Here is a 111,110-nt window from a genome sequence, read left to right as displayed (position 1 = left end):
ACTCGCGACTTTGGCCAACCCTGCTACCGCCTCGGTGGCTTGAACAAGTACCTTTGCCAGGCGGTGTGCCAGCTTCAGCGGAGTGACGGTTCGAGCGTCGGTGGTGCCTTCATCCATGTCCTCGTCTTTCGCGTTGGCCTGAACGCCTGATTTGCTTTCCGTCGCTTCAACCCAGCGTTTCCTGAAGAACTGGAAAACGTTCAGCATGGTGGCCGGCTTTGTATTTTCGGTCACTTCGTCAGCTTCAGCTTCGGCTTTGCTGGCCGTTTCGATGGCGTAACCCGCCAGGGTGTTTGGAGAGGTGCCAGCCAGAACCCGACCGAATTTATCGACCGTTACGCTCCTGAAGACGCCTGCAACGTCCTTCGCTGTGGCTGATAGCAGTTCGAAATTAAGTGCTGTGGTGCCAATCACAACAGGGCCGTCAGTGGTCAATGTCCAAACTGTATCGGCGTACGTATCACCGCGTTCAACTCCTACCGTCAGCGCAGAGGTCACTTTTGCGTTGGTATCCGCGTCAGGCGACCTTAACCATTGGCCTGTTGCCGCGATGTATATGCCATTCTGACTCGCGGTCTGCTGCTTTCTCACCAGCACGCGCGCGCCCGGTTCCAAGGCAATGCCATCAATGGTCTGTAGGCCGCCCAGTGCGACGCTATTGAGGGTTGCAACGACGACGGACTGTTTTAAGTCGAGCTTGCCAATTTCTTCTGCAACCTTTACGTCAACGTACTCTCGCGTTGCGAGTACCACCGACGGATCAATTTTCAGCTCGATGTTGCTCGTACTGCTCACGATCAGGTTGATCCTGATCACCTGAGTCCGCCCTGAACCTTGGGCAAGAAGCGGCTTGTATGTTGGTGCGCAGTTGGCAATGGCAACTAGATCACCCGCTGCATCGTACAGCCCGATCTCGCGCACCCACCAACCGCCGACGCTCTCGGGAATGATCTGTTCGGCGATGATCACACTGGCGTTGTTCGGGTCGACCTTTACCTGATTCAACGGTGCACGACGGCGCTCGTTGATCAATTTGGTCTGAGTGCGACTTGGGATAGGGTCGGTGCCGTTGGCGTCACCCACGGCCATCTGCGCGAACGTCCAGGGCACGCCCAGAGCGTCTGCGTTGGCTTGTTTGGCTTCGCCTACGGCGGTAAGGATCGCGAAGAACTGGCTGTTTTGATCGGTCATGAGTAGATGTCCATCGTGTCGATATGGTGTTCGCGGCCACCGATGCGGTACACGCCGCTGACGTCGATATCGCGCTGGGTCGGTGGGTAAACGCTGAGTTCGTCGCCTTCGTACACGCAGGCCCCGATGTACACGGTGCCGGTGCTTTCCAGGCTGATAGCCAGGCCGGTCAGGGGGCGCGTGAGGGGCTTGGCGTCATCGATCAGCCAGGTCAGCTCCTGGTACATTTCTTCGGTGATTCCGGTGTCCAGCACGCCGACCTTCAAAGCAAAGGTGCCGGGCACGCCTTCCGGGACGGTCTGCCACCACTCCACCACCTCAATCAGGTAGCCCAGCGGCTCGACCACGCGGCGCAGAGCGCCGATGGTGCCCTTGTGCGCGTGGATGTAGCGGGATGAGCGGATGGCGGCGCGCTTGGTGGCTTCCGTCCAGTTGCTGTCCCAGCGGTCGACGGAGAAGGCCCAGGCCAGGTAGGGCAGTGCCACCACCGGGCAGGTGTTCGGGTTGCACAGCTGCCTCAGCGGGATCGGTACGCGCTGGATCTCTGCGAGTGCCTGTGCTGCGTGCAGCTCAAGCGGCACTGAGTTATTCGGCAGCAGCCGTTGGGCGCCCATTATTCAGCGCCCCGCGTGAGGGTGACGCCGGTGCAGTAGGGCGCCTGGGCTTTGGTGGCGACGATATCGACCCAGTCCTCCAGCTCAACCTTGCGCACGCCTTCGACGAATAACGCGGCGTGCAGGGCCGATTCGGATACTTCCATTGCCAGGCGTCGTCGTTGGTGGACGTAGGCCAGCAACCTTTGTTCGGCGGCAGCAAGGATCGGCTCCGACTCGGGGCCACTGGTCAGCAGGTAGAGCTTGGCTTTGACCGGGTAGCGGATGATCTGGGCGCCTTGCACGGTCAGCCTGTCGGCCACGGGCCGGCGGTCATCGTCACTCAGATGTTTTTGAACGGCGGCGACCAGGTCGGGCGATGCTGTGCCGTCGCCGAGCAAGGATTGAACGGTCACCACCGCCACGGCGGGAGACGGGCTTTCTGCTGTGGCGTCGGCAACACGGCCGTCAGCCCCACGGGCGTGGAATATGTAGCTCTGGCGCGGGCCGGCGGTGCTCAGGCCTTCCCAGGACATTTGCGCCCGTTCGCGCAAGCTGTCGTCGCTTTCCATAATCCGTGCGACGGGTGGGACGGCCATGGGCTTGGCTTCCTGAACCACCAGACGCTGGACGTTGAAGTTGCCGGCCAATTGGTCCAGATCCGGGCCTTTCGCCAGGGCCAGCAGGTTGGCAATGGCCGCTTCATTCACCCGTTGCCGCCAGATGGTTTCGCGGTAGGCGTTCTCTTGCAGCAGCTTGGTCAGGGGCTCTGATTCAAGCTCAAGGCGGGCGGCAATCTGCGCCTGTTCCTCGATCGGCCACAGGCTGATCATGTAGGCCTTGCGCTCGGCCAGGATCAATTCGAAGTCGATCTGTTCGACGATCTGCGGCGCCGGGAGCTGGCTGAGGTCAATCGCGGCAAAGGAATTCATACGCTGCCACCCATCTGCAACGGCACGCTCAAGCTCAGCGGCTCATTGCTGTCGACAACAGAACCTTCCAGCGCTAGCACCGACTGCCCTTGCAGGTTAGCGCCGATGAACTGCACGCGGCTGAGGCTGATACGGGGTTCCCAGCGCATCAGGGCCATGACCGTGCTCGCGTAAACCCGCAGGCGCGTGGCGTCGTTGAAGGGGTGGTCCACCAGCTCGGGCAGTAGGCTGCCGTATTCGCGGCGCATTACGCGCGTGCCGATGCGGGTGGTGAGGATGTCCGTGATGCTCTGGCCGATATGGGCCAGTTCGCCGATGGCGCCGCCGGTTTCTCGGTTCATATGGGCTTACCTGATTGATCGTCGCCTTGCTTGACGCCCGTGGTCAGGTGGTTGACCAGGCTGATGTTGGCCGCGACTACGTCTTCGGAAACGGTCACAAGGCCGACCACGTTCTGGTTGCCGGTTTGGTTGTAATCGCCCTGGTGATTGATGGGGCCGATGATGTTGATCCCGCCCTTGCTGACCAGGCTGGTGGTGCCGCTTTCGGGCAGGGTGGCGTTCAGGTGATGGGCGACGCTGTCGTATTCGATCACCGCGCCGTCGGCGTAGGTCCGACGGTGCAGGCCGGCGCGGTTGCCGTTGGCGGGGATGTGGTCGCTGAACAAACCGGTGACGACGACGCCGTTGGCGAGCTGGCCGGATGGGCTGAGCAGGATCACCTGTTCGTCGACGGTGGGCGGGTCCCACTCGCGGTCAGAGCCAGCGCGCAGGGCGAGCCATGGCAGCCAGGCGGTGGTCAGTGCACCGGTTTTTACCTTCACGCGCGGGGGCTCCATCTGCACGGCGGCGATGACGCCGAAGCGGATGAGGTTTTCGAGCATGCGGGAGAGGGCGGCGAAGTCGTTCATGGCGCCGATGGTGGCGCCACGCGTGCGGGAGTGCAGCTTGCGGACACTGTAATCGCCCTGTTTACAGGTCTCGAAATTATCCCAAAGTTAATGCGCGCAATACTAAGCGAGCTACCGGATTAAAACTGCTATTGCCAGAATGAAAAACATAAATGCTGAAGATCCAACTGCAATAGTCATGTTGTTTAGTTTTTTTTCTAATTTTTCAATATTTGTTGTCAGGTTTTTGAGTTCTATAGTATTGCAATTATTTTTTTCGCTTGGTGACGTCGATTCGTTATCAAGAGAACTCTTGTCAGCATGAACTGCAATGATACTTCCGCCAGCCCCAGAGCAGGCAAAGAGTAACACTTGTGAATAGATTTCCAGATAATCCCTATAATGCTCTGGGATGGTATCTAAGGGGACGAATACATATATTATTCTTAAGTATGCCGTTTGAAATATAACACCGAATGATATTATAAAAAGCCCTTTAATTATCCGGTCTTGTTTCAGTTCAAGAACCATGACTAGAGTCAAAAATATCCCTAGAATTAATGTGAATATAGCTATTTCGGGTTGTTTGAATATACCCGCCGTGATTGGTGATACGAATGCCAATATAAAAGCCATAAACCACAAGCCTACGATAATTTTATGGTTTGGTTTGGTCATTATTTTTGCGGTCCTTGCATGTTGGTTTTCGGCAGGGAAAATACTTTATTGCGTTAGGTGTGTCAGCAAAACTTCACGAATCATATCAAGGTTCATGACTGTCACCCCTAATAACTCACGTTTCTCATAACGTATCTCTGGCGCGCCAGGCCCAGCTCGATCTTTCAAACCGTATTGGTGAACTCTTGCAATCCGGGCGAGACGCCCGGTGAAGCCTACCGTCACGCCATTGCTATCTCCACGGACCTTCAGATACGACGCGGTCCGCAACTTTTTGAACATCGCCAGCTTCCGCTTAACCCGTCCCTGCTTGCCACGAAGGTCCCTATGCTTACGCGGCGCAAACTTGCTCCCGTCCGGGTTTTCCTGCGCCATCACCCGCTTCTGCTGACTGCGCCGTAGCTCCTGCCCGATGCTGCGGGTCAATTTGCTGCGCTCCCCTGGCTCCAGCCGAGCCAGCAGCACCGCTGCCCAGGTCTCCAGCGCCTCCAGGTTATTCGCCATCCGGCACTCTCCACTCACTGGTGTTGCCTTGGGCCCCAGGCTTCCAGTCCGGGTCGAGGTAGCCCACCACGTACTGCGGTTCGTGCGGGTGCTTCACGGTGGTTTTGCCCTGGTCATCCTTACCTACGATGACTTTCTCTGTCAGCGCCAGGGTAATGCTGAGGTCCACTTTGTCCTTATCGAGGATGTCGGCTTCGAACTGGATGCCATTTTTGACCTTGTCCAGGTTCTCCAGCAGCTCGGATTGGTTGACGCTGAGCCAAGCCAGGATGGGCAAGAACACGCTGTCGGGGTGGCCAACGAACTCGGTGAGGATGATCTGCAGATCAAAGCTGTATTCAAACGACAGCGTATTGGCAGCAGTGCAACGGACCTTGCCGTTGTCGATGAAGATCAGCAGGCGGTCGGGGTCGTGCTTGAAGTCGGCGACGGTGGCCAGCAGGTGAGCGCGCAGACTTTCGGGCTTGTTCATGGGTTGGCCTGTTGGTGTTTGTAGACCATGTCGACCTGGGCGGCACAATCGGCCCAGGCGGCTTCGGCGCGGTCCTGGTCAGTGAGTTGGTCGCCATTACTGCGCGGGCTGGTCGACGGCAGCACGCACGGCACCACGGCCGGACACCCAGTCACGGTAAGCTGCGGCGCCGGTGAGGGCGGGGCGCTCGCGCAACCGGCGAGCAGCGTCAGGCAAAGGCTGATCAGCCCAGTTCCGTAGTTCGTCGTTTTCACGTTTCAGCTCCTCGATGGTTCGCTCACGCTTTGCCAGGCCCAGACGCAGCTGCTCCTGCTGGCTGCGCATTTGGCTCTGTGCGTCACGTTCCTGTTTCAGGGTGTCGGTGAGCGTGTTGGCGGTTGCAAGGTTGCGGTCAGCGTCTTCGCGGGCGGTCTTGGCCGCAGCCGTTGCCAGGTCGGTTTTGCCTTTGGCTACGCCAATGCGGGTTTCCTGAACCCAGATCAGCAGCCCCAAGGCGCCGAGCAAGGCGATGCCGTAAAGCACCTGGCGCAGCATGCTCACGCGCGGTACCAACCGAGTTTGTTCATGGCAGCGGTGTCGAGCTGCCTGATGGGACCCCGCACGATCACTGCCCGAGCACCGTTCATCAATTGCAGGCATTCAGCCAACAGCTCCATGTCGCCCTGTTCGGTCGACTCAGGTACCACCAGCAGATCACCGTCTTGCACGCGTAATTTTTCCACCGCTTCGAAGTCGATCATGCCGCTACCCCTTGTCCGCATTCGCAGCTGGCATGCCGTTCGTAGGCGCGCTGGAGCTTGGTGTCGTAGAGATTCCGCAAATAGTCCGGCCCGTTGTAGAGGCGGGCGAACTCGGCCCATTTGCGGGCCTTGAGCGCCTTGTGCAAAGCTGGATCGGTTTCGATAAATCGCGTGAAAGCGTCGAGCTGCTGCGACTCGCCGGCAGTCATTGCCGCGACGAAGGCCTGCACACTGGCGTAGCCGAGGCGCTTCCAGTGGAACCCCATGATCTGAAAGGCTCCCCAGGAAGCTGACTCCAGGGCGGCTGTGTCGTCGATCAGGCGAGCCATGGCCAGGCGCTGGTGTTCGGCGGTGCCTCCGATGTATCCGCCGGGCTTCGGGTTGACCAGGGCAGGGTTGGCGGCGGCGAGCTGGTCGGCATGACGTTTGAGTTCCGCTGTGTCATCGCCGGCATGGCGAGCCGTGGCGAGCTGGCGGTACATGATGTGGCGTTCGAACAGAATCACCGGCTTGCCATTGTCGAGGAAGCCTTTGCCCTTGGACTCCACCTCATTGACCGCGTAGATGCTTGCCAGCGGCACGTTGAGGCGTTCGGCAGCGGCCACCAGGTCGTTGTTGCGCAGTAGCTGGCCGCAGTCGCCACCGGCCAGGCTGGTTTGGGTCTTGGTGCCGGCGATACCGTCGGCGACCAGGCCGACTTTAACCTGGTAGGCGCGGACGGCAGCTTCGGTAGCGTCGCCGTAATGCCCATCCGGTACCAGGTTGGCGCCGTTCTTGTTGAGGTTCTTTTGCAGCATCAGGACCGCTTGCGAGCGGTCGCCGTAGCGAAGGGTGGTCATAGCTGTTCTACCTTTCGGTTGAAAAACTTCTTGGCCGCCGCACGGGTGCCTTCGACACCGAGCAGCCCGATAACTCCGCCGAAAAACGGTGCGGTGGAGGTCGGAATGCCGAGCAGCGCCAGGCCGTGGCTTGCAGCCAGGGCCAGCGTGCCGCAAAGCGGGGCCTCGACCACCATGCGGCGGAAGGTGCCGCCGCCGTACATGATCCGCAGGGCCGCGATGATCAGGGCCAATATTCCGGCGTAAAGAGTCGGCCAGTTTTGTTCGAGCCAGGCGGCGAGCCAGGCCCATGTGTCGGGACGGTCAGGCATGCGCTTCATTCCGTTGTCCAGGGTTGGTGGGTTCAAGGGCTCGGTGCCGCAGGGTCAGTTCCATAGCTGCACCATTTGCCGCTGGGGCGCGGTGGTTTGGGCTTCGGGCATATTGACGACAAGGCCTTGCGGCAGGATGGGGCCGTGGTCGGCCAGGCCGGGGTTGGCTTCAAGGACGGCCTCGGTGACGCCGGCAGTGCGGCCGTAGAACCGCCAGCAGAGGTCGTCGACGGTGTCGTTTTGGTTGGTGCGGACGGCGACGGGCATCAGATCAGCTCCACGGTGGTGCGGGTGCGGCCGAGGAAGTCGCGCACAGCCCAGCGGAGGTCGCGGCGGTAGTCGTCGATGTTGGGGGTGAGTGCTTCTGCCTTGTCGCTACCGGTATTGGTGGCGCTGTAGTCGCGGTACCGCTCACAGACTTCGGCGCCGGTGCCAGCCTCAATCGCACGGCGGTAGAGGTGGACCTTTACCGACACATCCTTGATGCGATCACCGGGTACGTCAGTCAGAGTCGCGTGGCCAGCGGCCTGTTGCGCGGCTCGCCATTCGCTCAATTCGTTGTTGAGATTGATCGCTGCCGCGATCACGGCAGTCTCCAGGCGAGCCGGGGTGACGCTGGCGTCGATGCGCAGGGTGGCGCGTAAGCCATCCAGGTCAATCGAAGGCCAAAACGGGTCGGTGTTGATATGGCCGCCGTCGACTGTGCCGCTGGCTACAAATGCGCTCATGACTGCACTCGAAATAGATCGCCGGTGGTCGGGGCTTCACGTTCAGGAGGAGCGGCCTGGCCGATCCGCCCCGAGCCGGCGGGGTGCGTGGGGACGCTCGATTAGCTACCGGTGGCAGCGTGTTTTTTCAGGAGGCGTTCGGCGCCGTCCAAATCTTTCTTGCCGCCGCAGCTGTCGTGCAACTCGATGGCGCGTTTGAGCAGATCAATACCGACTTGAATCTGTCCCGGCTGGCCGGGTTCCTCAGCCGTGATGCCATGCACCGTGGCACGGCCTGTTGCCAGGTAGAGCTTGGCGCGGGCCTGGTCGGGCATGTCTTCGTCGTCGGTCAGCTCAATGGTGCGATGCAAGATGCTCAGGTCGAAAGTGCCGTTGGTTTTTTGCGCCTTCAGTGCTGCGGTGGCGATTTCTTCCGCTACGAGGCAACCGGTGGTGCGCTCAAAACGGTCGGGCATGATCAGCTTGTGCTTGAGCACGTAGTCGGCGATGTCCAACGCGCCGCCGTACTCCCCTGCGTCGATTCGCCAAACCATGATGGTGGTCAGAACGTCGTCCTGTGCACCGTTGCCGCTGGCAAGCACACCTTCGATATAGGGGACGTACTGAGGCAGCAACTGTGGTTTGAGCGCCTCTTTTGCAGCCGTGGACTGAATCGCCTTCAGGCGTAGCCGATCCTGAAGCAACTGATTCAACTGATGCTCGTAGGCGGTGGCGCCGGCCATTGATTGCTGCGGCGCCGTTTTCGCTGATTCCATGGCCGCGCGAGCGCGGCGTTGGTGGGCTTGGGCGATGCTGAGTGCCATGGGATTAACCCTCGCCGCCAGCGTCTTCGACTGGGGTGATGTTTTCCAGCAGGCAGCCAAGGCCGTATTCCTCGACCACATAGGCCTCGTTCGACGATTCGAAGTTGCTGACGCGGTTCCACTCCGGCTCTTCCTTGAGGTAGCGGCGGCGCCCGCCGATCTGCCAGTACACCGACAGGTTGGCGAAGGTGGTGATGAGGATCGTGCCTTCGGGGATATACGGCACCTCGTACAGCGGCAGGCCACCGACGCGGCGTTGCGAGATGATCAAGTCGCTCGCCAGGGTGTTGGTTGCGTCCTGGTCCTTGTTGACCAGGGCCAGGAACTTGTCGTGCACCAGCTCGCGACCTGTCAGCACGACTAGGCCAGGGTTGCGGCGGTACCAAGGGTCCAACAGCTGGATGGCGTCGTAGACCAGGGCGTCGATGTTTTTGAAGTCGCCGGTTTTGCCGATGGTGATCTTGCCGGCGGTTGCACCTTCCTTCAGCACTCGATCGGGTGCGTGGGTGCGGTACTGCTGGAGCCAGCCGATGTTGACGTCTTCCAGCAACGGGTGCGCGGTGCGGTCGGTTTGCTCGGCGGCTGAAACGCCGTAGAAACCGATCTGGATGCGGTCGAGCGCCTGGCGCTGAGCAATGGCGCTGGACAGGCGGGTCTGGAAGTCCGGGAACTTGGCCCAGGCGTCGAGCTGCTTGTAGCTGACGAAGGTGTCGAAGTCGGTGTGTTCGGCTTTGTACTTGTCGCTCGACAAGGTGCCGATGCTGCGTGGCTCACGTTTCTTTTCGTTGGTGTTGGTGCGGCTGGCAACCGTGCCGCCCACGCCCAGACCGACCTTTTCGCCTTCCTGTTCATCGACGCCGATGACGTTGACTTTGGTCAGGAACTCGCTCGACTCCTGGATTTTGGTTTCCAGGCGCTGCTGGATAGTTGGATCGACGCTGAACGTGGCGGTGGCCGATTCGACGCCGTTGAGCTGTGCGACCTGGCTGAGGTAGCCGGCAAAGAGTTTTCGAGTGTCGTTACGCATGGGTGTCTCCGATAGTGGGCTGGGCGGTGTAGGCCGCAGGTCAGAACTCAGCCAGGGCTTGTTTGCCGCCGCCGGTTACCGGTGGGCGCTGGGTTTGGGAGTGGTCTTGGGTCTTGCCGAGGGTGGTTTTCAGATCGGTCAGGTCTTTGCTGAGCTGCTCGACCTTGGTGTTTAAATCGCTGGAAAACTTCTTCTCGGCGGTCAGTTGCTCGGGCAGATCCTTGACGTGGTCGGCGATCGCTTCGACGGCCTGGCCGATCTGGGCGAACTCGGCATCGTCCTTTGCCTGCTTGCCGCCCAGGAGCGCCTGCACTTTGCTGAAGAGCTTGGCGCCGAGGCCTGGCTTGTCTTCGATTTCTTCGAATTGAAGCTCGGTTTCCACGGCCTCGGTGAACATCGAAGTGGTGGAGTAATGGCGATCCTTGAACGGGCTGGATTCAGGCTTTTGCGCGGAGAACGCCAGCACGTCGGTGCCCAGGCTGGCCGGTGAGTCGGTCACTGCCAGGCCGACGATGTAGGCTTCGCCGGTGTCCGCGAAGCTGTCGTCGATCTCGATCGAGGTGTAGACCTTCTGTTTCGCCTTGTTCATAGCGATCAGCTCAGGCGTCGGCTCGACCTGGGCGAACAGGGCCAGCTTCTTCTGGCCGTTGATTTCTACTTCTTCGGTCTTGACCGCGAGCACGTCGCCGTAGGCTTTGAACGGGCTGTCTGGCAGCAGGCTACGGAAGTGCTCCAGCCAGATGCGGGCGCCGTAGGTGGACGGGTTGAAGTTCTTCGCGGCTTGTTCCAGCCAGCTGCGTTTGATGGTGCGCTTGTCGGAGGTAGCGCCCTCGACTGCGACGCGGAACCAATTGCTGCGAAATTTCTTCATGCCGGGAATCCTCAGTGCGTGGGGCGCATGCTTTGACGTAAGCGGTGCGTTGCAATGAGGGGCATGGTCGTGACGCGCGCGAGTTGCGGCAACGAGATGGGATTGTAGAGGGCAGGACTACAAGGGGCGACGCTACTGACTCGCGGGCTTGAGCGGCAGCATCGCGGCCATGACTACGACTGAACTGCTTCCAATCGATCCCCGGCGCCAATCCAAGTTTCTGTATTGGATGGGGTGGCGTATCTGCGAGATTGCCGAGGCTACGGGCGAAAAGGAAAAAACGCTACACAGCTGGAAAGCCCGCGACGAGTGGGACCGGGCGGATAACGTCGAGCGCATCGGTGGGGCGCTGGAAGCGCGTTTGGTGCAGTTGATCCTCAAGGAAGGCAAGAGCGGCGGCGACTTCAAAGAGATCGACCTGCTGCACCGGCAGTTGGAGCGACAGGCTCGCATTCAGCGCTTCCAGGGTGGCGGTACTGAAACCGAACTCAACCCCAACCTCGCTAAGCGCAACGAAGGCCCGAAGAAAAAGACTCCGAAAAACGACATCAGCGAAGAGCAGATCGAGCTGCTGCGTGAAGCGTTTATCGATGAGTGCTTCGACTACCAGAAAGACTGGCATCGGGCAGGCAATCAGCGAACCCGCGTCATCCTCAAGAGCCGGCAGATCGGCGCTACTTACTACTTTGCCCGCGAGGCGTTCATTGATGCGCTGGAGACCGGGCGCAATCAGATCTTCCTGTCGGCTTCGAAGAACCAGGCCTATCTTTTCCGTGGGTATATCCAGGCGTTTGCCCGCGATGTTATCGGCGTCGAGTTGACCGGTGATCCCATCGTGCTGCCGAACGGCGCCGAACTGTTCTTCCTCGGTACCAACGCGCGCACCGCACAGGGCTACCACGGCAATTTCTATTTCGACGAATTCTTCTGGACGTTCAAATTTGAGGAACTGAACAAGGTTGCGTCGGGTATGGCGATGCACAAGAAGTGGCGCAAAACCTACTTCTCGACGCCCTCGACCATGGCCCACGAGGCGTACACCTTCTGGACGGGCGAGCGTTTCAACAAGGGCAAGCCAGCGGCGCAACACACCAAGGTGGATGTTTCCCACGGCGCGCTCCAACAGGGCCGTTTCTGCGAGGACCGGCTGTGGCGCCAGATCGTCACCATCCTGGACGCGGAGGAGGGCGGCTGCGACCTGTTCGACATTGAGGAATTGCGGCGGGAATACAGCCCCGAGGCGTTCGCCAACTTGCTGATGTGCGAGTTCGTTGACGATGGCGCGAGCATCTTCCCCCTGACGGTGCTGCAACCGTGCATGGTCGACAGCTGGGTCGAGTGGGCCGAGGACTACAAGCCGTTTGCCATGCGGCCTTTCGGTGACCGCCAAGTGTGGGTGGGTTATGACCCGGCGGAAACCGGCGACTGCTCGGGCCTGGTGGTGGTCGCGCCGCCACTGGTGCCAGGGGGCAAGTTCCGGGTGCTGGAGCGGCACCAGTTCCGTGGCATGGATTTCGCGGCCCAGGCTAGCGTAATCAAAGCCGTCTGCGACCGTTACTGGGTGACGTACATCGGGATCGACGTCACCGGTCTGGGTAGCGGCGTGGCGCAGCTGGTGCGCCAATTTTTCCCCAATGTCACCACGTTCAGCTATTCGCCTGAGGTCAAGACCCGGCTGGTGCTGAAGGCCTACGACGTGATCCACCGGGGCCGGCTGGAGTTCGACGCCGGCTGGACCGACATGGCGCAGTCGTTGATGACGATCCGCAAGACCATCACCGCAGGCGGTCGCCAATTCACCTACACCGCAGGCCGCAACGACAACACCGGCCACGCCGACCTGGCATGGGCGCTCTTTCACGCATTGCACAACGAACCGCTGGAAGGGCAGACCACTGCCAACACCGGGCGGATGGAGATTTTTTGATGTCGAACCGCCGCAGAAATACCAAGCAAGTGGCCCAGGCTTCCACGGTTGCAACGCAGGAGTTCATTCCGCGCAGTGATAGCAAGATGGAGGCGTTCAGCTTCGGCGATCCGTCACCAGTGTTGAGTGGCCGGGAGGTGTTTGATTATCTGGAGTGCTGGTTTAACGGGAGGTGGTACGAGCCGCCGCTATCGCTGGATGGTCTGGCGCGGTCGGTGGGTTCTAGCGTGCATCTGCATTCGGGGTTGATGTTCAAGCGCAACTTGTTGAGCAAAACCTTTATCCCACACCGGCTGCTGTCGCGCGCAGCGTTCGAACAGTTCGCCCTGGACTTCCTGTGCCTGGGTAACGGCTATCTGGAAGGACGGCGCTCGATGCTCGGCCCGGTACGCGAGTTGGCACCGCCGTTGGCGAAGTACATGCGCTCGGGCAAGGACGGCCGGCAGTTCATGGTCCAGGGCTGGAAGGAGGAGCATGAATTCGAACCAGGCACGGTCTTTCACCTGCGGGAGGCGGATCTGCACCAGGAGGTGTACGGGCTGCCTGAGTGGATCAGCGCGTTGCAGTCGGCGTTGTTGAATGAATCGGCCACGCTGTTTCGCCGCAAGTATTACGAGAACGGCAGTCATGCGGGTTTCATTCTCTATATGACCGATGCCGCGCAGAACGAAGCGGACGTCGATTCACTGCGCAAGGCACTGAAGGACTCCAAGGGGCCTGGCAACTTCCGCAACCTGTTCGTGTATTCGCCGAACGGCAAAAAGGACGGGTTGCAGATCATCCCCGTCAGCGAAGTGACGGCCAAGGACGAGTTCAACTCGATCAAAAACCAGACCCGCGATGACGTGCTAGCTAGCTTGCGCATTCCGCCGCAGCTGATGGGCATCGTGCCGCAGAACGCGGGTGGGTTTGGGTCGATCAGGGAGGCGGCGCAGATCTATGCGGCCAATGAACTGGAGCCGATTCAAGCTCGTATGGCGCAGGTGAATGACTGGCTGGGGGAGGAGGTCGTGCGCTTCAAGCCCTATGATATTCCGGTAGGGACTTGATCACCAGCTACCGGACAATTTTTATTCCTAATAGACAAAGCTCCCGCGCTATTGGTGAACCACCGGGAGCCGAAACGTCAAAAAAAACAGCTGGAAGGTGGGCTGCACACGTGGCAATAATCCGCGAAACCATAGGAGGTGGTAGTTATGTCACTGGGGAATTTGCAGCACCGAGTTAGAGAGTCAGCTCGTATTTTGGCAACCGGTAGAGGCGATATTAAGGATCGTTTAACCGTAGCCATGCTCGATAAATTTTTGCTTGCGAATGTTCCTGATGAGCCGGATCTTCCAGATTATTTCAGGATTGAAATCGCAGGGATCATCTCTGAACTAACGGTTAAGAGTTGGAATGGAGAGGACCGATTACGAGCTACTCTCTACCGCATGCGTCAAAAGACTGCGCAGACGTTCGCAGAGCGAATTTGGTGCTTGCATCATGAACTCGAGGAATATCTTCGTAGCGGTTTCATACCTGTCCCAGATGAGTAAGTACGAGTTTTAGGGGCAGATCATTGGGATCTAGAAATTAATTCTGCTCCCTTGTTCTTTACGTTCCCTACGGCGTCGCTGACCTTGAACCATTCAAAGGCCTCGGCTGGCTCGCCCTGGTGCAACACCATCTGCTCGGCACGCTCTTTTGGCGTTGCCGGGTCCAGCCATTCGCGGGCAAGGTCGGGCGTCAGTACCACTGGCCTTCGATCGTGAATGTCCACCATGCCGCCGACACTGTCGGCGGTGATGATTACAAAACCATCATGCTCGCCTGGGCCTTTATCGGCGTCTGGTAATTGGCCGATGGCGGCGCACAGGATCGGCGCTCCCTCCCGCCTGCGGATCAGGTAGGGCTGTTTCTTCGGTCCACCTTCATCCACCCATTCAAACCAATTGTCGATAGGCGTGATCGCACGGTGCGGCCAGATCGCCCTGAAGAATGGACCGTGGGCGACCTTCTCGACGCGTACGTTGATAGGTGCGGCGCGGTCTTTCGCCCAATGCGGTCGCCATCCCCAGCGAACGGGATCAGCGTGCAGCAGTTCGCCTTGCAGGTGCAGCAATGCCACCTGTGTCGTCGGAGCAACGTTGTACCGCTCGATCGGTTGGTCACCCACTGAGTTTACCAGGGCGTTGGGCATGCTCAGCGCCGCGACGAAGTCGTGGATTCCCCTGTACTGCGATAGCCTTCCGCACATAGCCAAGCCCTCCTTCCGTTTGATCTTAGACAATCGTGGTCGGTTGAGGCCTCATCTCTTTGACGATTCGCTTTAGGCCTTCGGCTTCACGCTGACTGACCCTCAGTGACGTCGTCAGGGTGTCGATCTGCTTGCGCATCTCCGCCGCTTCGCCGCCTCTCTGACGAAGGTATCCAGCGAACTCGGCGTTCTTCGCCTGGGTAGCCAGCAGCATCTGACTGATTCCGAAGACATCCTCCCGTGCTTTGCGCAGTTGCACGTTCAGGTCCTGGATCTCGTTCTCCAGGAGGCGGCAGTGCTGCCGGTACATTTGCAATGGGGTAGGGAGGCCAAGCCAGCCGAGAGTGTCTTCATCGTTATTCATAGGGGCGAATCCAATACTGTATACGCATACAGTAATTGAGGTTTGCCCATGACGCGATTTGAGGCGACGAACTGTAGGAGGGAGGGGGATTTGGGTCAGAAAAAGTCAGCTGGGATAGATGAAGGTTTGTCCTTCAGCAGCATGAAAAAACCAATCCAACATAGCATTTGCAGGGTGTCACAGCAAGCTAAAACGCCCGCGCGGACCAATAAACACGGGGCTTCGGGGGCTACGTGGTTGGCACCCAGGGAGCTGTCGACAATTCGGGGAGTTGGCGTGCCACATAACGGGCTACAGGCGTGCCACATCGGGGCAGTGACGTGCTTCACCGCCCGGCGCGCGCCGTCGTCCCCCCACCTCGCCTGCGGTCTAAACGGGTCGTTTTTTCTGCGGACCTGCGGACTAATCCCGGCGGTTAAGGCTGGGCGCTCGTTTAGCTTTCAGGAGGGGGCAGAAACCTGCGGAACCCTGCGAGGGTGGATGGTTTGCGCAACGCCTATGAGCACGCATGCACGGCTGAATTCTGTAGGTCCCTCGGGAAAAAGGTTAGTTTTTTTTTGCGGGGGTGTGATTGGGTTGGAATGCACGTATTTGTTGGGCTTGAGGGCTAACTTTGATGGGTTAACATGGGTTAGGTCAAAGGTTAGGAGTTTGTAACTATCTGTTTTTAAAAGAATTAATATGTTGAATATTTAACACTACTAAAGGTTAGGATATAACCAGGCCTAACCGAAAAGCTAACCTCGCCAACCCTTCGAAAAGCCCTTACAGACAAGGCTTTCAGGGCTCACTGAAAAAAACTAACCCTCCTAACCTCTTTCCCGTGGTTCAACATGAAAAGCTGAAAATTCTAAGGGACTGGGGCTAGCGGGGGTTCGCTAGCTGTTGCGCGTGCACTCTGTTGCACAGACACTTCAAGACCACATCAGCCTGGCTTGGCGGTGAGTCTGTGCCTGTGGAGGAATCGAGAGGATGCAGCAGGTGAAGTGGGCGGTCCGAATCTGTTTCTTAGCTTGGGGAAATTTCAATATCCAGTAATGCGAATGCACCGTTAGGATTGACGCGCCTTCGAGCAATTCACAAGCGATGCTTGTTCGGGCACAGCGTGATATTTAGAGATGTCTAAAAACGGAAGAGTTGTTATAAATAATTTAACCTGTAGGTTGAGGGTGATATGTTGCTAAAAGGATTTGGTTTTTCTGGGTATCGAAGTATTGGGGATAAACTTGTTAAGTTGGCTCCCTTAAAAAAAGTAAATTTTATTATTGGTCAAAATAATATCGGAAAGTCTAATATTATTAATTTTCTTTTTAATTACTATTCTACGTTTTTACGTGGAGTAAAAGGCGAGAGGATAAGCGACGCTATTCAGCTGTCTGCGATAGATGCGCATATTTCAAAAGGCAAGGTCGATCGTAGAGTCGCGTTTAATATGAGGTTTTCTGATATAGATGATTATCTTTGGGGGAAAATTGGCAATGAAGGCTCTCGTCGCGATGTGGAGTTAGCGAAAAAAATACTGATGAGCCCAGCGTTTAATGATGGTGAGAAATTATGGTTCGTTTATCTATATGATAACTTGAGTAGAAAGTTTTCCTTGGTTTATGATCGAGAGGAAGTGGCGGGGGTGCTTAACGCCACCGAATGGCAGATTTTATGGACGACTTTAACTAAGCAGGGTCGCGGAAGTTTAAAAGAACATTGGGTTCCGGAAACGATACTAAAGCTGGCTTACTCTCCAGATACTATCCCAAAGATTGAAGTAATTCCTGCAATTAGGAAAATTGGAGCTTCGGGAACTCAGGCTGCGGATTTCAGCGGAGAAGGGATAATCGAACGCTTGGCGAAAATCCAGAACCCGACTTTGGAGCTTCAAAAAGATAAATTAAAATTTACTGCAATAAATAATTTCTTATCCGATGTGCTCGAAAATCTAAGTGCTTCCATAGAGATACCTCATGATCGAGATATGATACTCGTTCATATGGACGGTAAAACCTTACCACTAGAATCCTTGGGGACCGGTGTGCATGAGGTTATCATACTTGCAGCGGCCGCTACTCTGCTCGAGGATAGTATATTGTGTATAGAAGAGCCCGAGCTGCATTTGCATCCTTTGCTTCAGCGAAAGTTGGTAGCATACCTGAACAATAAAACTAATAATCAATATTTTTTTACCACTCATTCTGCGCATCTATTAGATGCTGTAGAGGCGGAAATTTTTCATGTTACTCAATTTGAGGGGGCTACTGAAGTCGAGGCTATATCGAGCACCAGGCAACGTTCAGAAATTTGCAGTAATCTCGGTTATAAAGCTTCCGATATTTTGCAGGCTAACTGTGTTATCTGGGTTGAAGGACCTTCCGACAGGATTTACTTGAATTATTGGATTGCCTCCCTTGTCGATAGTTTTGTGGAAGGCGTCCACTATTCAATAATGTTTTATGGCGGCCGGCTATTTAGCCATTTGTCGGCACTCGATAGCGATGAGCAAGAAAGGCTTGAGGATTTTATAAGTATTAGAAAGCTTAATAGACATTCTGTGATAATGTTTGATAGTGATAAATCCAGTGCTCATGCTAAGTTGTCCTTGACTAAGCAGCGACTCCGAGAGGAGTTTGACCTTGGCCCTGGATTTGCGTGGGTTACAAAGGGTCGAGAGGTTGAGAACTACTTAGATGAAACATTGGTAGAGGCAGCTGTTCTCGCAGTCCACCCTTCAGCGAAATCATTGGAAAGCCGCGGGCAGTGGGCGAATCTTCTTAAGTATAAAAAGGCCAGCGGCGGAGACGTAAAAGAGGCGAGCAAGGTAAAAGTTGCACAATACTATACATCTAATTATGTTGCTGACGTGAAACGCTTGGACTTACAAAAGCAGATGGAGAGGCTGAGGGTTTTTATACTTGAATCTAACCACCAGTTTGATGGTATGTATCCTATAGAGTATCGCTAGCACTAAAGCTTTTGGCTCAAGCTGTGGGGCGTTCTTCAGGCACCATCTGAGATTCAAACGTCCGGTACGTTTGAATCTCTTGCCGCATTGTCGATAAATTTATTTATGTACTATCCTGCTTCTTAAGCCTGGCTAAGCCTTGTTTAATGTGGCCTGCATTCTCACCAAAGGTTTGAAGGGCGCCACGGACGTTCTCACCAGTCGTGAATTCGCCTCGCTGTTCTGTCCATAACACCAGCTCCATGATTGCTGCCTCTAACGCTAGTTGGTTCTCATACATCCTTTCAAGCACATCCACCAGTGAGTATTCGCTCGCCATCAATATTGCCCCGATTCCTAAAGCATGAAGCATAGCAGCGGATTTACGCGGAGCAGATATGTGCGAAGAGCTACAGTGCTTGGCAGGGGAGTGGTACAGAAGTGGTACGGGGATTTCTATGGTGAGCTAGAGGGCTCGGGTTTCAACGTGTGTAGAGTTAGTAGTTCCAATCCATCACCGAAGAGGCGGATGTATTTCGCTCGTGACAGGCTTTTAGCCGACCAATAGCGGCCCTTCACGAGGCTCTCTTCAATACTGTAAACCCCAACGGCAGTATGATCCGCCATCATTATGAGACGTGGATTAATGAAGACGGGCCTGATGTCGTGGGGATGCTGCAATTGGCTATGAGTCTCACGCCAATTGCAGTTCTCGACTGATCAATTAAGACACACGCGTCCGGCAGCTCTGCTTTTCACTACCGCGTAAGTAGCCCTTCATTACTTTAAATGTCGGGGTGTTACTGGAATCGCCAGCGATCATTCAAAATAAAGAACTTCACGAATCTTTAATAACTTTCGGAATATCAAATGTAGACACCGGCAGGTCAGCTAAGCTACTTCGACGATCAAGAACTAACTGACGAAACAAGGCTAGAATTACACCTAGAATAAATCCGACAAATAAGGCTAAACCCAAAATTGTGATTTTAGATACTTTCAAAGGTCCAATCGGCTCTTGTGCCCTGCGATCAATTGATACTAATTCCAATGCACTCATATTTGTATTAATGTTACGAAGCCGAGCTCTCTCAGTTCTTAAAGGCTCAATATTCTGTAAGAAGATGTCTTCATTTTTACGCTGATTTAAAACCTCAACCTCACGATTAACCTCCAACAACTTTAATTCTTTTGCAATTTCCGCAATGCGCTGACTTTCAAAGTCATCGCTAGACCGTTGCTTTAAAATAGCGCGCTCTGCTTCAAGAGCTTCCGTGCCCAAAAAATAGAGTGGAATTGTCTGGTTGTTTACTTCGGTACGCATTATTTGGTTTGCCCCAACTTGCGATGCGCTGGATATGGAGGATGGGGTCGATGGATATTTTATTCCCATCGACTTGGCGATAGAAATAGCTTCGGACAACTCAGAAATACGATTGGTGCGCGTTATATTCGTCTGAAGACGAATCCCTGCCAATTCATCTTTCAGTTTAGCCTGTCTAATATTATCACTTTCAAGTATCTGGGCAATTTTAGATTCTTTGTCAGTCTCATAATTGGATCGTGCTGCACTTATTTTTCCTTGAACCTCTGCAAGACGATTCTCAACGATAACTTTAAGATCTGCACCGATTTGTTGACGTTCCATTGCAACAGCAAAATCAACAAACCCATTAAGTATAGCAACACCATCCACACCGTCCGGATACCGCATATCCAAACGAATATAGCTGCTAAGCTCTGTTTTTTTAGGATCTGGCAATACTAGACTTATCGAATTTGAATTAAATGATTCAAAGCCTTGCTCAAGAGTCTGGCCTGGCTTATTAAAAGCATCAAAAAGTTCTGGGTGAGCTTTAAAAAAGCCAAAGCGTGCCTCATAAGAATCTAGTCGAGCACCAACTTTATTCAGAGCCTCAGTGGGAGGTAGTGTATATACTTGAGAACGATTAAGCGCATCCAAATCGTTGATCGCGGTGGGTCGCAAAAGAGAACTCACGGCGTACTCTTTAGGTATTGACAGAGTAAATATCAAACCTAAAGCACCGAATAAAACCGTAATCACCAAGACTACAAGCTTTTGCTTCCATATATTATGAAAAAGCGCGACCAGGTCTATTTGATCTGATGCCATTACCCGGGGTACATTTGAAAGATTACTCAAAATCGATTCATCCTGAATAGGAATATTTCTAAGAGGGGGGATTGAGCTTCCTTTGTGAGATGAGATCAGTACTAGCATTCTAGAAATGATAATCAATCTCGGACTAACCTTAGCATCCTAAACTCAGTCTTTTCATCTCGCAACCGATGAGCTTAGCCAACCGTCGGCTAAGCGCAAAAAATTAGGATTTTTCCCAAATCTGTCCCTTATGACCGTTTTTTGAACGCCAAAAACCGAAAGCCATCCATATATTTTCACTAGTGAAATCATTGGCTTGCGTTTGTAAAATATGGCGTTAAAAGAGAGATTCGAACCCTAATCACTTCAAGCGTCTACAGCGTCGATTCAGCGCCTAAGCAATGACTACTTTTAGCCGATAATTGCCATTTAGGTGAGGTCTGCCCTTCCAATTCGAGTCAGGCCTTGTTTGATGGCCCGAGTTTCCACCAATCGTGTGAAGTGCACCTCAAATATTCTCACCCGCTTCGCAAGCGTTTTGTTACTCAGCCACAAGCGTCAGTTCCATCCCAGCCGTTTCCAGGGCCAGTTGATTTTTATAAAGCCGTTCCAGCACGTCCGTCCTTGCAATGGTTTGCGGCTCGTTTTGAAAAAATCAAGCATAGCAGTGACAACTCTAGGATTTTCGAAAGCAAGCGAAAAGGGGCGGGGAATTAGTGCGTGTGAGTAGTGCTGGTACGAAAGTGGTACAGGTGGGTTGCGAGAGTGCTTTAAACTCCCGTTTTGTAGGGGGTGTAGGATTAGTTGTACCAATCCATCACCGAAAAGGCCGATATTTTTCGCTCATGACCGGCAGCAGCCGGCCAATAGCGGCCCCTCACGAAGGCCTCTGCAATACTGTCAGACCAACGGCAAATTATGGGGCGTGGATTAATACAGATGGTAACGATGTGGTGGGGATGCTGCAGTTGGTGCTAAAGCTTCCGCCGGTCACAGTTCAACCGTAAACCCACGCAACCCCACCGTATCGGCGAAACGACCTACGGCCGTCAAACTAGCCCAAATGCGCAAAGGCTCACGCCTAGAGCGGACAGGGATCAGACGCGCCGTAGGACCACCGAGCCGGATAGACAGCGTCCACTTGCTGTCATCACCCGACACTCGACCTACGACCGCCTCGCGGATCACATGCTGACTCACTAACGCTTTCAGCGTTTCGGATTGAACCGCCTCAGCGATCACAGCAACAGCTCCTTCAATCGATCAGTCGCCACGTGTTCAATGGCTAGGTTCATGGCTTCAATCGTTGCCGAATTTACGCCATGGACGACTTCTAACCCTTCAACAAAACCCAGGGCTTGAGCCTGGACCAACGCCAAAGTATGAGGGTCGTGTGCCAGTAACAATCGCGCTAGATGAGTAGTAGTACGGGTACGAATTGACGGCGGCAAATCGACTACGCCTAAGCCATCCAAGATGCTCATAGTATTCCTTTAAACCACGCCGCTTAGGATCACGGCCAAATCACGCAACGGAAATTGCTCCTCGCTCAGCTCACAGCCTGGGCAGTGGCGCACGGGAAGATCGGCATTACTAGGCCACTGCGGCGCCAAGCAGTGACGGCAACGTACCGCTTCGACGCTCATCTTCCAGCGATCGTTCCATTGTCCCAGCGCGAAGTCGGGAGCATTTTTCAATGCACCGGCCATAAATGCTGGTGGATCAGGAGTCTCCATGAATCCCCTTAGCGATACGATCCCGGACTGCCTGCTCGGCGGCGGTTATGGCTTCAGTCATCGCTTTAAGAACGTCTTCATTGATGAGATCGGCGGCGCGCAAAGCCCATGCAAACCCTTGAGCGCGCCCAATATGGCGGACGACGAGCGAGGCGTTGAGGTCGCGCCCGATATTCCCCAACTCCAGATCCCAGGCATATGTCAAAAACTTGGTCGGTAAGGTTATGCCGGTATAAGAGTCATCGCGGCGCTCAGTACCGTATTGCGGCCCATTAGGGTTGGCTTCGTTTTCTGTCATAAGGCGAGTCCAGGAGGGGGTCAGCCGGTGGTCTGCAGTCTAGCCAAAACCTATGACTGCGGTGCACCAGTGTAGGGGGTTGTGGCATTCGCACACTAATGAAAAAGCCCCCACTCCTGGTGCTGGTGTAGGGGCCTTTTGAACATAAGCGGTGTTATTAGAAAAGCCAGCTACTGGCCGGTTCTTAACTGTCGAGAATGGAGCTTGCGCCACGTCACAAAACAGATCGAAATATAATAAATGGAAAATTATTTTTTAAACCATTTTCGACGAATAAGTGCACGATTCAAAGACCCATACCGAATTTGGACGAAGTTAATGAATCAAGGGCCCGTAGCCACCATTGCGCTTATTTACCCTTCAGCCACAGTTCAATTATGTGGCTCGGATTGCGCCTTTCTGACGCTCGGGCTTATAAGGAAAGAGAGAAGAGAATGAGATGCAAAGTAATATCCAAACGGACCTGGACTGAAGAAACCGCCGAGAGCAATCGTCTATTTTCAGAAGCTGACCGTCTGAATGATGAGGCTTATGCGCTCCTGAGTGTCAGCCCCAGCTCGGATGACACTGTCAGAAGCTTTCAAGCGGCAAAAGACCTCGCGGATGCAAAATACGTTGAAGCGCGAAAATCATGGGAAGAGGCTCGATCTCACCTTAATGCGTAGTAGTACGTCTCGCTTGATGCACATAAACACAGCGCCCCCCCCCATTAATCCCAAACTGATCCCCGCTCTGCGCCAATCGCTGAAGGCCCGGAAAGAACTGCAGCTGCCAGCTATTACCGAAACCGATCTCCATCTTTTTTCACCGTCCTGCATCCAACTCAGTGTCTCCTACGTAAATCAATCACCCCTCATTGGAAGGGGCCGAAGAATCTAGGAGACGCATCATGCATACGCTCATTAAACGCATTGCTATTGCCTGCTTCACCCTCATCTGCGCTGGCTCCGGACTTAGCTATGCCGCCGATACCGTAATGGTTGGCGGCGCAGCCATGTATCCAAGCAAAACCATCGTAGAAAACGCCGTTAACTCTAAAGACCATACGACGCTTGTCGCAGCAGTAAAAGCGGCCGGCCTGGTCGATACGCTTAACAGCAAAGGGCCATTCACCGTCTTCGCCCCAACCAATGAAGCATTCGCCAAATTACCCGCTGGCACAGTCGACACACTGGTCAAGCCAGAACACAAAGCCGATCTGACTAAGATCCTCACCTATCACGTGGTCGCTGGCACTCATACAGCCAAGCAACTCATGGACGATGCCAAAATGCATGGCGGCAAGGTCACGCTGAAAACGGTTCAAGGCGAGTCGCTGACGGTCTGGCTGCACGACGGCAAGTTGTGGGTTGAGGATGCCAAAGGCGGTAAAGCAGCTATCACTATCGCCGATGTCATGCAGTCCAACGGAGTGATTCATGTCATCGACACAGTGTTGATGCCGAAGTAGGCACATGAGCATCAAAGCGATAGAACGTGGCTTAGTTCGATCTTGAAAGACACTGGCCTTGCTTTCCATTGGACGGTAAGGCCAGCACTGCCAGAGAAAAACTACGTCGGGCAAAGCCGTGCCCAGACAGATGAAATGTCCCTCCCCCGCGCAACGAGTGATCAGCCTCCTTTCTGCACCAAAATAGAGCGCCAGTCCCATGGTGGTCCCATGGGGCCATTTTTAGGATGCCAAAAACCACAAATCCCCGACTTTCTCTAGGAAAATCAGGGGCTTGCGTTTTCTCAATTTGGCGGTGAAGGAGAGATTCGAACCCTCATCACTTCAGGCGTATACAGCGTCCATTCAGCGCCTAAGCAATGACTACTTTTGGCCGATTGCCGCCTGTCGTGAGGAGCATGGCGTCACTGCTTGGAAGTAGTATTGGTACGAAAGTGGTACGTAGCTTTCAGGTCTGCTTTGCAGAGCAAGGAATACGTGGCCTATAGGATTAGTAATTCCAATCCATCATCGGCGCGACGGAGAAACGGCGGGAAAAAGAGTGTGGTGCGGCACTGATCGGGGACATTGGACAATCTGAGGTGGGTAGGGCGAAGGACGCGAGTTTATCAGGAATAAAGGTGCAGGATTCGCGCTGGTTTTCTGAACCAAACCTGTGACACAAGCAGGTTTCATCATTTCCCGCGTTTTTGAAGGCTAGGATAGTCCTGAGAGAGGCCGTCCACGCCTCCAGTCTAATGGGAGCGGGATTATGGCCTCGAAACTGATCAAAATCGTGTTGATCACCAGCACTTTACTGCTGGGTGCTTGCTCGTCCGATTTATCAAGCGTGAGCCACGACCCATGCTTTTCAGGGGGGTGCCAGGCGTTTGGTGACCATAGCCCCAACAAAGCCGCCAAGATGAGTTTTGGAGGCGGTGGGCTTGGGAGCAGTTATGGTGAGTACGGCTCCGGGTTGCTGCACGACGATTGATGGGTCAGCAGGTGGTGAGCGTGCCTTTATGAAAAATCTCACGCCGCGCCCGGCGGCTTATGTTTTCGTGCTTGCTTGACGCGTACATTTCATCAAAGCGATTGCGATCAATCCCTTCATATTTACCCAATTCCTCCATGACCATACGATCGTAATCCTGCTCGATCACGAACCGGAAAATCTCCCGCCGATAATAGAAACCGAACTGGAATGCGAGTACCTCGCTGAGGTGTTCTGTCGGAGTGAGGAAACAGTTTTCCAGGTCGATCGCCTTGGCGAGGGTGGGATGCTCCAGATTGATCATCACATTTTCGGCCCAGAAGTCCATGTGCACCACGTTTTTGCTGTGCAGGGTACGCAGCAATTTGAACGATGCAGTGATCAGGCTGTGGATGTCGCGCGCTTGTTCAAGCCAAGCCAGTCCACTGAGGTAGCCGTCGAGCATCTCGGTGAAGATGAAAAACTCCTGGATCAGGCCTAGCGCTGATTTTCTGTAGCCGAAGCCATACAGGCCGGCGACGGGGGCGCCGCGTTTCTGTGCGCTGAAGGTGTTGATGACCTCTTCCACTGGCCAGTCGAATGTGCCGTCGCGCTTTGAGCGGCCGAATGTGACGCGCAATTTGGGTCTGAGGCTGTCGAGCGGTTGGGATTTGGCGAACAGGTCGCTTTCCATTCCTTTCAGCGGGGCGCTGACGCGGTCTTTTAACTGGTAGCGGGTGTCGATCAGGTCTTGAATCGCCTGCAGGGCGCTGTCATCAGTGCTCTGCGTGGTGAAGACCGTGGCGTTGCGGTGGTTGAGTGTCGAGGGGAAATTCTGGAGCACACTGCTGTCAGGAAAGCTCAAAACACATCCTTGTCATTTAAATATGACAGATATGTTACAAGCTATCGATTTTGGATCCAACCTGAACCGAAGCTGAACGAAAATTAAACCTGTGCTGACGGGCGCAGGTTTTTCTTGACGCAAGGGGGAGAGGTTCGGCAGCACGGGCGCGTTGCGTTCAGCAAAAATTACGGTGAAAAAAACCAGTCACAGCGCAATAATGGCTTAGGGCTATTACTCTACTTTTTAAAGTCCTCTTGATGAAAACAACTTTTCCGCGAAGTTGTTTATTGTTTTTGTTGCTTCCCTGCAGGTGTGCACCACGTTCTTCCTGATTGAAGAGTTTCTATAGCTCAGCTCAGACTCCGTTCGACTGTTTGTATTGTCGAATCAGAAATCTACCCATGACAAAGACACTTCCTAAAATCAGCCCTAAAAAGGCACCCAGAAGAACAAATTTCTTAGTGCTATTAGTGGTGGAGGTTTTCACATCATCAAGGGTGTTAAATGCTTTTAATGTAGTGCGGGTAGCCAATGTCGGCAAGTTTAGTGCTATAGCTTCCGTGTTGGCGGTCGCCATCGCGGATTTCAGCTGGGCAGTGGCCAGTTCTGCGCTGGTCGCAGTGGTTGAGGCGATATAAAGCACCGGCTCGCTTCCACCTGATTTGGGTGGAGTGTCTTTCAGGCTAACGGACTTGGCAGCCATGACGCCCATGGCGGAATAGAACACATCGTTCTGGATCGTGCTGTACAACTTGGTTTCCGCACCCAGCTTGCTGGGAGTGACGGGAGCGTCTTTTTCATTGACCTCTTTATACAAGCTGTACAGTGACGGTTTGGTGATGTAAGTGCTGGCAGTCCATTGTTCAGGTGATGTGGCTGCGAGTACCAAAGACGCTGCGATACCCACTAGGGTGGTTGCAATAATAGTTATCTTGCTTTTCCACAATGCTTGAACAAGCGGGATCAAATCAATTTCATCATCGTTGGACTGGGCTTTAAGATTCGTTGGACTGCTCACGAAAAATTCCTTTATTTGCATTCCGGAATTGTAGAGAAAAAAACACAAAACGCCCACGTAATAGTGTGATGGTGCAGTAGATGCGAATAGTTCGTGTTTGTTTGGTCCGGCGCGACTCTTTAAAGAGCTGCGCCGACTTAGTTAGTATTTTCGTTCAGGTAGGTAGGGCTTAATGGCCGCCCTGCATCCGCCTCGCTACCAGATAAACGCCCAGTCCAACCAGTGCCGTGGCGGCTCCGATATACCCGGTACTCGTCCACCCCAGCCCAGCCGTGATCGCCATTCCGCCAAACCACGGCCCCAGTGCGTTGGCCAGGTTGAATGCGGCATGGTTGGACGCCGCCGCCAGGCTCGGCGCTTCGTGGGCGATATCCATCAAGCGGATCTGCAGTGGCGCCGCCAACGACACCATGGTGCCGACCAGCCCGATCCCCAGCAGCACGCCCCACAACGAGCCTGCGGCAAACGGGAAGAACACCAGTACCGCCATCGACCACACCAGGATCAAGCCCACCGCGCGAAACTGCAGGCGGTCGAACAGCTTGCCGCCAGCGATATTGCCGATGATCCCACCCACGCCAAATGCCGCGAGACCGAAGGGGATCCATTGCGGCGAGACTTTGGTGACTTCGAGCATGGTCGGCGCCAGGTAACTGAACACGCAGAACATTCCCGCAAAACCAATGGCGCCAATGGCCAGGGCCATCCACACCTGCGGTTTGGTGAAGGCGCGCAGTTCCTTGCGTGGGTCGCTACGGGGTTCGTCGCGGCGGTCGGGAACGAACTGCCAGACCAGTGCAATCGTGCACAGCGCGATGACGCTCACCAACGCAAACGCCGAGCGCCAGCCCAGATATTGTCCAAGGAAGGTCGCAATCGGGTTGCCCAGGAGCATCGCCAGGGTGAGTCCCATCATCACCCGCGCTACAGCGCCGGCGCGTTTGTCGGTCGGCACCATGCTCGAAGCCACCACTGCGGCAATACCGAAATAGGCACCGTGGGGCAGGCCGCTGATAAATCGAAACGCCACCAGTGAGCCGAAGGTCGGGGTGAAGGCCGTGGCCAGGTTACCCAGGGCATACAGCCCCATCAGCAACAGCAGCATATGTTTGCGCAGGAGTTTGGCGCCGAGGATCGCCAGCAGGGGCGCGCCGACCATTACACCCAAGGCGTAGGCGCTGATCGCGTGGCCGACCTGGGGTTCGCTCAAGTTGAGGTTGTGGGCGATGTCGGGCATCAGGCCCATGATGGCGAACTCGCCAGTGCCGATCGCGAAGGCGCCCACGGCCATGGCAGCTTCCATTTTGGCGGCGCTGCTCGCGGGCAGCACATGCCCGGGTGTTTGCTGGATAGTCATGGGTAACTCTATTGGAATGGATTGCACGAAGGGGAGCCGTCGATGCTACGCAAGCGGCGCCGAGGGTGTCTAGAACAGCCTTTTTCGGCAGAGTTCCGCACCTGTGACCCCAGGTCGCGCCTGCCAGGCTTGACATCGGAGCATTAAAAGCCGCGATTTAGAGCTGTCAATTGGCCAAACGGCGCATAAACGCTGTTTGCCGTGATATTCTGCGCGCCGTCTTGGTCTAGTCTTTCCTGGGTGCGTACATCCGCATACGTCCCAGCGATTGGCTGTCGCCCAGGTAGCTGAAGCCAATAATGATAAGAAGTCAGCGCAGAAGGGACATAAACAGTGAGGTCGATACGTCGGCCTTGTGTGCCCACCCTGCGGTTCTCTCGTGAATGTGCAAACCCCGCGGTGCTGCCTTGCGCAGCTGCGATGGAGGGTTGCCCATGATCAGGGGCGGTAGGGCGGATGGCGTTTTATCATAGGTGCTACTGATGTTTAAAAAAGTAAACACTGCCCTGCTGGGGCTGGCTTTGTCGCTGGGGATCAGCTCTGCTCACGCGGAAGAGGCAAAGAAAGTCGATGTGCTGCTGATTGGCGGCGGCATCATGAGTGCAACCCTGGGCGTATGGCTCAATGAGCTGGAGCCGGGTTGGTCGATGGAAATGGTCGAGCGCCTCGACGGCGTGGCCGAAGAAAGCTCCAACGGCTGGAACAACGCCGGTACAGGTCACTCGGCCCTGGCTGAGCTGAACTACACCCCGGAAGATAAGAACGGCAACGTTGAGATCCCGAAAGCGGTCGAGATCAACGAAGCGTTCCAGATCTCCCGTCAGTTCTGGGCCTGGCAGGTCCAGCAGGGCGTGCTGAAGAACCCGCGTTCGTTCATCAACACCACACCGCACATGAGCTTTGTGTGGGGCGATGACAACATCAAGTTCCTGAAAAAACGCTACGAAGCCCTGAAAGCGAGCCCGCTGTTCGCTGGCATGCAGTACTCCGAAGACCCGGCGCAGATCGCCAAGTGGGTTCCGCTGATGATGGAAGGGCGTGACCCGAACCAGAAAATCGCGGCCACCTGGAGCCCGCTGGGTACCGACATGAACTTCGGCGAGATCACCCGCCAGTTCGTCGCCCACTTGCAGACCACGCCTAAGTTCGACCTGAAGCTGTCGAGCGAAGTGCAGGACATCACCAAGAACGCCGACGGTTCGTGGCGTGTGAGCTACAAAAACCTGAAAGACGGCACCAAGACCGAAACCGACGCCAAGTTCGTGTTCATTGGCGCGGGCGGCGGTGCACTGCACCTGCTGCAAAAGTCGGGCATTCCTGAAGCCAAGGAATACGCTGGCTTCCCGGTAGGCGGCTCGTTCTTGGTGACCGATAACCCAACCGTCGCCGAGCAGCACCTGGCCAAGGCCTACGGCAAAGCGTCGGTGGGTGCACCGCCGATGTCGGTTCCGCACCTGGACACCCGCGTGCTGGATGGCAAGCGCGTGATCCTGTTTGGCCCATTCGCGACCTTCTCGACCAAGTTCCTGAAAGAAGGCTCGTACCTGGACCTGCTGACCAGCACCACCACCCACAACATCTGGCCAATGACCAAAGTCGGTATTCGTGAATACCCACTGGTCGAGTACCTTGCCGGCCAACTGATGCTGTCTGATGACGACCGCTTCAAGGCGCTGCAGGAATACTTCCCGAACGCCAAGCAATCCGACTGGCGCCTGTGGCAAGCCGGTCAGCGCGTGCAGATCATCAAGCGTGACGAAGAGCAGGGCGGCGTCCTGAAACTCGGCACCGAAGTGGTCAGCTCCGCCGACAACACCATTGCAGGCCTGCTGGGTGCATCGCCAGGCGCATCCACCGCGGCTCCGATCATGCTGACCGTGCTGCAGAAAGTGTTCAAGGACAAGGTCGCGACCCCTGAGTGGCAGACCAAGCTGCACCAGATCGTACCGAGCTACGGCACCAAGCTGAACGACAGCCCTGAAGCCGTTGCCAAGGAATGGGCGTACACCGCCGAAATCCTGCAACTGCCGACGCCACCTGCGATTCCTCAAGGTGCTGCTCCGAAGGCCACCGAGGCTGCCAAGCCAGCAGCTGAGCCAAGCAAGCCGGCCTCTGACCTGGCGCTGTAAGCCAAGTATCGAGCCGATGTAAAAAGCCCGCTGAACCGGTAACGGTCAGCGGGCTTTTTTGTCCCTGGCGTTCAGACCTGGAAGTGCCTGAGCTGCTCATGCAGATGCAACGCCAGTGCATTGCTGCTATCGCACAACAAGTACAGATGTTGCGCTGGCAACGGAGGCAGGTCTGTCATCTGCCTGAGCCCTTCACCCATACGGCTTTCCTCCATCAGGCCTACCGCCACGCCACTGCGCACACAGGCCTCGACGGCGGATGAATTGGGGCTTTCCAGCAGCATCCGGTGATAAATCCCGTGATCCTTCAGTACCTGCAAGGCGGCGGCGCGATAGGGGCAGCCGGCGATGGGGACGGTGATGGGCAGCGGTGCATTCGACGGACAGCTAAAGTGCTCGGCCGCGACCCACAGCGGCTGTACCGGGCCCAGGCGTTCTCCCTGGGCCAGCGGGTGTGCGCTGACGGTGATGGTCAGGTCCAGGTGATTGGCCGTGAACAGGTTGAGCAACTCGCCGCTGGTGCGGGCTTCGACCTCCAGCTCCAGCAGCGGGTTGTCAGCGATCAACCGAGGTAAAAACTCCCGAATGAAGGCCGGTGCATAGGTGTCCGGTACACCCAGGCGGATCTTGCCCTGCATGCGCTGGGGCATCAGCGAAATCAGCAGGCGATCATGGCTCTTGAGGAATTCGGTGGTTTCGCCCAGCAGTTTCTTACCGTAGAGCGTCAACTCCACGCCTTGGTTGCTGCGGCTGAACAAGCGTTGGCCCACCTGATCTTCGAGCTTTTGTATCTGTGTGGTCACGGTGGACGCACTGCGATGCACCTGCTCGGCGGCTTCGTTGAAACGCCCAAAGCGCGCCACGGCGTGAAAGGTACGCAGCAGGTCGATATTCAGTTGTTTAGCCATGATTCCACTTTTATGGATTGATGGTGCAGGTTATTCAAATATACAGAATGATGTGTGGCCTCTAGCCTTTCAGTCAATGTGTACTGACCGGAGGCTGCATGACGCGATCAACTTTAAAGCGACTGCTGTTACAGGTGACGTTCGTGCTGTCATGGAGCTCCGGCTATATCGGCGCCAAATTGGGCACGCAGGGCGGCGGTGCGTTCAACCTGCTGTTCTGGCGATTCCTGTTGGTCTCGGTGTGTCTGGGGCTGTTCCTGAACGTCAGGTTGTTGAAGGTTTCATGGGCGCAGGTTCGCCATTACGCCGTCATCGGCTTTCTCTCGCAGTTCCTGTACCTGAGTTGCCTCTACGTCGCGATCCAGAACGGCTTGCCCCCCGGCATCGCCGCCATCATCGCGGCCCTGCAGCCTTTGATGACGGCGGCGTTGTCGACCGGCAGCGCAACCGAGCGCAGTGGCGGCTGGCAGTGGGTTGGCCTGATGATCAGTTTCGTTGGCGTTTCCATCGTGATTGCCGGGCAGTACGGCAGTGGCGGGGAAGGCGTTGGTCTTGTCATTTACCTGCTGCCCTTGGCTGCGGCGCTGGGGCTGACGCTGGCGACCCTGTATGAGCGCCGCACGGTGCAAACCCAGGACGCAGGCTTGGTCCTGCCGCTGTTCATCCAGTCGTTGCTGACCTTGATCGGCTTTACCGTCGCCGTGCTCTATACCGACACGCTGAGCATTCCCCGCGACCCAGACGTAGTGATCTCAATCGTCTGGCTCACTGTGTTTTCAACCTTCGTTGCCTATTTGAGCCTCTGGATGCTCCTACGCGTCATGACCGCAACCCACGTCGCTGCGCTGGTCTACCTGGAGCCGCCAGTGACGCTGGTGTGGGCAGCGATGATGTTCGGCGATGTGATCCATGCCTCGACCTGCGCCGGCATTGCCGTGGTCGTCGCCGGGCTGCTGTTGGTGCGTCTGAAACGACCGACCGTCGCGTGCGCCTCTTGAGGCTTGCGGGTTCAGCAAGCTGACAGACATCACCTGTTAAAAATACCCACAGCCAAGCAGGAGCGCGGCTGTCACAACGGGGGATTTTTCGCGGTGCAAGTGTTGGGCGTCAGCGCCCGAGGGTTTTGTATGTGGCTACGTTATGCGGTATTGACGGCCATGGTCGTCGCAGCATCCGGATGTGTGCAAGAGCGCGTGGTGCATGAGCGCAGGCCGGTACAACGCGAGTATGTGGAAGTCATCGCGCCACAACCGCCGCCGGTGCAGGTGATCGAAGTCGAGCCGCCGGTGCGCTATGGCTACATTTGGTCACGCGGTTATTGGCGTTGGGAAGGCGGGCGCTATGTCGCAGTACACGGCCACTGGGAGCCGGTGCGCGAAGGTTATCGCTACGTGCATCCACATTGGGTCCAGCGCAACGACGGCTACCATTGGCAGGGCGGTGGCTGGGTTCGTTGAGACTTGGTCAGATCGGCTTGGTCGTGCCCAGAAGCCGAACTTCACGCAATAGCGCGGCGCCGAGTTGATCGGTGTCCAGTTCCTTGTAGCCAACGGCTTTGATTTCGCCATTCTCTTCTGCCTGGATGAGGATCACCGGGGTTTCCTTGCCGGTGGCTTCGTCGACGTGCAGGGCGTACTGCGGAATATCCAGCTTGATCGGCGTGCCTGCGGCCTGGCCTTTCACGTTGATCAGGAAGGCTGCACAGCCCGCGTCGACATCCAGGCTGGTGGCGGAACGACCACTGACGAAGCAGGTTTTTGGCAGGTCGGGCCAGGTGATCGATTCGGCGATCACCGTGCCGGACGCCATCGTCAAGGTAGCGAGAAGAAGCGTGCGCACGTAGGTCTTTCTCTCGATAGAGGTTGAACGCGACTTTTACCAAAGCCTGGCGGGCGTCGCAACGGCAAAGGCTCAGATCAGTCGCTTCATCCCCGCGGCCTTCGCAGCGTTCAAATCAAAGGTGGCGGTATATTCGCAGCCTGCAGCATGAGCACAGCGTTCTATCAAGCAGTCCGCGAAATCGGCTGTGCTGGCGGTGAATCGTCGCAGTGCCTGCCAGATGATCTCGCCGTGCTCGATGGTCAGTTCTCGGGTGCGTAGCAGCGTTTCGAGCACGGTCACCACATCACCCTTGGCAGACTGATAACAACTTTGTAGAACCCATACCAACTCCACCACGGACACCAGGCTGACAAAGCCCGGTGCAAAGGCGGTAAGCGACTCAATCAACTCAGATGCCTTGGGCGATTGCACGGGATCATCCTGGGTGACATAGCGCACCAGCACATTGGTATCCAGTCCGATCATCCCGCTTTCGCCCCTTGTGCTGCGATGGCACGGTTCATCTCATCCAGTGAGACGGCCTTGGTGGGCTTTTGGATCAGGCCTTTGAGGTCGTGTACGGTTTTGCTGGCGGCAATCATGGAAAATTTGCCGTCTTCCATTTCGACAAATTCAACGCGATCGCCTGTCTCCAGGCCCAGGGCAGTTCTGACCTGGACGGGAATGGTGATTTGCCCTTTTGAAGTAAGCGTGGCGGTGGCCATAGTGAAGATCTCCATCGTGATGTTCCTTACCTTAGGGTAAGGAATTATGGAGGACAAGATCCGTTGGTCCATAGGTTGCTCTTCTGGTGTGAGTTGATCGGAACAGGTAAAAAGATAGCCCGAGTTATGCCCCGGGCACGTCCGAAAACACCCGCAAAGAGATACAACATATGACCGATCGCCAGCTCATTACCCCTGCTGCCATGGGCCCCATTGTCGAACGTGCTGGATACGTGCCCGCCGTCAAGGTCGGCAAGACGTTGTACTGCGCAGGACAGGTCGGACGCACGGAGGCATTGGCTGTGATTGACGATCCAGAGGCGCAATTCGTCGCAGCCTGGGAGAACTTGAGGCAGGTCCTGGAGGAGGGTGGCTGTACGTTCGACGACGTGGTGGACATGACCACCTACCACGTCAACATGAGCCAGCACATGGCGGTTTTCCGTGACGTGAAAAACCGCCTGTTCCCACGCGGGCATTGCGCCTGGACCACCATCGGAGTGTCCGAGTTGGCACACCCCGGTCTGCTGGTGGAAATCAAATGCGTGGCAGTGCAGCGCTAGCTTACTGAACCACGCGATAGCACGGCACATACGCCGCGCCGCCCGGCAGCTTCATGCGGTGCTGGGCGACAAACGCCTGTAGCAGCTCGTCCAGCGGTTTCATGATGGCCGGGTCACCGTGGATCTCGTAGGGGCCGTTCTGCTCGATCAGGCGGATGCCCTTGTCCTTCACGTTACCCGCTACGATCCCCGAGAACGCACGGCGCAGGTTGGCGGCGAGTTCGTGGGGTGGCAGCGCGTGGCTCAGTTGCAGGCTGGCCATGTTCTCGTGGGTCGGGTCGAACGGGCGCTGGAAGCCTTCGTCGATCTTCAGCAGCCAGTTGAAGTGGAACGCGTCGTTGCGCTCGCGACGGAACTGCTTCACGGCCTTGAGGCCAGCGGTCATCTGGCGCGCCACTTCGGCCGGGTCGTCGATGATGATCTGGTAGTGCGCCTGCGCCGCTTCGCCCAGGGTGGCACCGACGAATGCGTGCAGCTGTTGCAGGTACGGCGCCGCGTGTTTCGGCCCGGTGAGGATGACCGGGAACGGCAGGTCGCGGTTGTCCGGGTGCATCAGGATGCCCAGCAGGTACAGGAACTCTTCGGCCGTGCCGGCGCCGCCTGGGAAGATGATGATGCCGTGACCGACACGCACGAAGGCTTCCAGGCGTTTTTCGATATCCGGCAAAATCACCAGTTCGTTGACGATCGGGTTCGGCGCTTCGGCAGCGATGATGCCCGGCTCGGTCAGGCCCAGGTAGCGGCCTCCGGTAATGCGTTGCTTGGCGTGGGAAATGGTCGCGCCTTTCATCGGACCTTTCATCACGCCGGGGCCGCAGCCCGTGCACACGTCGAGGCTGCGCAGGCCCAGTTCATGGCCGACCTTCTTGGTGTATTTGTATTCTTCGGTGTTGATCGAGTGCCCACCCCAGCACACCACGATCTTCGGCTCGACACCGGGGCGCAGCGTACGGGCGTTGCGCAGCAGGTGGAACACATAGTCGGTGATGCCCTGGGAATTGCTCAGGTCGATGCGCTGGCTGTCCAGCTCGTTCTCGGTGTAGACGATGTCGCGCAGGGCGCTGAACAGCATTTCACGGGTGCTGGCGATCATTTCACCGTCGACGAAGGCGTCGGCGGGTGCGTTCAGCAGTTCCAGGCGCACGCCGCGATCTTGCTGGTGGATACGTACTTCAAAGTCTTTGTAGGCGTCGAGGATGGTCTTGGCGTTGTCGATGTGTGCGCCGGTGTTGAGGATCGCCAGGGCGCACTGACGGAACAGGGTGTAGATGCTGCCGGTACCGGCTTCGCTCAGTTGCTGGACTTCACGTTGGGACAGGGTTTCGAGGCTACCCTTGGGGCTGACGGAGGCATTGATGACTTGACGTTGGGGCATTCTGATTCCTTGAAAGCGCAGCCATCGCATCCGCAAGGGGCCGCGATGGCTTGAGAATGATGGGCGCCGAATTCGGTCGCACGAGACGGATATTTACCTCAGGCGCAAGGCCGAGCGCAAACACCGTCCAGCACCATCATGCCGCAGAACTCACTGAATCAGCTTCCAGTTTTTGTAGAAAACCCGACGCAGGGTAAAGGCCATCCCGGCAAACCCAGCGATCACAGCGTTAAGAACCATCGGCACCGGTGTTGGCCGCACGATGTCGATAAACAGGCAGTAACGCTTGGCATCATTTTTGTTGAAAGACGCGTGCATCAGCGTGTCATCGAAGATAAACAGCGGGTCGTCGTGCCAGTAATGCTTGTGCTTGCCGACCTGGATGTAGACGCCTTCGTGATGGGGTGCTGGCGCCATGTTGTAGAGCACGCGGAACATCATGCGCAGGGGGCCGAAGTGGAAGGAGGTGGAGCGGTTTTCATTGAATACCGACACGCCGATGGTCTTCACGAATGGTAGTTTTTTGCGCAGTTCCGGGATGTCGAGGGTGGTCTCGATGGGTTGGCCATACCACTGGAAAAACAACATGCCGCGCTTCTTCTCGGCCATGCGTTCGTCGAGATAGCCAATGATTTGATCCTTGTGCGCCATGGCATCGTCGATGACCTGTTGCAGGTCTTCACGCCAGGCCGGTGGCAGGTCGGCCATCGTGTAGACGTGGCGGTTAGGCGAGCTGAACAGGTCGAACAGGGTGTTGAACGGCGCCAGCAGCCAAGTGTTGCGGCCACTGCCGATAAAATATTTCTTGAACGTGTCACGGTCATACAGGCCGTTGCGCAGGAAATCATAGACCCCGCAGACCACGACGAGGCTGAGAAACACCGCCGTCGTCAGGGGGATCAGGCAAATGATCAACAGGACGCCGAGTACCCAGGCGACCGACACGGCTTTTTTGCGTAAGGCAGACTTGCTCATGAAACTCAGCTCCAGCTGGACGCCATTCGACAGGTCCGGATCCGTGGCTGCGAGTGGGAAGGTGTGAAACATATTGAAACAACTACGTCATGATAAGGCGTTCGACGCTGGAGAGGCGTTTTAAATATTGCAAAATTGTGAAGGCGCTACACAGTTTTTAACCGGATCAGCGTTGAGTGGATTGGATTTTGTAAACAGAAGATTTGCGACTATCGTGACGCTTCGGTTTTTTGGACGTCATAGACCGGTACGATTGAAGTTGAATGGCCACCATTGGCCTTCGGCACCTTGGAAGAGGCAGAAATTTTATGATCATCAAACCGCGGGTTCGTGGCTTCATCTGTGTGACCGCTCACCCTGTTGGCTGTGAAGCGAACGTCAAAGAGCAGATCGACTACGTGACTCAACACGGCGTCATCGAAGGCGGCCCGAAAAAGGTGCTGGTCCTCGGCGCCTCCACCGGCTACGGCCTGGCCGCGCGCATCAGTGCTGCCTTTGGCTGCGGCGCCGACACCCTGGGCGTGTTTTTTGAGAAAGAAGGCGAAGAAGGCAAGCTGAGCTCCGCCGGCTGGTACAACAGCGCTGCGTTCGAGAAGTTTGCCGTCGAGAAAGGCCTGTACGCCAAGAGCATCAACGGCGACGCGTTCTCCGACGAGATCAAGCGCCTGACCATCGAAACCATCAAGAAAGACCTGGGCAAGATCGATCTGGTGGTCTACAGCCTGGCCGCGCCACGCCGTACCGACCCGCAAGGCGTGGTGCACAATTCCACCCTCAAGCCGATCGGCAAGGCTGTGACCCTGCGCGGGATCAACACCGACAAGGGGGTTGTGGTCGACACCACGCTGGAGCCTGCAACCCAGGAAGAAATCGACGGCACCGTCAAAGTGATGGGCGGCGAAGACTGGCAGCTGTGGATCGACGCCCTGCGTGACGCAGACGTGCTGGCCGAAGGTGCCAAGACCACTGCGTTCACCTACCTTGGTGAGAAGCTGACCCAGGACATCTACTGGAACGGCTCCATCGGCGAAGCCAAGAAAGACCTCGACAAGAAAGTCCTGACCCTGCGCGACAACCTCGCGGCTCTCAAGGGCGACGCCCGTGTGTCGGTGCTCAAGGCCGTGGTCACCCAGGCCAGCTCGGCCATCCCGATCATGCCGCTGTACCTGTCGCTGCTGTTCAAAGTGATGAAAGAGCAGGGCACCCACGAAGGTTGCATCGAGCAGGTCTACGGTCTGTTCAAGGACAGCCTGTACGGCAGCCAGCCAAAACTTGACGCCGATGGCCGCCTGCGTGCCGACCTGGCCGAGCTGGAACCGAAAGTCCAGGACGCCGTGGCGGCACTGTGGAATCAGGTCACCGACGACAACGTCAACGAGATCAGCGACTTTGCCGGCTACAAGGCTGAATTCCTGCGTCTGTTCGGTTTTGAAATCGACGGCGTGGACTACGAGGCTGACGTGAATCCGACCGTGAAGATCAACGGTCTCATCTCGGCTTAAGTGATGGAATAGACAGCAGCCTCGATTATGAGGCTGCTGTTTTGTGCTTCACCTGCGCGTTCAGCCTTGGTTGAACACTCGAAGGGCCTTGCTAAAACCAGTACGCTTGATACTCACCACCTCTTTCTCCCACAGCGGATTCAGGGGCACGTGATAGCCGCTGTCTTTGGCTGTCTTGACCAATTCCGCCATTTCTTTGCTGTCGTTGATCATGCAGATTTCATCGAACCGCCCGAGCTTGGTCGGTAGGAAGAACGTTGCCGGGTAGTTGGCGGCGACATCTGTTGCCGGGCTGCCGGAGTCCGCGTTGTGGTGGACCACCTTCTCGCCATTGCCGACCAACCGATGATTAATCAAATCAATCATTTGCTTTATTCGCGCTGAGGCATTTCCCAGATCGGGGTCTTCCTTTTGATAGAAGCGCGCGACGCTTTCATAATCTGCCCGCAGGTGCATTGGCACCTGGAAAGTCTCAGGGTCTGAATGACAGTGTCTGTAGCGATCTATCCTTTGCGTCAAAACGCTGTGCGCGACATCGGGCACCGGCAGCTTGTCTTCAGCGCCGTAGTCGCCGAGATGGGGCGCCACCATGTGCAGGTCATAGTCGGCCGTCAATGCCTTGCCTCCCGCGCGTTCCGCCAGCACTTCAATAGGCTTGCCCTCATGGCTGATCAGGTAATTATCGGCTGAGGGCGACGTGCGTTTGCCTTCGAATGTATACACCTGCTGGCTAGGCCCCTGGGCGCTGAAATGCAGTATGCCGTCCTTCTCTGTGGGTGCCAGTTCAGCGATGTGGCCGAGTTTCATCAATTCACCGAGGCGATTTTGTGAGATCTCCAGAGGGATGGCGACTGCATCGTTCTTGCGGATGCAGTCCGCGACTTGCTCATTGGCGCGGTTCAGTTTCTCGGGGGCTTCGTGCTTGAATTTCTCAAGCTTGCTGAAGGCTTGATCCGTGCAGATCAGGCCGGCCTGCGGTCCCCAGTTGGCACTTTTTCCCTTGATATGAAAGTTCTTGGTGGGGTGGCCGGCTTCTATCAACCCGGTGGCGACGGTTTCGACTGGACGCACGCCGATGATGGAGTTGGTCTGCGCCGCAATTTCCTGCAAAGGGACAAGGTGGCTCGGGACTATTCCCGTTTGTTTCCTGGTGCGCTCGAATGCGATCCTTACCGAGTCGTTTGCCTCTGGTGCAGTGGCCGTCGGCTGACGCGGTGGAGAGCCTTGCAAAGCATTCAAGCCAAGCTGACGCGATATCTGGGCTGAACTCAGTACGCCTATCATGGTGCATCTCCAAATCATGTTTTATTGGCATGTTGGATGATCCCTTCCAGACCCCAGTATTCCTTCGATTGCACGGGAGACATTAAAGAAGCCATTCTTCGGCGGGGAGGAAAAAGTATGACGGCTTGTATGAAACGCAATGGGAGGCGGGTCGTTCCGGTGCGCAAACGTGATTCGGCCTAGGTGTTTGTTGCGTTTGAGCGGTGAAATTATCAGAGCGATCCTACGCGTGTTGACTCGCGGCTGGGTGCGATCAGCATGGGAAACTGTCGTGCAAATGAATGGGAGGAGCGTATGACAATTCGTGCAGTGGTTTTTGACTTCGGCGGTGTCCTGTTCGACTGGAGCCCGCAGCACCTGTACCGCAAGCTGATTGCCGATGATCACGAGCGGCAATGGTTTCTCGAGAATATCTGCACCCAGGCCTGGAACACCGAGCAGGACGCCGGTCGCTCCTTGGCCGAAGGTACCCGCAGCCTGATCGAGCAGCACCCAGATCATGAGCGACTGATCCAGGCCTATTACGACCGTTGGCACGAAATGCTGCGTGGCCCATTAACGGAGGGCGTGGCGATCCTCAAGGCGCTGCACCAGGCCGATATGCCGTTGTTCGGGCTCACCAACTGGTCGGCGGAAACCTTTCCTTATGCACGGGCCAATTACCCGTTCCTGCAGTGCTTTCGCGATATCGTGGTGTCTGGCGAGCTGAAACTGATCAAGCCTGATGCGGCAATCTACGACGCCAGTCTCAGTCAGGTACGCGGCCACCTGCCGGACATCCAGCCCTCTGAAGTTGTATTTATCGATGATGTTGCCGGCAATATCGAGGCGGCCATCGCCCTCGGCTGGCAGGGGATCCACCACGTGTCGGCCGAAGGTACTGCCGCGCAATTGCGAGCGTTGGGCGTGAGCTTCTAGCGCGCCCACTTTTCCATGGCGAAATCCACGAAGGCGCGCAGTTTGGGCAGGCGATAACGGTCCTGGCCGTAGAGCAGGTGCATGGGGCGGCTGGGGAGTCGATAGGCAGTGAGCAAGGCCACCAGCTTGCCGCTTTCCAGGTCCGGTTGTACCAGGGCGTCGGCCAGCATGATGATGCCCATGCCGTTGACGGCCGCCTGGCGTAAGCCTTGCGAGCTGTTGATGGTCAATGAGCCGGACACCGGGACCTCCACCTCGCCGCCCTCGCCGGTCATTCGCCACAGTTTGTCGGCGTCGCGCCAGTTGTCACTTGCCGGGTAGGCAAACGCCAGGCAGTCGTGGTGCTGCAGCTCATCGGGCGTTTGCGGCGTGCCCCGTCGTGCCAGGTATTCAGGTGACGCGCAGAGTGTGAGGGTGTAGTCCTGCATTGGCCGGGCGATCAGGCTGGAGGTTTCCAGTTCACCAAGACGGATCGCCACGTCGAAGCCGCTGTCGACCAAGTCCATCCGCTCATTGCTCAGCACCACGTACAGGTTGATCAGTGGGTAGCGCCGGGAAAATTCGCTCAAGGCCGGTGTCAGGCGTTCGGTGCCGAACACGGGGGGCGCAGTGATGCGCAGATTGCCTTTGGGGATATCGCTATGGGCTTGCTCGGCAAGTTGTTCGGAGTCGGCCACCAACCCCAGCACTTCCAGACAGCGCTGGTAATACTGCCCGCCGAACTCAGTGAGGCTTTGTTTGCGCGTGGTGCGTTTGAGCAGGCTTACGCCCAGGCGCTGCTCCAAGGCACGCAGATGGTTGCCGACCATGGTGGTGGACATCCCACAGGCCTGGGCTGCGGCCGTCATGCTGCCGGTCTCGACCACCTTCACGTACACAGACATTGCCTGAAACAGATCCATTATCAAGCCTTGATTTAAAGTCATTGCAGATATACGCAGTTTATCCAGCTCAGGTGGCTAACGATACTGTAGCCATCACTACGATGCACTGGAGCCCGCACCATGACCGCCGCCTGCCTGATGACCACTTATCAACCCTTGGACCTGAGCTTCACGCGCGGCCTGGGCACGCGACTCTGGGACCAGCAGGGCCGCGAATACCTGGACGCGGTCGCCGGCGTGGCGGTGACCAATGTCGGCCACTCGCACCCCCGGCTGGTGACGGCGATCAGCGAGCAGGCTGGGCTCTTGCTGCACACCTCCAACCTTTACAGCATCGACTGGCAACAACGGCTGGCCCAGCGCCTCACACAGCTGTCAGGCCTGGACCGCGCCTTCTTCAACAATTCCGGTGCTGAAGCCAACGAAACAGCGCTCAAGCTGGCGCGCCTGCATGGCTGGAAAAAGGGCATCGAAGAGCCGTTGGTGGTGGTGATGGAGAACGCCTTTCATGGCCGCACCCTCGGCACCATGGCCGCGAGCGATGGCCCCTCGGTGAGGCTGGGCTTCCAGCGGTTGCCGGGGGATTTTCTCAAGGTGGGCTTTGGTGATCTGGTGGCATTGGAAGCGATCACCAAGGCATTCGGCCCGCGCATTGCAGCGGTGCTGCTGGAGCCGATCCAGGGGGAAAGTGGCGTACTGCCGGCGCCACCGGGTTACCTGCGAGCCCTGCGCGACCACTGCACAGGCCATGGCTGGCTGATGATGCTGGACGAAATCCAGACCGGCATCGGCCGCACTGGCACCTGGTTCGCCTTCCAGCATGAAGGCATCGTCCCGGACGTGATGACCCTGGCCAAAGGCCTGGGCAATGGTGTGCCGATCGGCGCGTGCCTGGCACGGTCCGCCGTGGCCCAATTGTTCACGCCGGGCAGTCACGGCAGCACCTTTGGTGGCAACCCGCTGGCGTGTCGTGTGGGGTGTACCGTGCTGGACATCATCGAGGAGCAAGGTTTGCTACAGAACGCCGCGCAACAGGGCGAGCGCCTGCTGGCGCGGTTGCGCGTGGAGTTGAGTGAGCATCCGCAGGTCCTGGCGATTCGTGGCCAGGGGCTGATGATCGGCATCGAGTTGGCCAGCCCCTACCGTGACCTGGCTCAGCGCGCAGCCCAGGAACATGGGCTGCTGATCAACGTCACGCGGGGCAAGATCATTCGCTTGCTGCCGCCGCTGACTTTGGATGCAAAAGAGGTCGAGATGATCGTGCGGGCCATTACTCGGTTGCTGGCGTAGGGCCGTTGAGCCACTCCTGGTTCAGGGTTTCGGTATCGCCCAGGTAGTCCAACAGCCAGGCCATGGCCGGGGACAGCTTGTTCTGCGCCCAGGCCACACACGACGGGCTGGCCGGAAATGGCCGGCTCAGTTGCAGTGCCACCAATTCACCGCGCTCAATCCACGGCAACACCTGATGCGCCGGGGCCATGCCGACGCACAGGCCGTCGCGCAGGCAATCGATGGCAGACGCCCAATTGGGCACCACCAGGCGTCGCTGATTATCCAATGTCCACGTGTCGCGCTTGGGCAGGTTACGCGAGGTGTCGGTCATGCACAGCGAGGCAAAGGGGCGCAGTTGATCGTCGCTCAACAGCCCTTCGACGCTGGCCAGCGGGTGTCGCGCGCTGACCACGCACAGCCAGTTCAACAAGCCCATGTCGCGGAAAGTGAAGTGACTGGCCACCGGCACGGCGCTGGTCGCGCCGATCACGATGTCGGTGCGTTCATCGGCCAGGGCATCCCATACTCCGTTGTACACCTCGTACTCCAGCAACAGCTCGACCTCGGGAAATTGTCGATAGAAGTCCAGCACCAACTGCCGACAGCGCTGAGGTTTGACGATGGAATCCACGGCCACCTTCAACTGGCCGCTCCAGCCGTTGGCGACCTGCTGGCATAGGCGTCGGGTGCCGAGCATTTTTTTCATCACGCCACGGGCTTCGTCGATAAACAGGCGGCCAGCGGGCGTCAGTTCCACATCCCGGTGGCGCCGCACAAAAAGCGGCACTGCCAACCATTCTTCCAGCTGGCGCACGGTATAGCTGACGGCTGACGGCACGCGATGCAGTTCCTGAGCGGCGGCGCTGAAACTGCCATGGCGCGCCACGGCATCGACCACATCCAGGGAATATTCTGACCACATGGCGGCTGCCTTCAAATTTATTGATGAGAGTGTCCAATTATTATCGCTTCACACAGAAACTGTCAGCTTCATAATGGGCGCCAGTCAGCAAATAGTTTGATGGCAGGGTTAACAAGGCTTCAATGAAAAATTCTTTTGGTTTCACTTGGTATCTGGCGGGGCTGAGCATGCTCGGTTACCTCGCCATGGACATGTACTTGCCGGCGTTCGGCGCCATGGGCGAACAGCTGCAGATTGGCGCAGGCGCGGTGGGTGCCAGCTTGAGTATTTTCCTCGCCGGCTTTGCGGTGGGGCAGTTGTTGTGGGGGCCATTGTCCGACCGCCTGGGGCGCAAGCCCGTCCTGCTCGCCGGCCTGAGCCTGTTTGTGCTGGGTTGCGCAGGGATGTTCTGGGTCGAGACCGCACCGCAATTGCTGGCGCTGCGTTTTGTCCAGGCGATTGGCGTGTGTTCCGCCGCCGTCAGTTGGCAGGCGTTGGTGATCGACCGCTACCCGGCTGACAAGGCTCATCGTGTGTTCGCCAGCATCATGCCGCTGATGTCGTTGTCGCCAGCGTTGGCGCCGTTGCTGGGCGCGATGGTGCTGAATCACTTGGGTTGGCAGGCGATCTTCGGCGTATTGCTGGGCGTGTCGTTGCTGTTGTTGCTGCCGACGTTGTTCCTGCGCACATTGGCGAAACGTCCGACGGAGGAGGGTGAGCGTTCGCGCCTCGGTTATGGGCAGTTACTGACGTCTCGCGTGTTTACCGGCAACGTCATGATCTTCGCCGCCTGCTCGGCCAGTTTCTTCGCCTGGCTCACGGCCTCGCCCTTCATCCTGGGCGACATGGGCTACAGCCCCAATGACATTGGCCTGAGCTACGTATTGCCGACATTGGCCTTCCTGGTCGGCGGCTACAGTTGCCGCAGCGCGCTGCAGCACTTCCAGGGCAAGACGCTGTTGCCTTGGTTGCTGCTGGCGTATTGCATCAGCATGCTGGCGTTGTACCTGGTTGCCACGCTGACGGTGCCGACCCTCACCACCTTGCTGATTCCGTTCTGCCTGATGGCGCTGGTCAACGGTGCCAGTTACCCCATCGTCGTGGCGAATGCGCTGATGCCGTTTGCGGAAAATTCCGGCAAGGCGGCGGCATTGCAAAACACCCTGCAACTGGGCCTGTGTTTCCTCAGCAGCCTGCTGGTGTCGTCGATGATCGAGCAACCGCTGCTGATCACCGTGATCGTGATGCTGGCGACCGCGCCACTGGCGGTGTTGGGTTACTGGCTGGCGCGGCCGAAAGCCGGTGATTCGGAACTGGCGACCGCCTAGAACGTCACTTCCAGGTTCACCGTCGGCGTCGATGTGCGGCTACCCCGGCCGCCATCCACGCCGAACTTGTTATGCCAATACTCGTAACCCACCCCCAGGTAGAGGTTTGGTTTGACGCTTTTGCCCGGTCGCACCGCCACCATCAGCGCGGTGCGCATCAGGGCCTCGGGCGCGGTGTCACGGCCGTGGTAGTCCTCGCCTTTTTCCCCGACGTAATTGATGAAACCCTGGAATTTCGCCGCATGGTTGGCGATTTCGAAGGGGCGCATCCACGTCAGGTTGAGCATGTAGGTGTCGTCAAACGTGTGGTTCGACTCCTTCGCGCCGGGGATGCCGGTGTGATTCCTTTCCTTGTAGTACATCAAGCTCAGGTCCAGGACGCCGACGGTGTTGAACTTCAACGTCGGGCCGATCACCAGTGCGCGTTTCTTCGCTGAGGCGAAGTTGTTGTTACGGTTGGCGTCAAAACCCAGGGTCAGCGCGTAATCCTTGACCAGGCCGGTGCCCAACGGCACATCGAACACCCGCGACGCATACAGTTGGTGGCGGTACACCGCGTACACCTCACTCCCGCCATGATCAGTACCCTTGCGCGGATCGCGGCTGTCGGACAGGAATACATCGAGGTTTAGGAAATTGCTGCCGTACTGGTAGCCGCTGGCGTGGGTGAAGCTGTAGATGCGCTTGCTGAATTCGTCGGGGTTATTCGGATTGGTGAACTGCTGGCCGTAGCGAAATCCTACGCTGTTGTTCATCCATTCCACTGCGACGGCCTCCCCGCCGCCGAGCAGGGTGAGTGCGACGGTTGCGCCCTGTAGTGCCTTTTTCATTGTTCTGGGTCCTTTGGCGTTCTGGCTCATCACGGCCGGATTGTTTTTGTAACGCCGATGGAGGGTAACTTGTTCGATTGATTGTATACAACTCTATGGACATCCAGTCCAAACATTGCATACAGTGGCCGCACAACAAAAACAGAGAACCCCTCACCATGACTATCCCGAAGGCGTCACCGCAGCGGCCAGAAGATGAGAATCTCGGCGTCGCCGCCAACATGGCTTACGGCCTGCAACATGTGCTCACGATGTATGGCGGCATTGTTGCGGTCCCCTTGATTGTCGGCCAGGCGGCCGGGTTGTCCCCGGCGGATATCGGCCTGCTGATCGCCGCGTCGCTGTTTGCCGGTGGCTTGGCCACGCTGTTGCAGACCTTGGGTCTACCGTTTTTTGGCTGTCAGTTGCCGCTGGTGCAGGGCGTGTCGTTTGCCGGTGTGGCAACCATGGTGGCGATTGTCGGCAGTGATGGCGCTGGCGGGGTGCCGGCGATTCTCGGGGCGGTGATGGCTGCGTCGTTGATCGGGTTATTGATAACCCCGGTGTTTTCACGGATCACCAAGTTCTTCCCGCCGCTGGTGACGGGCATCGTGATCACCACCATCGGCCTGACCCTGATGCCCGTTGCGGCGCGCTGGGCCATGGGCGGCAACAGTCGCGCGGCGGATTTTGGCAGCATGTCCAACATCGGCCTGGCGGCGCTGACCCTGGTGCTGGTGTTGCTGCTGAGCAAGATCGGCAGCGCGACCATCTCGCGTCTGTCGATTTTGCTTGCCATGGTCATCGGCACGGTGATTGCGGTGTTCCTCGGCATGGCCGACTTCTCCGGCGTGACCCAGGGTCCGATGTTCGGTTTCCCTACGCCATTCCATTTCGGCATGCCAACCTTCCATGTCGCCGCGATCATTTCCATGTGCATCGTGGTGATGGTGACCCTGGTCGAAACCTCGGCGGACATCCTGGCGGTGGGCGAGATCATCGACACCAAGGTCGATTCGAAACGCCTGGGCAACGGCCTGCGCGCCGATATGCTGTCGAGCATGTTTGCGCCGATCTTCGGCTCATTTACCCAAAGCGCCTTCGCCCAAAACGTCGGCCTGGTGGCGGTGACCGGGGTCAAGAGCCGCTTTGTGGTAGCCACGGGCGGGCTGTTCCTGGTAATTCTCGGCTTGTTGCCCTTCATGGGCAGGGTGATCGCGGCGGTGCCCACTTCCGTGTTGGGCGGGGCCGGGATTGTGCTGTTCGGGACCGTGGCGGCCAGTGGCATCCGCACGCTGTCGAAGGTGGATTACCGCAACAACATGAACCTGATCATCGTGGCCACTTCCATCGGTTTTGGCATGATCCCGATTGCGGCACCGAGCTTCTATGATCACTTCCCGACCTGGTTCGCGACCATTTTTCACTCGGGGATCAGTTCGTCGGCCATCATGGCGATTTTGCTGAACCTGGCGTTCAACCACTTCACCGCCGGTAACTCCGACCAGCAGTCGGTGTTTGTGGCGGGTACCGAGCGTAGCCTGTGCTTCCGTGATGTGTCGGAACTGCGCGATGGGGATTACTTCAAAGGCGGCAAGTTGTTTGATGCCGAGGGGCGGGAGATTCCGCTGGTGCCGGATGCCCCGAAAAGGGCAACCAAAGCTGAGGCTACCGAGGTCTGAAGTAAGGGGGGCTGACCTGCCAGCCCCCCTACTGATTCAACCAGCCTTGAGTACGTTGTACTTCGCTGAACACACCTCATCCAAAAACTTCACCACAGTCCCCATGCACGCCTGGCGTTCTTCCACATGGGGCATGTGGCTGGAGTCTTCAAACAGCGCCCATCGCACATCGGCGATCTCATCCAGGAACGGCTTGACCACCAGCGGCGTGGCCTCGTCGTGTCGGCCGGAGATCACCAGCGTCGGCACATTGATCGCCGACAGACGGCCCGTGGACTTCCAGTCTTTCAAGCTGCCGATCACATGGAACTCGGTCGGGCCACTCATGGCGTGGTACACCGTCGGGTCTGCATCGACTGCGGCAAATGTGCGCGCTACTTCCTCCGGCCACGGGATGACTCGGCACACGTGCTGGTCATAAAACACCCGCGAGGCGGCGAGGTATTCCGGGTCCTGGTAGGTGCCGGCGGCTTCATGTTTGAGCAGGGTTTCATGCACACCTTCGGGCAACAATTTGCGCAGTCGGTTGGCTTCGCTGACCCAGGTGCGCATGCACGTCGGCGAGTTGGCGGGGATAAAGGCGCGCAGGCCCTTGGGCTTCAGGATCGCGTGTTCACTGCCGAGCATGCCGCCCCAGGATTGTCCGAGGATCGCGTAGTTGTCGCTGATCTGCAGGTGGTCCAGCAGGTTGTTGAGTTCTTCGAGGAACAGGCCCACGGTCCAAAAGGACGGATCTTTGTCGGGCAGATGAGTGGAGCGGCCGTTGCCCAGCTGGTCGTAGTGGATCACGGCATGGCCGCTGGCGGCGACGTCCTTGAACGCGTCGACATAATCGTGGGTGCATCCGGGGCCGCCGTGGATAACCACCAGGGGAGTGCGGCCGCTCGACAAGTCACCGGTGACGCGGTACCAGGTTTGGTAGGCGCCAAACGCCGCATACCCTTCGCGGATTTTTTCGATGAATTCCATTTCGTACCCTGCTCTGAAAAAAGGATCAGGGACACGATAATGCGTGGGCGAAATTTAAGTAACTAGCAAAACAGCTAGGTTTTGCCCACCGGTCAGTCTTCGAGCAGGCGGTAATGGGTGGCGCGCACCACCGCCTGCACGCGGTTCTTGGCCCCCAGCTTGTGCATCGCCGAGGCCAGGTGCAAGGTGACCACCGCCAGCGAGCGGCTCAATTGCGTGGCAATTTCGGCGGCGGTCAGCCCGTCGGCGGCCCATTTGAGGCACTCGCGTTCGCGTTTGGTCAGGTGAATATGCGGATATGTGCGTAGCTCCTTGCTGAACAGCGGGTAGGCCGCTTCCTGCAAGGCATGGGAAATCAGGCTGAAATCCGACAGGGTCTGCTGCGCATCCTTCAACACGGTGCGGGCGTTGCCGGTGCGCAGGCCAGTCAGCGAGGCGAAGCCGCCACGGGGCAAGTGGATCGGCACGCTGACGCCGCAGGTCAATTGCTGGTCGTGCAAGTAGGACGAAACCGGCGCGTGGCAGGGATCGATGATCTTTTGCAGTGGGGTATCGGCCTTGACGTCGTAGGACCACACGAACGGTGACACCGTGCTCAGGGCCAGATGTTGCACCGGGTCGATCTGGTAGAACCCTTCGCTGCACCACAAGGCATGCCAATCGGGCGGGGTATTACGCAGTGCGAGTACCGAGGGCGTGATCAATGCGCCGTCCTGGTCCATCGGCACCGGGGTGTAGTCATACACCAATGCATCGAAGCCCAACTGCTGGGCGAGGACAAAGGTATTGTCCATCTGCTCGTCCAGGCTCCTGCCCGGCATCAGACGGTGATTTAACGCAGTCAGCTTGGCCAGCATCCGTTCGGCTCCCGAATTCATTTGAATCTCGACTTGCGGCAAGTAGAATGCCACGCCCCGGCGAAGGACTGCCAGGCCAAACCTATAAGAAATACTAGGTTATGGACGCGCGGCATCCTCGGTAGTGTTGGCCTGATAAACGGCCGCTACCTGCCAGGCCGATACAACACAAGGAATGTATGCATGTGGCGTGAAATTGCCCCCGACCAGCAGTACAACGTGCAAGTCGACGGCCATAACCTCGTGGTCTACAGCTTTGGCGAAGGCGATGAGGTGCTGTTGTGCCTCAACGGCGGGCCAGGCCTGCCGTGTGACTACTTGCGCGACGCCCATGGCTGGCTCAAAGAGCATAACCTGCGAGTGGTTGCATTCGACCAGCTTGGCACGGGCGCATCAGCCAGACCCACCGACGTTTCGCTGTGGGAAATCCGCCGTTATGTCGAAGAAGTCGAAACCGTGCGTCAGGCCCTGGGCTTGGGCCGTGTGCACCTGCTCGGGCATTCCTGGGGCGGCTGGCTCGGTATCGAATACGCCATCCATTACCCTGACGCGCTGAAAAGCCTGATCCTGGAAAACACCGTGGGCGACATTCCGCACCTGTCCCAGGAACTGGAGCGCCTGCGCGGCGCCCTCGGCAGCGAAACCGTGGCGATGATGCAGCGCCACGAAGCCATGGGCACCCTGGACCACCCGCAATACCAGGCGGCGATTACCTTGCTCAACTATCGCCACGTGTGCCGCCTGGACGAGTGGCCCGCGCCGGTCAAACGCTCACTCGACGACTGGAACATGGGCCCTTACGAAACCATGCAAGGTCCCAACGAATTCCTCTACATCGGCAACCTCAAGGACTGGAACCGCATCCCCGAGATGGCCGAGTTCAAGATGCCGATCCTGATCACCACCGGCCAGCATGACGAACTCACCCCGGCCTGCGCCATGCGCATGAAAATAGCGGCCCGGCACGCCGAACTGCACGTCTTCCCCAACAGCAGCCATATGCCGTTTTATGAAGAACCCCAGGCGTATTTCCCGGTGCTGCTGGACTTCCTCGCTCGTCACCGAGGCTGACGGATGAACCTGGCGCGCTACCGTTTTGTGCTGTCCCGGCCGCTGCAATTGCTGCCGGTGCTGTTTGGCATCAGCCTGATCACCTTTGTATTGGTGCGCTCGATTCCCGGCGACCCCGCGCGTGCGCTGCTGGGCTCGCGCAGCACACCGGACGCCTTGCTGAAGATCCGTGCCCAGTACGGCCTCGACCAGCCGCTGTGGCTGCAATACTTCTACTTTCTGAAGAACCTGCTCAAGGGCGACCTCGGCCAATCGCTGCTGTACAAGGTCGACGCCCTCAAACTGATCGTCACGCGCATTGAACCCACGCTGGTGCTGGTGCTTGGCAGCGTGCTGCTGGCGCTGTTGATCGCGGTGCCGTTGGCGACCTTGGCCGCGCGCAACAAGGGCGGCTGGGCGGATAACCTGATTCGTGTCTTCACCACCGTCGGCCTGGGCATGCCGGCGTTCTGGCTGGGCTTGATGCTGATCCTGTTGCTGAGTGTGCAGTGGGGTTTGTTTCCGGTGTCGGGCTATGGCCGCACCTGGCTGGACAAGGCGCACCACATGGTTTTGCCCTGCCTGACGATTGCCCTGGCGCTGTCGGCGGTGCTGGTGCGCAACCTGCGGGCTAGCATGTTGATGGAATTGCAGGCCGACCATGTGACCGCCGCCCGGGCACGTGGATTGTCGGAAGCCGCAGTGTTTCGTCGCCATGTGCTGCCCAACTCCCTGGTGCCAGCGGTCAACCTGCTGGCGGTGAACATCGGCTGGCTGATCAGCGGCACGGTGGTGATCGAAAGCCTGTTCGCCATCCCCGGCATCGGCCAATTGCTGGTGCGTGGGATCTTCACCCGCGATTACATGGTGGTGCAGGGCGTGGCCATGGTGCTGGCCTGCGCGACGGTGATCGTCAACTTCATCGCTGACGTAGCGACGGTGGCCCTTGACCCACGGGTGAAGATGCAATGAGCAGCCGCCTGTTGATTGCCCCTTGGCGCTTGCGCCTGCGCTTCGGCTTTCGCAATGGCCGGCTGACGGCGGCGTGGGGCTTGCTGATTCTGCTGGCGTGGCTGGTGCTTGCGCTGTTCGCGCCGTGGATCGCGCCCTACGACCCGATTGCGCAGAACACGGATTTCAGTTTGCTCGGACCCAGCCTGGCTCATCCGTTTGGTACGGATAACTATGGTCGGGACATCCTTTCGAGGGTGATCTGGGGCGCACGTATTGACCTGCAACTGGCCATCGTCGGGGTGATTTTCCCGTTCATAATCGGCACCTTCGTTGGCGCGGTCTCCGGTTACATCGGCGGGCGTTTTGACAGTGTCTGCATGCGTGTGATCGATGTGATCCTGGCATTCCCGTTCCTGGTGCTGATGCTGGCGATCATGGCCATCCTCGGTCCAGGCTTGAAGAGTTTCTATATCGCCATGGCGCTGGTGGGCTGGGTGTCCTACGCCCGGCTGATCCGCTCGCAGATCCTGGTGCTCAAGGAAAGCGACTTTGCCCTGGCCGCCAAGAGCCTGGGCTTTGGCCATGGGCGGATTCTGTTCCGGCACCTGCTGCCCAATGCGATGTTCGGCTCCATCGTGTTTTCCATGTCGGACGCGGTGTTGGTGTTGCTCAATGGCGCCGCCGTGAGTTACCTGGGCCTGGGCGTGCAACCGCCGACCGCCGAATGGGGCACGATGGTGGCCGAAGGGCAGGCCTTCATCACCACCGCCTGGTGGATCTGCACCTTTCCGGGGCTGGCCATCGTGACCTTGGCCATGGGCTTCAGCCTGCTCGCTGATGGCGTGGCGCAAGTGCTGGGAGATCGCTCATGAGCCTGTTGCAAGTGCGCGACCTCAGTGTGATCGCCAACAACGCCGGGCGGGATGTGACCCTGGTTGATCGCGTGTCCTTCGATCTGGCCGAGGGCGAGATCCTCGGCCTGGTCGGGGAAAGCGGCTCGGGCAAAACCATGGCCTGTCGCGGCCTGATGCGTTTATTGCCTTCCCCCAATCTGCGGGTGCAAGGCGGTGCCGTAAGGCTGGCCGGCCAGGATCTATTGTCACTGGATGACGCCGGCATGCGTGCCGTGCGCGGCGGTCAGTTGGGCATGATTTTCCAGAACCCCAGCAGCCACCTGGACCCGTTGATGCGCATCGGTGAGCAGATTGCCGAGGGCATTCGCCTGCACCAAGGCGCCTCGAAAAAAGATGCGCGGCTGCAAGCTATCGACGTGCTGCGCCAAGTGGGCATCCCTGATCCCCAGGCGCGGGTCGACAACTACCCCCACGAGTTTTCCGGCGGCATGCGCCAGCGCGCGATGATCGCCGTGGCCCTTGGCTGCAACCCGAAAGTGCTGATCGCCGACGAACCCACCACCGCCCTGGATGTGACGGTACAGGCGCAGATCCTGCGGCTGTTGCTGGAGCTGCGTGATCAGCGTGGCCTGTCGATCATCATGATCACCCACGACCTCGGCGTGGTCGCGCAAACCTGCGACGCCATCGCCGTGATGTACGCCGGGCGCCTGTGTGAGCACGGCAGCAAATATGATTTGCTGGCGCATCCGCAGCATCCTTACACCGCAGGCTTGATTGATTGCCAACCTGCCCACAGCAGCGGACACGCCTTGCTGCGCACAATTGCTGGACAGCCGCCGTTGCTGGACGCATTGCCCGCCGGCTGCCGCTTCAACCCACGTTGCCCACAGGTCGGCACCTTGTGCACCGAGGTGCTGCCGGAAGGCGCGCGAGTCGCCTGTCATTACCCCTTGGGAGTGCATCCATGAGCCTGCTGCAGATCAAGGACCTTGAGGTGAAGTTTGCCGCGTCCGGCACCGGTTTGTTTGGCTTGAACAAACAGTGGGTGAGGGCGGTGAACGGGGTGTCGCTAGAGCTGGCGGCGGGTGAAACCCTGGGGTTGGTCGGTGAGTCCGGCAGCGGCAAAAGCACCCTGGGTCGCGCCATCCTGCACCTCAATCCGATCAGCGCCGGGCAGGTGTTGTTTGATGGCATCGACATGGCTCACGGTTGTGCCATCGACATCACTCGTCTGCGCCATGAAACCGCAATGATCTTCCAGGACCCGTATGCCGCTCTGAATCCGCGCCACACCATCGGCGAGACGATTGCCGAAGTGTTGCGGGTGCAGCGCAAGGTCACGCCGGAGCAGGTTCCGGCGCGTGTGAATGAACTGCTCGACCTGGTCGGCCTGCGCCCCGAACTGGCCAGCCGCAAACCCGGCTCCCTCAGCGGCGGGCAATGCCAGCGCGTCGGCATTGCCCGGGCACTGGCGGTGGAGCCACGGCTGATCATCGCTGATGAGTGTGTGGCGGCGCTGGATGTGTCGATCCAGGGCCAGATCATCAACCTGTTGCTGGAGCTGCAACAGCGCATGAACCTGGCGATCCTGTTCATCGCCCATGACTTGGCCATCGTGCGCCGCCTGTGCGATCGCGTGGCGGTGATGTATCTGGGCAAGATCGTCGAGGAAGGTCCTGTGGAGGCGGTCTTTACCGCACCGCGTCACCCGTACACGGCGGCGTTGATCCAGGCGATTCCCGAGATCGATCCCCATCGGCCATTGCCTACCGAACCCTTGCCGGGCGAACCGCCGAGCCCGCTGAATTTGCCTACAGGCTGCGCCTTCCACCCGCGTTGCCGGCATGCCCGAGCCGTGTGTTCCGTGGTGTTGCCGCCGACGCATTTCCTGCACGAGCATCGGTACAGTTGCGTGCTTGAAGAACCTTTGCTTTGACCCTTCCCTGCCATTCATGAACAAGGAGTTATGACATGCAATCGCGCCACTTGAAGTTGCTCGCCGCCGCTACATTGACCGCATGGTCCCTCACTGCCGGGCTGGCCCACGCCGCCGGCGTGCTGACCATCGGCTGCCGTGAAGACAGCACCACGTTCGACCCGATCAAAAGTGCACAAAACCGCGACACTTGGGTATTCGCCAACGTCTACGACACCCTGGTACGTGTCGACAACCTGGGCACCAAGATGGAACCGGGCCTGGCCGAAAGCTGGGACATTTCCAAGGATGGCCTGACCTACACCTTCAAACTGCGTGATGCGAAGTTCTCCGACGGCTCGGCGATCACCGCTGAGGACGCCGCGTTCAGCCTGTTGCGCATCCGCGACAACAAGGCTTCGCTGTGGGCCGATCCGTTCAACTTGATCAACACGGCCAAGGCGCCTGATCCGAAAACCCTGGTGGTCACCCTGAAGACCCCGGCGGTAGCCTTTCTCTCGCAATTGGCGTCGCCGACGGTGTCGATCCTGTCGGAAAAAGCCATGACCAAAATGGGTGAAGACGCCTACTCGGAAAACCCGGTGACCTCCGGCGCGTTTACCGTGGACGAGTGGCGCAAGGGGGATCGGGTGATCCTCAAGAAGAACCCGAACTTCTGGCAGGCCAAGAACGTCAGCCTGGATGGCGTGGAGTGGGTCTCCGTGACCGACGACAACACGCGCATGCGCATGGTGCAGAACAACGAGCTGGACACGGCGATCTTCGTACCCTTCTCGCGGGTCGAAGAGCTGAAGAAAGACAAGAACGTGGTGATCCACGCCGACCCGTCCACCCGTGAAGATCACCTGCTGATCAACCACGAGCACGGCCTGCTGGCCAAGCCGGAGGTGCGTCAGGCGCTGGACATGGCCATCGACAAACAATCGCTGGTGAAGACCGCCACTTACGGTCAAGGCACCGTGGCTTATTCCTACATTCCAAAGGGCTCGCTCTACCACTACGCCAACAACCTGCAACGCCCGTACGACCCCACCGCCGCCAAGAAGCTGCTGGAGCAGGCCGGTGCCAAGGACTTGAAGCTCAACTACGTGGTCAACGCCGGCAACGAAGCCGACGAGCAGATTGCGGTGATCATCAAGGACCAACTGGCCAAGGTCGGTGTGACGGCCAACCTGCAAAAGGTCGACCCGACCCAGAGCTGGCAGATGCTGGTAGACGGTGAGTACGACATTTCGGTGATGTACTGGACCAACGACATCCTCGACCCGGACCAGAAGACCACCTTCGTGCTGGGCCACGACACTAACCAGAATTACATGACCCGCTACAAGAACGACAAGGTCAAGGCGCTGGTGGCACAGGCGCGCATCGAGGCGGACCCGGCCAAGCGCGAGCAGATGTATGTCGAGTTGCAGAAACTGGCGAAACAGGACGTGAACTGGATCGACTTGTACTACAGCCCGTACATCAACATCTCACGCAAGAACGTGAGCAACTTCCTGCAAAACCCACTGGGGCGTTTCACCCTTGAGGAAGTGGTGAAAAACTAAGATCCAGAGAGCACTGCATACAACTGTGGGAGCGGGCTTGCTCGCGAAAGCGGTACATCAGTCAGTAATTTTTTGACTGACACTCCGCTTTCGCGAGCAAGCCCGCTCCCACATTTAGTTCTCTTGCGTACCTGTTATTGCGCGTCGAACGCCTGGCCATTGATGCCAGCACTGTCCGGCCCCATCAGGTACAGGTACACCGGCATGATCTCTTCCGGAGCAGGCCGCTCCATCGGGTTTTCCCCCGGATACGCCTGGGCGCGCATGCTGGTGCGCGTGCCACCCGGGTTGATGCTGTTGGAGCGTACCGCGGCTACATCCTCAAGCTCATCGGCCAGGGTTTGCATCAAGCCCTCGGTCGCAAACTTCGACACGCCATAGGCGCCCCAGTAAGCCCGACCCTTGCGTCCAACGCTGCTGGAGGTGAACACCACCGACGCATCCTGGGACAGCTTGAGCAGCGGCAACAAAGTGCTGGTCAGCATGAACATCGCGTTGACGTTCACGTGCATCACCCGCATGAAATTCTCACCGGACAACTGCTCGATCGGCGTACGCGGGCCGATGATCGAGGCGTTGTGCAGCAGGCCGTCGAGGTGGCCGAACTCCTTTTCGATCATCGCGGCCAGCTCATCGTATTGATGGGGCAGGGCGGTCTCCAGGTTGAACGGGATCACCACCGGTTGCGGCTGGCCCGCGGCTTCGATTTCGTCATACACCTGGGCCAGGTTGGCTTCGGTCTTGCCCAGCAACAGCACGGTGGCGCCGTGGGCGGCGTAGGTTTTTGCCGCCGCCGCGCCAATCCCGCGACCGGCGCCGGTCACCAGGATCACCCGGCCTTTGAGCAGTTCTGGACGTGCAGAGTAATCAAACATAAACAACCTCGACAGAATTCACAGAAAATCCATTTCGACCATCAGCAACTGCACAGTGCGTTATCCAGCACCTTGCGCAGTTCCAGCGGGTGATCCACCACCACATCGGCGCCCCAGTGGCGCGGGTTGTCGTCCGGGTGGATATAGCCGTAGGTGACCGCCGCGGTGCGGGTGCCGGCATCGCGGCCGGATTCGATATCGCGCAGGTCATCGCCCACGAACAGTACGCTGGCCGGGTCCAGGTCGAGCATCTTGCACGCCAGGATCATCGGCTCCGGGTCCGGCTTGCTGTTCTTCACGTGATCCGGGCAGATCAGCAGCGCCGAGCGCTCGGCCAGGCCCAACTGCTGCATGATCGGCTCGGCAAAACGCAGGGGTTTGTTGGTGACCACGCCCCAGACCAGCTTGGACTTCTCGATGTCTTCCAGCAGCTCGGCCATGCCGTCGAACAGTTTGCTGTGGACCGCGCAGCCTTTGAGGTAGCGCTCGAGGAATTCCTGGCGCAGCTCCTCAAAGCCTGGGGATTCCGGGTCCATGGAAAAGGTCACGGCCACCATCGCCTTCGCACCGCCGGAGATTTCATCGCGGATGTGCTGCGGGTTGATCGGCGCCAGGTCGCGGTCGGCGCGCATGGCTTGGCAGATGGCGATAAAGTCCGGCGCGGTATCCAGCAGGGTACCGTCCATGTCGAAGAGAACCGCTCGCAACTTCACAGGCTCACTCCTCGCGCAGGGTCTGGATCATGTAGTTGACGTCAACGTCGTTGGCCAGCTTGTAATGCTTGGTCAGCGGGTTGTAGGTCAGGCCGATGATGTCCTTGACGGTCAGCCCGGCCTGGCGGCTCCAGGCGCCCAGCTCGGACGGGCGGATGAATTTCTTGAAGTCATGGGTGCCGCGCGGCAGCAGCTTCATGATGTATTCGGCGCCGATGATCGCGAACAGGTAGGCCTTGGGGTTGCGGTTGATAGTGGAGAAGAACACCTGGCCACCCGGCTTGACCATGCGGAAGCACGCGCGGATCACCGAGGACGGGTCCGGCACGTGTTCGAGCATTTCCAGGCAAGTGACCACGTCGAACTGCTCGGGCATCTCTTCAGCCAGGGCTTCGGCGGTGATCTGGCGGTATTCCACGCTCACGCCGGATTCCAGCTGATGCAACTGGGCCACTGCCAGCGGGGCTTCGCCCATGTCGATGCCCATCACGGTGGCGCCGCGCTGGGCCATGGCTTCGCTGAGGATGCCGCCGCCGCAGCCCACGTCCAGCACCTTCTTGCCGGCCAGGTTGACGCGCTCGTCAATCCAGTTGACCCGCAGCGGGTTGATGTCGTGCAGTGGCTTGAACTCGCTCTCGCGGTCCCACCAGCGGTGGGCCAGGGCTTCGAACTTGGCGATTTCGGCGTGGTCGACGTTGCTCATGGTGAATCCTCTAAATCTGATAAATCGTTGGGTCAGTCCTGAACCCTGGGGTTCAAAACCTTCGTTATTCGCTGTGCCCGCTGATGCGTTGGCCCCAGGCAATGGCCGTGGCGGTCAACTGTTGTTCATCCATGCGGGTCAATTGCCGGTCGTCGAGCAACTGCTTGCCGGCGACCCAAAGGTGTTTCACGCAATCGCGTCCGGTGGCATATATAAGCTGTGAGACCGGATCGTAGATCGGTTGTTGCGCCAGCCCCGACAGATCGAAGGCGACGATATCCGCCGCCTTGCCGACCTCCAGCGAGCCAATTTCGCTTTCCAGGCCCATGGCCCGGGCACCGTTGAGGGTGGCCATGCGCAGGGCGCGATGGGCATCCAGCGCGGTGGCCGAACCGGCGACAGCCTTGGCCAGCATCGCTGCGGTGCGGGTTTCGCCCAGCAGATCGAGGTCATTGTTGCTGGCGGCGCCGTCGGTGCCGATGGCCACGTTCACACCAGCCTGCCACAGCCGCTCCACCGGGCAAAAGCCGCTGGCCAGTTTCAGGTTGGATTCCGGGCAGTGAATGATGCTGGTGTTGCTTTCTACCAGCAAAGCCAGGTCATCCTCGCTGATTTGGGTCATATGAACGGCCTGGAAGCGCGGGCCCAACAGCCCGAGGCGACCCAGGCGAGCTAATGGCCGTTCGCCAGTCTGCTCGACGGCTTGCTGCACTTCAAAGGCGGTTTCGTGAACATGCATATGGATCGCGGCGTCCAGTTCTTCGGCGATTACGCGGATTTTTTCCAGGTTGTCGTCGCACACGGTGTAGGGCGCGTGCGGGCCGAAGGTGATCTTGATGCGTGGGTGGTGCTTGAGGTCGCCGAACAGCTCGACGCCCTGGCGAATCGCCTCATCGGCGGTGCTGGCGCCCGGGATCGGGAAGTCCAGGATCGGGATCGCGATCTGCGCACGCATGCCGCTGTTATGCACGCAGTCACTGGCGACTTTGGGGTAGAAGTACATGTCGGAGAAACAGGTGATGCCACCTTTGAGCTGTTCGGCGATGGCCAGGTCGGTGCCGTCGCGCACGAAGGCTTCATCGACCCACTTGGCCTCGGCGGGCCAGATATGTTTTTCCAGCCAGGTCATCAGCGGCAGGTCGTCGGCCAGGCCGCGAAACAGGCTCATCGCCGCATGCCCGTGGGCGTTGATCAGGCCGGGGCTGAGCAGCATGCCGGGCAGTTCGCGCACTTCGTTGGTCGAAAGCTTCAACGCTGCGGCCCGTGGGCCGATGAACACGATGCGCCCGTCGCGGATGCCCAGCCCGTGTTCCTTGAGCACCACACCGGCCGGTTCGACAGGCACCAGCCAGGTTGGCAGCAACAATAAGTCGAGCGGGGCGGCAGTGGCGGTCATCGCAGGCTTCTTCCCAGGCAGCTATAAAAGAAGGGCGAAGTATACCCGAGCGTCCTGGCTGGCGGATCGCTATAATCGGCGGCTTTGTTTATGAGTGCGGAGTAAGGGATGCGCGATCGACTGTTGGCAGCGGAGAAAGTGAAGGCCATCGATTGGCGTGATGGCGCGCTGTTCCTGCTCGATCAGCGTGCCTTGCCGTCCCGGGAAAGCTGGGTGGCCTGTGTGACGGTTGATGACGTGGCGGCCGCCATTCGTTCGATGGTGGTGCGCGGTGCGCCGGCCATTGGCATCAGCGCCGCGTATGGCCTGGTGCTGGCCGCCCGTGAGCGCATCGCCGAGGGTGGTGACTGGCAGGCTGCGTGGGAAGAAGACTACGCACTGCTGGCCGATGCCCGACCCACCGCGTCGAATTTATTCTGGGCGTTGAAACGCATGCGCGACCGCCTGGACCGCGTCAAAAAGCACGCCGATCCGCTGGCGGTGCTGGAGGCAGAAGCCATCGCCATCCATGAAAGTGATCGCGAAGCCAACCTCACCATGGCCCAACTGGGCGTCGAGCTGATCCGTAAGCACCAAGGCAATGCGCAGGCGATCCTCACCCACGGCAACGCAGGCGCCCTGGCGACCGGTGGCGTGGGTACGGCGCTCGGAGTGATTCGTGCGGCTTATCTTGAGGGCATGGTCGAGCAGGTCTACGCCAATGAAACCCGGCCTTGGCTGCAAGGTTCGCGGCTGACCGCCTGGGAGTTGGCGGGCGAGGGCATCCCGGTGACGGTGAATGCCGATTCGGCCGGCGCGCACATCCTCAAGACCAAAGGCGTGACCTGGGTGATCGTCGGCGCCGATTGCATTGCCGCCAATGGTGATGTGATCAGCAAGATCGGCACCTACCAGTTGGCGGTGTGTGCAATGCACCACGGTGTGCGTTTCATGGTGGTGGCGCCGAGTTCAACCCTGGACCTGATGATGGCCACGGGTGATGACGTTGCCCTGGAAGAACGCGATACCGGCGAGTTGCTGGAAGTCGCCGGCCAGCGTTTTGCTGCGGATGTGAGCGCCTACAACCCGGTATTCGACGTGACCCCGGCCGACCTGATCGACGTGATCGTGACCGAAAAAGGCGTGGTCGAACGGCCGGACACCGCCAAGCTGGCCAAGTTGATGTGCCGTAAGCGCCTGCATTAAGCCAATTCGTCTTCAAAATTGGGCTTGGATCCAGCTCTGAGCCCCTCTCGTCGCGCTCAAGCCTGTCATCCGTCAACTTACTATGCTCCATGCGCATTAGGGGGATAGGTGCGTGGCGGCGATTGTGATAACATCCGGCGGTTTCCAGGGTTGCCCCGAGGGGTGGCCTATAACGTGCAGATCCGTGTCATAACTCGTTGATTTGTCGTAAGTCGTTGTCAGGCACTCTGTCGGCAGCGGCGAGCTTCGTTCGTCCCATATGGATGTGACGAGGTTTCACCCGAAAAAGGAATCAGGCTTCTCATGGGCGAACTGGCCAAAGAAATCCTCCCGGTCAATATCGAAGACGAGCTGAAACAGTCCTACCTCGACTACGCGATGAGCGTAATTGTCGGTCGGGCACTGCCTGATGCGCGCGATGGCTTGAAGCCCGTGCACCGGCGTGTGCTGTTCGCGATGAGCGAGCTGGGTAACGACTGGAACAAGCCGTACAAGAAATCTGCCCGTGTTGTCGGTGACGTGATCGGTAAGTATCACCCCCACGGCGACACTGCGGTGTACGACACCATCGTTCGGATGGCCCAGCCGTTTTCCCTGCGCTACCTGCTGGTAGACGGCCAGGGCAACTTCGGTTCGGTCGACGGCGACAACGCCGCGGCCATGCGATACACCGAAGTGCGCATGACCAAGCTGGCGCATGAGCTGCTGGCCGATCTGCATAAAGAAACCGTGGACTGGGTGCCGAACTACGACGGCACCGAAATGATCCCGGCCGTCATGCCGACCAAGATCCCCAACCTGCTGGTCAACGGTTCCAGCGGTATCGCCGTGGGCATGGCGACCAACATCCCGCCGCACAACCTCGGTGAAGTCATCGACGGTTGCCTGGCCCTCATCGACAACCCTGAGTTGACCGTCGATGAGCTGATGCAATACATCCCCGGTCCGGACTTCCCGACCGCCGCGATCATCAACGGTCGCGCCGGCATCATCGAAGCCTACCGCACCGGTCGTGGCCGTATTTACATGCGCGCCCGCTCGATGATCGAAGACATCGACAAGGTCGGTGGCCGCCAGCAGATCGTCATCACTGAACTCCCGTACCAGCTGAACAAAGCGCGTCTGATCGAGAAGATCGCCGAGCTGGTTAAAGAGAAGAAGCTCGAAGGCATCACCGAACTGCGCGACGAGTCCGACAAAGACGGTATGCGTGTGGTGATCGAGCTGCGTCGCGGTGAAGTGCCTGAGGTGATCCTCAACAACCTCTACGCCCAGACCCAGCTGCAAAGCGTGTTTGGTATCAACGTGGTTGCACTGATCGACGGCCGCCCGCGCATCCTGAACCTCAAGGATCTGCTGGAAGCCTTCGTTCGCCACCGTCGCGAAGTGGTTACCCGCCGTACCGTGTTCGAACTGCGCAAGGCCCGCGAGCGCGGCCACATCCTGGAAGGCCAGGCGGTTGCGCTGTCGAACATTGACCCGGTCATCGCCTTGATCAAAGCCTCGCCGACCCCGTCGGAAGCTAAAGAAGCACTGATCAAGATGCCGTGGGAATCCAGCGCTGTAGTGGCGATGGTTGAGCGCGCCGGTGCCGATTCGTGCCGCCCAGAGACCCTGGACCCGCAATACGGCCTGCGCGACGGCAAATACTTCCTGTCGCCGGAACAGGCCCAGGCCATCCTGGAATTGCGCCTGCACCGCCTGACCGGCCTGGAGCACGAGAAGCTGCTGGCCGAGTACCAGGAGATCCTCAACCAGATCGGCGAGTTGATCCGCATCCTCAGCAGCGCCGTGCGCCTGATGGAAGTGATCCGCGAAGAACTGGAAGTGATCCGCGCCGAATACGGCGACGTGCGCCGCACCGAGATCCTCGATGCGCGCCTCGACCTGACCCTGGGTGACATGATCCCGGAAGAAGAGCGCGTGGTGACCATCTCCCACGGTGGCTATGCCAAGACCCAGCCATTGGCGGCGTACCAGGCCCAGCGTCGTGGCGGTAAAGGTAAATCGGCTACCGGCGTGAAGGATGAGGACTACATCGCTCACCTGCTGGTCGCCAACAGCCACACCACGCTGCTGCTGTTCTCCAGCAAAGGCAAGGTGTACTGGCTGAAAACCTACGAAATCCCGGAAGCGTCCCGTGCCGCTCGTGGTCGTCCGCTGGTCAACCTGCTGCCGCTGGACAGTGATGAATACATCACCACCATGCTGCCGGTCGAGGAATACACCGAAGGTCACTTCATCTTCATGGCCACCGCCAAAGGCACCGTGAAGAAGACCCCGCTGGAATCCTTCAGCCGTCAGCGCAGCGTGGGCCTGATCGCCCTGGAGCTGGACGAAGGCGACGTACTGATCTCCGCGGCCATCACCGATGGCGAGCGTGAAGTCATGCTGTTCTCCGACGGCGGCAAGGTCACGCGCTTCAAGGAATCCGACGTTCGCGCCATGGGCCGTACCGCCCGAGGTGTACGTGGCATGCGTCTGCCGGAAGGGCAGAAGCTGATTTCGATGCTGATCCCGGAAGAAGGCAGCCAGATCCTCACCGCTTCCGAGCGTGGTTATGGCAAGCGTACGGCCATCAGCGAGTTCCCGGAGTACAAGCGTGGCGGCCAGGGCGTGATCGCCATGGTCAGCAACGACCGCAACGGCCGTCTGGTCGGCGCGGTGCAGGTGCTCGACGGCGAGGAAATCATGCTGATTTCCGACCAGGGCACCCTGGTACGTACTCGTGTGGCTGAAGTGTCGAGCCTGGGCCGTAACACCCAGGGCGTGACCCTGATCAAGCTGGCCAAGGACGAAAAACTGGTTGGCCTTGAGCGTGTCCAGGAGCCTTCGGAAGTCGAAGGCGAAGAGCTGGAAGGTGAAGAGTTTGACGGCGAGGTGATCGCAGCCGGCGATGACAACGTCGACGAGCCGACCCTCGACGCTGCCGCAGACGAAGAAGAACCGCAGGAATAAGCGGACACACAGGGGGCGGATGAAGATTCGCCCCCTTGTTGTTTGTCCCTTCTGAAAGTATTGAAACACCTGTTTATTGCACCACCCCACCAGATCAGAGTGAGATTGGATGTGAGCAAGAGAGCCTATAACTTCTGTGCCGGTCCCGCGGCGCTTCCTGAAGCAGTCCTGCAGCGTGCGCAGGGTGAACTCCTCGACTGGCATGGAAAAGGCCTCTCCGTGATGGAAATGAGCCATCGCAGCGATGAGTTCGTGTCCATCGCCACCAAGGCCGAGCAGGACCTGCGCGACTTGCTGGACATCCCATCCAATTACAAAGTGCTGTTCCTGCAGGGCGGCGCCAGCCAGCAGTTCGCCCAGATTCCGCTGAACCTGTTGCCGGAAGACGGCACGGCTGACTATATCGACACGGGCATCTGGGGCCAGAAGGCCATTGAAGAGGCCTCTCGTTACGGTCACGTGAATGTCGCGGGTACCGCCAAGCCGTACGACTACTTCGCCATTCCCGGTCAGAACGAGTGGAAGCTGTCGAAGGACGCTGCCTACGTGCACTACGTTGCCAACGAAACCATCGGCGGCCTGGAGTTTGACTGGGTGCCGGAAGTCGGTGACGTGCCGCTGGTGTGCGACATGTCTTCGGACATCCTCTCGCGCCCTATCGATGTGTCCAAGTACGGCATGATCTACGCCGGTGCGCAGAAGAACATTGGCCCGAGCGGCATCCTGGTCAACATCATCCGCGAAGACCTGCTCGGTCGCGCCCGTGCGCTGTGCCCGACCATGCTCAACTACAAGGTCGCGGCCGATAACGGCTCGATGTACAACACCCCGCCAGCGTTTGCCTGGTACCTCTCCGGCCTGGTGTTCGAATGGCTGAAAGAGCAGGGCGGTGTGGCCGCCATGGGCAAGCTCAACGAAGTGAAGAAGCGTACCCTGTACGACTTCATCGACGCCAGCGGCCTGTACAGCAACCCAATCAACCTCACCGACCGCTCGTGGATGAACGTACCGTTCCGCCTGGCTGACGACCGCCTGGACAAGCCGTTCCTGGCCGGTGCCGACGAACGCGGCCTTCTGAACCTCAAGGGCCACCGCTCGGTGGGTGGCATGCGCGCCTCCATCTACAACGCCGTCGACATCCACGCGATCAACGCGTTGGTTGCCTACATGGCAGAGTTCGAAAAGGAACACGGCTAATGTCTGAGCAAGAACTCAAGGCCCTGCGCGTACGCATTGACAGCCTGGACGAGAAAGTCCTGGAGCTGATCAGTGAGCGCGCGCGGTGCGCCCAGGAAGTGGCACGGGTGAAGATGGCGTCCCTGGCTGAAGGCGAAGTGCCGGTGTTCTACCGTCCGGAGCGTGAAGCCCAGGTGCTCAAGCGCGTGATGGAGCGCAACAAAGGCCCGCTGGGTAATGAAGAGATGGCGCGGTTGTTCCGTGAAATCATGTCTTCTTGCCTGGCCCTGGAGCAGCCGCTGAAAGTGGCTTACCTCGGCCCCGAAGGTACCTTCACCCAAGCTGCGGCCATGAAGCACTTCGGCCACGCGGTGATCAGCAAGCCAATGGCAGCGATCGACGAAGTGTTCCGTGAAGTGGCGGCCGGTGCGGTGAATTTTGGCGTGGTGCCGGTGGAAAACTCCACCGAAGGCGCGGTCAACCACACGCTGGACAGTTTCCTCGAGCACGACATGGTGATCTGCGGCGAAGTCGAGCTGCGCATCCACCACCACCTGTTGGTGGGCGAGAACACCAAGACCGACAGCATCAGCCGTATCTACTCCCACGCCCAGTCCCTGGCCCAGTGCCGCAAGTGGCTGGATGCGCACTACCCGAATGTCGAGCGCGTGGCGGTCTCCAGCAACGCCGAGGCGGCCAAGCGCGTCAAGGGTGAGTGGAACTCGGCGGCCATCGCCGGTGATATGGCAGCGGGCCTGTATGGCCTGACGCGCCTGGCTGAGAAAATCGAGGATCGCCCGGACAACTCCACGCGCTTCCTGATGATCGGCAGCCAGGAAGTGCCGCCAACGGGCGACGACAAGACGTCCATCATCGTCTCCATGAGCAACAAGCCCGGCGCGCTGCATGAGCTGCTGGTGCCGTTCCACGATAACGGGATTGACCTGACGCGCATCGAGACTCGTCCTTCGCGCAGCGGTAAATGGACTTACGTGTTCTTTATCGACTTCATCGGCCACCACCGCGACCCACTGGTCAAAGGTGTGCTGGAGAAAATCAGTCAGGAAGCCGTGGCACTCAAGGTGCTGGGCTCTTACCCGAAAGCGGTTTTGTGAGGCTTTAACATGAGTGGCAACTTCCTCGCCCTGGCACAGCCGGGCGTGCAACAACTGTCGCCTTACGTTCCGGGCAAGCCTGTGGACGAGTTGGCGCGTGAGTTGAACCTGGATCCGGCGAACATCGTCAAGCTGGCCAGTAACGAAAACCCGCTGGGCCCGAGCCCAAAAGTGTTGGCGGCGATTCGTGAAGAACTGGCTGAGCTGACCCGCTACCCCGATGGCAACGGCTTTGCCCTCAAATCACTGCTGGCGGAAAAGTGCCGGGTCGAGCTGAACCAGGTCACCCTAGGCAACGGCTCCAACGACATTCTTGAGCTGGTTGGCCGTGCGTACCTTGCACCAGGCCTAAATGCCGTGTTCAGCGAGCACGCGTTTGCGGTCTATCCGATCGTGACCCAGGCGGTCGGCGCTGATGCGCGCGTTGTTCCTGCGAAGGATTGGGGTCACGACTTGCCGGCCATGCTGGCGGCCATCGATGCCCAGACCCGCGTGGTGTTTATCGCCAACCCGAACAACCCGACCGGCACCTGGTTCGACGCGCAAGCGCTGAACGATTTCCTGCAAGACGTGCCGGAACATGTGCTGGTCGTGCTGGACGAGGCCTACATCGAGTACGCCGAAGGCAGTGATTTGCCGAATGGCCTGGATTTCCTGGCGGCGTACCCGAACCTGCTGGTTTCGCGCACGTTCTCCAAGGCTTATGGCCTGGCGTCGCTGCGGGTCGGCTATGGCCTGTCCACCGCCGTAGTGGCCGATGTGCTGAACCGTGTGCGTCAGCCGTTCAACGTCAACAGTCTCGCCCTGGCGGCGGCCTGTGCGGCGGTGAAGGATGCGGAGTACCTGGAAGAAGGTCGTCGTATCAACGAAAGCGGCATGCTGCAACTGCAGGAAGGCTTCCGTGAGCTGGGCCTGGGCTGGATCCCATCCAAGGGCAACTTCATTTGTGTGGACCTCGGCCAAGTGGCTGCGCCGGTGTTCCAGGGCCTGTTGCGCGAAGGCGTGATCGTGCGTCCGACCGCCAACTATGGCATGCCGAACCACCTGCGCATCACCATCGGCCTGCCGGCAGAAAACGCCCGCTTCCTGGAGGCGCTGGCCAAGGTTCTGGCCCGTGGTTGATGTCACTGCATTGCAACCTGCTGTGCCTATGATCGGTCGCCTGGTGGTGGTCGGTCTGGGGTTGATCGGCGGCTCCTTCGCCAAAGGCCTGCGTGAAAGCGGGCTGTGTGGCGAAGTGGTCGGTGTGGACCTGGACCCGCAATCGCGCAAGCTGGCGGTTGAGTTGGGCGTGGTCGATCGTTGTGAGGCGGACCTGGCGCTCGCGTGCCAGGGTGCAGACGTGATCCAGTTGGCCGTGCCGATCCTGGCCATGGAGAAATTGCTCGCCGTGCTGGCGGGCATGGACCTGGGCCAGGCGATCCTGACAGACGTCGGCAGCGCCAAAGGCAATGTGGTGCGTGCGGCGCAACTGGCCTTTGGCGGCATGCCGCCGCGCTTCGTGCCGGGGCATCCGATTGCCGGCTCTGAGCAGAGCGGGGTGGAGGCGTCCAATGCGCAGCTGTTCCGTCGCCATAAAGTCATTCTGACGCCGCTTGCGCAAACCGATCCGGCTGCGTTGGCGGTGGTGGATCGTTTGTGGCGTGAGCTGGGCGCGGATGTCGAGCATATGCAGGTCGAGCGTCATGACGAAGTGCTGGCCGCGACCAGTCATCTGCCGCATTTGCTTGCATTTGGCCTGGTGGACTCCCTGGCCAAACGCAACGAAAACCTCGAGATTTTCCGATACGCCGCCGGTGGCTTCCGTGATTTCACGCGGATTGCCGGCAGCGACCCGGTGATGTGGCACGACATCTTCCTCGCCAATCGCGAAGCGGTGTTGCGCACCCTGGACACCTTCCGCAGCGACCTCGACGCCTTGCGCGACGCGGTTGATGCTGGAGATGGCCATCAATTATTGGGCGTGTTCACCCGTGCGCGGGTGGCGCGTGAGCATTTCAGCAAGATCCTGGCGCGCCGGGCCTACATGGAAACCGCTGTGAACGCTGATGAGTTGACCTTCGTCGCCGAACCGGGTGGCCGCTTGAGCGGAAGCATTCGGGTGCCAGGCGACAAGTCGATCTCCCATCGGGCGATCATGCTGGGTTCGTTGGCGGAGGGTGTGACTGAGGTTGAGGGTTTCCTTGAAGGCGAAGATGCCCTGGCGACCTTGCAGGCGTTTCGCGACATGGGTGTGGTGATTGAAGGCCCGCACCATGGGCGCGTGACCATTCATGGCGTGGGGCTGCATGGCCTGAAGCCGGCGCCGGGGCCGATTTACCTGGGTAACTCCGGTACTTCCATGCGCCTGCTGTCCGGGCTGCTGGCGGCGCAGAGCTTTGACAGTGTGCTGACCGGCGATGCGTCCTTGTCCAAGCGCCCGATGAGCCGTGTAGCCAGGCCGCTGCAGGAAATGGGCGCGGTGATCGAGACGGGACCGGAAGGGCGTCCGCCGCTGACCATTCACGGTGGTCAGTCGTTGAAAGGCCTGGCTTATGCGATGCCGATGGCCAGTGCCCAGGTCAAATCCTGCCTGTTGTTGGCTGGGTTGTACGCTGAAGGTAAAACCGCGGTGACCGAGCCTGCGCCGACCCGTGACCACACCGAGCGCATGTTGCGTGGCTTTGGTTGTCCGGTGGCGGTGGAGGGTGCGACGGCGTCGGTGGAGTCCGGTCATGCGCTGACGGCTGCTCATATAGAAGTGCCGGGGGATATTTCTTCTTCAGCGTTCTTTCTGGTGGCAGCTTCGATTGCCGAGGGTTCTGAGTTGCTGCTGGAGCATGTGGGTGTCAATCCGACGCGTACCGGCGTGATCGATATCCTGCGGCTGATGGGCGCGGATATTACCCTGGAGAACCAGCGTGAAGTAGGTGGTGAGCCTGTCGCGGATCTGCGCGTAAGAGCGGTAGCGTTGAAAGGGATCGAGATTCCTGAAGCGTTGGTGCCGTTGGCGATCGATGAGTTTCCGGTGTTGTTCGTCGCGGCGGCCTGTGCCGAGGGACGAACGGTGTTGCGTGGTGCTTCAGAGCTGCGCGTGAAGGAGTCCGACCGTATCCAGGTCATGGCCGATGGTCTGCTGGCGTTGGGCGTGAAGTGTGAACCGACCCCTGATGGGATTATCATTGAGGGTGGCCCGATGGGCGGAGGTGAGGTGCATGCCCATGGCGATCACCGCATTGCCATGGCGTTCAGCGTGGCTTCCCTACGGGCGGCGGCGCCGATTCGTATCCGTGACTGCGCCAATGTTGCTACGTCTTTTCCGAATTTTCTTACACTGTGTGCCCAAGTCGGCATCCGTGTTGCCCAAGAGGCTCAATTGTGAATATCAAAGCACCGGTGATTACCATCGACGGGCCAAGCGGCTCGGGCAAAGGCACGATCGCCGGCATCCTGGCCAAGCGCCTGGGCTGGTGCCTGCTGGATTCCGGCGCGCTGTACCGCCTGCTGGCATTCGCCGCACGCAACCATGGCGTCGACCTGACCAACGAAGAATCCCTGAAGCTGCTGGCCGCGCACCTTGATGTGCAGTTTGTCGGCGCGACGGAAGGTCATCCCCAGCGCATCATCCTTGAAGGGGACGATGTGACGGATGATCTGCGCAACGAACAGGTCGGCTCCTGGGCTTCGCAGGTTGCCGCACTGCCGGCCGTGCGTGATGCGCTGCTGCAGCGTCAGCGGGCTTTTCAGGAGCCGCCGGGCCTGGTGGCCGATGGTCGTGATATGGGCACCGTGGTGTTTCCCGAGGCGCCATTGAAGATTTTCCTGACCGCCAGCGCCGAGGAGCGGGCTCGCCGCCGCTACTTGCAGTTGAAGGGCAAAGTCGATGGTGTTAGTCTGTCGAGTCTGCTAGATGAGATCCGTGCACGCGATGAGCGTGATACCCAGCGCGCAGTAGCCCCGCTCAAGCCGGCGGCTGATGCCATACAGCTGGATTCCACGGAGTTGTCCATCGAGCAGGTGCTGGAACGCATCTTGAGTGAAATCGCCATTCGCGATATCGCCGGGTGATCAAGAAGGCCGCAGGGGACCAGTCATAGTCCTGCGGTGGCTTCTTTTAACTGAAACTGACCCACACCGTCTGGGGTGTGGAGATGGGCGTATTCTTCGCCCTTATCAACAGGAATTAAAATGAGCGAAAGCTTTGCGGAACTCTTTGAAGAAAGCCTAAAAACCCTGAACCTTCAGGCAGGCTCCATCATCACCGGTGTTATCGTTGATATCGATTACCAAGCTCGCTGGGTAACCGTTCACGCTGGTCTGAAGTCTGAAGCTCTGATCCCGCTGGAACAGTTCTACAACGATGCTGGTGATCTGACAATCAATGTCGGTGACGAAGTTCACGTTGCTCTGGACTCGGTTGAAGACGGTTTCGGTGAAACCAAGCTGTCCCGTGAAAAAGCCAAGCGCGCTGAATGCTGGATTGTTCTCGAAGCAGCCTTCGCAGCTGAAGAAGTGGTCAAGGGCGTTATCAACGGTAAGGTTAAAGGCGGCTTCACTGTCGACGTTAACGGCATCCGTGCGTTCCTGCCAGGTTCTTTGGTCGACGTTCGTCCTGTGCGCGACACCACGCACCTGGAAGGCAAAGAACTCGAATTCAAGGTCATCAAACTCGACCAGAAACGCAACAACGTTGTCGTTTCCCGTCGCAGCGTCCTGGAAGCAGAGAACTCCGCCGAGCGTGAAGCTCTGCTGGAATCCCTGCAGGAAGGCCAACAAGTCAAAGGTATCGTCAAAAACCTCACCGACTACGGCGCATTCGTCGATCTGGGTGGCGTGGATGGCCTGCTGCACATTACCGACATGGCTTGGAAGCGTATCAAGCATCCTTCCGAAATCGTCAACGTTGGCGACGAGATCGATGTCAAGGTTCTGAAATACGATCGCGAGCGCAACCGTGTTTCCCTGGGCCTGAAGCAACTGGGTGAAGATCCATGGGTTGCTATCAAAGCCCGTTACCCAGAAAGCACTCGCGTTACCGCGCGTGTTACCAACCTGACCGACTACGGCTGCTTCGCTGAGCTGGAAGAAGGCGTGGAAGGCCTGGTACACGTTTCCGAAATGGACTGGACCAACAAAAACATCCACCCTTCGAAAGTCGTACAAGTCGGCGACGAAGTGGAAGTTATGGTTCTGGACATCGACGAAGAGCGTCGTCGTATCTCCCTGGGCATCAAGCAGTGCAAATCTAACCCATGGGAAGATTTCTCTGGCCAGTTCAACAAGGGCGATAAAATCTCCGGCACCATCAAGTCGATCACCGATTTCGGTATCTTCATTGGTCTGGATGGCGGCATCGACGGCCTGGTTCACCTGTCCGACATCTCCTGGAACGAAGTGGGCGAAGAAGCTGTTCGTCGTTTCAAGAAGGGCGACGAGCTGGACACCGTTATCCTGTCGGTTGACCCAGAGCGCGAGCGCATCTCCCTGGGTATCAAGCAACTGGAAAGCGACCCGTTCTCTGAATACGTTCAGGACAACGACAAAGGCGCAATCGTTAAAGGCATCGTGAAAGAAGTTGACGCTAAAGGCGCCATCATCACTCTGGCCGACGATATCGAAGCGACTCTGAAAGCCTCCGAAATCAGCCGTGACCGCGTTGAAGACGCGCGTAACGTTCTGAAAGAAGGCCAGGAAGTAGAAGCCAAGATCATCAGCGTTGACCGTAAGAGCCGTGTAATCCAGCTCTCCATCAAGTCGAAAGACGATGCTGAAGAGAAAGAAGCCATCCAAAGCTTGAAAGACAAGCCTTCGGATAGCATCGCTGCTGGTCCTACCACTCTGGGCGACCTGTTGCGTGCACAAATGGAAAAACAGAACTAAGTTCTGTCAGACCATAGAAAAAGGGCGACTTCGGTCGCCCTTTTTTGTGCCTGAAATTCGTTGAATCAACAACCGAGAACCAAGGCGTACAGCTCAGTGTCAGAACTGACTATAGTCTTAAGAAGAAAGCGTTCTAGTGTTGTAGCTTCAGTAAGGATTTGAATGAACAGGCTTATCGTAATTCTCGTCGTGGTAGTGCTTGCAGGCTGCTCGACCACCAGCGCCAAGACCCATGCCAAGCGCGGTGTGAGCGGCATCGAGATCGATTGCTCAGGGTTGGGCAACAACTGGCAGAAGTGCGAAAAGCGCGCCGCTCGAGAGTGCAAGATGCAAGGCTATAAGGTCATCACCAAGTCCAGTGACGCCAAGGATGAGGAGGGCGACTACCTGTTCGGCTGGAACCCTGCTGGCGCAGTAACACGGACGATGCTGGTGATCTGCAATTGAGCGTATAGCACGTGCGATACGGGTGTTTATTCAACCAGCAGATAAGTTTATGCATGGGCTGTTCAAATTCATCAAGTCATGCTAAAACCTTCGAAGCGCTTTTCCTAGCTGCTTGAAAAAGAAGGGAAAAATATGACGAAGTCGGAGTTGATCGAACGAATTGTCACCCATCAAGGGCTGCTCTCATCCAAGGATGTGGAGCTGGCTATCAAGACCATGCTTGAGCAAATGTCCCAGTGCTTAGCGACTGGGGATCGGATTGAGATCCGTGGGTTTGGCAGTTTTTCGCTGCACTATCGCGCCCCGCGAGTAGGGCGGAACCCGAAGACTGGGCAGTCGGTGAGCCTGGATGGGAAGTTTGTACCTCATTTCAAGCCGGGGAAGGAATTGCGGGATCGGGTGAATGAGGATGAGGAAGAGGGCGTCTGATTTTGGGGGAGAGAATGCTATGCATTGGATTAAGCGCGTTGTTACTGTGCTGATAACGCTGGTTGTTGCGTTGGTGGTTTTAGTATTTGTGTTGGAGAACCAGCAGGAGGTCGCTCTCTCGTTCCTTGGGATGGGTACGGGGCAGATGCCACTTTCGGTATTTGTGGTGGTGGCGTTGGTAGTTGGGATGCTGGTTGGGCCGTTGTTAACGGTTTTGGTGCGCCATCGGCGGCGTAGGTCGATCCCAGGTGAGCGGAGTTAAATAATCGTGTTTGCTGAAGATCGATAAGTCGGCTGCATTGCCATTTATCAGTAAATACTGATTTTTGTCTATTAGACTGTTTTTTTGGATTCAGTCTGTCTAGGATCACTTAAGTTTGCGACTGCTAACGTTCGCTGGCTCGTTTAATCGTCTTTTCTTCCCTATGCATCCTTCTTGAATGCCGCCGTTCCCCAATCATGAGTGCTTGATCGCGACACGTAGATGTTGATCGTCTTTACCACTTTTAGGTCAGCATGTAGTGGTCAACTAATCCCGGACACGACGTTAATTTTTTCCTCGGCCCGCGCTGGCGCCATCCCACCGTTGAATTGGTGAGGCCGAATCCAGTTGTAGCGATGCATCAAAAAGTAGCTGATATCACCCTGTGCTTCATGCGCAATTCAATAGCCCTAGAGCGGTATCCATTCTGTTTTCAAGCTGCGGAACACGCGCTCCATCGGCACGTTGTCCCAGCAGCTTCCTTGTTGGCTCATGCTCTGGCGTATGCGGTATCGCCACAGTCGCTGGCGAAATAACCGATTTGCATATTGCGATCCCTGATCCGAGCGCAATAGCAGACCCGAACGCCTATCACGCTGATCGTAGGCCATATCCAACGCCTTGATCAGCAGTTCAGCGTCTGGCTTTTCCGGCAGCGCCCAGCCCACTATCCGCCGAGCGCACAGATCCAGGACGAAAGCCAGGTAATGCCACTTTCCTTGGGGCTCAGTGTAGGTAACATCGCCGCACCAGACCTTATTGGGGACTGGCACATCAAACTCTGGGGATGTCGAGTCTTTATACTGTCGCTCTGTTGTAAGCGTGGGAGCCGGGTTGTTTGCTGACTAAATCAAACCGCGCACTTTGAAACGACCAAGATGCTGCTACTGCCCGCAGCGCTGCGGCTTTGCGAGAACCGCTCACTGACGCGGCCACGCATCAAAGCTGATCTACATCGTGCGTGCGGCGTCGCAGGCGCTGGGCCTAGTAACAATAGCGGAGGACATCAAACACCTTGCACCGCAAATCAGCCGAGTCATAGGGGGCTCAACTGCTCTATCAGCGCGATCGCTCGTGATCTTCCGACATCAAGAGCGCGGGAGCTTTTTTTGGTATGGGTTTTTCTCGCTCAAGACGAGCAATCCGGGCTTCCAGGTCGTGGATCTTTTGCTGTTCCGGCGTCAGCGCCTTGATCTGCGGGGGGATGCCGTTATGTTCTTTCTGAACCGGCTTAACGCCAGTGGCGTAATGGCGATTCATCAATGTCGACTGAGCGGCTGGCTTCGATAAAGCTGTAGTTTTGTTTGAACACGACGTCGGCAGCCTCGCGTTCGAATTTAGGAGTAAAGGAGCTAACGCTGAAGAAGATCTCAGCAGATCTCGACGGAAAGGAGGGGGCGATGTATCGGGAGAATCAACGCGTTGGTTTTTGGTATATAGAGGCTTTCGTGGTCTAATAATAAATATTTCTATGCGGTTAGGCCTCGTGATGGCGAGTTGACATGGACCGTGATTCTGAGAGGTACTGAATGAGTTTGGTAGATTTGGTCGACCTGCAAGTGCTGGGTGACGAGCGTGGACAGCTGGTCGTGCTAGAGGCGCAAAAAAATGTCCCATTCGACATTAAGCGCGTTTATTTTCTGATGGGGACGCGACCAGGCGTATCGCGTGGCTTCCATGCGCACCGAGAGCTGCGACAGGCTGCTATCTGTGTCTCAGGCCAGTGTCGTATGGTGATGAATAATGGGCTAAAAACTGAAGAAGTTATTCTGGATACCTCAAGCAAAGCGATATTTATAGATAAAATGGTATGGCATGAAATGCATGACTTTTCAGCGGACTGTGTTCTTCTAGTATTGGCCAGTGATTATTATAATGAGCAGGACTATATTCGGGGTTACCCAGAGTTCATAGGGCTTTTGAATCATGCCTAAAATACATGAGCTTGCAGATGTAAAAAGTCAAGATATTGGCGAGGGAACGCGTATATGGCAATTTTGTGTTGTGCTGGAGGGGGCGATCATTGGTAAAGGCTGTAATTTGTGCGCCCATACCTTAGTCGAAGGTGATGTTATTATTGGCGATAATGTTACCTTGAAGTCGGGTGTGTATTTGTGGAATGGCACTCGTATTGAAGATAACGTATTTATAGGGCCAAATGCCACATTTACCAATGATTCAATGCCTCGTTCGAAAGTGTATCCAGGAAAGTTTGAAGGGATTACCGTTAAGTTTGGTGCCAGTATTGGCGCGAATGCAACGATTCTCCCGGGAATTACCGTAGGTCGCTCCGCAATGGTAGGCGCGGGCGCTGTCGTGACTAAAGATGTTCCTGATTTTTCAGTAGTAGTTGGAAATCCAGCCAAAATAATTCGGTATCTGACAGTATGATTAAGTTTTTGGATCTGAAAGCGGTCAACCACGAAGTGCGTGATGAGTTATTGGACGCTTGTGCTCGTGTTATTGATTCTGGTTGGTACATTGGGGGAGAGGAGCTACAGCGCTTTGAGGAAGCATTCGCGGAGTATTGTGGGGTTAAGCACTGTGTGGGCGTCGCCAATGGTCTTGATGCGTTAAGTTTGACGTTACGGGCCTGGAAGGAGCTGGGCCGTCTTCACGATGGTGACGAAGTAATTGTTCCCGCTAACACTTATATAGCAAGTGTTCTCGCTATCACTGAGAATGGCCTGGTTCCGGTTTTGGTTGAGCCGGATCCGCTGACGTATAATTTGAATGTTCACAATGTTGAGCAAGCGATCACCTCGAGAACTAAGGTTCTTTTACCTGTGCACCTTTACGGGCTGCTTAGTGATATGCCTGCTTTGATTTCAATTGCTGAACAGCATGGGCTTTTGGTGCTGGAGGATTCCGCCCAATCGCATGGTGCAAGCCATAATGGGAGAAAGGCAGGTGCTTGGGGAGACGCATCAGGTTTTAGCTTTTATCCTGGCAAAAACTTGGGGGCGCTCGGTGATGCTGGAGCCATCACGACTGATGATGAGGAGCTAGCTCAGGTACTACGTGCTCTTCGAAATTACGGATCGCATGAGAAATACCAGAATCTATATCGAGGTGTAAATAGTCGCCTGGATGAAATTCAGGCTGCGGTGCTATCTGTAAAAATAAAGTACTTGGACGCGCAAGTAACACGGCGTCGTGAAATTGTACAAACATATTTGCAGGGTATAAAGAACACCCAAATAATGTTGCCAGTGCCTACGGGTACCCAAGTTATGGAGTTTGAGGCGCACGTGTGGCACTTGTTCGTTATTCGAACAACTCATCGCGAGGCACTTCAAAAGCACCTCCAAGATGAGGGGGTTCAAACGTTGATTCATTACCCAATTCCGATTCATAAACAAAAAGCGTACGCCGAACTATCAGCATTGTCTTTGCCCATTACGGAAGCCATCCATCATGAAGTGTTAAGTTTGCCCCTGGGGCCTACGATGACTTCGGAAGAGGTGCAGAAGGTTGTGCTAGCCTGTAATAGCTTTAGTATCGGCACCTGCTGATGACACTTATAAAAACGGGGCTGTTGAACAGCATTGCTGTCACGATAAAGATGTTGACTCTCTTGGGGCTCAACAAAGTCCTCGCTGTTTATGTCGGGCCTAATGGTTATGCGGCGCTGGGGCAGTTTCAGAACGCCATGCAAATGATTACAACCTTTGCGAGTGGCGCTATTAATACCGGCGTCACCAAGTATACTGCCGAGCACGTGAATGACCATTTAGCACAGCGCAGAGTGTGGGGAACTGCGGGGACAGTTGCCTTGGTGGGCTCTTTGTTGAGTGCGATTATCATCATCGCGTGCAACGAAGTCTTGGCGAAATGGTTTTTAAATAGCGAAGAGTACGGAGGTGTATTTATATGTTTTGCAGCTTCTCTGGTTTTTTTCTCATTTAATACACTTCTCTTGGCTGTGTTGAATGGCAAGAAAGAAATAGAGCGGTATGTGATTGCTAACATAGCGGGAAGTTTATTTTCCCTAGTGATTACCTCGCTTATGGCCATGAATTTTGGGTTATATGGTGCTCTAGTTGCTCTTGCAGTGTATCAGTCATTCGCGTTTATAGTAACGCTTCTACTTTGCTATAGGGCGTCCTGGTTCAAGGTTGCATATTTTTTTTCGGGCATTGATGTGCCTGTTATATTAAACCTGAGTAAATATGCGCTGATGGCGTTCACTTCGGCTGCGTGCGTTCCCGTCAGTCACATGGTCGTGCGTGAATACCTTAGTAATACATTCGGCTTACAGACCGCCGGTTATTGGGAGGCGATGTGGCGTTTGAGTGCGGCTTATTTAATGCTCGTGACGACGACGTTGAGTGTGTATTACCTTCCGAGGTTATCCGAGCTTAAAAGCGCCAGTGAAATAAAACTCGAAGTGCTGCAGGGCTATCGGATTATTTTACCGATAGCTATTCTGAGTGCGTTAGTTATCTATTTTATGAAAGACTGTATAATTGTTACGTTGTTTACAAGAGATTTTTTACCGATGCGCGAGTTGTTTGCCTGGCAGATGCTTGGGGATACGTTGAAGATAGGTGGCTGGATATTGGCTTATCTTATGCTAGGTAAGGCTATGGTAAAACTTTTTATCTTTTCAGAAATTATTTTCGCAGTTGGCTTTGTTGTTTTTACTTGGGTGTTTACCAGCTTGCTCGGATTTCAAGGTGTTGCAATAGCGCATGCAGTGAATTATCTACTTTACTGGTTGGTCATGGCTTTTTTTGTGTGGCGTAAACTAGCTGGTCAGCAAGCTTTTACAGAAAATTAAAGTCAGTTGTTAGTATAGTTGAGAGCTTTTTGAAAGCCGGAGTAGTGAATCGTGGTGAAGGGTACGGTATTGATCTTAACTCAGGGGCGCTTCGGAGGGACGGATTTCCTTCTCGCACGCCTCAGTAATTGGTTGAAGTTCAACCAATACGACGTTGACGTAGTCACACCTGCCGAAACAGCGAAACTGAAGGAATACGATATTGTCTTTCTTCCAACCTCCGAGATAAGTCGGCTCTGGCTTTTTGCAGCAACATCCGTAAAGTTTAAACACATCTGCGTATGGTGCATGGGGTATGCAGCATTTCGCGGTGCGTACTTATCCATAGCTGACGAAGAATATTCCCAGCACAATAGTACGAAGGGACTCAGAGGCAAGGTGATTGAGGCTTTAAAAGGAAGAGCGAGGCAATCACTTGAAACATTTATAAAATGTGAATCTATAGTATTTACCGATGAGGTCGGAGCTTATGCTGATCTTGGTGGCTTGGCGATTAATAAAGATATACAGGATATAATTTGCCCAATCGTAATAGACAAAAGTCCTGTTGCCTCTTTTGAATACTGTGCCCCGGCAGACGTTCTTCGAGTTGGTTGGGTTGGTCGCGTTGATATGGATTTTAAGTTTTATGCCCTGGAGCGGGTTATAACTGATATGCGCTCTTTGAGGGGGGGGGTACTGAAGCGATACAAACAGATCGTGTTTTATATTGTTGGTAGTGGCGATGCTATTGATGCTTTGAAGGAGTTTGTTAATTCTGACTCAAGTATGGAATATCATCTGATTCCGTCCGTTGATAAAGATAACCTTAGTGGATTTATCCGCGATAATATTGATCTTATGTTTGCTATGGGGACCTCTTCTTTGGAGGCTGCCAAAAATAAAGTCCCTACTGTAGTAGTCCCTCCCAGGGCTCGTAGACACGATTCACAGGTACCGCCGTACCGATGGGTGTCAGAGTCTAAAGGCTATTCATTAGGCGAGTTAAGTTATGCCGGTGTAAAGCCGGTGCAACCATCCAGCTCCATGGATGTGCTTATGGAGCAGTTTGTCGGAGGTGCAGATGAGATATCACGCGCGGCACATAAATATTCGAAGCTTTTTGAGGCAGAATTGGTTTTTAAAAAAATGAATGACTTGGCGTGTAAAAGTGTCCCTTCAACCATGATGTATGTAAAGTCATTCGAGCTATTTGTATTGAACAAATTTAAAGCGGCCATCAAAAGAGTGTTGGGGCGGTCTTTATGATTTTGGTCAAAAGAAGTGAGCTTATCTTTGGCCTGTTTTTGTTGTTTAATTTTATCTTGACTCTCTTTGTGGCTTTGACGTTGGGTGAAGAAGGTGGCTATATTAGTGGCTTTCTATTCAATATATTTTTGGTCTCTATTACACTGCTTCTTGGCCATTTTTGCTTTCAAGGCAATTATAAAGGCGCGTTGAGTATTCCTTCGCTTGTATCGATCTCAATATTTTTTTTCATGTGGGCTCGTCCATTTTTGACGTTGTTTTTTGACAAGGATGTCGTAGAAGCTGGGATAGTTTTAAGTCAAAGTTCTGTACGTAAATCAATCGTGATACTGGCACTGGGGTTTATATTCATTGCTTTTGGGTACATTTTAACTCAGAGGTTAAGTTTAAAGTTGGCAAGAGGGTTGTTAAAGGTTCCAGTTCTGGCTATGCCTCGACTAGTCAATGGTTTGGTTATATTTCTTGCCTTATGCAGTGGAATATACTTTTTAGCTAAGTCTTTCATTCTAGCTCAAAAGTATATGGTGGGGGATTATTTTGCCGCACTGGAAAATCCTGAATTTCATGCGCATATTTTTACGTTTTTTATCGCAAAAAACCTTTTGTTGTTGTGGGGCGTTTTTGGAAGGGACTCTAATCGATTGTTAATTATTTCATTTGTCTGGGTGTTTTTCGCTCTAGGCTTTTTAATGATCGGTCTTCGAGGGTATTTTTTTGCATATTTGTTTTTATTCGTATTTGTTTATGGTTTGGAACGACGGGTTAACTATTTTTTCTTAATGGCGTTGGGGATAGGATCACTGATTTTTGCCAACATGTTGCTTGAATACAGGCTAGGGTTTGAGGTCGCAAGTGGGGTAATGGCTAAGATAGCTCAAACACTGCATGGACAGGGTGCATCGTTCGAAGTTTTATATGGGGCAGTAAATTTTGATAGTGCAGTGACTGACTGTTTGAACTCTACGGACCAGCCGTTTGGCATATGCGTTGATCAGGCTCGCAATATAAATTTTGTTAGTGGCGGTTTTTCTACAAGTTTCTTTGCTGAGGCTTACCATCAAGGATGGTTGTTCTATCTATTGTGGTGTCTCCTTTTTGGGTGTTTGGTTCGCACGTTGGACTGGGTGGTCGCAATATATAAAGAAAATCTTACTGCTCCTGGAAATCATGGGGGGGTTATCTTTTTGGTGCTGTCAGTTTTGCCAAATCTTGTGTATTTTTCTCGCTCTAATATGCATGAGTTTTTACTAAAATTTTTACAGGTTTCAATTGCGCTAGTGATCATTGGGATTGTCTTGGCGAACGTAAATAAATATCGCGGAGTATCTAGGTGAACATGCATATTAACGTAATGCTTCAGGGTGGGTTGGGTAATCAGCTATTTCAGTTTGCGTGGGGGCAGTATGTAAAGTCTATTTCAGGGGGCAGCGTTTCATACGATAGCAAAATGCTGCTTGGTAAAGGTATTCATGGTGGAATTCGTTTATCAGATTTGATTGATTTTGATCATGACCAAACCTCCAAAAGCTGTATTTTTTTTGAAAAAAGTATTGTTGCCAAGGCAGCCCGATTAGTCGTCAGGAAGTTAAAATTACGTAAGTTGGGTGGGTATCTTCTATATGATTATGATGCGGATACAGAGTTTGATTATTCACGTAATTCAGTAAGTGCGAAGTTCCATTTTGGCTATTTTCAGTATGTTCAAAGCGCTTTGTTTTTTCGTGAAAAACTTCTTTCGCTTATACTTGATAAGCATGCGGCGCTGCTCGTTAAGGGTAGAGAACTATACTCTGACAGTATTGGTGTTCACGTTCGCCGGGGCGACTTCTTATTATCTACGGATCCTCGCCATGCAGTGATGGGCGAAGAGTTTTATTTCAAAGCTATTGAGCGTTTCAAAGGGCGCCGCTTTGTAATATTTACAGACGATAAAGAGTGGTGCGAGACAGTATTCAAAGGGCAGGATTTTAAAATCTGTGGGTTGCTTGGGACTGAAGTAAAACCTGCAATCGCCGATTTTTTAAGTTTAATTTGTTGTAAAGATTACATTATCGGTGCGAGTACTTTTGCTTGGTGGGCTGCTTTTTTAAGTTTAAACAGTGAGCCGCTGGTTTATATGCCGGACTTAAATCTGTCATTTCAAACTGAAGCAAGTAATAAGCTAATTGGCTGGAATTATATTTTAGGCGAGTAATGCCAGTTTAGTTTGATTCATGAGGTTTTTGAGAGAGGCGGGCGATGTTTTGTATGGCCAGTCTTTGTGTACGGCTTTGCGGCACTGTGCGGATGAGTGCTGGCCGAAATCAGTGTTGACGCGTTCATGATGGCCAGCTTAGGCAAGGCAGCTGAGCATTGTCTGGCTGAGAAAACGCACGGCCAGAACTGCTGCTTGAAAACCGCCACCATACTCGCATAATAGGTGACTCGCACTGCCTCCTCATCCACTTCACAAGCTTTAGAATTTTTTGCTGAACAGTGACATTTGGCATGCATCCTGTAGATTCGCATCTCACCACGCTGTTCGGTTTCGAATAGGCGTCATAGGCCTCTTCGAAGGTAATCAAAGGACGATATTATGTTTGTTCCAATTATCATGGCGGGTGGTTCGGGCACTCGCTTGTGGCCATTGTCTCGTCAGCTTCACCCAAAACAGTTTCTACCACTGGTAGATAGCCAGTTTTCGATGCTGCAAGCCACAATCAATCGATTGGATGGCTTGACCCATGCCTCGCCACAATTGATCTGCAATGAGGAGCATCGTTTTTTGGCGGCGGAGCAATTACGTCTGCTTGGTCTTGAGGAAATTAATATCCTGCTTGAGCCCGTGGGCCGCAACACCGCTCCCGCGATTGCCTTGGCGGCGCTCCAGGCTACGGCTGAAGGTGCTGATCCTCTGATGCTGGTGTTGGCCGCTGATCATCTTATCCAAAATATTGAAGCTTTCCATGATGGGATACGCGCTGCCGTAGTATTGGCTGAAGCGGGTAAGCTTGTTTCCTTCGGTATTACGCCCACGAGACCTGAAACCGGCTACGGCTATTTGCAGCGGGGGGCCTCAGTTGGAGATGAAGGGTTTGAGGTTGCTAGTTTTGTTGAGAAACCTAACGCAGAAACTGCTCAGGCTTACATTTCTAACGGCGGTTATTATTGGAACAGCGGCATGTTCATGTTCAGGGCCAGCCGTTATTTGGAGGAGTTGCAGACCTTTGAACCCGATATTCTTTTCTGGTGTCGTGAGGCACTGGCGAAAGGACAGCGTGACATGCATTTCACACGAATCGACCGCGAAGCATTCTTGCAATGCCCTGATAACTCAATTGACTACGCAGTTATGGAGAAGACTCAGCACGCCGTCATGATACCGCTTGACGCGAATTGGAGTGACATCGGCTCATGGGCGGCATTATGGGAAGCCGGTACTCGTTCCGAAGAGGGCAACGTGCTGACGGGAGACGTGATTTCAATCGGAACGTCGAACAGTTATATTCATTCAGAGAGCCGTTTGGTTTCTACGGTCGGTATTAATGATCTTATCGTTGTCGAAACCAAAGACGCAGTACTTGTAGCGCATAAAGATCATGTTCAAGATGTAAAAAAGATTGTTGAAAAGTTGAAGGCAGACGGAAGAAAAGAGCACGTATTTCACCGAGAAGTCTACAGGCCTTGGGGGATCTATGATGCTATTGATAGCGGTCTTCGTTATCAGGTGAAAAGAATAACTGTTAAACCAGGGCACAAGCTTTCAGTGCAAATGCATCACCACCGCGCTGAACATTGGATTGTCGTCAGTGGTACGGCCAAGGTCACAAATGGGGAAAAGACCTATCTTGTGACGGAAAATCAGTCGACCTATATCCCGATAGGCGGTGTTCATGCGCTGGAAAATCCAGGTGTCATACCTCTGGAACTTATCGAAGTGCAGTCGGGTTCTTATCTAGGAGAGGATGATATTGTCCGATTTTCAGATAACTACGGACGGTGCTGAAGTGGCAGGTTTCGATGAAACACAGGATCCGTTTTTTAGTGTTGTAATGTGTTGTAATCGCGATGAGGGTTATATTCATCAGGCGATTCAAAGTGTCTTGGATCAGAGTTTCAGTTTTTTTGAATTCGTCATTGTTTTGAATCGTTGTACGGACGAATTATATGAATCTGTAGCCGCGATACAGGATCCGCGAATTGTATTGCTTCGTACAGAAATAGGTCAGTTGTCGTTTAATTTAAACTTGGGTGTCAATAGCGCGAGGGGTAAGTTTATAGTTAGGTTTGACAGCGATGATGTCTGTCATATTGATAGGCTTGAGGAGTCTTACAAAATTATTATAAAAGACCCAGAAACGGATATTGTTGCTGGCTCTTGCCGAATAATTGATGCTGACGGTAAAGTCGTTGGTTCCCGAGTGCTGGTACAGCACGACTGGCGTTCTAGACTCGCTTATACGAACCCTTTTATCCATCCGGCAACGGCAATCAGAAGAGATCTGATTCTTTCAGCGAGAGGATACTTGGGGGGATTTCAGAGTGAGGATTATGACCTTTGGATGCGATTAGCTAAGCGCAGAGATGTAAAGTGTGTGTTCACGTCATTCCCAATGATTGACTATAGAGTTTCCGACTTTCAATCGAAGGGTAGCCGTCAGGCCTACGCAGAAGTTGCATCTTATTTTTTGAGGGAGCTGCTCATTGAGCCTGGCTTTAAAAGGCTAATCAGTCTCATTGTGTCTGTATTTAAAGTTTTTTTAAAGTCGAAAAAATAGTTTTCAGTGTGAGGTGGTTTCGTGAAAACAGTTTTAGTTACTGGGGGGACCGGATACATTGGATCTCATGCAGTTGTAGAATGTCTTCAGAGTGGCTATCAAGTAGTGGTCCTTGACGACCTCAGTAATAGTTCCAGTGAAGTGCTGGTTAGAATCAAAGATGTTACAGGTGTTGGCCCTATATTCTTTGAGGGGAGTATCTGCGATGGTGAGTTGCTTGCTAAAATATTTAGTGCCTATTCGATTGACTTTGTAATTCATTTTGCTGGCGTTAAAGCGGTTGGCGAAAGTGTTGAGGATCCTTTAAAGTATTATAATAACAATGTACTTGGTTCGATTGTGCTCTGCCGGACCATGGCCAGAATGAATGTTTATAGATTGGTATTCAGTTCGTCTGCGACGGTGTATGGCGAGTCCAGTGAAATGCCGCTTCGGGAGGACTCGCGCAGCGCCGCCCCTACCAATCCTTATGGTCGCTCTAAGTTAATGGTCGAGCAGATGTTGCTTGATTTGGCTCATTCTGATTCCCGATGGTCTATCGCAATTCTGCGTTATTTCAATCCTGTAGGTGCTCATGCAAGCGGATTGATAGGGGAGCATCCCAAAGGCACTCCTAATAATTTGTTCCCTTATATCAGCCAAGTCGCTGTTGGTCTCCGTCCCTCTGTGTCTGTTTTCGGTAACGACTATCCGACTCCCGATGGTACTGGCATCAGGGACTACATCCATGTTGTGGATCTAGCTAAGGGGCATTTGTCTGCCTTGGATTATCTTGATACACATGAGGGTTGCTTTGTGTGGAATTTGGGAACGGGGAGAGGCTATTCGGTGTTGGAGGTAATAACGGCATTCTCCACGATTAGCCAAATGGATATACCCTTCCAATTCCTTAAACGTCGTCCTGGCGACTTGGCTGAGTGCTGGTCTAATCCATCCAAAGCAAAGGAAGATCTAGGATGGACCGCGTCGTTGGATTTGAATGCAATGGTCGGGGATTCCTGGCGTTGGCAAACTCTGAATCCTCGCGGTTATGATCGGGAGGAAGAGAATTGAGAATTTTGTATGTTATTACCCGTTCTGATGTCATAGGAGGGGCAAGCGTTCACCTTCTCGATCTTGCCACCGGCCTTCAAGACGCGGGGCATGAAGTCGTCGTTGTCGTAGGCGGTCACGGTATTTTCGTCGACCGGGCCAGAGAGCGAGGACTCACATGTATTTGTGCGGCACATCTGGTCCGACCGTTGAATGTGGTCAGCGATTTTCGCTTTTATTTCGAGCTTCGGCGAATTGTGTTGGCCTGGAAACCGGATATTGTTCATGCTCACTCTTCAAAGGCCGGGATAATAGGGCGTTTAGTTGCAAAAAAACTTTCTATCCCGTGTGTTTTCACAGCACATGGTTGGGCTTTTACCGAAGGTGTATCAACGTCTCGACGCATGTTGTATCGTTGGATCGAGCGCGCGGTTGCGAACCTGGCCAGCAAGATTATAACTGTCTCTGATTATGATCGTTCTTTGGCGCTGAGGTCAGGTGTAGGCGATGCAGATTTAATTGTCACGATTCATAACGGTATGCCTTCGGTTGGAGAAACAGCCCCTGTCATGGGAACATCCGATGTAACGCGGCTCATCATGGTCGCAAGATTTGATGCACCCAAAGATCATCTGTTTTTAATCCGCGCATTAGCGTCACTGGTTTGCCGTGATTGGACTATGGAGTTTGTGGGGGACGGCCCTACTATGCCGCAGGCTAAACGTCTTGTTTCGGAATTGAATCTGGGGGATAAGATCTCCTTCTCGGGGGCTTGTTCTGATGTCTCGGAGCGGTTGTCTAAATCCGACGTCTTTTGCCTTATCTCGAACTGGGAAGGATTGCCATTAACAGTGCTGGAAGCGATGCGTTCTGGCCTGCCGGTCATCGCGTCGCGCGTGGGCGGCGTTCCAGAGGCGGTGACACAGCAAAAGACCGGAATATTGGTGGACAAGCATGATCATGACGGCCTAGTTTCCGCATTGAGTACCTTGATCAGCTCGCACGATTTGCGTAGGAAGATGGGCGCCACGGGTAAGTCAAGATTTTTTAGTGATTTCACTTTTGAGTTGATGCTTCAGCGAACAATCAACGTTTATTCAAACGTCATCAAGGTGTGATATGCGTGTTCTGGTAACGGGAGCCACCGGATTTGTTGGGCGCGAGTTAATTCGAGCATGCGTAGATTCTGACTGCATTGATGTCGTCGCTGCACTACGCAACGCCCAGAGTTACGGAGCGCCAAACGTTGATGTTGTAGTCATTGGCGACATCAGCGAGGCTGCCAATCGGGAAAGTGCGCTTAAAGGTGTAGATGTAGTCGTCCACCTGGCCGGTAGGGCGCATGTCGTAGGTGAGGCACATGCGGGCGCGCTTGCAAAGTTCAGAGCCGTAAATCTTGAGGGAACCAGGAGGCTCGCCGAGCAAGCACGTGAGGCTGGAGTGAAACGATTTGTCCTTATCAGTTCGATTGGGGTCAATGGTGCTCAAACCCTAGGTAACGCATTCAGGGAGGATTCAACTCCCGCGCCTCATGCAGACTATGCCGTTTCCAAGCTTGAGGCTGAGCAGGCATTACGCCAGATTGCTCAAGGCTCTGCGATGGAGTGGGTAATTGTTCGGCCCCCGCTCGTCTATGGCGCCCAGGCTCCGGGAAACTTTGGGCGACTGCTTAAGTTGGTGTCATCGGGTCTTCCTCTGCCTCTTGCTGCTGTGGAAAACTCAAGAAGCATGATCTCTCTAGAAAATCTGGTGCAGTTTTTGCTTCTTTGTATCACTCAGCCAGCCGCTGCGAACCAGCTATTTCTGATTTCTGACGGTGTTGCAATGTCAACGCCTGAGATCATTAAACACCTGGCAGTGGGTATGGGCGTGAAAGCCCGTTTGCTTCCATGTCCACCAGTGTTGATGCGGTGGGGCGCCAGCCTGATTGGTAGGCGGGGTATGTATACTCAGTTATGCGAATCTCTGGTTATTGATTCAAGTAAAGCCAACTCTGTGCTCGAATGGGTCCCACCACTAAGCCCCGAGCTTGCGCTACAAAAATGTGGTCGCGAGTTCTTGGCGATAAAATCATGATGCAAATTAACTTTTCGTAGCTCCAAGGACGTGCCTTTTTTATGAGTGTGTGGTTTTTATTTCCTCTCGCGGTGTTTTTGTCCGCAGTGTTGACTGGCGGTATTCGCCGGTACGCCATTAGTCGAAGTCTGATCGACGTTCCTAATTCGCGCAGTTCGCATACGGTTCCCACGCCAAGAGGTGGTGGAGTCGCAATAGTGCTGACTTTTTTACTGTTCGTGCCTATCTTCGGTATGACAGGCTATTTGGAATGGCCCGTAATTTGGTGCATCGTCGGAACAGGTGCGGGCGTTGCAGCTCTTGGCTTTCTTGATGATCACGGTCATATTGCGGCTCGCTGGCGGCTGCTCGGTCATTTCTTGTGTGCAGGGTGGGCGTTGTATTGGCTGGGCGGTCTTCCTCCCCTTGAGTTCTGGGGGGCAGCGATTGATTTACAATGGTTCGGCGTAATTTTGTCTGCCTTCTACCTTGTGTGGTTGTTGAACCTATATAATTTTATGGATGGTATAGATGGACTTGCAAGCGTAGAGGCTATATGTGCGTGTGTTGGGGTCTGCATTGTCTATTGGTTAACTGGCTTTACAGCTCTGATTGGACCACCGTTACTCCTGGCACTGGCCGTCGGTGGATTTCTCATCTGGAATTTCCCTCCAGCGCGTATTTTTATGGGGGATGCGGGTAGCGGTTTTCTGGGAGTGATGCTAGGCGTTCTGTCACTTTACGCTGCTTGGAAGGCACCGTTTTTCTTCTGGGTATGGTTGGTTCTTTTAGGGGTGTTTATAGTTGATGCAACCTATACGCTATTATCTCGCTTGCTGCAGGGGCGTCGGGTGTATGAGGCTCATCGAAGTCATGCTTACCAGCATGCGGCACGTAAGGCCGGCAGTCATTTAGCGGTGACCGGAGTTGTTGCCGCAATCAATGTATTCTGGCTGTTGCCAATAGCGATCTGTATATCTGTGTATAGGCTGAACGGTCTGCTGGGGATCGCTATTGCTTATCTACCATTGATAGTCTTAGCTTATAAGTATCGGGCCGGGACAGATGGTTACACCTCTTAATGAAGATGTATCAATTCTCGAATGACGGTCGTTATCCCGGTTAAAAGGGAATCAACGGTCTGTTGTGCTAGAACAATAGCTGCGTAAGGTGCTGGAAATTATGGATAAAATCAGAGCATTTTTGCTGAGCCTCCCGCGTAGGCAAAAGCGAATCCTACAAGTCGCTGCTGACATTTTGCTGGTTTGGATCGCGCTGTGGATGGCTTTTTTGGTGCGGTTGGGGCTGGATGAGCTGGTTAATCCTTTTACTACGCACTTTTGGTTGTTTTTGAGCGCACCTATCGTAGCCATCCCGCTTTTCGTACGATTTGGAATGTACCGTGCCGTTATGCGCTATTTTGGTAACGATGCACTTATCGCCATTATCAAAGCTGTCAGTTTATCGTCTCTCATTCTTGGCGTAGTTGTCTATTGGTATAGCAATCACCAGAACGTAGTTCCTAGATCTATCGTTTTTAACTACTGGTGGCTTAGTTTGATATTGGTTGGCGGACTACGACTGGCAATGCGCCAGTACTTTCTCGGTGATTGGTTCTCGGCGGCGCAACACATGCCCTTTACTAGTCGCGAGGATGGTTTGCCCAGGGTTGCGATCTATGGTGCGGGCGCTGCTGGCAACCAATTGGTGGCTGCATTACGGATGGGCCGTGTCATGCGCCCGGTTGCTTTCATTGACGATGACACCAGTATTTCCGACCGCGTAATTTCTGGGTTGCAGGTCTATAAGCCCAAACATATTCAGCGCATGATTGAGGCTACAGGTGCTCAGGAGATTTTACTTGCAATTCCTTCTTCCAATCGCGGTCGTCGACGTGAAATTCTAGGGTTTCTCGAAGGTTTCCCCCTGCATGTTCGCAGTGTTCCCGGGTTTATGGATCTCGCCAGTGGGCGTGTAAAAGTTGATGACATCCAGGAAGTTGACATCGCGGATCTACTGGGGCGGGATGCAGTGCCGGCGCAAGAGGAGTTGTTGGAGCGCTGCATCAAGGGGCATTGCGTATTGGTCACGGGCGCAGGCGGCTCAATCGGCTCCGAGCTCTGTCGACAAATACTGAGCTTACACCCAACCACCTTGTTGTTGTTCGAACATAGTGAATTCAATCTGTACAGTATTTTGTCCGAGTTAGAGTTGAGAATTGCGAGGGAGTCGTTGCCTGTTAAATTGCTCCCGATTTTAGGCTCGGTGCGTGATGAGAAAAAGTTAGTAGATGTTATGAGGACCTGGCGCGTTGACACAATCTATCATGCCGCTGCATACAAGCACGTACCAATGGTCGAGCACAATATCGCAGAAGGGGTGTTAAATAATGTGATTGGAACGCTCAACACTGCTCAGGCGGCTTTGAAGGTAGGGGTCGCTAACTTTGTGCTTATCTCTACTGACAAAGCGGTTCGCCCTACCAATGTTATGGGTAGCACAAAACGCTTGGCTGAGTTGACCTTGCAAGCTCTCAGCCAGGAGGTGGCTCCTGTATTGTTCGGTGAGAAGTCTAATATATCGCGAGTTAACAAAACGCGTTTTACGATGGTGCGCTTTGGGAACGTTCTGGGATCTTCTGGCTCGGTTATACCACTGTTTTACAAGCAGATTAAGTCGGGAGGCCCGCTCACTGTCACCCACCCGAAAATCACGCGTTACTTCATGACTATTCCCGAGGCCGCGCAGTTGGTGATCCAGGCAGGCTCTTTGGGACAAGGCGGCGATGTTTTTGTTTTGGATATGGGAGCGCCAGTTAAAATTATCGAGCTGGCCGAGAAGATGATTCATCTTTCTGGCTTTAGCGTTCGCTCCGAGAAGAAACCTCATGGAGATATTTCCATTGAGTTCACTGGTTTGCGCCCGGGTGAAAAACTCTACGAAGAGTTGCTCATAGGTGATAATGTCATTGGAACACAGCACCCCATGATTATGAGAGCCACCGAGGACTATCTGTCTTGGGAGTTGCTAAAAGAGAAACTGTCTGAGTTGCTCATTGCAGTGGATAGAGATGACTATGCCCGCGTTCGTCAACTGTTGCGTGAAACAGTAAGCGGGTATAAGCCTGATGGTGAGATTGTTGATTGGATTTATCAGCAACGCCGTTTTGAACCTTGAACCTAAGCAGCTCACGCCTTAGTAGAATTGTGTTGCAGTATCTTCGTTGACAGATGAATCCGGTCGGCGCGTTCTACAAGTTTATAGATGGTTGGAGCAGGGAAGTCTACAAGCGATAGTTGATATCGTTATCGCTGTGGGTTCCTGCTCCGTCCTACCATGCTTGTTGGTTAAAAGCTAACTCAGGCTCGGATGCTATTAAGCAGTGAGAACGCCTCCGAGATTGAGTAGTGGTGATTGCCAATGAACAGGCCGAATTTGTCGATATGTTCGGCATTCTTCAGTTCACCATGAACCTCGGAGTCAAAATATTTTACAACCTCGTTTTTGGCGAAGTTACCGGCCACAATCGGGCGACATTCAAATCCGAGGCTGTTCAGCTTTTCAACGAGCGCCTTGCGCGTCAGCTTGCTTTCAGGTCGTATCACTAGACTGAAACCAAACCAACTGGACTTGCCAATCTCTTGTTGAATGATGATGTCCGGGTGATCTGCCATGTCTGCCTGTAGCAGAGCACCGTTTTTACGCCGTTCCTGAATGAGTTTTGGAAGACGCTTGACTTGTTCTACACCCAACGCGCCTTCGAGTTCCAGCGGTCGAACATTGTAGCCAGGTAAAACGAAGCGGAACGACTCTTCGAATGGGTCGTCACTTTTTTCGCTGCAGACCAAGTTTTGCTTGGGCAGGTTTCGGGTCCAACCATGAGCGCGCAGAGAGAGCAAGATTTGATAGAGCTCTTCGTCGTCGGTGACTATCAGGCCGCCTTCCATCGTCGAAATGTGATGACTGAAAAAGGAGCTGAAACTACCCATAACGCCGAAGGTACCAGCTTGTTTGCCGTTGTAAGTTGCTCCCATCGACTCGCAGTTATCTTCGATCAGAACAATCTTGCGGTCCCCGATAATCTCTTGAATGCGCCCGAAATCGTTCGGATTGCCGAGAAGGTTTACGGCCATAATGGCTCGGGTCTTATCGGTGACTGCTAGCTTCAGCTGTTCCAGATCGTAATTCAAAGTGTGAAGATCAATGTCAACAAACTTTATTTTCAAGCCGTATTGATACAGCGGGTAGTAGGTAGTGCTCCATGATACGGCGGGAACTATGATTTCATCGCCGCGTTCAAGTTTCAGATCCGAATTTTTAGTATAAAAAAGAGCGGCAACGATCAGGAGGTTTGCGGAGGAGCCAGAGTTAACCATTACGCAGTGCTTGCTGCCTACGAACTGCGCGAAGTCTTGTTCAAATGCTTTGACGTTTTCGCCCATCGTGAACATGCCGGTGGCAATGACACGTTGCATCGCGTCTAGCTCTTCTTTTTCCCATGTAGACGCAGCCAGAGGGAATCTAATACTCATTGTTGATGCTCCAGATAATAGCTGTAGGTCTTTTCAATGCCCTCTTGCAGGGTATGACGTGGTTTCCAACCCCATAGTGACTGCCGCTCGATATTCACTAGTTTGCGCGCCATTCCAACCGGCTTGGTCACGTCATGTATGAATTGGCCTCTGTAGTCCATCACTGCGGCTGCGGCGTGATAGTACTCGTTGATAGAGTGATCATGTCCCAGGCCTACGTTCATATTCAGGGGCAGCGAATCGAACTTGTCTACGGCCTGTATGATAGCGTCGGCGAGATCTCCACCATACATGAATTCACGCCTTGCATTGCCGTCGCCCCATATCTCCACGGTGGGATCATTATTTGTCTTTGCTAAGTGAATCTTATGTATGATCGCAGGCAATAGATGTGAGTGCGAAGGTTCGAACTTGTCGAATCGACCGAAGATGTTGCATGGGATTAAGGTCTTGTAATGAAAGCTCGGATCCTCTCGCGTAATATATTCACATAAGCGTGCTGTCGTTATTTTCGCTAATGCATATCCCTCATTGGTTGGCTCCAGCTCGCCCTTCAGGATCATGTCTTCGCTGAGGGGCTCAGAATGATTACGGGGGTACATGCAAGAACTGCCCAGGTTGATTAGACTTTTTACGCCAGCCACGCGAGCTGCCCACACGATATTGCGGCCCATATCGAGGTTATCCAGCAGAAACTTTACGGGCTCTCTGATATTTGCTTGAATGCCACCCACTTTACCCGCTGCATGAATTATCAAGTTCGGCTGGGAGCGCTCGAGATAGCTCTGGACTGCTTTGAAATCGAGCAGGTTCAGCTCAGTACTTGGCGGGGCGAGCACTTCAAAATCGTTAATGCGGGAGTGTTCGAGGAGATTACGCCCCACCATGCCACTGCCGCCGGTCAACAAGATTCGTATTTTTTTCATCTAATGGATTGCCAAATACAGTTATTCGTTATAGCTGAATGTGGGGTACCCGTGCTGTTTGATGAGTTCATCTCTTTCGGCACTTTTTAGGTCCTCACGCACCATTTCACTGACGAGTTCAGCAAACGTGATCTTTGGGCTCCAGCCAAGTTTCGCCTTCGCTTTGGAAGCATCACCCAACAGCGTTTCGACTTCGGTAGGGCGGAAGTATCGTGGATCGACCGCAACGATACATTTACCAGCATCGTCATACCCTTTTTCATCTTCGCCTTCACCTTTCCAAGTGATGGCCATTCCCAACTCTTTAGCCGCAGCGTTTACAAAATCACGTACGCTATATTGGACTCCGGTTGCAATGACGAAGTCTTCAGGTTTTTCCTGTTGAAGCATCAGCCACTGCATTTCGACGTAGTCTTTCGCATGGCCCCAGTCTCGAAGTGAGTCCATGTTGCCTAGATAGAGGCACTCTTGCAGGCCAAGTTTTATACGAGAAAGAGCGCGGGTGATTTTTCGTGTCACAAAAGTCTCACCGCGGATTGGGCTTTCATGATTGAACAAGATACCATTGCAAGCGTAGATGCCATAAGCTTCGCGATAATTAACGGTAATCCAATAGGCATACAGTTTCGCAACTGCATAAGGGCTGCGTGGGTAAAAAGGCGTAGTTTCTTTCTGTGGGGTTTCTTGCACCAGCCCATAAAGTTCTGAGGTTGATGCTTGGTAAAACCGAGTTTTTTTCTCGAGACCTAGAATTCGGATTGCTTCCAGGATACGTAGGGAGCCGAGTGCGTCTGAGTTTGCTGTATATTCCGGCTCTTCAAATGAAACGGCCACATGACTTTGCGCTGCAAGGTTGTAGATTTCATCCGGTTGAACTTTTTGAATGATATGGGTCAGGCTTGATGAGTCCGTCATATCTCCGTGATGAAGGAAAAAGGGCAATCCTTTATCGTGAACGTCATGGAAAAGATGGTCGATGCGAGCTGTGTTGAATAATGAGCTACGTCGTTTTACACCGTGAACTTCGTAACCTTTGTTCAGTAAGAATTCAGCAAGATAAGCGCCATCTTGTCCTGTTACACCGGTAATGAGTGCTTTCTTAATCATTTCTTCTTCCATAATTGTTTTTGAAACTTTGAGTGTTGCTTTCGCCGAGAGATATTCGCCTGAATAACGATGATTCATAACTCAATTATTTCAGGGTGTTAACTGCCGCGGGGCACCACAGCGTCGTGATAACGTTTTTTGCGTATTGGCTGTGTTTTTCTAGCCCCATCGTAAAAACGGCCTCGGTTTGGGTGTCGAGTTGTTCCGGCTGTTACCGAGAGCGGTTCAGCCAAATTTGAAATCATAAATTATGTGTCACTCGGCATTGCGTTGAGCCGAAGGCCCATAGCTTAACCCACATCGGGAGCCTGACAAATTTTAACTCATACCATGACTCGAGACCATTTTTTCACTGAAAGGTCTGTTCGGTGTTGTTCGTATCGCTCAACCGTTGATGCATTCGCTCCTGTTGGAAATTCAGTGATCGAGCGTCCACCTCGGGGTGCTACATACCTTGTAACCGAGTCTTTTTTGACTGCCTGCCAACATCACCTAACTTAGGAAAGCAGCTTCGGAAAAGCTGCTTTCCTCTTATCGATGTCATGGAGCGTCACGAATGCAGAACACCTATCTCACTTCCCTGATTTTTGCCTTTCTCACCACCGTCTCCGCCACCGCCACCGCTGCCCCGTCCATCAAGCCCGAAGCCCCGACCCCCATCACCGTGCAGATGTCCAAAACTGAACAATCCGCCAAGGTCAATCTTAACGCCGCCGACGCCGAAACCCTGCGCACCGAGCTCTTCGGCATTGGCGCGGCCAAAGCCAAGGCGATCATTGCCTACCGCGAAAGCAATGGTCCGTTCACGGCAGTGGATGAGTTGTTGGAAGTGAAGGGGATCGGCAAGGCGTTGCTTGAGAAGAACCGTGAGAGACTGGTGATCAACTAAGCGAACTGAAGAGGCCGGTCACTGACTGGCCTCTTCATCTTTTGAAACCTGGATCTTCAAGTGCTCACGCACCACATCCGTTATTCGTACGGCCAGTGTGGGATCCTCGACACTCCTCGCCAGCACCAGCGCACCCACCAACGTCGACATCATTAACAAGCCTGGTGCATCACCCCGGCCATCCGCCATGGCCGCTTCAATCTGCTTGACCCGTGCACCAAGCACCGCGTCCGTCGTTGCACTGTGCTGGCCTCTAAGTCCCAGTTCAGAAGACATGGTTGGCAGCGGGCAACCTTGATCGGGGGAGGTCAGGTGCCACTCCGACAGGTAGCTGTCAATAAACGCTTCCAGTGGCCGCTCCTGGCTGAACAGCATCTCGCAGTGTGTATCCAGCTCTGCCGCAGCAGCCTGCAGCGCTTTCTCTACCAGTTCGTTCTTTGACTTGAAGTGTGCGTAAAACCCGCCATGTGTGAGGTTCAGCGATTTCATCAACGGCAGCAGGCCCGTGGCGTCGATGCCGTCGCGGCGAAAGCGTACGGAGGCTTCCTTGATGATGCGTTGGTGGGTCTGGGCTTTGTGGTCGGGTGAATAACGCATAGGACGGCCTCGGTTACAGGCTGGCATTTTAACCAACTTGAGCCTTTTTACACGCATGCGCGTTGGCATGAATCGTGATTACCTCTAGGTTGAAGATTGTTCAACAATCATGAGGTGTTCATGACACTCAGTTTGTCATTAGCCGACCAGATCGCCCTTGAGCTTCGCGCCGACATTATCGGCGGGCGGCTGTTGCCTGGGACGCCGTTGGTCGAAGTGGAACTGGTGAAGGCTTACAGTGCCTCGCGCAATACCATCCGCGAAGCATTGCATCGCCTGGGCCAGGAAGGACTGACGCGCTATGTGCGCAACAAAGGCGTAATGGTCCGACGCCTGGAACGGGACGAGGTGCGTGATTTGTTTGTGGTCCGTCGGACCCTGGAGCTGCAGGCCATCGCCCAAAGTGGTCCCCTGACAGAGGCTCAGTCCGAGCGTATGCAAAACGCTATCGACGCGACCACCCTGGCCCGTGAGCGCGAAGATTGGCGCGCTGTGGCCACCCATAGCCTGGTGTTTCACCAACAGATTGTCGCGCTGATGCGCAGCCCCTTATTCGACGGTTTTTTTGCCCAGGTCATCGCCCAGCTGCGTCTGGTGTTTTGCGCCGCGCCTGATGAGCAGCGTTTTCAATCGCCGTGGTTGGAGCGCGATCGTGAGATTTTCACCTTATTGGTCCAGCAGGACAGACCGGCAGCAGGGGAGGCGATGAGCTTGTACCTGGATGATTCGGAGCACCTGTCATTGGCCTTGTTTAACCACCCCTGATCGAGGATCTGCATCATGTACAAAGACTATCCGGCCGCTTACCAGGTCAGTAAAGGTTCGGCGTTGCAGGTCGACACGGCGTTTTACGAGCGCATTCGTGACCGAAAAGATCAGCGCAGGCTGGTTGAGCAGTTTGAGGTGCCGATTCGCACGGGCCGGGCGTGGAAGGTGCCGGCCGGGCATGTGTTCCGTGTGACCACGCCGGTCGGCCCGCAGGTGGGAGACTTCAACGTGTGGAACGCCAACGACCCTCGCGAGCGCTTGTGGGCGGCCCGTACGCGCCAGTTGCAGGGGGCGCATGTCAGTACTCATGACCGGCTATGGTCGAACCTCCCATTCCTACGGCCTCTGGTGACGATCACTGACGACAGTTTGGCCAGCTACGGTATAGACGAACATGGCGGGCGCTTGCACGACTTGCTGGGTACCCGTTGCGATCCCTACGTGAACCGCATGCTCACTGGCGAAGACTTCCACCACCATTGCCATTCGAACTTGACCCGTGCGGTGTTGCCCCATGGTCTGACGGAATTCGACGTGCATGACGTGCTGAATATTTTCCAGTGCACCGGCCTCAATCATGACGACATGTATTTCATGAAGGCTTGCCCTGCGCAGAAGGGCGATTACCTGGAGTTTTTTGCCGAGATTGATTTGCTGTGCGCGCTGTCGACGTGCCCCGGTGGGGATCTGTCTTTGCCGATGTGGGGGCCGGAGGCGCAGGACCCGCTGACGGTGTGTCGTCCGCTGGGAGTCGAGATCTACAAGCTGGAGGACGAGTTGCTGAACGGCTGGAGCCAGCCGGAACGTGCTGCCTACAAGGGGCAGCACGGGTTGCATATTGCCAAGGCGGCTTGGGAGTAGCCCAAGTTTCAGCGATCCTGCGCGTCCTTGGCATCCGCCTGGGCGTTGCGCTCGGCCACGCGCTTGCGTTGTTCGTCGGTGAGTTCCACCTTGTTGGCGCTGTCACGCAGCATCATCAAACCACCGACGATCGAACCGATCGCGACCACCATAATCAACCACGCATACCACGGCATAAGGCTCTCCTTGAGGCAGATTGCCGCGGGAGAACTTTCCCACGGGAATAACTGCTTTGAGTGACGGGCTTTCTTACTAGTTCAGTGTAGGCCCGTTCTGCCTCTCAGTAGATCAGAGCCCGGTCAACATCGCATCCGCCGGTGCATCGGCACGGTCTTGCGCAGTCATCTGGAAGTAGGCAAACCCCACCGCCATGAAGCCCAGGAAGATCAATCCGATCAGTGCGTTGAACCAGGCCATGGCCACCAGGCATACCACCGCCAATACCAACGCAATGCCCGGCACGATGGGGTAACCCGGTGCGCGGAAGGTGCGTTCCAGCAACGGTTCGCTTTTACGCAGTTTGAACAGGCTGAGCATGCTCATGATGTACATCACAATGGCGCCAAAGACCGCCATGGTGATCATTGCGGCGGTCAGCGTCATGCCGCCCAGGTTGATCAGGCCATCGCTATAGATCGCCGCGATGCCGACCACGCCCCCGGCGATAATTGCCCGGTGCGGTGTCTGAAACCGCGACAGTTTGGCGAGGAAGGAGGGTAGGTAGCCGGCGCGGGCCAGGGCAAAGAACTGGCGCGAGTAGCCAAGAATAATGCCGTGGAAACTGGCTACCAGGCCAAACAGACCGATCCACACCAGCATGTGCAGCCAGCCGGAGCTGTCACCCACCACGGTTTTCATGGCTTGTGGCAAGGGATCGTTGATGTTGGACAGGGTGCGCCAGTCGCCCACGCCGCCGGCAAAGAACATCACGCCCATGGCCAGGATCACCAGGGTCAGGATGCCGCTGATGTAGGCCTTTGGAATGGTGCGCTTCGGATCTTTCGCTTCTTCGGCGGCCATGGCCGCGCCTTCGATGGCGAGGAAGAACCAGATCGCAAAAGGAATCGCGGCAAACATGCCGGCAATCGCGGGGGCGCCAAAGGTGTCTGAGCCGGCCCAGCCGTTCAGGGCGAAGTTGCTGAAGCTGAAGGCAGGCGCCACGACGCCCATGAACACCAGCAGCTCGGCGACGGCGAGTACACATACCACCAGTTCAAAGGTGGCGGCGAGTTTTACGCCGAGGATGTTCAGGCCCATGAACACGATATAGGCTCCGACGGCTGCGTGCTTCGGGTCCAGTGCCGGAAACTGCACATTCAGATAGGCGCCGATGGCCAAGGCGATCGCAGGCGGTGCGAAGACGAATTCGATCAAGGTTGCGAGCCCAGCGATCAGTCCGCCCTTTTCACCAAAAGCGCGTCGGCTGTAGGCAAAAGGCCCTCCAGCGTGAGGAATCGCGGTGGTCAGTTCGGTGAAACTGAAGATGAAGCAGGTGTACATCGCAGCGACCATCAAGGAAGTCACCAGAAAGCCCAGCGTCCCAGCCACGCCCCAGCCATAGCTCCAGCCGAAGTATTCGCCGGAAATCACCAGCCCGACCGCGATGCCCCATAAATGCAGGGTGCCCAAAGTGGGTTTGAGTTGTGTGTTCATTGTGTTGCTCTCCCTGAACCGTGTGGAATGATTCAAGGTGTTGCAGCGGCCATGCCAGGAGGGGAATCACTGTCGTAAAGCTGCGCAACTGTCGCCAAGGGAACGGTTTGGCGTTTGAAATTTGCCCGCCTTGCACCAGATAGGTGCTGTGTTGACTGAGCTGGCGCCTTCGCGGGCAAGCCCGCTCCCACACTCGACCGAGTTGTCATGGCGAGCGGTGATCAAAGTGTGGGAGCCGGGCTTGCCCGCGATGAGGCCCTCCCATTCAACAAAAATCCCCCTGTAAACCCCGCATAAACCCACTCTTTACGCCGTCTTTACGCCCTGCCTGCTCCCTCGCTCTCGTTCCTTTACGCCACTCCTGCCGACAATTGCCCCACACGCGGCACTCGCCGCTAAACGGAGAGACTTCCATGAGCGTTCTGGACGGGGTGTCACTGCTATTGGCCGTGGCACTGTTCATTTATCTGCTGGTTGCGCTGTTACGCGCGGATCGGAACTAGGAGCGGGCCATGCACAGTTATGACTATTGGCTGATCATTGCCTTCTTTGCGGTGGTGTTGGTGCCAGCCCCGTTCTTGGGGCGGTTCTATTACAAGGTGATGGAAGGGCAGCGCACTTGGTTCACGCCGGTATTTGGCCCGGTAGAACGCGCCTGTTATCGCTTGTCGGGCGTGGACGAGCATCAAGAGCAAAGCTGGCAGAAGTACATGCTGGCCTTGCTTGCGTTCAACCTCGCAGGCTTCGTGCTGTTGTTCGCGATCCTGCTGTTCCAGGACTACCTCCCACTGAACCCGCAGAAATTGCCGGGTCAGGAATGGACGTTAGCCTTCAACACCGCGGTCAGTTTCATGACCAACACCAACTGGCAGTCCTACAGCGGTGAGGCATCCCTGAGTTACCTCAGCCAGATGGCGGGCTTGACCGTGCAGAACTTCGTCAGTGCCGCCACCGGTCTGGCAGTACTGGTCGCGTTGTGCCGTGGGATCGGTCGCAAATCCACCAAGACCCTGGGCAACTTCTGGGTCGATATGACCCGCGCCACCCTCTACGGCCTGCTGCCGTTGTGCCTGGTGCTGGCGTTGTTCCTGGTGTGGCAGGGCGTACCGCAAACCTTCGCTCACTACGTGGATGCCGTGACGATGCAAGGTGTGGATCAAGTGATCCCCCTGGGCCCGGCGGCCAGCCAGATTGCGATCAAGCAATTGGGCACCAACGGCGGTGGCTTCTTTGGCGTCAACTCGGCGCATCCGTTTGAAGACCCGACTGCCTGGGCCAACCTGTTCGAGTTGGCAGCGATCATCCTGATTCCGGTGGCGTTGGTGTTCACCTTCGGCCACTACGTGAAGGACCTGCGCCAAAGCCGCGCGATCCTTGGCTGCATGCTGGCACTGTTCCTGATCGGCGGCGCGACCTCGCTGTGGGCTGAATACCAGCCCAACCCGACCCTGAACAACCCGGCCGTGGAACAAACCGCGCCGCTGGAAGGCAAGGAAGCACGCTTTGGCACCACCGGTACGGTGTTGTGGTCGGTGACCACGACGGCGGCATCCAACGGTTCGGTCAACGGCATGCAGGACAGCCTCAACCCCCTCAGCGGCATGGTTTCCCTGGTCAACATGATGGTCGGCGAAGTGATTTTCGGCGGCGTCGGCGCCGGTATGTACGGCATGTTGCTCAACGTGTTGATCGCGGTGTTCCTCGCCGGCCTGATGATCGGCCGTACACCCGAATACTTAGGCAAGAAGTTGCAGGCCAAGGAAGTGCAATTACTGGTGGTGACCTTGCTGGTGATGCCGGTTGGCGTGCTGGTCCTCGGTGCCATCGCCGCGAGCCTGCCTGGCCCGGCCGGTGCCATCAGCAACCCCGGCCCCCACGGTTTCAGCCAATTGCTCTATGCCTACACCTCGGCCAGTGCCAACAACGGCTCGGCGTTCGGTGGCTTCAGCGCCAACACGCCGTTCCACAACCTGATGCTGGGCCTGGGCATGTTGATCGGTCGCTTCGGCTACATCCTCCCGGTACTGGCCCTGGCTGGCAGCCTGGCGATGAAGAAGACCGCACCGATCGGCCAGAACAGCTTCCCGACCCACGGCCCGCTGTTCGTGACCCTGTTGACCGTGACCATTTTGCTGGTGGGCGGCCTGACTTTCCTGCCAACGCTGGCGTTAGGCCCCATTGCTGAACACTTGAGCATGGGCTTCTAAGGGGATATGAAAATGAATATGCCTGCAAAAAATGCGGCTCCGGTGCAAACCCAGGAGCCTGCCAAAACCGCCATCTCCGCCCTGTGGCGCCCGGCGCTGGTCCAGGCGTTCGTCAAGCTGGATCCGCGTCAACTGCAACGCTCGCCGGTGATGCTGGTGGTCGAATTGACCGCCATCCTTACCACCGTGCTGTGCTTCGTACCTGACACCGCGGTGCCCACCTATGTCGCGGTGCAAATCGCGGTCTGGCTGTGGTTCACCGTGTTGTTCGCCAACTTCGCCGAAGCCTTGGCCGAAGGGCGTGGCAAGGCGCGTGCCGACAGCCTCAAGGCCGGCAGCGAAGGCTTGAGCGCTCGTCGCAAGGAGGCCGATGGCAGCTTCAAGGTCGTGCCGGCCACCAGCTTGCGCAAAGGTGATGTGGTGCGCGTGGCCGCCGGGGAAATGATCCCCGGTGACGGCGAAGTCATCGAAGGGATCGCGGCGGTCAACGAAGCGGCGATCACCGGCGAATCCGCACCGGTCATCCGCGAGTCCGGCGGCGACCGTTCGGCTGTCACCGGCAACACCCGCCTGGTGTCGGACTGGCTGCTGATCCGCATCACCGCCAACCCCGGTGAGTCCACCCTCGACCGCATGATCGCGCTGGTCGAAGGCGCCAAACGCCAGAAAACCCCCAACGAAGTCGCGCTGGATATCCTGCTGATCGGCCTGACCCTGATCTTCCTGTTGGTGGTGGTGACCTTGCAACCGTTCGCGCACTTCGCCAATGGCAGCTTGCCCCTGGTGTTCCTGGTCGCACTGCTGGTGACACTGATTCCTACAACCATTGGTGGTTTGTTGTCGGCCATCGGCATCGCCGGCATGGACCGCCTGGTGCGCCTCAATGTGATCGCCAAGTCCGGCCGTGCCGTGGAAGCGGCAGGTGACGTGCACGTGTTGCTGCTGGACAAGACCGGCACCATCACCTTTGGTAACCGGCGGTGTGCGGCGGTGGTCGCGGCGCCTGGCGTCAGCGGCAAGGAAGTCGCCGAGGGCGCGTTGTTTGCCTCCCTGGCGGATGACACGGCGGAAGGTAAATCCATCGTTGAATACCTGCGCGCCTTGCACCCGCAGGCCGAGCCCTCTGCGGATGAGCTGACCGCCGTGCCGTTCAGTGCGGAAACCCGATTGTCCGGTGTCGACTACCAGGGCCGTGTGTTCCGCAAAGGTGCGGTGGATTCGTTGCTCGCTTTCATCGGCCAGCAACGCCGCGACTTGCAACCGGCATTGTCGCGGGAAATCGACAAGATCGCCCAAAGCGGCGGCACCCCGTTGCTGGTGTGTGCTGATGGTAAGTTGCTCGGTGCGATCCACCTGAAGGACGTGGTCAAACCCGGCATCCGTGAGCGTTTCGCCGAGCTGCGCAAACTGGGTATCCGCACCGTGATGGTCACCGGCGACAACCCGCTGACCGCTGCGGCGATTGCGGCCGAAGCGGGCGTGGACGACGTGCTGGCCGAAGCCACGCCAGAGAAAAAACTCGCGCGCATTCGCCATGAACAGAACGACGGCCGCTTGGTGGCAATGTGTGGCGACGGCGCCAACGACGCCCCGGCGCTGGCCCAGGCTGACGTCGGCATGGCCATGAATGATGGCACCCAGGCCGCCCGCGAAGCAGCCAACATGGTCGACCTCGACAGCGACCCGACCAAGCTGCTGGACGTGGTGCAGATCGGCAAGGAATTGCTGGTCACCCGTGGCGCACTGACCACCTTCTCCATTGCCAACGACGTGGCCAAGTACTTCGCGATCCTGCCGGCACTGTTCGCCTCGATCTACCCGCAACTGGGCGTGCTCAACGTGATGCACTTGCAGAGTCCGCAGAGCGCGATTCTCTCGGCCATCGTGTTCAACGCGTTGATCATCGTGGTGCTGATTCCGCTGGCGCTGCGCGGTGTGCGCGTGCAAGCGGCGAGCGCGGCGGCGTTGCTGCGGCGCAACCTGCTGATCTACGGGCTGGGCGGGATCCTGGTGCCGTTCGTGGGCATCAAGGCGATCGACATGCTGCTGACTGCGTTGCACCTGGTTTGACCCGAATCCTGTGGGTGCCAGATGGGCGCCCACAGGTTGCAATGACCGAATTGAGGAATCCGAAATGTCCAACATGATTCGCCCGGCCCTGAGCCTGCTGGTGCTCATGACCCTGATCACCGGCGTCGCTTACCCACTGGTGGTAACCGGCGTCGCCCAAGTCGCCTTCCCGGACCAGGCCAATGGCAGTCTGGTGCGTGACGACAGCGGCAAGGTGCGTGGCTCCAGCCTGATCGCCCAGGACTTTACCGGTGACAGCTGGTTCCACCCACGCCCATCAGCGGGCGCTTTCGCGACGGTTTCCAGCAGTGCCAGCAACCTTGGCCCCAGTAACCCGGCGCTGGCGACGCGCATCTTCGATGACGCAAACAAGCAACTGGTACCCAGCCAGGGGCCCGTACCTTTGGCATCGCTGACTACCTCTGGCAGCGGTCTTGATCCACACTTGCCACCGCAGGCGATTGCCTATCAACTGGCGCGAGTGGCGGCGGCGCGGAATGTACCGGTATCGACCTTGCAGCGCTTGCTCGATGAGCACATTGAAAGCCCGCTGGTAGGGCCGCCGGTGGTGAATGTGCTGGCGCTGAACATGGCGCTGGAAAAGCTGTAACCCGATCAATACCTGAAGGACACTGCCCGCATGAGCGACTCCGGCCGCGCCGATGCCCTGTTAGCCGATCTGCCCCGGGACGGCCGTGGCCGGCTCAAAGTCTTCCTCGGCGCCGCGCCGGGTGTGGGCAAGACCTACGCCATGCTCCAGGCTGCGCACACTCAGTTGCGCCAAGGCGTGCGGCTGATTGCCGGCGTGGTCGAGACCCACGGCCGCGCCGAGACTGAAGCTTTGCTCAGTGGCCTGCCGCAACAGCCTTTGTTGCGCAGCGAATACCGTGGCGTGATGCTCGAAGAAATGGACCTCGATGGCCTGCTCGCCGCCAAGCCCAAGCTGGTGTTGGTGGACGAACTGGCCCATAGCAACGCGCCCGGAAGCCGCCATGAAAAGCGCTGGCAAGACATCCAGGAATTGCTCGCCGCTGGCATCAACGTATTTACCACGGTCAACGTCCAGCACCTGGAAAGCCTCAACGACCAGGTGCGCGGTATCACCGGCGTGCAGGTGCGCGAAACCCTTCCCGATTGGGTGCTGCAAGAGGCCGACGAACTGCTGCTGATCGACCTGCCGTCCCGCGAGCTGCTGGAGCGCCTGCGTGACGGCAAGGTCTATGTGCCCGAGCAGGCGCGGGCGGCTATCGATGCGTTTTTCACCCAGACCAACCTCATGGCCTTGCGCGAGTTGGCGATGCAAACCGCCGCCGCCCACGTCGATGACGACTTGGCCCAGGGCTACCGCCAGCTTGGCCAGGCCGCGCCGGCGGTGCGCGGTCGCTTGTTGGTGGGCGTGGATGGCGATGCACAGGCCGAACGTCTGGTGCGCCATGCCAGTCGCGTTGCCCAGCGTCGGCATTTGCCGTGGAGCCTGGTGCATATCGATAACGGCCGTGCGCGGGATGAGCAATCGCGACTGCGTCTGCAAAACGCGCAGCAACTGGCCGAGCGACTGGGCGGTGAGGTGGTGTTGCTGCGGGCGGGGGAGGTGGCCAAGACACTGATCCAGCACGCCGCTGAACGTCGCGCCAGCCTGTTGCTGGTGGGGCAGTCGCGGATGCGATGGCGGCGTCGCTTGTTTGGCGGTGGCCTGGCCGCGCGGTTGTTGCGTAATGCGCGAGGCCTGGAAATCAACGTCCTCGACAGCGACGACATCCCGGCACCGCCGCGTTTGCCGGATGTGCGCGGACTGGTGTGGTTCGACTATGCGCTGGCGGTGGTGGCGACGCTGGTGGCGGCTGCGGTGGCGTGGGCGGTGTCCAGCGTCTTGCCGCTGCCGAATATCTCGCTGGTGTTTCTCGCCGCCGTGTTGCTGGTGGCGGTGCGCAGCAGCCTGGGGCCATCGCTGGTGTGCGCGGCGTTGTCGTTCCTGACCTATGACTTTTTGTTTATCCCGCCGAATTTTTCCTTCGCCATTCAGCGCGAAGAAGATGTGCTGACCCTGTTGTTCTTCCTGTTGATGGCGGCGTTGACCGGCAACCTGGCCGCGCGTCAACGCCGGCAGTTGCAGGCGTTGCGCGATACCCAGGAGGAAACCAGCGAACTGCTCGACCTGTCGCGCAAACTCACCGCTGCCACCGATCGCCAGGCCGTAGTCAGCGCCGCTGCACACCATTTGCAAGGCTGGAGCGACCTGGACCTGTGCCTGGTCAATCGCGATGGGCAGGGCGGTTGGACCATCGAGACCGGCGGCCCGCTGACCCTCACCGAAGCCGAGCGCGCTGCGGCCGATTGGGCCTGGCAGCACGACCAGCCGGCGGGCATGGGCACCGGCACCTTACCGTTCGGGCGTTGGTGGTGGTGGCCGTTGTCGGGTGAGGAGGGCCCGCTGGGGTTACTGGGCGTCAGTCCCAAGCCCGGCCTGGAGTTGAGCGGCCAACGCCGGCGTTTGCTCACGGCCTTGAGCCAACCCTTGGCCCAGGCGTTGGCGCGGGCGCAACTGGCCCAGGAGCTGGAGTCCGCTCGATTGCACGGCGAAACTGAGCAACTGCGCAGCGCGTTGCTGGCCTCGGTGTCCCATGATTTGCGCACGCCGCTGACGTCCATGCGCGGCAGTATCGACAGCCTGTTGGCGCTCGGTGAAGCCATCCCGCTGGAGGATCGCCGCGAGTTGCTGGAAGGCACCCGCGATGAAGCTGAGCGCCTGGACCGCTATATCCAGAACTTGCTCGACATGACACGCCTCGGCCATGGCGCGTTGAAACTGGCGAGGGACTGGGTGTCGCCGGGCGATATTGTCGGCAGCGCCCTTGGCCGTCTGCGTGCAGTGCTGGCGCCGTTGCAGGTGAGCACCGATGTGCCGCCCGAGTTGCCGTTGTTGTATGTGCATGCCGCGTTGATCGAGCAAGCGTTGGTCAATGTGCTGGAAAACGCCGCACGTTTTTCACCTCCGCAAGGTCGCTTAAAGTTGAGCGCTGGAGTTGCGGACAACCAGCTGTTCTTCGCTGTGGCCGATGAGGGGCCGGGCATTCCCGAAGACGAGCGCGCCAAGATTTTCGACATGTTCTACACCGCCGCCCGAGGCGATCGCGGCGGGCAGGGCACGGGCCTGGGCCTGGCGATCTGTCAGGGGATGGTCGGGGCTCACGGCGGGCATATCAGTGTGGCCGACGGTATTGACGGGCGTGGCACCTGCATCACCTTGTTCCTGCCGTTGCCGACACAGCCTGGCCTGGAGCGCGAGGCATGAGCTACCCTGTTTTCTTCACGGATTTTGATGGAACACCATGAGCCAGACCGCGACGATTTTGGTCATTGATGACGAACCGCAGATCCGCAAATTCCTGCGCATCAGCCTGGCCTCCCAGGGTTACAAAGTGATCGAGGCCGGCACCGGCAACGAAGGCCTGGCCCAGGCGGCGTTGAGCAAGCCGGATTTGCTGGTGCTCGACCTTGGCCTGCCGGACATGGACGGCCAGCAGGTGCTGCGTGAGTTTCGTGAGTGGTCGACGGTGCCGGTGCTGGTGCTGTCGGTGCGGGCCAGTGAGGGGCAGAAAGTTGAAGCCCTCGACGGTGGGGCGAATGACTACGTCACCAAGCCTTTTGGTATCCAGGAATTTCTCGCCCGCGTGCGTGCTTTGCTGCGCCAGGCGCCGGCGGGCGAAGCCCAGGAAGCGGCGTTGCGTTTTGGCCCGTTGACCGTGGACCTGGCCTATCGCCGGGTGCTGCTCGACGGTGCTGAAGTGGCGCTGACCCGCAAGGAATACGCGGTGCTGGCCCAGCTGGCGCGGCATCCAGGGCGAGTGATTACTCAGCAGCAACTGCTCAAGGATATCTGGGGGCCGACTCATACCGAGGACAGCCACTACCTGCGCATTGTCGTGGGTCATTTGCGGCAGAAACTGGCGGATGATCCGACCCAGCCACGGTTTATCGTGACCGAGGCGGGGGTGGGGTATCGGTTGTTGAGTGCATGACCGCCGTCAGCTCTGCTCACTTTCATAGCGGTCCAACGTATCACTGGCGATTTCCCGCCCAAGCGCGATCAGCTCCGGCGCCTTGTAGAACTCGAAAAACCGGCACACCCGCTTCGGTACGTTGATCAGCACATCCGGCGGGTAGCCGGCAATCTTGTACTGCGCCAGCGAGGTCTGCATCACCTCGAAGCTCTGGTTGATCAGATCCAGCAGTGACGCCGGGCCGACGTTATCGATGATGAACGAGCCGGTCGCAGACTTCGGTGCCCCCGGCTTTTCGGGTGCGGCAGCAGGTTGTTGGGATTCGGGCTCGGCCGACTCCAGCCACGGGTTGATCTCCGCGGCCTGAGCCTCCAAGGCTTCCTGCTCCAACTTCATTAATTGTTCGGCTTGCTTGCGGCGAAACGGCAGGTGCGAGCCGAGTGACTTGGCCAGGTTGTTGAAGCGGCTCTTGAAGGCGGGCGGGCGCTGGATCACCGGCAACTGGTAGTGCTTCTGGTTAGTGGCGTTGAGGTTGACCGCGATGATCAAGTCACAATGGCTCGACACCACCGGCACGATGGGCAGCGGGTTGAGCAGGCCGCCGTCGACCAGCATGCGGTTGCCTTGCATCACCGGGGTGAACAGGCTGGGAATCGCCGCCGAGGCGCGCATGGCCTGGTGCAGGCAGCCTTCCTGGAACCAGATCTCCTGCTGGTTGGTCAGGTCGGTGGCGACGGCGGTGTAGGGGATGCGCAATTCTTCGATATTGATCTCGCCGACGATCTTGCGGATCTGACCGAAGACTTTCTCGCCGCGAATCGCCCCCAGGCGGAAACTCACGTCCACCAGGCGCAATACGTCGAGGTAATCGAGGCTTTCAATCCAGTTGCGGTAGTCATCCAGCTTGCCGGCGGCGTAGATCCCGCCCACCACGGCCCCCATGGAACACCCGGCGATACAGGCGATGTCATAACCGCGCCGTTCAATCTCTTCGATCACTCCGATGTGCGCATAACCCCGGGCCCCGCCGGAGCCCAGCACCAAGGCAACACGTTTTTTCATGGTCCATGTCCTCCCCAAGGCAGGGGCCCACAATGCACCCATTGAGGGGGCGGCTTCAATCTTCGCGGGCGGCCGGCGATATTTTTCCAGAATAGCCACGGTGCTCGGGTATGCTCTGGTCTGTAGGTACTATCGATTTCAGGCTAAGGACAGGCACTTTTCCATGTAGGCAACGTCTACAACGTACGACTGTTTTTTCTTTTTGAGGTGTCATCAATGAAAGCCTGGATGTGTGTACCTGTGATCATGCTGGCCTTGGCCGGTTGTGCCGGGAAGACCGCGTACCGCGACAGCTGTGGCAGCCAATTGGACGCCGCCTGGAAAGAGCTGGATCTGGCCAAGGCTGAAGGCTTTGCTGGCACCGTGAGCTACTCTAAAGCGTTGTCCCTGCTGACGGGCGCCAAGACCCAGCAACAATTCGAAGCGTTTGAAGGCTGCTCCAACAAGGCCGAGAAAGCGCGGTTCTATATTCGTGAGTCTCGCGCCGGGCGTTGACCTGCAGCAGCGAGTAGGATTTCTCATCAGACAGTGAGGGCAGGATGTCAGCTTTGGTCGATCAGTTAGTCGCTCAGGTCATTGGCCTGGAAGTAGGGTTACTGAGCTGCCAGGCTCGCCTCGCCGCCGTCACCGACGATGAAGCCCTGCATGACCTGCGCACCACCGTGCGCCGTCTGCGCAGCCTGTTGCGCCCCTTGCGTGGATTGCCGGGAGTGGAACAGCTTGAATTGGCCGCCAGTACTGTCGGCCAACTGACGACGCCGCTACGCGACCGCGAGGTGCTGGCGGCGTATTTGCATCAGCATGGTTATCACGAAGCCGCCAACCGGCGTCTGCGTCTGCAACCTGAGGCCTATCGCCAGGTGGCGCAAAGCCCGGAGCTTGCGCATTTGCTGCTGATCCTGGATGCGTTTCCCCGTTTCATCCGCGCGTCGGAGCATCAGAAATTGCTCAAAGGCCTGCGCCCACGCATTCAGAAACGTCTGGCCAAGCAATGGCAGAAACTCGATGAAGCTTTGAAAGACCCTGACCATGATCGCCATCGCCTGCGGTTGTTGATCAAGCGGGTGCGCTATGCGGCCGAAGCCTATCCCGAGTTGGACAAGCTGCCTGCCAAAGCGATGTCGCGCTTGAAAAAAGCCCAAGGCGCGTTAGGCGATTGGCACGATTGCTGGCAATGGCTGGCCCAGGCCGAGCATCAGGCGGATCTGCAACCTTGTGTTGCGGTGTGGCATCGCACCATGGCCAAGGCTGAAGGGCAGGCGGACCGCGTGTTGGACAAACTCAGCGCCGATTGTTTCTGAACCGGTCCGGCTTTTGGCCGGAATAGGCGCTGTACCTGGCGGGTCCGATGGTTAAGATCCCTCATCTGTTCCTTTTGATGTGAGACCGCCATGCGCTTTAGTGATTTGCTCGACGCCGCCCGCAGCAACCCGCTGGATGTCACCATCCCTGCCGAATGGGCTCAGGGTCGCGCAACCTTTGGTGGCCTGGTGGCTGCCTTGCAATACGAAGCCCTACGCGCCCAGGTGCCAACCGATCGCCCGCTGCGGTCGCTGGCCATCACCTTCGTCGGCCCTGTAGCGCCGGACGTTCCTGCCAGTTATCAAGTCGAAGTGTTGCGCGAAGGCAAGGCCGTCAGCCAATTGCTTGGCCGTGTGGTGCAGAACGGTGAAGTGGCGACCCTGATACAGGCCAGTTTCGGTGCGTCCCGTGAGTCGGAAATCGCGGTTGAAAGCGAAGCGCCGCCGGTTTTCAAACATTGGGATGAATGCCAGGAACTGCCCTATATCAAGGGCGTGACCCCCGAATTCATGCGCCACTTGGCGATGCGTTGGAGTGTCGGCGGCTTACCCTTTACCGGTAATAAATCCCGTGACATGGGCGGTTGGGTTCGCTTACGTGGAGATGTCAAAGAGGAGCCGCTGACTGAAGCGCATATCCTCGCCCTGGTCGACGCCTGGCCTCCGGCCTTGCTGCCGCACCTGAAAAAACCAGCACCCGGCAGCACCCTGACCTGGACCATCGAATTCATCCAGCCTTTGCAGGATCTGACGACCCTCGACTGGTGCCAGTACTACGTCAATATCGAACACGCCCGCGACGGCTACGGCCATGCCGCGGCCGCCCTCTGGAGCCCGACCGGCGAGCTGATCGCCATCAGCCGCCAGACCGTGGTGGTCTTCGCCTGACCTCAATGCCGGTGGCGCTGCCGCCAGGCACGCCACCAGCCGCCGCTTAATACAAAACGCGGAAAAGTCACGAACTGCTCGACCACCAAGCGCTGCACCGCATCTTTACGGTCACTGAACGGCTCGCTGGCCTCGGCTTCCAGGCTATGGCCATGACGCTGCAACGCCAAGCCGGCCAGGATCCCGACCACACCCACGGCAAAACTGGCCAGGCTCAAGCTGAAAACCCCGGACACGATCAACAGAAACCCGATGATGAACAGCGGTACGGCAATCAGGTGCAACGCCAAGTTGGTCGGGTGTTGATGGTTCTGCGGGTAGTTACGCCATTGCCAGGCGGGGAGATTGGGGTGACGTTTGCCCATGATGGTGAATCCTCTGTCCGTTGTAATAGCATGGAGAGAGTTTAGGTGGGGTTGGGGGGAGGGGCGAATTGGGGCTGGCTATGGGGGTCATAGCCAGCAAGCTCCTGCCATGTAAACAACTGCTCGATTTTAAGCTTTTCAGTGAAAGCTGGCGTCGATTCTTTCGACCGTTAATTTAACAAAACTCCCGCTCAGTTCTGGATGGTCATAATGGATGTCTTCGTCGCTCAGCGATGTGAAGGTGAGAAATCTCTCGTCACAGAGTTCGCCGTAAAGGATGTAGGAATAGCCAGGATCTATCTTTTCGGCCAACACGCCGCTCGGCTCTACACGCTCAATTACGTAGTCGTCAGCAATGTTTATGGTCAGCTCCACATCATAGAATTTCCCAATTTCTATTTGATAGGGGCAGTAACTTATAAAGCAATTTATGACCGTCCCCTCTATGAGCAGAGTAATGTCTTCTTCTATCTGATCATTGAGTGCTAAAACGCGCACTTTCTTATAGTTATTTGCTGTAAGGTCTGATGGTTTTGTCAGAGGGGTCGCCATTTATCATCCTCCAGAAGTCTTTTCCGCTTTTGGTATGCAAAAATAGTCTCGCTGTTACCGTTTAACAGTCATGGCATGCTTATCCACAAGCTGAATCTGGATCATTGATATATACGGCTGGACCGCAGAGAGAAATATATTTGGCTTTTAATTCGATTGCGGAAGATTTGGACGTGGCTTGTAACTCATAATGGTTTTCGTGTTTGGTTATCACGACCTTTAACGTTTCTCTAGTCGGAATGTTGTTGATTTTGACATCGCTTAAACCTCCACAATCCAAGCCTATTCGGCATGTGTTAAACCCCTTGTTAATCCACTTTTCCGGGGGCGCGTCAGGAATTTCAGAAATGTCAAAACCTAAACCGATATTGGGTCGGTCATTGTCAATGGTCACAGAAAAAAGCGTTATTTCGCCTATTTCTACCGGATAAGTGAATACCTTGTTGAAGAAAATCGTGTTTTCTAGCTCGTTCCAATATTTCATTTTTTATCCTTGAAATAATAATGGTCTCTGGCGCCATCTAATTTTCCATTTCTCGGCCTGTTTTTCGGTCGAAGATTGAAATGCGCTGTTTGATCGCCCTTTCCGTCAGGTGCTGAAAACTTGTGACCAGCTCCGTGATCCTGGATTAGAACCTTTGAGCCGTCCGCCCGCGTGAATTCGTACACTCGAGTCATCACAGGCCTTCCTTGCGCATCCAGAATTTCGTTTTTCTGCTGATCTCTCATTGATACATGTGAATATTGCCTCATTGTCCCTAATCTGGGATCGAGCACGGCATCTGGGTGTTGTGCACGCGGTATTCCCGCATCCGCCTTCGCTTGTTTGAACGCTCCATTCCTTGATACTTCCGGCGCTGACGGCTCGTTAGGTGTGCCACATTCTGGGGTTTTCGTACCTTTAGGTGGGCAGTTGGCATTCAACCCGAGTGGGTCAATCCATCCCGTCGGATTAGGCACGTACTGGTACGCATTGATCCCACCCGCCAACTTCACCGGGTCCGGCGTCAGGTAGCGACCAATATCCGGATTGTAGTAGCGATGACGGTTGTAGTGCAGTCCGCTTTCTGGGTCGAAGTACTGACCCTGGAAACGCAGCGGATTGTCGATCTTCGCGGTGTCTAGACGGGTTGTTTCGCCATAAGCACGATAATGCGCGGACCAGACGATCTCGCCATCAGAAGCGGTGAGTTCCTGTGGGGTGCCGAGGTGGTCTAATTGGTAATGGTAGGGCTTGATTTCTTTTGGGCCGAAGCCTTCCAGCATCGC

The 111,110-nt window shown here is 56.3% G+C and carries 112 protein-coding genes and 2 pseudogenes (2 of these 114 only partly in view); 58 read left to right on the top strand and 56 right to left on the bottom strand.

Going from position 1 to position 111,110, the window contains the following annotated elements:
- From ACP7BX_RS01650 to ACP7BX_RS01565, 18 genes and pseudogenes are all read right to left on the bottom strand, one after another.
- On the bottom strand, positions 1-1,191 hold the 5' portion of the coding sequence (locus tag ACP7BX_RS01650) for a phage tail protein (protein WP_256575326.1). The gene continues 351 nt to the left of window position 1, outside the view; only the first 1,191 of its 1,542 coding nucleotides appear in the window; its start codon is at positions 1,189-1,191; its stop codon lies beyond the left edge, outside the window.
- The gene (locus ACP7BX_RS01645) at positions 1,188-1,805 is read right to left on the bottom strand and encodes a phage tail protein I (RefSeq protein WP_426131334.1); all 618 of its coding nucleotides are present in this window, start codon (positions 1,803-1,805) and stop codon (positions 1,188-1,190) included. Before ACP7BX_RS01645 ends, ACP7BX_RS01650 begins: the two co-directional genes overlap by 4 nt.
- On the bottom strand, positions 1,805-2,716 hold the full coding sequence (locus ACP7BX_RS01640) for a baseplate J/gp47 family protein (protein ID WP_426131332.1): 912 nt from the start codon (positions 2,714-2,716) through the stop codon (positions 1,805-1,807). The genes ACP7BX_RS01645 and ACP7BX_RS01640 overlap by 1 nt, the downstream gene beginning before the upstream one ends.
- Complete coding sequence (locus tag ACP7BX_RS01635; RefSeq protein WP_426131330.1) at positions 2,713-3,057, bottom strand: GPW/gp25 family protein; 345 nt, start codon at positions 3,055-3,057, stop codon at positions 2,713-2,715. Before ACP7BX_RS01635 ends, ACP7BX_RS01640 begins: the two co-directional genes overlap by 4 nt.
- Entirely contained in the window at positions 3,054-3,626 is a 573-nt protein-coding gene (locus ACP7BX_RS01630; RefSeq protein WP_426131328.1) for a phage baseplate assembly protein V, read from the bottom strand. Before ACP7BX_RS01630 ends, ACP7BX_RS01635 begins: the two co-directional genes overlap by 4 nt.
- 111 nt (positions 3,627-3,737) lie before the next feature.
- On the bottom strand, positions 3,738-4,283 hold the full coding sequence (locus ACP7BX_RS01625) for a hypothetical protein (protein ID WP_426131326.1): 546 nt from the start codon (positions 4,281-4,283) through the stop codon (positions 3,738-3,740).
- 45 nt (positions 4,284-4,328) lie between these two features.
- Positions 4,329-4,787 carry a phage virion morphogenesis protein gene (locus ACP7BX_RS01620; protein ID WP_426131324.1) on the bottom strand — a complete coding sequence of 153 codons (459 nt, stop codon included), beginning with the start codon at positions 4,785-4,787 and terminating at the stop codon, positions 4,329-4,331.
- Positions 4,777-5,259 carry a phage tail protein gene (locus ACP7BX_RS01615; protein ID WP_426131322.1) on the bottom strand — a complete coding sequence of 161 codons (483 nt, stop codon included), beginning with the start codon at positions 5,257-5,259 and terminating at the stop codon, positions 4,777-4,779. The genes ACP7BX_RS01620 and ACP7BX_RS01615 overlap by 11 nt, the downstream gene beginning before the upstream one ends.
- Positions 5,256-5,441: pseudogene (lysC, locus tag ACP7BX_RS01610) on the bottom strand (Rz1-like lysis system protein LysC); the annotation flags it as partial. The gene ACP7BX_RS01615 and the pseudogene lysC, both read right to left, overlap by 4 nt.
- Positions 5,356-5,799, bottom strand: coding sequence for an Rz-like lysis system protein LysB (gene lysB / locus ACP7BX_RS01605; protein ID WP_426131320.1), 444 nt, complete (start codon positions 5,797-5,799; stop codon positions 5,356-5,358). The pseudogene lysC and the gene lysB, both read right to left, overlap by 86 nt.
- A complete protein-coding gene (locus tag ACP7BX_RS01600) occupies positions 5,796-5,999 on the bottom strand; it encodes a hypothetical protein (RefSeq protein ID WP_426131318.1) in 204 nt (67 codons plus the stop codon). The genes lysB and ACP7BX_RS01600 overlap by 4 nt, the downstream gene beginning before the upstream one ends.
- Positions 5,996-6,838 (bottom strand): N-acetylmuramidase domain-containing protein, encoded by an 843-nt coding sequence (locus tag ACP7BX_RS01595; protein ID WP_426131316.1) that lies wholly within the window; start codon positions 6,836-6,838, stop codon positions 5,996-5,998. The genes ACP7BX_RS01600 and ACP7BX_RS01595 overlap by 4 nt, the downstream gene beginning before the upstream one ends.
- Positions 6,835-7,158, bottom strand: a complete 324-nt coding sequence (locus tag ACP7BX_RS01590; RefSeq protein WP_178953318.1) for a phage holin, lambda family — start codon at positions 7,156-7,158, stop codon at positions 6,835-6,837. The genes ACP7BX_RS01595 and ACP7BX_RS01590 overlap by 4 nt, the downstream gene beginning before the upstream one ends.
- Before the next feature lie 45 nt (positions 7,159-7,203).
- On the bottom strand, positions 7,204-7,416 hold the full coding sequence (locus ACP7BX_RS01585) for a tail protein X (protein ID WP_426131314.1): 213 nt from the start codon (positions 7,414-7,416) through the stop codon (positions 7,204-7,206).
- Entirely contained in the window at positions 7,416-7,877 is a 462-nt protein-coding gene (locus ACP7BX_RS01580; protein ID WP_426131312.1) for a head completion/stabilization protein, read from the bottom strand. The genes ACP7BX_RS01585 and ACP7BX_RS01580 overlap by 1 nt, the downstream gene beginning before the upstream one ends.
- 101 nt (positions 7,878-7,978) lie before the next feature.
- The gene (locus ACP7BX_RS01575; RefSeq protein ID WP_426131310.1) at positions 7,979-8,680 is read right to left on the bottom strand and encodes a terminase endonuclease subunit; all 702 of its coding nucleotides are present in this window, start codon (positions 8,678-8,680) and stop codon (positions 7,979-7,981) included.
- A gap of 4 nt (positions 8,681-8,684) precedes the next feature.
- Positions 8,685-9,707 carry a phage major capsid protein, P2 family gene (locus ACP7BX_RS01570; protein ID WP_426131308.1) on the bottom strand — a complete coding sequence of 341 codons (1,023 nt, stop codon included), beginning with the start codon at positions 9,705-9,707 and terminating at the stop codon, positions 8,685-8,687.
- A 40-nt stretch (positions 9,708-9,747) separates the two neighbouring features.
- Positions 9,748-10,578 (bottom strand): GPO family capsid scaffolding protein, encoded by an 831-nt coding sequence (locus ACP7BX_RS01565; protein WP_426131306.1) that lies wholly within the window; start codon positions 10,576-10,578, stop codon positions 9,748-9,750.
- A gap of 169 nt (positions 10,579-10,747) precedes the next feature.
- Between ACP7BX_RS01565 and ACP7BX_RS01560 the strand changes: the two genes are divergently transcribed.
- The 3 genes from ACP7BX_RS01560 (at position 10,748) to ACP7BX_RS01550 (ending at position 14,043) form a co-directional block, all read left to right on the top strand.
- Positions 10,748-12,505, top strand: a complete 1,758-nt coding sequence (locus ACP7BX_RS01560) for a terminase ATPase subunit family protein (RefSeq protein WP_426131304.1) — start codon at positions 10,748-10,750, stop codon at positions 12,503-12,505.
- On the top strand, positions 12,505-13,554 hold the full coding sequence (locus tag ACP7BX_RS01555; RefSeq protein WP_426131302.1) for a phage portal protein: 1,050 nt from the start codon (positions 12,505-12,507) through the stop codon (positions 13,552-13,554). The genes ACP7BX_RS01560 and ACP7BX_RS01555 overlap by 1 nt, the downstream gene beginning before the upstream one ends.
- A gap of 147 nt (positions 13,555-13,701) precedes the next feature.
- Positions 13,702-14,043 carry a hypothetical protein gene (locus ACP7BX_RS01550; RefSeq protein WP_426131300.1) on the top strand — a complete coding sequence of 114 codons (342 nt, stop codon included), beginning with the start codon at positions 13,702-13,704 and terminating at the stop codon, positions 14,041-14,043.
- 20 nt (positions 14,044-14,063) lie between these two features.
- Here ACP7BX_RS01550 and ACP7BX_RS01545 read toward each other — a convergent pair whose 3' ends face one another.
- On the bottom strand, positions 14,064-14,744 hold the full coding sequence (locus ACP7BX_RS01545; protein WP_426131298.1) for an SOS response-associated peptidase family protein: 681 nt from the start codon (positions 14,742-14,744) through the stop codon (positions 14,064-14,066).
- Between the two features lie 25 nt (positions 14,745-14,769).
- A complete protein-coding gene (locus ACP7BX_RS01540; protein ID WP_426131296.1) occupies positions 14,770-15,108 on the bottom strand; it encodes a hypothetical protein in 339 nt (112 codons plus the stop codon).
- A 1,174-nt stretch (positions 15,109-16,282) separates the two neighbouring features.
- Between ACP7BX_RS01540 and ACP7BX_RS01535 the strand changes: the two genes are divergently transcribed.
- The gene (locus ACP7BX_RS01535) at positions 16,283-18,061 is read left to right on the top strand and encodes an ATP-dependent nuclease (RefSeq protein ID WP_426131294.1); all 1,779 of its coding nucleotides are present in this window, start codon (positions 16,283-16,285) and stop codon (positions 18,059-18,061) included.
- Between the two features lie 103 nt (positions 18,062-18,164).
- Here the strand turns inward: ACP7BX_RS01535 and ACP7BX_RS01530 are convergent, their stop codons facing one another.
- The 5 genes from ACP7BX_RS01530 to ACP7BX_RS01510 form a co-directional block, all read right to left on the bottom strand.
- Entirely contained in the window at positions 18,165-18,380 is a 216-nt protein-coding gene (locus tag ACP7BX_RS01530; protein ID WP_289329492.1) for a hypothetical protein, read from the bottom strand.
- 498 nt (positions 18,381-18,878) lie between these two features.
- Positions 18,879-20,174, bottom strand: coding sequence for a Wzz/FepE/Etk N-terminal domain-containing protein (locus ACP7BX_RS01525; protein WP_426131411.1), 1,296 nt, complete (start codon positions 20,172-20,174; stop codon positions 18,879-18,881).
- Between the two features lie 1,226 nt (positions 20,175-21,400).
- Positions 21,401-21,646 carry a hypothetical protein gene (locus ACP7BX_RS01520; RefSeq protein WP_426131292.1) on the bottom strand — a complete coding sequence of 82 codons (246 nt, stop codon included), beginning with the start codon at positions 21,644-21,646 and terminating at the stop codon, positions 21,401-21,403.
- Positions 21,647-21,655: 9 nt separating this feature from the next.
- Complete coding sequence (locus ACP7BX_RS01515; RefSeq protein ID WP_426131290.1) at positions 21,656-21,898, bottom strand: hypothetical protein; 243 nt, start codon at positions 21,896-21,898, stop codon at positions 21,656-21,658.
- Complete coding sequence (locus tag ACP7BX_RS01510; RefSeq protein ID WP_426131288.1) at positions 21,885-22,196, bottom strand: hypothetical protein; 312 nt, start codon at positions 22,194-22,196, stop codon at positions 21,885-21,887. The genes ACP7BX_RS01515 and ACP7BX_RS01510 overlap by 14 nt, the downstream gene beginning before the upstream one ends.
- 889 nt (positions 22,197-23,085) lie before the next feature.
- On the opposite strand from ACP7BX_RS01510, the gene ACP7BX_RS01505 reads away from it, so the two are divergent.
- Both ACP7BX_RS01505 and ACP7BX_RS01500 read left to right on the top strand, forming a co-directional pair.
- Positions 23,086-23,646 (top strand): fasciclin domain-containing protein, encoded by a 561-nt coding sequence (locus tag ACP7BX_RS01505; protein WP_426131286.1) that lies wholly within the window; start codon positions 23,086-23,088, stop codon positions 23,644-23,646.
- Between the two features lie 751 nt (positions 23,647-24,397).
- Positions 24,398-24,619 carry a hypothetical protein gene (locus tag ACP7BX_RS01500; RefSeq protein ID WP_314532876.1) on the top strand — a complete coding sequence of 74 codons (222 nt, stop codon included), beginning with the start codon at positions 24,398-24,400 and terminating at the stop codon, positions 24,617-24,619.
- A gap of 4 nt (positions 24,620-24,623) precedes the next feature.
- Here the strand turns inward: ACP7BX_RS01500 and ACP7BX_RS01495 are convergent, their stop codons facing one another.
- The 3 genes from ACP7BX_RS01495 to ACP7BX_RS01485 all read right to left on the bottom strand — a co-directional run bounded on the left by ACP7BX_RS01495 (position 24,624) and on the right by ACP7BX_RS01485 (position 27,820).
- Entirely contained in the window at positions 24,624-25,463 is an 840-nt protein-coding gene (locus ACP7BX_RS01495) for a hypothetical protein (RefSeq protein ID WP_314532873.1), read from the bottom strand.
- Positions 25,464-25,800: 337 nt separating this feature from the next.
- Positions 25,801-26,463 (bottom strand): Wzz/FepE/Etk N-terminal domain-containing protein, encoded by a 663-nt coding sequence (locus tag ACP7BX_RS01490; RefSeq protein ID WP_426131284.1) that lies wholly within the window; start codon positions 26,461-26,463, stop codon positions 25,801-25,803.
- Between the two features lie 169 nt (positions 26,464-26,632).
- Positions 26,633-27,820 (bottom strand): MFS transporter, encoded by a 1,188-nt coding sequence (locus ACP7BX_RS01485; protein WP_426131282.1) that lies wholly within the window; start codon positions 27,818-27,820, stop codon positions 26,633-26,635.
- A gap of 482 nt (positions 27,821-28,302) precedes the next feature.
- Between ACP7BX_RS01485 and mqo the strand changes: the two genes are divergently transcribed.
- Positions 28,303-29,949 (top strand): malate dehydrogenase (quinone), encoded by a 1,647-nt coding sequence (mqo, locus tag ACP7BX_RS01480; RefSeq protein ID WP_033902554.1) that lies wholly within the window; start codon positions 28,303-28,305, stop codon positions 29,947-29,949.
- A gap of 71 nt (positions 29,950-30,020) precedes the next feature.
- On the opposite strand, the gene ACP7BX_RS01475 is transcribed toward mqo, so the two are convergent.
- Positions 30,021-30,857 carry a LysR family transcriptional regulator gene (locus ACP7BX_RS01475; RefSeq protein WP_033902553.1) on the bottom strand — a complete coding sequence of 279 codons (837 nt, stop codon included), beginning with the start codon at positions 30,855-30,857 and terminating at the stop codon, positions 30,021-30,023.
- A gap of 98 nt (positions 30,858-30,955) precedes the next feature.
- Here ACP7BX_RS01475 and ACP7BX_RS01470 point away from each other — a divergent pair, with 98 nt between their 5' ends.
- A complete protein-coding gene (locus ACP7BX_RS01470) occupies positions 30,956-31,855 on the top strand; it encodes a DMT family transporter (protein WP_426131279.1) in 900 nt (299 codons plus the stop codon).
- A gap of 129 nt (positions 31,856-31,984) precedes the next feature.
- A complete protein-coding gene (locus tag ACP7BX_RS01465) occupies positions 31,985-32,314 on the top strand; it encodes a YXWGXW repeat-containing protein (RefSeq protein ID WP_426131277.1) in 330 nt (109 codons plus the stop codon).
- Between the two features lie 7 nt (positions 32,315-32,321).
- Here ACP7BX_RS01465 and ACP7BX_RS01460 read toward each other — a convergent pair whose 3' ends face one another.
- From ACP7BX_RS01460 to ACP7BX_RS01450, 3 genes are all read right to left on the bottom strand, one after another.
- Positions 32,322-32,696, bottom strand: a complete 375-nt coding sequence (locus tag ACP7BX_RS01460; protein WP_426131275.1) for a hypothetical protein — start codon at positions 32,694-32,696, stop codon at positions 32,322-32,324.
- Between the two features lie 72 nt (positions 32,697-32,768).
- Positions 32,769-33,164: a PIN domain-containing protein gene (locus tag ACP7BX_RS01455; RefSeq protein ID WP_426131273.1), complete on the bottom strand. Its 396-nt coding sequence runs from the start codon at positions 33,162-33,164 to the stop codon at positions 32,769-32,771.
- Positions 33,161-33,418, bottom strand: a complete 258-nt coding sequence (locus tag ACP7BX_RS01450) for an AbrB/MazE/SpoVT family DNA-binding domain-containing protein (RefSeq protein WP_426131271.1) — start codon at positions 33,416-33,418, stop codon at positions 33,161-33,163. The genes ACP7BX_RS01455 and ACP7BX_RS01450 overlap by 4 nt, the downstream gene beginning before the upstream one ends.
- Before the next feature lie 155 nt (positions 33,419-33,573).
- On the opposite strand from ACP7BX_RS01450, the gene ACP7BX_RS01445 reads away from it, so the two are divergent.
- Positions 33,574-33,966, top strand: a complete 393-nt coding sequence (locus ACP7BX_RS01445; RefSeq protein WP_314532853.1) for a RidA family protein — start codon at positions 33,574-33,576, stop codon at positions 33,964-33,966.
- A 1-nt stretch (position 33,967) separates the two neighbouring features.
- On the opposite strand, the gene ppnN is transcribed toward ACP7BX_RS01445, so the two are convergent.
- A complete protein-coding gene (gene ppnN, locus ACP7BX_RS01440; RefSeq protein WP_025856956.1) occupies positions 33,968-35,341 on the bottom strand; it encodes a nucleotide 5'-monophosphate nucleosidase PpnN in 1,374 nt (457 codons plus the stop codon).
- A gap of 150 nt (positions 35,342-35,491) precedes the next feature.
- A complete protein-coding gene (locus ACP7BX_RS01435; protein WP_033902833.1) occupies positions 35,492-36,316 on the bottom strand; it encodes an aspartyl/asparaginyl beta-hydroxylase domain-containing protein in 825 nt (274 codons plus the stop codon).
- A gap of 308 nt (positions 36,317-36,624) precedes the next feature.
- Here ACP7BX_RS01435 and fabV point away from each other — a divergent pair, with 308 nt between their 5' ends.
- On the top strand, positions 36,625-37,818 hold the full coding sequence (gene fabV / locus ACP7BX_RS01430) for an enoyl-ACP reductase FabV (protein ID WP_033902545.1): 1,194 nt from the start codon (positions 36,625-36,627) through the stop codon (positions 37,816-37,818).
- 60 nt (positions 37,819-37,878) lie between these two features.
- On the opposite strand, the gene ACP7BX_RS01425 is transcribed toward fabV, so the two are convergent.
- Positions 37,879-39,102, bottom strand: a complete 1,224-nt coding sequence (locus tag ACP7BX_RS01425) for an anthrax toxin-like adenylyl cyclase domain-containing protein (protein WP_426131268.1) — start codon at positions 39,100-39,102, stop codon at positions 37,879-37,881.
- A 294-nt stretch (positions 39,103-39,396) separates the two neighbouring features.
- Between ACP7BX_RS01425 and ACP7BX_RS01420 the strand changes: the two genes are divergently transcribed.
- Positions 39,397-40,020: an HAD family hydrolase gene (locus tag ACP7BX_RS01420; protein ID WP_033902543.1), complete on the top strand. Its 624-nt coding sequence runs from the start codon at positions 39,397-39,399 to the stop codon at positions 40,018-40,020.
- Here the strand turns inward: ACP7BX_RS01420 and ACP7BX_RS01415 are convergent.
- Positions 40,017-40,922: a LysR family transcriptional regulator gene (locus ACP7BX_RS01415; protein WP_033902542.1), complete on the bottom strand. Its 906-nt coding sequence runs from the start codon at positions 40,920-40,922 to the stop codon at positions 40,017-40,019. The genes ACP7BX_RS01420 and ACP7BX_RS01415 overlap by 4 nt on opposite strands.
- Before the next feature lie 102 nt (positions 40,923-41,024).
- Between ACP7BX_RS01415 and ACP7BX_RS01410 the strand changes: the two genes are divergently transcribed.
- On the top strand, positions 41,025-42,194 hold the full coding sequence (locus ACP7BX_RS01410) for an aspartate aminotransferase family protein (protein WP_314532836.1): 1,170 nt from the start codon (positions 41,025-41,027) through the stop codon (positions 42,192-42,194).
- Here the strand turns inward: ACP7BX_RS01410 and punR are convergent.
- Positions 42,175-43,098, bottom strand: coding sequence for a DNA-binding transcriptional activator PunR (gene punR, locus ACP7BX_RS01405; RefSeq protein WP_038850377.1), 924 nt, complete (start codon positions 43,096-43,098; stop codon positions 42,175-42,177). The two genes, ACP7BX_RS01410 and punR, sit on opposite strands and share 20 nt — an antisense overlap.
- Positions 43,099-43,220: 122 nt before the next feature.
- Here punR and punC point away from each other — a divergent pair, with 122 nt between their 5' ends.
- Positions 43,221-44,405 carry a purine nucleoside transporter PunC gene (gene punC, locus ACP7BX_RS01400; RefSeq protein WP_426131265.1) on the top strand — a complete coding sequence of 395 codons (1,185 nt, stop codon included), beginning with the start codon at positions 43,221-43,223 and terminating at the stop codon, positions 44,403-44,405.
- Here punC and ACP7BX_RS01395 read toward each other — a convergent pair.
- The gene (locus ACP7BX_RS01395; RefSeq protein WP_177003500.1) at positions 44,402-45,235 is read right to left on the bottom strand and encodes a nucleoside-binding protein; all 834 of its coding nucleotides are present in this window, start codon (positions 45,233-45,235) and stop codon (positions 44,402-44,404) included. The genes punC and ACP7BX_RS01395 overlap by 4 nt on opposite strands.
- A 158-nt stretch (positions 45,236-45,393) precedes the next feature.
- Between ACP7BX_RS01395 and ACP7BX_RS01390 the strand changes: the two genes are divergently transcribed.
- The gene (locus tag ACP7BX_RS01390) at positions 45,394-46,896 is read left to right on the top strand and encodes a nucleobase:cation symporter-2 family protein (RefSeq protein WP_177111566.1); all 1,503 of its coding nucleotides are present in this window, start codon (positions 45,394-45,396) and stop codon (positions 46,894-46,896) included.
- Positions 46,897-46,932: 36 nt separating this feature from the next.
- On the opposite strand, the gene ACP7BX_RS01385 is transcribed toward ACP7BX_RS01390, so the two are convergent.
- Together ACP7BX_RS01385 and ACP7BX_RS01380 are read right to left on the bottom strand one after the other, a co-directional pair.
- Entirely contained in the window at positions 46,933-47,865 is a 933-nt protein-coding gene (locus ACP7BX_RS01385) for a proline iminopeptidase-family hydrolase (RefSeq protein WP_426131262.1), read from the bottom strand.
- Between the two features lie 92 nt (positions 47,866-47,957).
- Entirely contained in the window at positions 47,958-48,722 is a 765-nt protein-coding gene (locus ACP7BX_RS01380) for a LuxR family transcriptional regulator (RefSeq protein WP_033902536.1), read from the bottom strand.
- Between the two features lie 183 nt (positions 48,723-48,905).
- On the opposite strand from ACP7BX_RS01380, the gene ACP7BX_RS01375 reads away from it, so the two are divergent.
- Genes ACP7BX_RS01375 through ACP7BX_RS01350 form a run of 6 tightly spaced genes read left to right on the top strand, consistent with a single transcriptional unit; the run spans position 48,906 to position 55,069 of the window.
- On the top strand, positions 48,906-49,793 hold the full coding sequence (locus ACP7BX_RS01375; protein WP_426131260.1) for a proline iminopeptidase-family hydrolase: 888 nt from the start codon (positions 48,906-48,908) through the stop codon (positions 49,791-49,793).
- A gap of 3 nt (positions 49,794-49,796) precedes the next feature.
- Positions 49,797-50,744, top strand: coding sequence for an ABC transporter permease (locus ACP7BX_RS01370; protein WP_269133229.1), 948 nt, complete (start codon positions 49,797-49,799; stop codon positions 50,742-50,744).
- Complete coding sequence (locus ACP7BX_RS01365; RefSeq protein ID WP_426131258.1) at positions 50,741-51,598, top strand: ABC transporter permease; 858 nt, start codon at positions 50,741-50,743, stop codon at positions 51,596-51,598. The genes ACP7BX_RS01370 and ACP7BX_RS01365 overlap by 4 nt, the downstream gene beginning before the upstream one ends.
- Positions 51,595-52,551, top strand: coding sequence for an ABC transporter ATP-binding protein (locus ACP7BX_RS01360; protein ID WP_314532809.1), 957 nt, complete (start codon positions 51,595-51,597; stop codon positions 52,549-52,551). The genes ACP7BX_RS01365 and ACP7BX_RS01360 overlap by 4 nt, the downstream gene beginning before the upstream one ends.
- Entirely contained in the window at positions 52,548-53,519 is a 972-nt protein-coding gene (locus ACP7BX_RS01355; RefSeq protein WP_426131255.1) for an ABC transporter ATP-binding protein, read from the top strand. Before ACP7BX_RS01360 ends, ACP7BX_RS01355 begins: the two co-directional genes overlap by 4 nt.
- A gap of 35 nt (positions 53,520-53,554) precedes the next feature.
- Complete coding sequence (locus ACP7BX_RS01350) at positions 53,555-55,069, top strand: ABC transporter substrate-binding protein (protein WP_314532802.1); 1,515 nt, start codon at positions 53,555-53,557, stop codon at positions 55,067-55,069.
- Positions 55,070-55,203: 134 nt separating this feature from the next.
- Here the strand turns inward: ACP7BX_RS01350 and ACP7BX_RS01345 are convergent, their stop codons facing one another.
- The 4 genes from ACP7BX_RS01345 to ACP7BX_RS01330 all read right to left on the bottom strand — a co-directional run bounded on the left by ACP7BX_RS01345 (position 55,204) and on the right by ACP7BX_RS01330 (position 58,756).
- A complete protein-coding gene (locus tag ACP7BX_RS01345; protein ID WP_016975315.1) occupies positions 55,204-55,944 on the bottom strand; it encodes a YciK family oxidoreductase in 741 nt (246 codons plus the stop codon).
- Positions 55,945-55,985: 41 nt separating this feature from the next.
- Positions 55,986-56,657 (bottom strand): N-acetylmuramic acid 6-phosphate phosphatase MupP, encoded by a 672-nt coding sequence (mupP, locus tag ACP7BX_RS01340; RefSeq protein ID WP_033902529.1) that lies wholly within the window; start codon positions 56,655-56,657, stop codon positions 55,986-55,988.
- 4 nt (positions 56,658-56,661) lie between these two features.
- Positions 56,662-57,360, bottom strand: coding sequence for a bifunctional 2-polyprenyl-6-hydroxyphenol methylase/3-demethylubiquinol 3-O-methyltransferase UbiG (gene ubiG, locus ACP7BX_RS01335; protein WP_003189760.1), 699 nt, complete (start codon positions 57,358-57,360; stop codon positions 56,662-56,664).
- 64 nt (positions 57,361-57,424) lie between these two features.
- Entirely contained in the window at positions 57,425-58,756 is a 1,332-nt protein-coding gene (locus ACP7BX_RS01330) for a TRZ/ATZ family hydrolase (RefSeq protein ID WP_426132009.1), read from the bottom strand.
- Between the two features lie 108 nt (positions 58,757-58,864).
- On the opposite strand from ACP7BX_RS01330, the gene mtnA reads away from it, so the two are divergent.
- The 11 genes from mtnA to ACP7BX_RS01275 all read left to right on the top strand — a co-directional run bounded on the left by mtnA (position 58,865) and on the right by ACP7BX_RS01275 (position 72,187).
- Positions 58,865-59,941, top strand: coding sequence for an S-methyl-5-thioribose-1-phosphate isomerase (mtnA, locus tag ACP7BX_RS01325; protein ID WP_426132010.1), 1,077 nt, complete (start codon positions 58,865-58,867; stop codon positions 59,939-59,941).
- A 303-nt stretch (positions 59,942-60,244) separates the two neighbouring features.
- Complete coding sequence (gene gyrA / locus ACP7BX_RS01320) at positions 60,245-62,899, top strand: DNA gyrase subunit A (protein WP_314531277.1); 2,655 nt, start codon at positions 60,245-60,247, stop codon at positions 62,897-62,899.
- A gap of 111 nt (positions 62,900-63,010) precedes the next feature.
- Positions 63,011-64,096, top strand: coding sequence for a 3-phosphoserine/phosphohydroxythreonine transaminase (gene serC / locus ACP7BX_RS01315; protein ID WP_426132011.1), 1,086 nt, complete (start codon positions 63,011-63,013; stop codon positions 64,094-64,096).
- Positions 64,096-65,190: a prephenate dehydratase gene (pheA, locus tag ACP7BX_RS01310; protein ID WP_003172650.1), complete on the top strand. Its 1,095-nt coding sequence runs from the start codon at positions 64,096-64,098 to the stop codon at positions 65,188-65,190. The genes serC and pheA overlap by 1 nt, the downstream gene beginning before the upstream one ends.
- A gap of 9 nt (positions 65,191-65,199) precedes the next feature.
- The gene (gene hisC / locus ACP7BX_RS01305; RefSeq protein ID WP_061435764.1) at positions 65,200-66,312 is read left to right on the top strand and encodes a histidinol-phosphate transaminase; all 1,113 of its coding nucleotides are present in this window, start codon (positions 65,200-65,202) and stop codon (positions 66,310-66,312) included.
- 28 nt (positions 66,313-66,340) lie between these two features.
- On the top strand, positions 66,341-68,551 hold the full coding sequence (locus ACP7BX_RS01300) for a bifunctional prephenate dehydrogenase/3-phosphoshikimate 1-carboxyvinyltransferase (protein WP_426132034.1): 2,211 nt from the start codon (positions 66,341-66,343) through the stop codon (positions 68,549-68,551).
- A complete protein-coding gene (gene cmk / locus ACP7BX_RS01295) occupies positions 68,548-69,237 on the top strand; it encodes a (d)CMP kinase (protein ID WP_003172653.1) in 690 nt (229 codons plus the stop codon). Before ACP7BX_RS01300 ends, cmk begins: the two co-directional genes overlap by 4 nt.
- 120 nt (positions 69,238-69,357) lie before the next feature.
- Positions 69,358-71,049: a 30S ribosomal protein S1 gene (gene rpsA, locus ACP7BX_RS01290; protein WP_012722933.1), complete on the top strand. Its 1,692-nt coding sequence runs from the start codon at positions 69,358-69,360 to the stop codon at positions 71,047-71,049.
- Positions 71,050-71,211: 162 nt separating this feature from the next.
- Complete coding sequence (locus tag ACP7BX_RS01285; RefSeq protein ID WP_426132012.1) at positions 71,212-71,496, top strand: hypothetical protein; 285 nt, start codon at positions 71,212-71,214, stop codon at positions 71,494-71,496.
- A gap of 132 nt (positions 71,497-71,628) precedes the next feature.
- Entirely contained in the window at positions 71,629-71,925 is a 297-nt protein-coding gene (gene ihfB, locus ACP7BX_RS01280; RefSeq protein WP_003218804.1) for an integration host factor subunit beta, read from the top strand.
- A gap of 19 nt (positions 71,926-71,944) precedes the next feature.
- Positions 71,945-72,187, top strand: coding sequence for a lipopolysaccharide assembly protein LapA domain-containing protein (locus ACP7BX_RS01275; RefSeq protein ID WP_426132013.1), 243 nt, complete (start codon positions 71,945-71,947; stop codon positions 72,185-72,187).
- 263 nt (positions 72,188-72,450) lie between these two features.
- Here ACP7BX_RS01275 and ACP7BX_RS01270 read toward each other — a convergent pair.
- Positions 72,451-73,556: pseudogene (locus ACP7BX_RS01270) on the bottom strand (IS3 family transposase).
- 160 nt (positions 73,557-73,716) lie between these two features.
- Between ACP7BX_RS01270 and ACP7BX_RS01265 the strand changes: the two are divergent.
- From ACP7BX_RS01265 to ACP7BX_RS01200, 14 genes are all read left to right on the top strand, one after another.
- Positions 73,717-74,121, top strand: a complete 405-nt coding sequence (locus tag ACP7BX_RS01265; RefSeq protein WP_426132014.1) for a sugar 3,4-ketoisomerase — start codon at positions 73,717-73,719, stop codon at positions 74,119-74,121.
- On the top strand, positions 74,114-74,578 hold the full coding sequence (locus ACP7BX_RS01260) for an acyltransferase (protein ID WP_314531318.1): 465 nt from the start codon (positions 74,114-74,116) through the stop codon (positions 74,576-74,578). The genes ACP7BX_RS01265 and ACP7BX_RS01260 overlap by 8 nt, the downstream gene beginning before the upstream one ends.
- On the top strand, positions 74,575-75,702 hold the full coding sequence (locus ACP7BX_RS01255) for a DegT/DnrJ/EryC1/StrS family aminotransferase (protein ID WP_426132015.1): 1,128 nt from the start codon (positions 74,575-74,577) through the stop codon (positions 75,700-75,702). Before ACP7BX_RS01260 ends, ACP7BX_RS01255 begins: the two co-directional genes overlap by 4 nt.
- Positions 75,702-76,970: an O-antigen translocase gene (locus tag ACP7BX_RS01250; protein WP_426132016.1), complete on the top strand. Its 1,269-nt coding sequence runs from the start codon at positions 75,702-75,704 to the stop codon at positions 76,968-76,970. Before ACP7BX_RS01255 ends, ACP7BX_RS01250 begins: the two co-directional genes overlap by 1 nt.
- A 51-nt stretch (positions 76,971-77,021) precedes the next feature.
- Complete coding sequence (locus tag ACP7BX_RS01245) at positions 77,022-78,218, top strand: hypothetical protein (protein ID WP_426132017.1); 1,197 nt, start codon at positions 77,022-77,024, stop codon at positions 78,216-78,218.
- Complete coding sequence (locus tag ACP7BX_RS01240) at positions 78,215-79,552, top strand: hypothetical protein (protein WP_314531329.1); 1,338 nt, start codon at positions 78,215-78,217, stop codon at positions 79,550-79,552. Before ACP7BX_RS01245 ends, ACP7BX_RS01240 begins: the two co-directional genes overlap by 4 nt.
- A 2-nt stretch (positions 79,553-79,554) precedes the next feature.
- Complete coding sequence (locus tag ACP7BX_RS01235; protein WP_426132035.1) at positions 79,555-80,412, top strand: alpha-1,2-fucosyltransferase; 858 nt, start codon at positions 79,555-79,557, stop codon at positions 80,410-80,412.
- Positions 80,413-80,793: 381 nt separating this feature from the next.
- Positions 80,794-82,203, top strand: a complete 1,410-nt coding sequence (locus ACP7BX_RS01230) for a mannose-1-phosphate guanylyltransferase/mannose-6-phosphate isomerase (protein WP_314531332.1) — start codon at positions 80,794-80,796, stop codon at positions 82,201-82,203.
- Entirely contained in the window at positions 82,169-82,975 is an 807-nt protein-coding gene (locus ACP7BX_RS01225; protein WP_426132018.1) for a glycosyltransferase, read from the top strand. Before ACP7BX_RS01230 ends, ACP7BX_RS01225 begins: the two co-directional genes overlap by 35 nt.
- 21 nt (positions 82,976-82,996) lie before the next feature.
- On the top strand, positions 82,997-84,028 hold the full coding sequence (galE, locus tag ACP7BX_RS01220) for a UDP-glucose 4-epimerase GalE (RefSeq protein WP_426132020.1): 1,032 nt from the start codon (positions 82,997-82,999) through the stop codon (positions 84,026-84,028).
- Positions 84,025-85,125: a glycosyltransferase family 4 protein gene (locus tag ACP7BX_RS01215; RefSeq protein ID WP_314531339.1), complete on the top strand. Its 1,101-nt coding sequence runs from the start codon at positions 84,025-84,027 to the stop codon at positions 85,123-85,125. The genes galE and ACP7BX_RS01215 overlap by 4 nt, the downstream gene beginning before the upstream one ends.
- Before the next feature lies 1 nt (position 85,126).
- Complete coding sequence (locus tag ACP7BX_RS01210) at positions 85,127-86,083, top strand: NAD-dependent epimerase/dehydratase family protein (RefSeq protein WP_426132021.1); 957 nt, start codon at positions 85,127-85,129, stop codon at positions 86,081-86,083.
- Between the two features lie 41 nt (positions 86,084-86,124).
- Positions 86,125-87,144 carry an MraY family glycosyltransferase gene (locus ACP7BX_RS01205; protein WP_426132022.1) on the top strand — a complete coding sequence of 340 codons (1,020 nt, stop codon included), beginning with the start codon at positions 86,125-86,127 and terminating at the stop codon, positions 87,142-87,144.
- A gap of 100 nt (positions 87,145-87,244) precedes the next feature.
- Positions 87,245-89,239 carry a polysaccharide biosynthesis protein gene (locus tag ACP7BX_RS01200; RefSeq protein ID WP_426132023.1) on the top strand — a complete coding sequence of 665 codons (1,995 nt, stop codon included), beginning with the start codon at positions 87,245-87,247 and terminating at the stop codon, positions 89,237-89,239.
- Positions 89,240-89,421: 182 nt separating this feature from the next.
- On the opposite strand, the gene ACP7BX_RS01195 is transcribed toward ACP7BX_RS01200, so the two are convergent.
- The 3 genes from ACP7BX_RS01195 to gmd are packed head-to-tail and all read right to left on the bottom strand — an operon-like array spanning position 89,422 to position 92,627.
- The gene (locus ACP7BX_RS01195; protein WP_426132024.1) at positions 89,422-90,594 is read right to left on the bottom strand and encodes a DegT/DnrJ/EryC1/StrS family aminotransferase; all 1,173 of its coding nucleotides are present in this window, start codon (positions 90,592-90,594) and stop codon (positions 89,422-89,424) included.
- On the bottom strand, positions 90,591-91,520 hold the full coding sequence (locus ACP7BX_RS01190; protein WP_314531349.1) for a GDP-L-fucose synthase: 930 nt from the start codon (positions 91,518-91,520) through the stop codon (positions 90,591-90,593). Before ACP7BX_RS01190 ends, ACP7BX_RS01195 begins: the two co-directional genes overlap by 4 nt.
- A gap of 21 nt (positions 91,521-91,541) precedes the next feature.
- Positions 91,542-92,627: a GDP-mannose 4,6-dehydratase gene (gene gmd, locus ACP7BX_RS01185; RefSeq protein ID WP_314531618.1), complete on the bottom strand. Its 1,086-nt coding sequence runs from the start codon at positions 92,625-92,627 to the stop codon at positions 91,542-91,544.
- Positions 92,628-93,183: 556 nt separating this feature from the next.
- Here gmd and ACP7BX_RS01180 point away from each other — a divergent pair.
- Positions 93,184-93,516 carry a ComEA family DNA-binding protein gene (locus tag ACP7BX_RS01180; RefSeq protein ID WP_314531351.1) on the top strand — a complete coding sequence of 111 codons (333 nt, stop codon included), beginning with the start codon at positions 93,184-93,186 and terminating at the stop codon, positions 93,514-93,516.
- Between the two features lie 18 nt (positions 93,517-93,534).
- On the opposite strand, the gene ACP7BX_RS01175 is transcribed toward ACP7BX_RS01180, so the two are convergent.
- Positions 93,535-94,113 (bottom strand): TetR/AcrR family transcriptional regulator, encoded by a 579-nt coding sequence (locus ACP7BX_RS01175; protein ID WP_426132025.1) that lies wholly within the window; start codon positions 94,111-94,113, stop codon positions 93,535-93,537.
- A gap of 120 nt (positions 94,114-94,233) precedes the next feature.
- On the opposite strand from ACP7BX_RS01175, the gene ACP7BX_RS01170 reads away from it, so the two are divergent.
- On the top strand, positions 94,234-94,878 hold the full coding sequence (locus ACP7BX_RS01170) for a GntR family transcriptional regulator (protein ID WP_426132026.1): 645 nt from the start codon (positions 94,234-94,236) through the stop codon (positions 94,876-94,878).
- A 15-nt stretch (positions 94,879-94,893) separates the two neighbouring features.
- A complete protein-coding gene (locus ACP7BX_RS01165; protein WP_061435811.1) occupies positions 94,894-95,742 on the top strand; it encodes an urea carboxylase-associated family protein in 849 nt (282 codons plus the stop codon).
- An 8-nt stretch (positions 95,743-95,750) separates the two neighbouring features.
- Here the strand turns inward: ACP7BX_RS01165 and ACP7BX_RS01160 are convergent, their stop codons facing one another.
- Positions 95,751-95,918: a DUF2897 family protein gene (locus ACP7BX_RS01160; RefSeq protein WP_003172675.1), complete on the bottom strand. Its 168-nt coding sequence runs from the start codon at positions 95,916-95,918 to the stop codon at positions 95,751-95,753.
- 112 nt (positions 95,919-96,030) lie between these two features.
- Positions 96,031-97,395 carry an ethanolamine permease gene (gene eat / locus ACP7BX_RS01155; RefSeq protein ID WP_038844515.1) on the bottom strand — a complete coding sequence of 455 codons (1,365 nt, stop codon included), beginning with the start codon at positions 97,393-97,395 and terminating at the stop codon, positions 96,031-96,033.
- A 413-nt stretch (positions 97,396-97,808) separates the two neighbouring features.
- On the opposite strand from eat, the gene kdpF reads away from it, so the two are divergent.
- The 6 genes from kdpF (at position 97,809) to ACP7BX_RS01125 (ending at position 105,691) form a co-directional block, all read left to right on the top strand.
- Positions 97,809-97,898 carry a K(+)-transporting ATPase subunit F gene (gene kdpF, locus ACP7BX_RS01150; protein ID WP_003218754.1) on the top strand — a complete coding sequence of 30 codons (90 nt, stop codon included), beginning with the start codon at positions 97,809-97,811 and terminating at the stop codon, positions 97,896-97,898.
- Between the two features lie 9 nt (positions 97,899-97,907).
- Positions 97,908-99,602, top strand: a complete 1,695-nt coding sequence (kdpA, locus tag ACP7BX_RS01145; RefSeq protein ID WP_426132027.1) for a potassium-transporting ATPase subunit KdpA — start codon at positions 97,908-97,910, stop codon at positions 99,600-99,602.
- Between the two features lie 12 nt (positions 99,603-99,614).
- Positions 99,615-101,672, top strand: coding sequence for a potassium-transporting ATPase subunit KdpB (gene kdpB, locus ACP7BX_RS01140; RefSeq protein ID WP_177111598.1), 2,058 nt, complete (start codon positions 99,615-99,617; stop codon positions 101,670-101,672).
- 64 nt (positions 101,673-101,736) lie between these two features.
- Positions 101,737-102,282 carry a potassium-transporting ATPase subunit KdpC gene (kdpC, locus tag ACP7BX_RS01135; protein WP_038844521.1) on the top strand — a complete coding sequence of 182 codons (546 nt, stop codon included), beginning with the start codon at positions 101,737-101,739 and terminating at the stop codon, positions 102,280-102,282.
- A 30-nt stretch (positions 102,283-102,312) separates the two neighbouring features.
- On the top strand, positions 102,313-104,964 hold the full coding sequence (locus ACP7BX_RS01130) for a DUF4118 domain-containing protein (protein WP_426132028.1): 2,652 nt from the start codon (positions 102,313-102,315) through the stop codon (positions 104,962-104,964).
- Positions 104,965-105,001: 37 nt separating this feature from the next.
- Positions 105,002-105,691 (top strand): response regulator, encoded by a 690-nt coding sequence (locus tag ACP7BX_RS01125; protein WP_010211910.1) that lies wholly within the window; start codon positions 105,002-105,004, stop codon positions 105,689-105,691.
- 6 nt (positions 105,692-105,697) lie between these two features.
- Here the strand turns inward: ACP7BX_RS01125 and ACP7BX_RS01120 are convergent, their stop codons facing one another.
- A complete protein-coding gene (locus tag ACP7BX_RS01120; protein ID WP_038844524.1) occupies positions 105,698-106,735 on the bottom strand; it encodes a patatin-like phospholipase family protein in 1,038 nt (345 codons plus the stop codon).
- Positions 106,736-106,951: 216 nt separating this feature from the next.
- Between ACP7BX_RS01120 and ACP7BX_RS01115 the strand changes: the two genes are divergently transcribed.
- The 3 genes from ACP7BX_RS01115 (at position 106,952) to ACP7BX_RS01105 (ending at position 108,924) form a co-directional block, all read left to right on the top strand.
- Entirely contained in the window at positions 106,952-107,230 is a 279-nt protein-coding gene (locus ACP7BX_RS01115; protein ID WP_003172685.1) for a hypothetical protein, read from the top strand.
- A gap of 44 nt (positions 107,231-107,274) precedes the next feature.
- Entirely contained in the window at positions 107,275-108,036 is a 762-nt protein-coding gene (locus tag ACP7BX_RS01110; RefSeq protein WP_426132029.1) for a CHAD domain-containing protein, read from the top strand.
- Between the two features lie 90 nt (positions 108,037-108,126).
- Positions 108,127-108,924, top strand: a complete 798-nt coding sequence (locus tag ACP7BX_RS01105; protein WP_314531377.1) for a thioesterase family protein — start codon at positions 108,127-108,129, stop codon at positions 108,922-108,924.
- Between the two features lie 2 nt (positions 108,925-108,926).
- On the opposite strand, the gene ACP7BX_RS01100 is transcribed toward ACP7BX_RS01105, so the two are convergent.
- The 4 genes from ACP7BX_RS01100 to ACP7BX_RS01085 form a co-directional block, all read right to left on the bottom strand.
- Complete coding sequence (locus tag ACP7BX_RS01100) at positions 108,927-109,289, bottom strand: Mpo1-like protein (RefSeq protein ID WP_010211905.1); 363 nt, start codon at positions 109,287-109,289, stop codon at positions 108,927-108,929.
- 138 nt (positions 109,290-109,427) lie between these two features.
- Entirely contained in the window at positions 109,428-109,841 is a 414-nt protein-coding gene (locus ACP7BX_RS01095) for a hypothetical protein (RefSeq protein WP_426132030.1), read from the bottom strand.
- 79 nt (positions 109,842-109,920) lie between these two features.
- Positions 109,921-110,325, bottom strand: coding sequence for an Imm50 family immunity protein (locus tag ACP7BX_RS01090; protein ID WP_426132031.1), 405 nt, complete (start codon positions 110,323-110,325; stop codon positions 109,921-109,923).
- A protein-coding gene (locus ACP7BX_RS01085; protein ID WP_426172745.1) for an RHS repeat-associated core domain-containing protein crosses the window boundary here: on the bottom strand, positions 110,322-111,110 show its 3' portion. 3,930 nt of this gene lie beyond the right edge of the window; the window shows 789 of its 4,719 coding nt (coding positions 3,931-4,719); the start codon falls outside the window, past its right edge; it ends in the stop codon at positions 110,322-110,324. Before ACP7BX_RS01085 ends, ACP7BX_RS01090 begins: the two co-directional genes overlap by 4 nt.

The organism is Pseudomonas sp. DWP3-1-3b3 (assembly GCF_049896305.1).
GTDB lineage: Bacteria > Pseudomonadota > Gammaproteobacteria > Pseudomonadales > Pseudomonadaceae > Aquipseudomonas > Aquipseudomonas azotoformans_A.
This window is presented reverse-complemented; position numbering and strand designations above follow the sequence as displayed.

Bases quoted from the DNA above. Each gene is read 5' to 3' on its own strand.
- ACP7BX_RS01645 (WP_426131334.1), bottom strand. From the start codon at position 1,805: ATGGGCGCCCAACGGCTGCTGCCGAATAACTCAGTGCCGCTTGAGCTG.
- ACP7BX_RS01640 (WP_426131332.1), bottom strand. From the start codon at position 2,716: ATGAATTCCTTTGCCGCGATTGACCTCAGCCAGCTCCCGGCGCCGCAG.
- ACP7BX_RS01635 (WP_426131330.1), bottom strand. From the start codon at position 3,057: ATGAACCGAGAAACCGGCGGCGCCATCGGCGAACTGGCCCATATCGGC.
- ACP7BX_RS01630 (WP_426131328.1), bottom strand. From the start codon at position 3,626: ATGAACGACTTCGCCGCCCTCTCCCGCATGCTCGAAAACCTCATCCGC.
- ACP7BX_RS01625 (WP_426131326.1), bottom strand. From the start codon at position 4,283: ATGACCAAACCAAACCATAAAATTATCGTAGGCTTGTGGTTTATGGCT.
- ACP7BX_RS01620 (WP_426131324.1), bottom strand. From the start codon at position 4,787: ATGGCGAATAACCTGGAGGCGCTGGAGACCTGGGCAGCGGTGCTGCTG.
- ACP7BX_RS01615 (WP_426131322.1), bottom strand. From the start codon at position 5,259: ATGAACAAGCCCGAAAGTCTGCGCGCTCACCTGCTGGCCACCGTCGCC.
- ACP7BX_RS01600 (WP_426131318.1), bottom strand. From the start codon at position 5,999: ATGATCGACTTCGAAGCGGTGGAAAAATTACGCGTGCAAGACGGTGAT.
- ACP7BX_RS01595 (WP_426131316.1), bottom strand. From the start codon at position 6,838: ATGACCACCCTTCGCTACGGCGACCGCTCGCAAGCGGTCCTGATGCTG.
- ACP7BX_RS01590 (WP_178953318.1), bottom strand. From the start codon at position 7,158: ATGAAGCGCATGCCTGACCGTCCCGACACATGGGCCTGGCTCGCCGCC.
- ACP7BX_RS01585 (WP_426131314.1), bottom strand. From the start codon at position 7,416: ATGCCCGTCGCCGTCCGCACCAACCAAAACGACACCGTCGACGACCTC.
- ACP7BX_RS01580 (WP_426131312.1), bottom strand. From the start codon at position 7,877: ATGAGCGCATTTGTAGCCAGCGGCACAGTCGACGGCGGCCATATCAAC.
- ACP7BX_RS01575 (WP_426131310.1), bottom strand. From the start codon at position 8,680: ATGGCACTCAGCATCGCCCAAGCCCACCAACGCCGCGCTCGCGCGGCC.
- ACP7BX_RS01570 (WP_426131308.1), bottom strand. From the start codon at position 9,707: ATGCGTAACGACACTCGAAAACTCTTTGCCGGCTACCTCAGCCAGGTC.
- ACP7BX_RS01565 (WP_426131306.1), bottom strand. From the start codon at position 10,578: ATGAAGAAATTTCGCAGCAATTGGTTCCGCGTCGCAGTCGAGGGCGCT.
- ACP7BX_RS01560 (WP_426131304.1), top strand. From the start codon at position 10,748: ATGACTACGACTGAACTGCTTCCAATCGATCCCCGGCGCCAATCCAAG.
- ACP7BX_RS01555 (WP_426131302.1), top strand. From the start codon at position 12,505: ATGTCGAACCGCCGCAGAAATACCAAGCAAGTGGCCCAGGCTTCCACG.
- ACP7BX_RS01550 (WP_426131300.1), top strand. From the start codon at position 13,702: ATGTCACTGGGGAATTTGCAGCACCGAGTTAGAGAGTCAGCTCGTATT.
- ACP7BX_RS01545 (WP_426131298.1), bottom strand. From the start codon at position 14,744: ATGTGCGGAAGGCTATCGCAGTACAGGGGAATCCACGACTTCGTCGCG.
- ACP7BX_RS01540 (WP_426131296.1), bottom strand. From the start codon at position 15,108: ATGAATAACGATGAAGACACTCTCGGCTGGCTTGGCCTCCCTACCCCA.
- ACP7BX_RS01535 (WP_426131294.1), top strand. From the start codon at position 16,283: ATGTTGCTAAAAGGATTTGGTTTTTCTGGGTATCGAAGTATTGGGGAT.
- ACP7BX_RS01530 (WP_289329492.1), bottom strand. From the start codon at position 18,380: ATGGCGAGCGAATACTCACTGGTGGATGTGCTTGAAAGGATGTATGAG.
- ACP7BX_RS01525 (WP_426131411.1), bottom strand. From the start codon at position 20,174: ATGGCATCAGATCAAATAGACCTGGTCGCGCTTTTTCATAATATATGG.
- ACP7BX_RS01520 (WP_426131292.1), bottom strand. From the start codon at position 21,646: ATGAGCATCTTGGATGGCTTAGGCGTAGTCGATTTGCCGCCGTCAATT.
- ACP7BX_RS01515 (WP_426131290.1), bottom strand. From the start codon at position 21,898: ATGGAGACTCCTGATCCACCAGCATTTATGGCCGGTGCATTGAAAAAT.
- ACP7BX_RS01510 (WP_426131288.1), bottom strand. From the start codon at position 22,196: ATGACAGAAAACGAAGCCAACCCTAATGGGCCGCAATACGGTACTGAG.
- ACP7BX_RS01505 (WP_426131286.1), top strand. From the start codon at position 23,086: ATGCATACGCTCATTAAACGCATTGCTATTGCCTGCTTCACCCTCATC.
- ACP7BX_RS01500 (WP_314532876.1), top strand. From the start codon at position 24,398: ATGGCCTCGAAACTGATCAAAATCGTGTTGATCACCAGCACTTTACTG.
- ACP7BX_RS01485 (WP_426131282.1), bottom strand. From the start codon at position 27,820: ATGACTATCCAGCAAACACCCGGGCATGTGCTGCCCGCGAGCAGCGCC.
- mqo (WP_033902554.1), top strand. From the start codon at position 28,303: ATGTTTAAAAAAGTAAACACTGCCCTGCTGGGGCTGGCTTTGTCGCTG.
- ACP7BX_RS01475 (WP_033902553.1), bottom strand. From the start codon at position 30,857: ATGGCTAAACAACTGAATATCGACCTGCTGCGTACCTTTCACGCCGTG.
- ACP7BX_RS01470 (WP_426131279.1), top strand. From the start codon at position 30,956: ATGACGCGATCAACTTTAAAGCGACTGCTGTTACAGGTGACGTTCGTG.
- ACP7BX_RS01465 (WP_426131277.1), top strand. From the start codon at position 31,985: ATGTGGCTACGTTATGCGGTATTGACGGCCATGGTCGTCGCAGCATCC.
- ACP7BX_RS01455 (WP_426131273.1), bottom strand. From the start codon at position 33,164: ATGATCGGACTGGATACCAATGTGCTGGTGCGCTATGTCACCCAGGAT.
- ACP7BX_RS01450 (WP_426131271.1), bottom strand. From the start codon at position 33,418: ATGGAGATCTTCACTATGGCCACCGCCACGCTTACTTCAAAAGGGCAA.
- ACP7BX_RS01445 (WP_314532853.1), top strand. From the start codon at position 33,574: ATGACCGATCGCCAGCTCATTACCCCTGCTGCCATGGGCCCCATTGTC.
- ppnN (WP_025856956.1), bottom strand. From the start codon at position 35,341: ATGCCCCAACGTCAAGTCATCAATGCCTCCGTCAGCCCCAAGGGTAGC.
- ACP7BX_RS01435 (WP_033902833.1), bottom strand. From the start codon at position 36,316: ATGAGCAAGTCTGCCTTACGCAAAAAAGCCGTGTCGGTCGCCTGGGTA.
- fabV (WP_033902545.1), top strand. From the start codon at position 36,625: ATGATCATCAAACCGCGGGTTCGTGGCTTCATCTGTGTGACCGCTCAC.
- ACP7BX_RS01425 (WP_426131268.1), bottom strand. From the start codon at position 39,102: ATGATAGGCGTACTGAGTTCAGCCCAGATATCGCGTCAGCTTGGCTTG.
- ACP7BX_RS01420 (WP_033902543.1), top strand. From the start codon at position 39,397: ATGACAATTCGTGCAGTGGTTTTTGACTTCGGCGGTGTCCTGTTCGAC.
- ACP7BX_RS01415 (WP_033902542.1), bottom strand. From the start codon at position 40,922: ATGGATCTGTTTCAGGCAATGTCTGTGTACGTGAAGGTGGTCGAGACC.
- ACP7BX_RS01410 (WP_314532836.1), top strand. From the start codon at position 41,025: ATGACCGCCGCCTGCCTGATGACCACTTATCAACCCTTGGACCTGAGC.
- punR (WP_038850377.1), bottom strand. From the start codon at position 43,098: ATGTGGTCAGAATATTCCCTGGATGTGGTCGATGCCGTGGCGCGCCAT.
- punC (WP_426131265.1), top strand. From the start codon at position 43,221: ATGAAAAATTCTTTTGGTTTCACTTGGTATCTGGCGGGGCTGAGCATG.
- ACP7BX_RS01395 (WP_177003500.1), bottom strand. From the start codon at position 45,235: ATGAAAAAGGCACTACAGGGCGCAACCGTCGCACTCACCCTGCTCGGC.
- ACP7BX_RS01390 (WP_177111566.1), top strand. From the start codon at position 45,394: ATGACTATCCCGAAGGCGTCACCGCAGCGGCCAGAAGATGAGAATCTC.
- ACP7BX_RS01385 (WP_426131262.1), bottom strand. From the start codon at position 47,865: ATGGAATTCATCGAAAAAATCCGCGAAGGGTATGCGGCGTTTGGCGCC.
- ACP7BX_RS01380 (WP_033902536.1), bottom strand. From the start codon at position 48,722: ATGCTGGCCAAGCTGACTGCGTTAAATCACCGTCTGATGCCGGGCAGG.
- ACP7BX_RS01375 (WP_426131260.1), top strand. From the start codon at position 48,906: ATGTGGCGTGAAATTGCCCCCGACCAGCAGTACAACGTGCAAGTCGAC.
- ACP7BX_RS01370 (WP_269133229.1), top strand. From the start codon at position 49,797: ATGAACCTGGCGCGCTACCGTTTTGTGCTGTCCCGGCCGCTGCAATTG.
- ACP7BX_RS01365 (WP_426131258.1), top strand. From the start codon at position 50,741: ATGAGCAGCCGCCTGTTGATTGCCCCTTGGCGCTTGCGCCTGCGCTTC.
- ACP7BX_RS01360 (WP_314532809.1), top strand. From the start codon at position 51,595: ATGAGCCTGTTGCAAGTGCGCGACCTCAGTGTGATCGCCAACAACGCC.
- ACP7BX_RS01355 (WP_426131255.1), top strand. From the start codon at position 52,548: ATGAGCCTGCTGCAGATCAAGGACCTTGAGGTGAAGTTTGCCGCGTCC.
- ACP7BX_RS01350 (WP_314532802.1), top strand. From the start codon at position 53,555: ATGCAATCGCGCCACTTGAAGTTGCTCGCCGCCGCTACATTGACCGCA.
- ACP7BX_RS01345 (WP_016975315.1), bottom strand. From the start codon at position 55,944: ATGTTTGATTACTCTGCACGTCCAGAACTGCTCAAAGGCCGGGTGATC.
- ubiG (WP_003189760.1), bottom strand. From the start codon at position 57,360: ATGAGCAACGTCGACCACGCCGAAATCGCCAAGTTCGAAGCCCTGGCC.
- ACP7BX_RS01330 (WP_426132009.1), bottom strand. From the start codon at position 58,756: ATGACCGCCACTGCCGCCCCGCTCGACTTATTGTTGCTGCCAACCTGG.
- mtnA (WP_426132010.1), top strand. From the start codon at position 58,865: ATGCGCGATCGACTGTTGGCAGCGGAGAAAGTGAAGGCCATCGATTGG.
- gyrA (WP_314531277.1), top strand. From the start codon at position 60,245: ATGGGCGAACTGGCCAAAGAAATCCTCCCGGTCAATATCGAAGACGAG.
- pheA (WP_003172650.1), top strand. From the start codon at position 64,096: ATGTCTGAGCAAGAACTCAAGGCCCTGCGCGTACGCATTGACAGCCTG.
- hisC (WP_061435764.1), top strand. From the start codon at position 65,200: ATGAGTGGCAACTTCCTCGCCCTGGCACAGCCGGGCGTGCAACAACTG.
- ACP7BX_RS01300 (WP_426132034.1), top strand. From the start codon at position 66,341: ATGATCGGTCGCCTGGTGGTGGTCGGTCTGGGGTTGATCGGCGGCTCC.
- rpsA (WP_012722933.1), top strand. From the start codon at position 69,358: ATGAGCGAAAGCTTTGCGGAACTCTTTGAAGAAAGCCTAAAAACCCTG.
- ACP7BX_RS01285 (WP_426132012.1), top strand. From the start codon at position 71,212: ATGAACAGGCTTATCGTAATTCTCGTCGTGGTAGTGCTTGCAGGCTGC.
- ihfB (WP_003218804.1), top strand. From the start codon at position 71,629: ATGACGAAGTCGGAGTTGATCGAACGAATTGTCACCCATCAAGGGCTG.
- ACP7BX_RS01275 (WP_426132013.1), top strand. From the start codon at position 71,945: ATGCATTGGATTAAGCGCGTTGTTACTGTGCTGATAACGCTGGTTGTT.
- ACP7BX_RS01265 (WP_426132014.1), top strand. From the start codon at position 73,717: ATGAGTTTGGTAGATTTGGTCGACCTGCAAGTGCTGGGTGACGAGCGT.
- ACP7BX_RS01260 (WP_314531318.1), top strand. From the start codon at position 74,114: ATGCCTAAAATACATGAGCTTGCAGATGTAAAAAGTCAAGATATTGGC.
- ACP7BX_RS01255 (WP_426132015.1), top strand. From the start codon at position 74,575: ATGATTAAGTTTTTGGATCTGAAAGCGGTCAACCACGAAGTGCGTGAT.
- ACP7BX_RS01250 (WP_426132016.1), top strand. From the start codon at position 75,702: ATGACACTTATAAAAACGGGGCTGTTGAACAGCATTGCTGTCACGATA.
- ACP7BX_RS01240 (WP_314531329.1), top strand. From the start codon at position 78,215: ATGATTTTGGTCAAAAGAAGTGAGCTTATCTTTGGCCTGTTTTTGTTG.
- ACP7BX_RS01235 (WP_426132035.1), top strand. From the start codon at position 79,555: ATGCATATTAACGTAATGCTTCAGGGTGGGTTGGGTAATCAGCTATTT.
- ACP7BX_RS01230 (WP_314531332.1), top strand. From the start codon at position 80,794: ATGTTTGTTCCAATTATCATGGCGGGTGGTTCGGGCACTCGCTTGTGG.
- ACP7BX_RS01210 (WP_426132021.1), top strand. From the start codon at position 85,127: ATGCGTGTTCTGGTAACGGGAGCCACCGGATTTGTTGGGCGCGAGTTA.
- ACP7BX_RS01205 (WP_426132022.1), top strand. From the start codon at position 86,125: ATGAGTGTGTGGTTTTTATTTCCTCTCGCGGTGTTTTTGTCCGCAGTG.
- ACP7BX_RS01200 (WP_426132023.1), top strand. From the start codon at position 87,245: ATGGATAAAATCAGAGCATTTTTGCTGAGCCTCCCGCGTAGGCAAAAG.
- ACP7BX_RS01195 (WP_426132024.1), bottom strand. From the start codon at position 90,594: ATGAGTATTAGATTCCCTCTGGCTGCGTCTACATGGGAAAAAGAAGAG.
- ACP7BX_RS01190 (WP_314531349.1), bottom strand. From the start codon at position 91,520: ATGAAAAAAATACGAATCTTGTTGACCGGCGGCAGTGGCATGGTGGGG.
- gmd (WP_314531618.1), bottom strand. From the start codon at position 92,627: ATGATTAAGAAAGCACTCATTACCGGTGTAACAGGACAAGATGGCGCT.
- ACP7BX_RS01180 (WP_314531351.1), top strand. From the start codon at position 93,184: ATGCAGAACACCTATCTCACTTCCCTGATTTTTGCCTTTCTCACCACC.
- ACP7BX_RS01175 (WP_426132025.1), bottom strand. From the start codon at position 94,113: ATGCGTTATTCACCCGACCACAAAGCCCAGACCCACCAACGCATCATC.
- ACP7BX_RS01170 (WP_426132026.1), top strand. From the start codon at position 94,234: ATGACACTCAGTTTGTCATTAGCCGACCAGATCGCCCTTGAGCTTCGC.
- ACP7BX_RS01165 (WP_061435811.1), top strand. From the start codon at position 94,894: ATGTACAAAGACTATCCGGCCGCTTACCAGGTCAGTAAAGGTTCGGCG.
- ACP7BX_RS01160 (WP_003172675.1), bottom strand. From the start codon at position 95,918: ATGCCGTGGTATGCGTGGTTGATTATGGTGGTCGCGATCGGTTCGATC.
- eat (WP_038844515.1), bottom strand. From the start codon at position 97,395: ATGAACACACAACTCAAACCCACTTTGGGCACCCTGCATTTATGGGGC.
- kdpF (WP_003218754.1), top strand. From the start codon at position 97,809: ATGAGCGTTCTGGACGGGGTGTCACTGCTATTGGCCGTGGCACTGTTC.
- kdpA (WP_426132027.1), top strand. From the start codon at position 97,908: ATGCACAGTTATGACTATTGGCTGATCATTGCCTTCTTTGCGGTGGTG.
- kdpB (WP_177111598.1), top strand. From the start codon at position 99,615: ATGAATATGCCTGCAAAAAATGCGGCTCCGGTGCAAACCCAGGAGCCT.
- kdpC (WP_038844521.1), top strand. From the start codon at position 101,737: ATGTCCAACATGATTCGCCCGGCCCTGAGCCTGCTGGTGCTCATGACC.
- ACP7BX_RS01130 (WP_426132028.1), top strand. From the start codon at position 102,313: ATGAGCGACTCCGGCCGCGCCGATGCCCTGTTAGCCGATCTGCCCCGG.
- ACP7BX_RS01125 (WP_010211910.1), top strand. From the start codon at position 105,002: ATGAGCCAGACCGCGACGATTTTGGTCATTGATGACGAACCGCAGATC.
- ACP7BX_RS01120 (WP_038844524.1), bottom strand. From the start codon at position 106,735: ATGAAAAAACGTGTTGCCTTGGTGCTGGGCTCCGGCGGGGCCCGGGGT.
- ACP7BX_RS01115 (WP_003172685.1), top strand. From the start codon at position 106,952: ATGAAAGCCTGGATGTGTGTACCTGTGATCATGCTGGCCTTGGCCGGT.
- ACP7BX_RS01110 (WP_426132029.1), top strand. From the start codon at position 107,275: ATGTCAGCTTTGGTCGATCAGTTAGTCGCTCAGGTCATTGGCCTGGAA.
- ACP7BX_RS01105 (WP_314531377.1), top strand. From the start codon at position 108,127: ATGCGCTTTAGTGATTTGCTCGACGCCGCCCGCAGCAACCCGCTGGAT.
- ACP7BX_RS01100 (WP_010211905.1), bottom strand. From the start codon at position 109,289: ATGGGCAAACGTCACCCCAATCTCCCCGCCTGGCAATGGCGTAACTAC.
- ACP7BX_RS01095 (WP_426132030.1), bottom strand. From the start codon at position 109,841: ATGGCGACCCCTCTGACAAAACCATCAGACCTTACAGCAAATAACTAT.
- ACP7BX_RS01090 (WP_426132031.1), bottom strand. From the start codon at position 110,325: ATGAAATATTGGAACGAGCTAGAAAACACGATTTTCTTCAACAAGGTA.